This window comes from Asticcacaulis sp. EMRT-3 (genome assembly GCF_030027245.1).
Lineage (GTDB): Bacteria > Pseudomonadota > Alphaproteobacteria > Caulobacterales > Caulobacteraceae > Asticcacaulis.
Map to the genome: position 1 here is coordinate 1 of NZ_JASERT010000002.1, position 115,343 is coordinate 115,343.

Genomic DNA, 115,343 nt, shown 5'->3' on the forward strand with positions numbered 1-115,343 from the left:
AAAGTGGGTCATACCCCGTCAGCCGGGTGTGTATTCCCCCGTGGAACCAGCGGGTCAAGTCAGGGCTCATGGGACTTATCAACAAACTTATCCACAATGGATGCGCGAAATACGACTTCCGGATGCGGTGTGTGATCCCCCGATGAATAGGCAAAGCGTGATTTTTATCGTTTTCTCCGTGGTTTGTCGCCATTTCATCACTTAAAGCGAGGGACAAACCGGGTGGGTGATCCCCCGAAGAGGCCGGAAGGACTCCGCCGACTCGCTTTGCCGTGCTGAAATCCTTAATAAAATCTTAACGGAGCGGGATTGCGCGACTCTGGCCTGAGTCCGGATCGGCAATCCGGTGTGTGATCCCCCGATAGCGAACCACCTTATCCCCGCCGTATCGCCTTCAGGACAGTGTGCGTTCCCCCGATAGATGGCCAGAATCTACTCAGAATTTGGCCAGAATACGAGCCGAATCGGGTGTGTAATCCCCCGACGCAACCGCCCTATCCCTTGACGGCGCGGCGTTTCGGCGTTGCCAGCCCGTCCTGCTGATTGAGCGCGGCCAGCTCCGCCCCCACCTGCCCTTCCAGTTGCGACAGGCGCGAAATCACGAACAGGGCCGGTGTGCCATCCTGCGTCGTGGTCAGGGTCAGGTCGTAATCCGGCAGGGAATTGCGCTCGACGATCTTTCGCAACATGCGGTTAAACTCTTTTGGTGGTGAATCGGAGCCGGTTTTCTCGTGCAGAAGCTCGATCCGGCACAGCCAGCCCTCAGGCTGCACACCGGCGTGCTTGCGGGCGATGCGGTATAGCGCCCGCTCCAGTCCGCCGGTCAGAAGGAAATAGTCCTGGTGCATGGTCAGCAGCGACTTTTCGTTGACAATCCCCTCATACACCCAGTTCGACAGGGTGAGCGTCATGCCGCGCGGCTGGCCCGTCGCCTGATCAACCTCCAAAGTCCAGCCGTCCAGCCAGCCGAACTGCGCCTCGGTGCGCCGGGTGGGCGCGCGCAAGGAGGTGCGGATCGAGGTGGTTTCCAGCCTTTGCAGCGCCGCCTGAAGCTCCTGATAGGCCTTGCCACCCGTATCGCGCTTGATGGCGCGCAACAGGTCATAGGTGGTGGTACGCAGGGTGCGCGGCAGATCGTTGACGCCTTGCGCCTTCATGCGGTTCAGCGCCGTGGCCGCCCAGATCAGGATGTCGGCGTCCCAGATCGTGGCCATGCCATAGGCGGGCATCGCCTCCACCTTGACCCAGGTATCGCCGTCCGGTGACGTATATTCTATGGGTTTCAGCCGCTTGCGCTTCTGCAACGAGAAAAACGGCCGCTCCATGATCTCGCGCTGATCCTTCAGCGGCACGTCATTGAGCAGCGGAATGAAGAAATCGAGGGTTGGGTGCGGGTCGCGGCGGCGGGTCATGATTCCAGTTTGCGAAAGGGCTTTCGCAAACTGGCAAGCGCGACTGCGCGCCCGAGCTTTTGCGAGGAGCCATGCGGCGTTTGAGCTCTAAAAACCAGCTTGGCACGATTCCGAGGGGAAAGGAAAGGTGAAGGCAAGGGGCCACAGGCCCCTTGACCCCAGAACGGTCCGAATTTGTCACAGACTGATTAGCTCCCCTTCAAAGGCCCGAAACTTGGGCCTTTGAAAGGAAGCTACAGAGGTTCGTTACAAACTCGGCATGTTTCGGGGTGCAGGGGTCCGTGACCCCTGCCCTTTCCCTATCTTTCACCCATCGGATGCTTGCCATACTTATGCAGCACCGCATCGAGGCCTTCGCCGATCAGGGCCTGCACCGTGGTATCGCGCTCCACGGCCAGCAGTTTGACGGCCTTGGCCATTTCGGGTGTGAAATAACCGGCGATCATCGTCTTGCCGACGCGGGCGGGCGTAACGGTGGGCGCAGGCGCGGGCTGGCTGGCGGCTTTCGGCACCTGAATCTTGACCGGCGCGGGCTTCTCGGCGGGCGGCGCGGCCACAGCGGCCAGTCGGTCGGCGAGAGAGGGTCGGGCAGAGGCTTTGCTCATGCGGCACCTTTAATGGATTGAGAAGATTTGGTTTTTTTAGCCGTTGTGGGCATGTCCAGGCGTCCACACACCCACCTGTAAACCGCCCTCACCTCATCGGCAGCCTTGCCAAGCGGCTCGAATTCAGCGGCGGTCAGGCCATTGATGACGGCGTGGCGCAAGGCGGCGCGATCGACCAGACACACCGGCGCTATGGTCAGGTTCAGGCTGTGAATGACGGCGGCCACCTCCTCGATCAGGGCGCTGGCACGCGCCGGCACGGCATTGAGCAGGACGGCGGCCGGTTTTTGCGCCACCCTGACCAGTTCGGCGGTGGTTTTGATGGCGTGCAGGTCGAAAGCCGAGGCGCGCGTCGGGATCAGCACCAGATCGGCGGCCCGCGCTGCAGCCACGGCGGCGCTGTCGGCGGCGGGCGGTGAATCGAGAATGACCAGATCGACGCCCATCTTCTCGGCTTCCTTCAAAGTGGGGCCCAGGCGGGCGTGCGGCGCCGCCACCACGACCGGATTGGGCTCTTCCGCCCCCTCACCTGTCGCTTTTTCGTTGCGCCAGTCGGCCCATTGCGCGGCTGTGGCCTGCGGATCAAGGTCGATAATGGCGACCGAATAGCCGGCGCGCGCCGCTGCCACGGCGATATGCACCGCCACGGTGGTTTTGCCGACGCCGCCTTTTTGCGACACGATGGCCAGGGTTTTCATGGCAGGCGCTCCGTTTCTATAAACTTGCTTGTGGGCATGTCGTCGTGTGGGCAAGGCGACACGCATTACGTGTAGCTACGTGGGCGCGAGGCCTTGTCGACATGTAGTAACCCATACGTGCCGACTTGTCCACCCTTCGCCGTGTTGAACAAGCCGCGTGTTGATGTGTGGAGCTGTCTTCGTTTCGGCACAGCCTCACCCCAAAGTGCCGTCACGTCCGGGTGTGGATGTATATAAGGTTTCGACATGGGCGCATGGCGAGGCGTGGGGGCGGCGTCGTGTGGTCGTGTTGAATGTGTCTGCGCTGTTGAGAATATGACGTGTCCACACGTAGAGCAAGACGTGAGTCGGCTCAGAACGTCAAGGGCCAGCATCGTGAGGGGAGGGGGGCTTGTCAACATTCAGACCTGTCTACATGTGGGCGTAAGACTATGCAGAATAATCCAAGGATAAATAACCTTCATATCTTCGCAACGCGCCTGTCATGCAGCCGAACTAAGGTCTGACCCTGTGCTTCGGCCCGCCTCAAAAAAATACTTCAGACAGGGCTTTGTCCATGACCATGCCAACCCCTCATCTGCCTCACTGTTCAGTTGATGCTGCCCTTGATAAACAACGCTCCGGGTATAATGCTATGATACTGAAAACCCTCCGAAAAGCGACCCTTGGCGGCTTGTGTGTACTGACCATCTGGTTGTTTGCGGCTCTGCTGGGTCTTGTTATGGTTGGTCATGCCGAGGCGGCCACACCCGACTGGCAGGCGGAGCGTATGGATGGGCATGACCTTGATGAGTCCGCGCTGAAAGCCGCCAGATCCGTAGACAGCGAGCAGGTCGCCTACACTCGTATGCCCCAAATCATTAGACGTGCGGACGCGACGACCTGTCCGCACGTCTAACTCGAGGTGATAATATTCTAATCACAGGCAGCCTCAACCATGTTGCAGGCGCTGCCGTCAGAGACATCCAGGTGCGCAGACTTCAGGACATGCGTATGACCGGCCAGACCGAAAAGGCCGGATCGATGGTCTTACTGGCCGCACAGAACCAGATAGGCGGGGGCCTGCGGTTTCAGGCGGCGCGCCAGATCCAGATAGTTCGCGTCGAAACGGCTGGCAGCCCACATCAGGTTGCCCGCCGTTTTCGGGTCGAACGGGCCGGAATAGCCGGGCTCACCGGCGGCGGCGCGCTGGGCGTCGAACACGGTTTTGGAGTGCAGAAACTCGGTATGTGGCTTTTCACCGCTGGCATAGGGTTCCAGCCAGCGGATCGCCCCGGCCAGCGAACTGCCGGACGGGCTTTGGTAGCTGAACCAGTCTTCGCCGCGACGGCGCGCCACCAGCGCGGCTTGCGTGAGCGGTTCGAGGTCGTAAATCACATAGTGCAGGGCGTCGCGTTCGGCGAAATCGCTCACCTCGCCATCTGGGCCGATATTGGCGGCGATCTGGGCCTGATACAGGCGACGGGCATCGGCAAACAGCGCGTCATCGTCCAGCGTCACGGCCATCATGGTGATCAGCTTGATGCGGTGGCTCTGCCAGTTATTGGTCCAGCTTTTCGCCTGCGGGCTGATGCTGACGATCTTGTGGCCGTCGATGGAAGCGATATAGGCTTTGGCCCAGCGGGTCAGGAAGGTTTTAGCTGCGTCGCGCGAGGCCGTGTCCATCTGCGGGCCTATGATGGCATAGGTGTCGATCAAGGCGTCGAAACCCGTCTCGTCAATCGGGTTGAGGCCGGGCTGATAGGTGGCCACCCAGGCCTTGAGATAGCGTTCGGCCAGGGCGAGATAGGCGTCGCCCACGCCCGCCCGCCAGGCTAAGGCCGCGTCGCGCATGATCGGCAGGTCACGCTTGGCGGCGATACTTTCGTCACGAATGCCATGATGCGGCAGGGTGCCTTCGGTATGGAGGCGGGCGAGCGGATGCGGCTGGCGGGCCAGCATGTCGGCAAGGTGCGGCAGGGCTGCGGGCAGGGCGGCAGCCGCATCGGCGGGAGATACATCACACCATGAGGATGGCGGAGTCTGAGGCTCAGTTTGGGCCAGTGTCTGGGCCAGTGTTGGGGCTTGCGGGCCTGCGGCCAATGCCGTCACCACTCCGGCCAATATCCATCCGCGCATAGGTGTCTCCGCCCTTTTATGTATCAAATATAGATACGCATATTCTTTATTTGATATTACGGCGCGGCGCGGACGAAGGCAAGCCCGATATGCGAAACTCACACCACCCCTAAAACCTTCAGCAAGCCGAAGCTGATGGCGGCCAGACCGAGCAGCGAAATCACCACGGCGGCAGTAACCGGCCCGCCCGCCTTGGCCACGGTGCGGACATCGACACCTAAACCCAGCGCCGCCATCGATACCACGGTCAGCAGATTGGCGGCGGTGTCGATCGGGGCCAGGGCGGCGTGGGGGATCAGGCCGACCGCGCGCAAGACCACCATGACCAGAAAGCCGATAATGAACCACGGCAGCAGGTGGGCGAGATCAAGCCTGGCGCGAACAGGTTCACCGGCCACATATTCGTCGGCGGGCATATTCTCGGGTTTGAGACGCGGGGCGATCAGCGACAGGACGATGCTGACCGGCCCCAGCATCATGACGCGCACCAGCTTGACCAGCGTGCCCATCTGGACGGCAGCGGGGCCCATTGGCGCGGCGGCGGCGATGACCTGCGGCACGGCATAGACGGTCAGGCCCGCAAAAGCGCCGAAACCGATTGCCTTCATGCCGAGCAAGGCCCCGGCCACGGGCAGGCTCAGCACGACCACCACGCCCAGCACGGCGGTAAAGGCGATAGAGGCGGCCACATCGTCTGAGTCGGCACCGATCACCGGCGCGATGGCGGCAATGGCCGAATTGCCGCAGATCGAATTGCCGCACGCCACCAGCAGCGCCATGCGCGTTGGCAGGCCGAGCAGCTTGCCAACTGCGAAGCTGAACAGGATGGCGCAGGCCACCACACCGGCTATGCCCAGCAAAAGCCACGGCCCGGCGGCCATGATCATCCGCATCGAAACAGCCGCGCCCAGCAAGACCACGGCGATTTCAAGCAGATATTTGGCGCTGAAGGCGATGCCGTCATGCCATCTGTCGTGCGGCGTCCACAGGCTGCGCGTGATTGTGCCGATCAGGATGGCCAGCACCAGCGCCTCCAGCCACGCCTTGCCGAACAGCACCTGCTCGACCGATTGCAGACCATAGGCCGTCGCCGTCACGATCAGGCACAGGGCAATGCCGGGCAGGGGGCGCAAAAAGCGACGGAGGATCGGGTGGGTTTGGGCGACAGCGAGATTGGCCATGACAGGCTCCTTTTCACCTGCCGTTGTACCCGGCCATGACGGTTCGATCCAATGGAATGATTTTATATAATCGTTCTATAAAATTGCTTAATCAGAGGCCGCCGAGGCGCTGGAGCTCTGCGCCTTGCTGGCCGGGGGCTCAGGCGCGCGAAACAGGCTGACCATATCGGGCGCGTCCTTGCTGACCGCCACGGCCACAGGCGCATGGTCGGCCCCGGCTGTATCCAGCGCCCTGGCCACGGCCTCGGCGCGCAAGGTGGCCAGCCGCGTCGTGGTGGCGCTGCCGACGATCTGCAACGAACCGCCGCCCCAGCGCCGGATGGCCCAGGCCGAGGCGAGCGCGCTGTTGCGGCCCTGATCGTCGAGCGTGGCGCTGCCCTTGGCGAATGTGATGGCGAGCAGGGGCTGCGAAGGCGGAATCAGCGTCACCTTCGTGTCGGGCATCAGGGCCTGCACGGCGGTTTCGAGGGCGCGATAATCGCTGAGCGTGCCCGGCGTTTTCAGCGTGATCTGGGCCGTGACGCCGCTGTCGTCGCTTTGCAGGCCCTGTAACGAGGCGACATGGCCTAAAACAGCGCTCAGAAACTGGTCGGGCGGCAGGCTGGCCACCTGACTCGGCACGGAGGGCAGGCTGTTGTCGGGCTTGCGCGAAATCGCGTCCACATCCTCATGGGCGGCCACCACCTGTTCGATATTGAGCGTTTTCAGGCCGGGAAAGCGCTTTTCGAACTGCGCTTGCGCCCCCGGCACAAAGGTATGGGTGATGACCACGGCCTGCACATCGGTCACCTTGCCTTTTTCGACCACCACATGCAGATCATTGATGCGCGCGCCGTCCTTGACGAACAGGGATTCGATGGTATTGCGCACGCGGTTGGTCTGGTGGGCTTCGGAGACGATATTGTTGAGCGACAGGGCCAGAGGCGCGCACAGAATCAGGGTGACGACGCTCAAAATCGGCGCTTCCCAGCGCGTGCGCTGGTGGCGGATGGGGCGGAAACCATAGCGCCGCGCCACGATGAACACCGCACCCAGTATGGCCACCACATTGGTGATGAATAACAGAGTTGCTCCGCCGGCAATCGCCATCGAACCGGTGGCCAGCCCGAAACCGACCGTGGCCAGAGGCGGCATCAGGGCGGTGGCGATGGCCACCCCGGCGATAATGCCGCCGCGGTTTGATACGGTGACGAAGCCGCCCACCAGCCCCGACAGGGCTGCCACTACCAGATCGAGCAGGGTCGGGCGGGTGCGCGCCAGAATTTCGCTGGTCACCTCCTTCAGCGGTGACACCCAGACGATCAGCACAGCGGCGAGGATCGAAATCAGCACGCCCATGCCAAGCGTGATGGCGGCGCGGCGGAAGCTGGGCAGGTCAAGCTCGGCCAGAGACAGCCCCATGCCCATGATCGGCCCCATCAGCGGCGAGATCAGCATGGCGCCGATCACCACGGCCACCGAGGATTGCAACAGGCCCAGCGTGGCAATGCCGCAGGCGCAGAAGACGAGGCCGTAATAGAAGCCCGAATGGCCGGCATTGGCCTGCACCTCTTCTTCCACCGCATCGCGGTGCGCCTTGGTGAAGGTTTGCGATGGCGGATGCAGAAGATCGCGCGCCAGCGCCGCGAGTGAGTCCCCCAGACCCTTGAGGTGGCGCATCACTGGTGTCGGATGGGCTTCGGGCATGGGGACTCCACCGGATCGATCAGGGTGCGACTATAGGGGCGAGACATGCAAATGTCATGCGGACAAGGTCACCCTTTAGGAGGTGACGTTACAGTAAGGCCAACTGCTTTTCCTTTTGGGCCTCGCGTGGTTTGAAGCTTATTTCACGCGACCGCCTGGCAAAATCGGCTTCCCATGAAGTTTCATCCGTTCCTTTGTAGCGGCTGAAAGGGTAGCCCAAAGGCGGAGTTTCGGTCATGCCCGCCATATGGGCCTTAATGGCACGCCCGACCGCCGCTCCGAGTCCGACGGGCACGGCATTGCCGATCTGCTTATATTTATCGGTGATGGAGCCGCAAATGACCCAGTTGTCCGGGAACTGCTGTATGCGCATATATTCCTGTATGGTCAGGGGCCTGTTCTCTTCGGGATGGCAAATATCCGTAGCGGGCATGGTGGGGGATGTCACGAGCGTGCAGGAGGGTTTGTCCCAGTCCAGCCGCCGGTAAAAGCCGGTTTTGCCACCGCCGGCATCCAAAGAAGCCCCCATAGCCTGACGATGCAGCTCTTTGGGCAGGTGCTTCCAGTATTGACCCGCATTCAGCAATTTATAATAGCGTAATCGCTCTTCGGGAAAGTTTTCATGATCACCGGATTTAGGGTCAAGCCCCGTAAGGGCATCCCTCAGGGTGCGCCATTTCGGCAACTGAAAGGCACCGTCTTGCGAATGGGTCGGCATCAGATGTGGCAGCTTATGACCATCTCTTGAACAGAGCATGATCACACGTTCGCGCGATTGCGGGACGCCGAAATTTGCCGAATTATACAGATTGAACGTGACGCCATAGCCAGCGCGCCGCAGCCTGCCCAGAATATGCGACAATGCGCCGCCCGGGATTTCTTCAGGCTCGGGCAGCCAATCGTCCCCGCGTTCGGCATGGGGCGTATGGGTCATGGGTGCCGAAAGCAGGCCTCTGACATTTTCAATAACGGCGTATCTGGGCTGCAATTCGATAATCAGATCGAGATAACGCAGAAAGGCGTTGCCACGCTCATCCTTGAAGCCGCGTCTCGCGCCAGCGGTAGAAAAGGCCTGACAGGGTGGCCCGCCCACCATCACATCAATCTCATCATTCACACCTAAACCCGCCGCGCTTCGGATGTCTGATGGCGTATATTTCCAAACATCACCCAGCATGGCGATGTCGGGGCGATTGGCCGTAATCGTGCGTCGGCAAACCTTATCGAACTCGCATGTCAGCAAGAGTTTGATGCCGGACTCTTCAAGGCCCAGATCGAGCCCCATCGCCCCGGAGAAAAAAGACAGGGCTTTAATGTCAGGCAATGTTCCGACGCGGCGCATTCTGTCCTCGGGGGGCGGGGTCGCACCATTCAAAGCGTATTTACGCACGCCGGATTCCGTTGTGATCCAGTGCTTACCGACCTGTTGCCCTTCAAGGGCACCGCTGCGTAACAAGGATCGAACCCTCTGTTCTGAAACGCCTAAGCGCTGCGAAGCCTCTTTTACGGACATCACGTCAATAAAGGGATTGGCGTTCATTTCGCCTCCGAAACAAAATCTATACCCGTTCGCTAACATGATTTGCCTCAGACGATAAAGGCAAAATGCATTCCCTGAGGCGCTGTCAAAGGTCGTGTCCCAGCGAGTGGTGTAACTGGGTAAGAGCGTAGCGCATGGCTCGCTGCCCATTCAAAAGGGCAAAGCGAGCCTTAGCGTAGCGGGTTGGTCATCAGTGATTTTCGGATAGGTTTGGGTTGCGACACTCATTCCAGAACGAAAGAACACCGATGACCGACGATATGATGGCCCTGAAAGGGCTTGTTGAAAAGACCTCAGACAGCGATTTGTTGCGCGACATGATCAGCTTCACGGCTGAACGCTTGATGGCATTGGAAGTGAGCGGCATGACCGGTGCCGGCTACCATGAGAAAACCGGCGACCGGCTGGTCCAGCGCAACGGCTATCGTGACCGAGACTGGGAAACACGCGCAGGCACGGTCGAGCTTCGGATCCCGAAGCTTCGTAAAGGCAGTTACTTCCCGGGTTTCCTGGAGCCCAGGCGCGTGGCCGAGAAGGCACTGACGGCTGTGATCCAGGAGGCTTACGTTCAGGGTATCTCGACGCGCTCTGTCGATGATCTGGTCAAGGCGATGGGGATGAGCGGCATCTCGAAGAGTCAGGTCAGTCGGCTGTGCGAAGAGATCGATGACCGTGTGAAGGCTTTCCTGAACCGCCCCATTGAAGGGGAATGGCCATACATCTGGATTGACGCTACGTATCTGAAGGTGCGCCGGGGCGGCCGTATCGTCTCGGTCGCCGTCATCATCTGCGTTGGCGTCAACAGCGACGGCAGGCGTGAAGTGCTGGGCATGGAGGTCGGCACCTCGGAAGCCGAACCGATCTGGGCAGAGTTCCTGCGCAACCTGACACGTCGGGGCCTGCGTGGTGTCAAACTTGTGGTCTCTGATGCCCACATCGGGATCAAGGGTGCCGTCTCCAAGGTTCTCAACGCCACCTGGCAGCGCTGCCGTGTTCACTTCATGCGCAATGTCTGCGCCCATGCCGGCAAGAACGGGCGACGCGTCGTCTCTGCCTTCATCGGCACGGCCTTCGCCCAGGAGACGGCGGAAACGGCGAGTACCCAATGGCGCAACGTCGCCGACCAGCTCAGGCCCAAAATGCCAAAGCTCGCCACGATCATGGACGAGGCTGAGCACGATGTCCTGGCCTATATGACCTTCCCGAAGGAACACCGCATCAAGCTGCACTCAACCAACCCCATTGAACGGCTCAATGGCGAAATCAAGCGTCGCTGCGATGTCGTGGGCATCTTCCCAAACGACGATGCCATCACCAGACTGGTCGGCGCCATCTTGCTCGAACAGAACGATGAATGGGCGGTTCAGCGCGGGCGCTACATTACCCTTGAAACCATCGCACAACTCAGCGATGATCCACTTCTCAGCATGCCAGCCGTGGCAAACTGAGCGAAACCCGGACCTGTCCGGAAGTCATTGATGCCAAGCGCTCAATTACACCACGCCCTGGGGCACGATCCTGTCAAACTGGACTCTTAGCCTGTCACGAGATACCCGTATCCACTAGGTTTAGCCGTGTGGGTAAAGGGAGAATGCGTGTGGGTTTTGATCCGGATTGCGAGGCCATCGCCCGCACGGCCATGTTGGAAATTAAGCCGGACCTGGCAGATAGATATGTGGGTTTAATTCGCTTTCTGGCGGCATATCCTGAAACAGCTTCCCGTCGGGGTAAAGTGGAAGTTGGAAGTGCGAAATATATCAAACTTCGCGCAAAATCCTTCGCTGAATCCAGGAATCCGAAAGCGCCAAGTTTTCCAGCGACTGTGCCTGACAAAATGGCGTCTGTCATACTGGAAAATTTTTTCGGTGTGCCTTCCGAAAATCTGGAACGTGCCAAGCAGGAACACCTTTTATCTATGAGCGCTGAAAATTTTGTAGGCTACTTGCTTGAGCGCTACCTGGCCTCGGTCATGGAGCCTCTCGGCTGGATCTGGTGCTCCGGCGAAATGGTGAAGGCTGCTGATTTTATCAAGCCCGAAGCTGACAATAAGACCTGGCGGTTATTGCAGGTCAAGAACCGGGATAATTCCGAAAATTCGTCATCCAGCGCCATTCGAAATGGCACGATCATAGAAAAATGGTTCAGAACTTTTTCGAGAACGGGGATGACGAATTGGCAAGGGTTTCCTTGTGAAGTAACAGCCCCGGCGCTTTCAGAAAACGGGTTCGAGACTTTCGTGCGCCATTATCTGGATGCACTCAAAATCTGATCCCGCTCTCACCCCGCCGCGCGCACCTGAGGCGCAGGGGAGGGGGGTACAATCTCCTGCGGGCGGCCGAGCAGATAGCCTTGCGCCTCGGCGCAGTTTTCCTCGCGCAGCAGGGCCAGTTGCGAGGCGGTTTCGACGCCTTCGGCCAGCACCGGGATTTCGAGGCTGCGGCCCAACGCCAGGATGGCGCGGACAATGGCGCGGGCCTGCGGGCTGGTATCGGCCTCCATCAGGAATGAGCGGTCGATCTTGATTTTGTCGAACGGGAAGGCGTTCAGCGTATCGAGCGAGGCGTAGCCCGTGCCGAAATCGTCGATGGCGATGGTGACGCCCAGCGCCTTGATCTGGCGCAGCAGATGCAGGGCGCGCAGCTTGTCGTCGATGATCGTCGATTCGGTGATTTCCAGCTCCAGCCGCGAGGGCGCCAGCCTGGTTTCGATCAGCACGGCGCGCACCATTTCGATCAGGTGGTCGTCATTGAGCTGCACCGGCGACAGGTTGACGGCCACTTTCAGATGATTATTCCAGCGCACGGCCTCTTCGCAGGCGGTGCGCAACACCCAGGCGCCGATCTCGATGATCGCGCCCGATTCCTCGGCCACGGCGATAAAGTCGGCGGGCGACACAAAGCCGCGCAAGGGATGCTTCCAGCGGATCAGCGCCTCATAGCCGGTGATGTCGCCGGTCGCTACCGATTGCTGCACCTGATAAAACAGGCGGAATTCGTCATTTTTCAGGGCGCGTTCGAGATCCTTGGCCAGGGCGCGGCGGTCGCGCGCCGCCTCGTCGGCACCCGATTCAAAGAAGCACAGGTGCTCGCCATGCGTGGCCTTGGCGCGGTAAAGCGCCAGGTCGGCATTGTTGAGCAGGACTTCGCGCAGGGTGCCATCCTGCGGATAGAGGGCCGCGCCAATCGAGCCGTGCGGCGTGATTTCGAAGCCTGCCATATCGCTTTCGGCGGCGATATGGATCGGTTCGCTGAGCGCCTGACGCAGGCGCGCCAGAAATTCATCGAGATCGGCGGAGTTCTGGTAGCGCTTGATGGCCGCGAACTCGTCACCGCCGAAACGGGCCACGAATTCACCTTCGCGCAGGCCGCTGGCCATGCGTTCGGAGACCGTTTTCAGCACGGCGTCGCCCACCGTATGGCCGCGCTGGTCGTTAATGTCCTTGAAGCGGTCAAGATCGACCGAGATCACCGCCACCTGCTCACCGTGGCGCGCCGCCCAGCCAAGCTCGCTATCGAGGTGGCCGTTGAAGTGCATACGGTTGGGCAGGCCGGTCATGCCATCGTGGCGCGCCATATGGGCGATGCGCTGCTCGGTCTTGCGGCGCTCGGTAATGTCGTCGAAGGTGCTGACCCAGCCGCCTTCGGGCATGGGGCGGTGCGAGATCGACATGATGCGGTGTTCGAAATAGTCCGATACCAGTTCGCCGCCGCCGGGCAGGGCGATGACGGCGCGATGGCGGGCGTGGAAGCGCTCCAGCGTTTCCTCGTCGGGCATCTGGCCGTCGCGCATCGACAGCACGTGGGCCAGCAGGGTGCGGAATGAAACGCCCGGCTGGACGAGGGCGGGATCGAGGCCATAGATTTCGTTGAAACGCTTATTGGCCAGCACCAGCTTTTCGTTGCGGTCGAACAGGCAAAGCCCCTGCGACATGTGCGACAGGGCGGCGTCGAAATTGCGCGACATGTCGAGAATGCGATCCTGCGCCGCCTTGCGGGCGGTGATTTCCTGCGTGAAATTGGCGAAGCCCAGGAACTGGCCGTCATCATCATGCAGGGCGCGGATGATGGTATGGCCCCAGAAATGCCGGCCATCGGCGCGCATGGCCGGGCCTTCCAGCTCGGCACGGCCCTTCAGCCTGGCCTCTTCAAGGGCTTCGCGGTATTGTACCGGCAGATCGGCATCGACGGCGCAGACATCGCCATAGACCTTGCCGACAATCTCCTTGAGCGGATACTGGCTGATGCGGTCAGAGCCGTTGTTCCAGTCGAGCACGCGGCCCTCGCGGTCAAGCAGGAAGATGGCCGTGTCCTCCAGCCCTTCCAGCAGAACGCGAAACCGGCGGTCGCTGTCGGCGCGCATGGCGTCGATGCGCTGACCCCATTGCACCGCAAAGGCGCACAGGCTGAGCACGGCGATGGCGGTCAGGGTCAGGGCCAGCGACATGGCCCCCGTTGACAGGCGCAGGCCGGTGATAATGCGCAAGGGGTCGGGCAGGATGGTGATCGCGCCCATAGCCACGAAATGGTGGCAGATAATGGCCAGGGCCAGCAGGGGCGCGGCCAGCCAGCCGATGCGCCGGGCGGGCTGGTTGACCGCCCACATGGCGGCGGCCGACAGGGCCATGCCCGATACGATCGAAAAGATCACCAGATCGGGTGCCCACAGGACGCGGCCCGGAATATCGAGCGCGGCCATGCCTAAGAAGTGCATACAGGCGATGCCGCAGCCCATAACGGCTCCGCCCATCAGGCTGGAACCGCGAAAGCTTTGCGACACGCCCACCTCGATGCCGCCCGCCGTCAGACCGATGGCGCAGATGAGCGACAACAGGGTCAGGCGCAGGTCATAGGTGGCGGGCAGGCCGGGATCATAGGCCATCATGGCGATGAAATGGGTAGCCCAGATGCCGAAACCGGCGGCTACGCCTGCGGTAACCACCCAGCGCATATGGCGTTGCGACTGGCCATAGCGCACCATCTGGGCGCGGGTGGTGCGGGCGCGCTGGATCAGCAGCGTGGTGACGAAGCTTGAGATCAGGCAAACAAGTACCGCCAGTATCACCAGCTTCCAGTCGTGATGATCACGCAGGCAGTCAAAAACTCGAAACATCTTCAGGGTGGGCCCATCGTACAGTTACACGTCTGTTCAGGGCGTTTTTTGGTCGTTTTTGCCCTGATTTTTGCCGAATGTAACAGATGAGGCTTTTTTTCCCGTTAACACTTGAAGCGAGGTGACAGTTCAGGCGAACCACACCACGATAAGAGCGGTGACGGCCAGCAGGCCGAGCGACAGATAGCGGTAATTTTTGTACCAGCTCACCGTTTTCAGATGTTCGGTTTCGGCCTGCCAGACGGCTTTCGAGAACATCAGGGGCCCGATCTGCGCCCTGTCGGGTGCGGGCGCGGTCAGGCTGGCCGCCAGCAGGGCCGCCAGTGCGATCAGGAAGATGACCATAGCCGCCACGAGAAAGTGTAGCGGCAGGACGTGAAACACCTCGATGGCGAAGAACAGCACGAAGCTGGCCGTGGTGCCGACCATCAGGCTGAAGCCTGCGCCACGGGCATTGGCGCGCGGGATGAACAGCCCGGCGATGAAGACAGCGGCGATCGGCGGCACGAAATAACACAGGACAGCTTGCAGATATTGCCACAAAGTATCCTTGAAATGAACGATCTGCGGCGCCCACAGGATCGAGATGATCATGATCACCAGGGTCATCAGCTTGCCGGTGCGCACAAGGCCCGCCTCGCTCATATCGGGACGGGCCTTGCGGATAAAATCCATCGTCATCAGGGTCGAGGTCGAATTATAGACGCCCGACAGGCTGGCCAGAACCGAGATCAGGCAGGCGGCGAGGAACAGCCCGGTCAGGCCGTGCGGCAGAACATCGAACAAAAGCTTTGAAAACACCTGATCCGGCCGGTCAAGGTGCGGGAACAGCAACATAGCGCCTGCTGCGGGCAGACAGACCAGAAACAGGCTGGTCAGTTTGAGCGCCCCGCCGAGCAGCGAGCCCAGGCGGCCATCATCGAGCGATTTCGCCGCCAGGACGCGCTGCACCATTGTCTGGTTGGTGCACCAGAAGTAAAAGCCGATCAAAGGCACGCCGGTGACCAGCCCGGTCCACGGCATATAGGGATCGGAGGCGGGCAGGATCAGTTTGAGATGTGACGGGTCGATGCCGGTCATGACATTGTGCCAGCCCGCCATAAGCCCGCCCAGAATGCCCTGATCGGGGCCGCCATGCAGGTGGCCGATGGCGCTGAAGGTGAAGAAGGCCAGAGCGGCGCACGACACCACCATCACCATGCCCTGCACGCTTTCCACGGCGATAATGGCGCGCAAACCGCCTGCGATCAGGAAGGCACCTGCCAGGGTGGACAAAAGCGCACACACGCCCCACAGCGGCCAGCCGGGGAAAAGCGCCTGAAACAGCACCGCCCCGGCGAACAGACAGCCTGACGCATCGAGGAAGATACCGAGCCCGATGCCTAAGCCCGACACATAGGTGCGCACGAAGCGGCCATAGCGCAGTTCGAGAAATTCCGGCACGGTGAAGATGCGCGAGCGGATATAGGTCGGCAGGACGACCCCGCAAAAGACGACCAGCACGATGGCGGCGGGCCACTCATAGGAAAAGGCCGAGGAGATGCCGTGGGCATAGGATGTGCCGGTCAGGCCCACCAGAGAGGTGGCCGAAATGGTCGAGGCATAGAGCGCAAAACCGACGCGCCCCCACGAGGCCGATTGCCCGCCGAGAAAATGTTCGCGCGCCTTGTTTTGACGACGGCGGTCAAACAGACCGACGATCAGCAAGATGCCGATATAGAGGGTAAAAACCGCGAAGTCGGTCAGGGTCAGGCGGCTGGTCTGGAACATGAAGCTGGAAAACCCTGTTGTGCGGCCTATTGTGATTATACCGGCACGGTAGCCGATTTCGCGGCGGGCGCAAAGGGCGCGGGCAGGCGTTCCATGATTGTAAGTCTAGAGCGTTCCGCGATGAGGTTGAATCGCGGGGGATTCCCAAATCGGTCGAATAATGATTCAAGATAGGGGCCGGATTTAGGAGGCCGGTTCCGATGGCGAAGGCTTATTCTCAGGATTTGCGTGACCGTGTAATCAACGCTGTTTTGCATAAAGGTTTGAGCCGGCGTGCCGCCGCCCGACATTTTGGCGTGAGTGACGCTTCGGCTGTTAAATGGTTGCAGCGTTATGAGCGTTTGGCTGACCGTCGCCCTGCTGGCACGGGCGGGCACCGTCCCTCGAAGGTAAAGCCGGAACGTGTCTGGCTTTTGCGCCGGATCGACGAGGTGGCTGACCTTACCTTACAGGCGCTGTGCGACCAGCTTTTGGCCGAGCGCGGCGTGAAGGTGGACACCGGTATGCTGTCGCGTTTCTTTCGTGAAGAAGGGATCAGCTTCAAAAAAAAGCGTGCTGCCCAGCGAGCAGGATCGGCCGGATGTGGCGCGCAAACGGGAACGTTGGCGCAAGTATCAGAACCGGCTTGATCCCAGGCGGCTTGTCTTCATCGATGAAACCTGGGCCAAGACCAACATGACCCGCACCCACGGCCGATGCCGCAAAGGTCGGCGGCTACGGGCCAAAGCGCCCTTCGGTCACTGGAAAACCACCACTTTCCTTGCCGCCTTGCGCCACAACCGCATCGACGCACCTTTCGTCGTCGATGGCGCCATCAATGTAAGCGGTGTTTCGCTCACACCTTGACGGCGTAGTTGCAAGGGAGAAGGTGGTCGATCTGGCTTTGCTTATGTCCGCCCGCGATGGCCCTTAGGGTGTTGGTCAGGTAGGCATGGGGATCGATGCCGTTCAGTTTGCACGTTTCGATCAGTGAGGCGATGATGGCCCAGTTCTGGGCGCCGGCGTCATGGCCTGCAAAGAGAGCGTTTTTCCGGTTCAGGGCGATAGGCCGGATCGTGCGTTCAACAGTGTTGTTGTCCAGCTCGACGCAGCCGTCGTCGAGGAACTGGCAGAGGCCGCCCCAGTATTTGGCGATGTAATTCAATGCCTCGCCAAGCGGCGATTTGGCGGCGACACGGCTGCGGTGATTGTTGAGCCATGCCTCTATATCGGCCACTACGGGGCCAGATCGTAATTGTCGTGCAGCCAGACGCACCGCCGGATCGCTACCGCGGATGTCCCCTTCGATCTTGTAGAGATCGGCGATGCGCCTGAGGCCCTCTTCGGCGATTGGCGCCGGACCGGCGCGGGTAATCTCAAACAGCTTACGACGGGCATGCGCCCAGCAATAGGCCAGCCGGATTGCCGGGCCGATACGGTCGGGTGCGATCAGGCGATTGTAACCGGCATAGCCGTCGACCTGCAGAATGCCGGTGAAGCCCTGCAAGATATGTTCGGCATACTGCCCGCCACGCCCGGGCGCGTAGGTGAAGGCCACACCAGGCGGTGCCGCACCGTTCCACGGTCGGTCATCGCGGGCCAGGGCCCAGAAGTATCCGGTTTTTGTTTTACGTGCGCCGGGATCAAGTACCGGGGCGCGGGTTTCATCCATAAAGAGCTTGGTGGATTGCTTCAGATTGGCGATCAGGGCGCCCCACACCGGGCGCAACTCGAACGCGGCCCGGCCAACCCAGTCAGCCAGCGTAGACCGGTCAAGGTCAACGCCTTGGCGGCTATAAATCTGGGCCTGCCGATACAGGGGCAGATGGTCGGCATACTTACTGACCAGCACATGAGCCACAGTCGCCTCAGTCGGCAGGCCACCGGGAACGAGGCGCGCCGGAGCAGAGGCTTGAGTTATGCCATCCGTGCAGGCCCGGCAGGCATATTTGGGGCGGCGGGTGACGATGACGCGGAACTGCGCCGGGATCACGTCCAGCCGCTCGCACCGGTCTTCACCAATGCAATGTAAGCCGTTGCCGCAGGCACAGAGCAGACTGTCAGGCTCAATAACCTCTTCGATGCGGGGCAGATGGCCGGGTAAGGCCCCGCGATTGCCAGCGCGAGACTTTGCAGCCCGTTTACCACAAGGCGCATCGGCCTCTTCCTCAGCATGGATCGCGGCGATAGCGGTTTCAAGGTCTTCCAGGGCCAGTTCAAACTGACCCGGCTCGGCCTTCTCGGATTTGCGCCCGAAGGCGGCCTGCCTGAAGGCGGCGACCAGCTTCTCCAATCGCTCGATCCGGTCATCCTTGCGCAGATTGCGGGCCTCAGAAGCCACCAGCATGGCTTTGAGAACCGCTATATCATCAGGCAAATTGGCGGGGTTGAGCATGACGGCAATCTAACAAAATCCGCTTTTACCTTCCTGCCTAAAATGCCCCCCGAGTCATCTTGTCGCAGCTATTCCACCGCCTCCGGTGCACGCGCCTCCAGGGCCCGGACTCGGCGCCAGTCCAGCCCCGAGAACAACGCCTCAAACTGAGCATGGCTAAGGCTCATAAGTCCGTCCTTGATCGCCGGCCAGGTGAACACATGCGCCTCCAGCCGTTTATAGGCCATCACCAGTCCGGTGCCGTCCCAATAGAGCAACTTCAGGCGGTCCGCCTTGCGCGACCGGAAGACGAAGACCGTGCCGGTGAAGGGGTCTTTGTGCAATTGGTTCTTCACCAGTGCGGCAAGACCATCATGCCCTTTACGGAAGTCGATTGGCTTGGTCGCCACCATGATCCGTACCCGGTTTGACGGGAAGATCATACCGACGCCATCATGGCACACGCAACTGCCGCAATACGATCTGCTGAAGCGTCGTCTTCAAGACGGATCGTCACATTCCCGACCACGATCTCAGGCCTGATAGCCGGATGCGTAGCCGCGACCGGGGCCGGTTCGCTGACCACCAGAGCGCTAAATTCAACGTCGTCCTCAGGCGCCGGCAAGATCAACTTGCCCCTCCGCGCCAAGGTGCGCCATGAAGACAGGTGGTTCGCCTTTACCCCGGCACGGCGCGCCACTTCATTGACGCTTACCCCAGGCCGCAAGGTCTCTGCAACAAGCCGCGCCTTGACCTCATCCGGCCATCGGCGCGAACGCCGGGTCCCACTGCGGACCGCCCTTCCAGTGAGAATCTCCGGTGTAGTCTCCATGGAGAAAGTCCCTCTCGTTCAACTCTGAACAAGCCATGCGCAGATCAATGCCGAAAAGGGAACGTGGGGGCAGAACACCGCTTACCCATCAATGGCGACATCTTCAAAGCCTATGTCGAGCAGGTTTTGATCCCGACGCTTTCACCTGGTGACATTGTTATCCTCGACAATCTGGGAAGCCATAAAGGCAAGGCGGTGCGAAGCGCCTTCCGCAAGGCCAAAGTCCACCTGCTGTTCCTGCCGCCTTACTCGCCTGATCTCAACCCTATCGAACAGGTCTTCGCCAAGCTCAAAACCCTCTTGCGAAAAGCCGCCGAACGCACGGTCGAAACACTGTGGAACAGGATCGGCAAGTTGCTCGACCTCTTCTCTCAACAAGAATGTGCCAATTATCTCAGAAACTCAGGGTATGCGTAAACCTAATCACAAAAGAGTCTAAGCTTTTGCGCGTTTAAAGCAATATGTGAATACGTATCCTGCTATTGGGCAGGCCCTGAAACCCACCGATAATCGGGCGGCAATTCTTCAGAGATTTCGTCGGCTGATATTTTTAAAAACCATATATAATTGAAAGTCTTGCCTAACTTATAGCGGGATACTGAACTTTTGAGGGCCACTATTTTGGCAGGCGGGATGTCAGTTCGGCGAAAATGCGATCCCGTTCGGGATTTGGGCCTTGAGCGAAATCGAGAAAGCCATGCAAGAGGGCAAGCCTGGTCAGTTCCAGATAGGTTCGGCCGTGATGTTCGTCCGGTTCTAGATAGGCGCCTTCGGCCCATTCGTTCCAGGCATTGATGAAGATCATGGGTTCAACCTGCTGACGGCGCAGCATGGCTTCGTGCGTCAGGAAGCGCAGCCAGGCGGCGTATGCCTTCGGACTGTCATTGACGAGCACATGGCCGCGCTCGCCACGTCGGGCGGTATTGTCCCACATGGGCGTACACCCGCGGTAGCGGACATAGTCTGTCGGTTTGGCATTGATGCTTCTGGCCGCCACGCCAACATAGTCTTCAACCTGCCCCGCAAAGGACGGATCCACACCGCCCATGCGTTCGGGGTCGATCAGCAGCCGATCCTTGTGCGGCGGCGTAAATTCGATGGCGGCGTCGAAGCCGTAAGGCCGGGGGTCACCATGCCCGAAGGATTGCATGGCCACCAGATGCAGGTCGGGCAGGCCGTGCTTTCTGGCGGCCTCACGAAAAGCCTGTGCGCTGGCGCGGGCGTCGGGGAAATCACTGACCTTGTAGATCGGCAATAGGGGCGCGGCTCCGACCCTGATATAGCGGGGATCCTTCAGCATTGGCAGCATGTCGATGATGAAGCGTTCTTCGAAGCCCGGCATATAGGCTTGCGGAATCAGTATCTCCGTGTCCGAACCATCCCAGCGCCGCGTCCAGTTTTCATTGGCCCAGCAGATGCAGAAGGGGAAATCCGGCCCCTTGTCCAGCCAGATATTGACAGGCTTTTCCAGAACCCGCCGACCTTCGAACCAGTAAACATAAAAGCAGAAGCCGCCTATGCCATATTCGGCCGCCAGCCGGGCCTGTTCGTGCAGGACATCCGGCACACGCAGGTCGTAATAGCCAAGATCGGTAGGCAGGCGCGGATGGCGATGATTGAACATCTGCGGACGGGCGCGCGCCACATTGCTCCATTCGGTGAAGCCCTTGCCCCACCACTGGTCATTTTCGGGCGTCGGGTGAAATTGAGGCAGGTAAAAAGCAATGGCGCGGACGGGTTCGCTTCCGGCATTTGCGGCGACATCCGAAAGAGGTTCGTCACTCTGCGGCTTGCGGATATGTGGTGTTTCTGCCGGTACAAGCCGGCGGTAAAACGCATCGAGCGCCTTGGCGGCGGTCATCCAGTTGAGCGCCTCAAGGGCAAAGCGCCTGCCGGCCTTGCCAAGGGTGCTGGCCAGTTCGGGCGCGCGGGCGATGAGTCTGATTTTTTCAATCAGCTCAGCCAATGTGCCATCGTACAGCTTCAGAACCTGTTCGCCATCCGTCAGGACTTTACCGATATTGCTGTCGGGCAGGATGACCGGCCTGGCGGACACAAGATATTCCGGCAATTTGGACGGAAAGCGATAATCGTTGAAAGCGTCGGCGCGGCCCGGCTGCACAAGGATGTCAGCCAGGGCCAGCAGTCCGGGCATCAACGAACGATCGACAAATCCAAGCTCGATACTGGCTTCACGGACAAGATCGCTGTCGGGCAGGTTCAGATCGGCATAATTCCAGCCTGTTCGCAGCAAACGGATTTTCAGGCCACACTGGCGCAGATAGGCCGTGGCGAGGTACAGATTACGTATGTCGTGCGCAATCGACGCATGGACATTGCCGCCGTAAAAAATGATGATCTCGTCTGTATCGATCTTATACAGTTCGCGACTGGCCGCCGTGTCTGCCGGAAGGTGCTCAAATTCCGGGTCGAAACCCGGCCAGAAGACCATGCCGGGGACATGCGCCGGCTTAAACTCAAGCAGAGGTTCGATCAGGCAAGTATAGCCCGCAGCCTTATCGGCAAACCTACGGTAATGGACGGGGTGCGACCTGTGATCGCCGGTTACCGCATCGAGATAGGGGCCGGGCAGGCGACGGATTTCGTCATACGTCAGACCGTTCAGTTCGTTCGACAGAATTTGCTCTTCATTGTCCTCCATGTGCAGCAAATAGGGACAGGCATGTATGTCGGCCAGCGCCTCGACGGCCTTGCGTACATGCTCGCGCGGCGACCAGGCATGTATGAGATCCACCGGGCCCGGTTCGGCGAAGGGCAGGTCGCCTGCCAGAGCATCCGCATATAATCTGACGGGAAAATCCGGCTTGTGATGGCGTTCGATCGTTTCGAGGCCTTCGGGGATGAGCACGACAATGTCATGACCCAGGCTTCCGAGCGCCCGCGCCAGACTGAAGACGTGGATGGCGCTGTTACCGAGGAAATTACAGTGTGAAACCAGCAGGATGCGCATATGTCAGACCACCGCCGCCATGCCACCGGGCGGACATAGAGTCGCTTCGTGTCGCAAAGGATATGTATCCTCGAAAAACTGCGTGTCGATGGCCGCGGCCAGGGCGTCGCGTTGACTGTTCCTTACTCTGGTTCCAGGCGGCGGTTTGATGAGCCTGTTGCGCCATCCGGCCAGGCTGGCGCGCCATGAGGCCTCCCTGACCGCCCCGTCAATCCCGGTATAGGCCTGCGAAAAGCCGCCCAGTTGTTGCAGGCGGGCCCTTGATATGACGGTAAAGGCGGCGTGGACCGTGGCGACGGTCTGTTCGTCATCGCTTGCGCCCTCATCATCGCCATCGCACATAAGCGACACGAATGCGATGTCCGGCCTGTCAGCGCAGCTTATAAGGCCGCGTAGCCATACCAGATCACCCTCCAGGGATTGGGGATTGGCGAAAAGCAGCCATTCGGCCTGGCCCTTGTCGATCAGGCTATGAGGCTGAGCCTGCCAGTCGACAGTTGCAATGGAAGGGCAGCCATAGCCGCCGCGCGTCAGAGAGGTGGTAAAATTATGCAGGTCTTCAGTCGTTACCGGCCCCTGGACAAACATATCGACCCAGATCATAGCTTCAGGAGGGCGCGATGCGGCAGATGATGTGTGTACAACCGATACGTCCCTGTCGAGCCGGGCCGGACACCCAGACGGAACGGTCACGGGCTGCCGGATGGAGGCAGGCCGGGGGATGAAGGTGGCGCCCCGTTGCACGTCCGCCGGGTCAAAATGCGAGCGGAAGCGGACATAGTCGCTGAGGGCGTCCATTCCGGTGGCGGCATTTTCTGAATTGACCTTTTGATAGGCGGCATCGATCAGCGGATGGAAATGGCGGCGTGTGCCGGGGGGCGACAACAGATAATGGCGCAACGGATCGCCCCCCGCGTCGGGATAATGGATCAGATAATAATCGGGATCGAAAGCCGGGCATGGACTGAGGCCTCTGGCTGCGCCGTTTTCGGCATAGTGGGCCAGCGCCCCCGCCGAGGCGTCGCTGCCACTCCGGGTCAGGTAGAAGCGCGCATTGAACAGCCAGTGGGCCGACCGGCCTTCCTTGTCGCCATAATGGATATAATGCGTCAGGGGATCGACGCCAGCGGCGGCCACGTCCGGAGCGTTTTCCAGATAATATTCCAGGTCGATCAGATGGTGGGGCCTCCGTCCGGCCTCCTTGCCAACGGCTATAAAGTCAGCCAGGGGCTCGATACCGGCGGCGGCGATCTGCGGGTAATGGTTCAGATACCAGATAACATCGAAATACGGGCCGGGATTACGACCTTCTTTCCAGCCATATCTCAGATAATGCAGAAAGGGATCCATGCCGCTGGCGGCAATGTCGGGGTTCTGGCGCAGGTAAAATCCGGGATCAAACAGCGTATGCGGCGACAGGGCGCGGTGCTGGCCGCCGCTGCGTTCGAGATAGTGCAGGACGGGATTTTCACCCTCGGGGAGATGCGACTGTTCGCGGTATCTTGACACCGAAAAAAGAGGATGGGGATCGGCATTTTCCGCGACGCCCTGACGCACATACAGTTCGGCGGCCTCAAGGCTGGACATCGGCGGCAGGCCCTTACTTTGCAGATACCAGGCCGGATCGAACAAGGGCGAGGGGCTGAGGCACCGGGTGCTGCCGATCTCGCAAAAATGCGCAAACGCATCTTCGCCGGACAGGTCTTCATCGAGCAGGCCGATATAATAGCCTGCGTCGAAAATGGCTTTGATGAAGGTGTCCTTCGCAGGCGGCTGTGTGATGACCGCGTCTTGTTGCGCAGCTTGCCTGGGAGTGAAAAACCTGATCATGCCGCCGTATCCGCCGCAGGATGAGACAAGGCAGACATACCCTGGCCCTGATCGCCTTCAATGGCGCGCCTCAGTGCGCTTAGGCCCGCATCAGTACTGTGTTCGGTGCGGACATAGGCCTGAGCCACATCGGCAACAGATTGCCAAGCCTTGTCGTTCAGTTGGTAAAGCCTGAGGGTCTCACGGATGATCTCATCAGCCGTATCGGCGATGAAGATGGATTTTCCCGGTTCGAACGGCATACCTTCGGCGGCGATGGCGGTGGCAAGCACGGGAACGCCATGCGCCATCGCGGCCAGTACCTTGCCCTTGGCACCCGCGCCGTAACGTAAGGGCGCTATAAATACCCGCGATCTGGCAAACCACGGTGCCAGCTCGTCAACCAGTCCTGTCACCTCGATGCGGCTACCTGCACGGGCCAGCAGGGCTGGTGGAGGATTGGCCCCCACCAGCAGCAACCGCGCCTGTGGCAGTTGCGCCGCAAGCCGGGGCCAAAGCTCATCGAGCAGCCACAGTGCGGCATCGAGATTGGGCGGATGATTATAGCCGCCCAGAAACATGATGTCGGTACGCGCCTGCGTTGCCAGTTGTACATCCACCGCCGCTTCGGTGAGCGGATAATAGATGATCGGCTGGGTAACGCCCTCGGCTTCAAGCAGGCTTTTTTCCGATGTCGAATGCACCAGATTGACGTCCACGGCTTTGGCAAGCGCGATTTCCCTGACCTTCATCTCCTGCGACTGAGCCAGCAAATCGGTATCCTTCTCGACGGCGGCCTGACGTTCCATGCGCAGATAGTGCAGATCGGCATTGAGGTAGAGGATTTTGGCGGCAGGGGCCAGCCTGCGGATCAGCTCCAGATTGCGCGCGGCAATGCCTGGCCGGATCAGATGCACAATCTCGAAGAGATCGCCATAGCGCAACAGGAGGCGCGACATGCCGGCCTCATAGGGCGCATAGAGGCACTCAATGCCGATGGACTGGAGATAGCCGGTCGCGTCGGGCTGAAACAGGAAGTTGTCTTCCGGCACGAAGCTGACCTTGAAACCGAGCGCCTGATATTGCTTCATCAGGGCAATCGTCGCTGCCGATCCGGCGTCGGTTGAGCGCGTCGGCGTTGTCGCATCGACGATCAGCACGCGCCGGGTCTTGTCCCGTTCCTTTTCAAGCCACGGCATCTCGCCATTCGGCCTGTGGTGATTCAGCACCCCGGCCCAGCGTGCCCTGAATTTGTCCGCATTGACAAGCTGATAGGCCTTGGCGCCCGTTGCCGTATCGGTGCCCGATGTCTTGCCCTCGTAATGGATGAGGCGCGACAGGGGCTGCATCACGACCCTCAGACTGGCCTTCCGCACGCGAAAGGCCAGATCGGTGTCTTCGTAATAGGCAGGGGCATAGAGGGTGTCGAAGCCGTCAAGCTGCTGCCACAGGGCGCGCGGCAGGGCGATGGCAGCGCCCGACACATAATCGACCTCACGGGCGTAGCTGTAGCGTGGCCGGTTGGGATCGTCATTGCGGCCATAATTCCATGCCGATCCATCCTGCCAGACGATACCGCCCGCCTCCTGCAAGGCACCATCCGGATAAAACAGCTTAGAGCCGGCAAGCCCTGTTCCGGGAAAATGCCCGAACGTGTCGATCAGATGATCGAGCCAGCCTTCGCAAACGCGCGTGTCATTGTTCAAAAAGACGATAAAACGCCCCTGGGCCAGTTTCGCCGTAGCATTGCAATTGGCGATGAAGCCTGCATTGACCGGGTGACGCTGATAGGTCAGCCCGTCAATGCGGCCAAGCCATTGCGCGCTTTCGTCAAGAGAAGCATCGTCGCCGACGATGATTTCAAAACTGTATTTCGATTCATGCCGAAAAAGCCCGTCGAGACAGTTCAGCGTATAGGCCAGTTGGCCATAGACCGGGATGATGATCGATACATCAGGCGCGCCGGAACAGGCGGGACGGGCGCGGCCCGCGGTGCCAACCGCAGCGGTGGCGGCTTCCCATTGCGGCTTATCGCTGAGAAGGCTATGCGCGGACAGAAAGGCTGCCGCCAGACCGGCTTGCGCGATGACCGTATCATCGGGGCGTACATCATAGGGCTTGAGATCGCCCCTTTGCATTTTTTTGTCCCGGCACGGCCAGGCCAGGGTTTCAACCCCTTCGATTTTCGGCGTGGCCATAGCTTCGAGAGCCGAGGGCAGGTCGAATTCGTCCTGTGTCATCTCCCCCGATACGTCATATTTTTGCGCCATGGAGCGTATGAAAAGATCGACACGCGCCGAAGGCTCGACATGTCTTTGTTCAATGCGTCCATATTTCAGATAATGGACGAAGGGATTGACACCTGAGCGGCGCACATCGTCGTGGGCGAGCAGATAATAGCCGGTATTGAAACCGGGCGCGGGATCAAAATAATCGGCGACGCCGAACAGAACATAATGGCGGACGGGCGACAGGTTCGCCCACGGCGTCTCCTGCAATTGCAGCGCATAAAAGGCCTCGTCGAAGGGGCTCCGGCGCAGGTAGCGCATCGCCAGATAGGCCATGAACGCCGCACGCAGGCCTTGTCTGCGCAGTAGGCGCATCGACCAGACGGCGTCGCCGATCCAGTCTGTCATGGCCGCGCCGAAATCCGGGCGTCTTTGCGCCAGGCTATAGCGCGCCACGAACCGGTACAGGGCCTCGATTCGATCTTCTGGGCGATCTTCTGGGCGGTCTTCTGGCGCGCCCGCCGCCTTTGACAGGGCGGCAAACTCATGCACCAGACGGGCACCTGCGGATTGCGGCTTCATGGTCATAACAGAGCGGTCAGATTTTCCGCGAAGTTTTCATCGGAATATTGCGCCGCAGCGACCACGGCCCTGGCCGACAGGGCGTCCAGCTCTTCAACCGGCAGCCGACACAGACGTCGCACGATGGCGGCGGCTTCCGCAATGGTGCGATAGGTAAAGCCGCAACCCGCCTCTTCGACGATCTCCTTCGCACCGCCCGCGTCATAGACAATAGGGATACAGCCATGCGCCATAGCCTCAACCACGGAAATGCCGAAATGTTCCTGCCTTTCCGGCACGGCTGTCAGGCTGGCCTCGTAACCACAGGCGTGGATATACAGATGCGCCTGTGTCAGTTGGGTTTCCAGCACCGGCCTTGAGGCATTCATTTCGATCCGCACGTCGGACGATATGTCCTGAATCATCTTGACGTAAGCCGCCTGGGCCGCCGAGCCGTTAAAGCCGCCCACCAGAGTCAGGCCTGCGCCCGGAATGGTTTTTTGCACCTCCCTGAACACCTGCGCCGTAACGTGCTGGTTCTTGGCATGGCCGCCCCGTTCAAACCGCCCGACCGAGATGATGGAGGGCGCTGTGGCGATGGTGCTGAAATCCTTTTTAGGTGACGCCTGTACTGCGACGGGCGGAAAAAGAACGCGGACGGGCGTGGATTTGCCAATATCCGCCAGCTTTTGTTCAACATTTTTCAGCGTGAACCGACTGTTGCACATATAGGCATCGATATTATCGATGCGCTCGAACTGATAATAGTCCTGGTAATGTGCGGGGAAGGGGAACTGACAATGATAAATATTCTTCGCGCCCGACATTTTGACCGGCGGCACCAGCGCATTGCCCATGACGATCATGAGATCGGGCGCGGAGGCTGTGTATAAGGCATCTGCGGTTGCCAGCCGGAGCGAGCTGTCCGGTGCCAGCGTAATGCCGAGATCGGCCATGACAAAGGCGATGCGGTCACGGCTGACCATCCGTTCCCCGCACAGGGTGACATTATGGGTGCGGCTCAGGGCAGCGACAATGGACAGAATATAGCGCTCGCCGCCGCCAATACTGATGGCATAGGGCGTATAGATAACGGCATTGGGTCGTTGCGGATAATGGTTGGTGAAAGCGGGCATATAGGCCGCTACCGAGCGAGGCTTGTAGGATTTGGGGGTATATTGCCAGCGCCTTCTGAAGGTGTTCCGGTTGCGGTCGATCTGCGACATGAAGCCGCCGCCCAGAAATTCCCGCGTCGTGGCGTTTTCGACGTGGATCACATAATGATCATACAACAGATCGATCTTGTAGCCGGCGGCGCAGATGCGCTGGCACAGGTCGGTGTCTTCAAAATAAAGCGGCTCATAGATATAATCATATCCGCCGACATCTTCCAGAACGGAGCGCCGCACACAAAAGCTGGCGGATGAGATATATTGCGTCTGCACGATCCCTTGCCGGGGCGCATTCTGCATATGATCCTTCAGCGGCGTATGTTTGTAGTCCTGAATTTGCTGACCCGACCCCGTGATCGCCCCGCCATATTCCTGCAAGGTGCCGTCGGGAAACAGGAAGGGCACGCCACAGGCCGCGGCTTCCGGTGCCGAATCCAGATGCGCTACAACTGCCGCTATCGTGCCGGGGCCGACATAGGCGTCATTGTTCAGGAAATAGAGGTATTGGCCACGCGCCATATCCTTGGCGACATTATTGCCTTCGCCGAAGTACAGATTGGTTTTCGACCGTATAAAGCGAATTTTGCGATGCTTTTTAAACAGGTGCAGCAGCGCTTCGGCTTGCCAGGAATCGCTGCCATTGTCGAAGACGATGATCTCGGTGTGCTCATCGGAATTCAGGGCGGCGGAGACGGCGCTGAAATAGGTATGGGCCAGCTTGTTATAATGCAGAATACAGACGCTTGTTTTGATCTCCGCGGCCGCCGGTGAGGCCGATGTCAGATAATCTGCGATTATATCGATCAGTTCGCGGCCCAGGATCGGCTTATCCAGAGCGGTCACCGGATATTTGCCCGAGGCGTATTTCAGGCAGTTTTGCAGACATTGCACGCTCAGTTCATCGGTAATGGGCGCATGGCTGAAGACGATGAGCGGGTGAGGGGGCAGGAGGGGGTCTGTCTCCATAGCTTCCGGATCGTCCGCAACCGTCTCGTTGATGCTTTCCGCAGCGGGGGTCGGCAAGGCGAGCGCTTCGCTGGCGTTCACGGGATTGACGCGATGGTGGTAGTCTGCGGCGTCGAAAAACGGGCTCATCAGCGGCGCGCTGTCGGGCCAGTGCGCCAGCGCATCTGACCAGGCGTCGCCGAATTCATAGGGCGGCGTCGGCAGGCTGCCATAGATGGCCGCAAAACGCAGGTCGCAAAGTGGATGTGGCCAGCCGCCGGTGAAATTTACCAGCAACAGATAGTCGATCAGTTCGTTCTCATAGGTCAGGCCCGTGCTCGTCCTGCGATAAAATGCCGGCAGGAAAAATGTCAGGCTTAAATCCATCAGCGAACGGTCGGGATCAAAAAGACCGGCTACCCAGTGATAAAGGCTGGTGCTTCCTGAGCGCAGGAAATCATCTTCGCAAACCAACGGGCTAAAATCACACCAGACGCCATCTTGCAGGCGGTTGAGAAACAGATAGATGGCGTCTTCGGACGCACAATTATGTTTCCAGCAAAAATAATTCAGATTAAACAAAGGGCCGAAAAGCAAAGGCGCCGCACTTTTGTAGCCGAATTCGACAAACAGCAGATTTTCCGGCACCATGTCCTGATAGAGTCGCTTCAGTATAGCGGGATTCATAAAAGGACTGGGCGACAGGCCCGCCTTACTGCCCGTTGTGCCGTAATGCCCTATGGCCTCTTCCATATTTGTGAAGGGCTGGGATTGTTTTTGGTAATACGCAAGATCGAACAAAAAATCGTATCGGATGCCTTGTCCATTGTCGCCAACCTCGCTGGGAGCAACAGGTTTGGGTTTTAATTTGCGCACAATTTTCTTGATGGGAGCCAGCGACATGAACATCTCTATAAGTTTTGTACGAGCCAAAGGAGCCTGTCCTTACGCGGATCGGGTGTCAGCCGGAAGGCCGATTTTTCTGAAATAATTTATCTCATTCATCGTCATTGGCCGTCAACCTTAAACCGGTAAGCCGCGGCCATTCACAGGTTTTGTCGGACTCGCCGCCGATTTCGCCTTGATATGATTATAAAAGCTTGTCAGTGTCGCCACATAAGGCGGCAGAAGATTTAATGCCTGCTAATCTGTGGTAACCATCTACTCAGCCGAAACCAGAACGTTCACCCGGCTAGCGGCCTCCCGTTCTATGACGATTACAAACAGCAAAGCCATCTCATGATTTCGTCCCCCGTTCTCGCTAAAATCAAAGCGCTGGCGGATGCGCCTATTGTATATGAACCCGAAGCCCTGCGCATTAAGCTGGAGCATTCTGAGGCGCGCATTTCTGTCTCCGGTGACAATTTCCAACCGGAATCAGTCGTAGGGCTGGATATAGGTGCCGATGGCGCTTTCTCAGTATGGCTGTCCCAAAAAATAAGTCCGAGTTTTGGGGAATTATTGCCTCTCCGCATCACGCCAGTTTTGACTCTGATCGACGCTTATCTGGCGAATCCTGACAAGACGAGAACAGGGTTCGTGCATATGAATATCGGCGACCATACTGTGTGTCCCGGACTGACCTTCTGCAGCGCCGACAAAAGCAGTTTTCTCATTCCAGATAGCATATTTCTGGAAACATATGGATATGAAGCTTACAAGACCAAGGTTGATCAACTGGCCCTACCTTGGGAGCAGCGCCTGCCTGCGGCGATCTGGCGTGGCGCGACGACAGGGCCTTATGTCAGCGACTGGCGCGATCTGCCGCGCGTCCGGCTTTGCGCCATTGCGGCGGAAAATCCGGATCTGATCGATGCCGGCATCTCCTGGCTGGTACAGGGTTTTGAGGGACGCAAGGCCGAGCTGGAAGACGCAGGCTATATGCGCGACTATATGTCGGCCGAGCAGTTTTGCCGGTGGAAATATCAGATCGACATCGATGGCAATACCAATTCCTGGCCGGGCCTGTTTCAGAAACTGCTCAGCGGCTCGCCGGTCATTAAGGTCGGCACGCCCTACCGACAGTGGTATTATGACCGTTTGATCCCCTGGGAAAACTATGTGCCCTGCCGTGAGGATATGAGCGATCTGGTGGCCCAGATCAACTGGTTACGCGAGCATGATGATGAGGCGCGCGAAATCGGTCGGCGGGGACGCGAGCTGGCTCTGTCGATGACATATGAAAACGAAATGCGTATGGCCGCGCCGATCATTTCAGATGCGCTGGCCGCGCAGATGACCTATGGCCGGATCTTTGAACCTACCTATTCACAAGAGCGTCTTTATACGAGTCACGGCAGCATATTGACCTTCGATCCTGAGAGCAGGCAATGTCAGCAGACATCGGCTATGCTTCTGAAACGCGCCGCACCGGTGATGCCGCTCATTGTTACCAGCACAGAGGGCGGTCTAAGGCTTGTAACCCTGGATGGCGATCGCGTGCAGGCGATCAATGCGGATGGTTATACCTATCTTGAGTCTGCTGACGCCACTGGGGAAAACGAAGTTTGCGTGGAGATCGTGGAAACGGCCGATCAGCAAAGCTATGCGTTTAAGGTAGGCGAAAAATATTTATGCGCCGAAAGTGATGGGCGATTGACTGTTTCGCGTGTTTCCGTCGGGCCGTGGGAAATATTCAGTCAAAAAGCGATGGGGGAGCAGGTCAGGGCTTAGAGCATGTTCCGATCGGATTAGATTAGAGCGACGCTCTAAGACCAACTTGCGCAGACCAGTCCCTATTTTGGGTGCAGGTTGATATTAGAGCGGTCTGCATTCTGATTGAATCGGTCAAAGGCATGCAAACCGCTCTACATTTTACATTTTTCCGCATCTCGCATTCAATTTGTAAGTCAAATTAAACGCTCGTAGCTCTAGCTTTTTTGCAGCTCAGGTGCCGCCATTCTTCTTTGTTCAGGTGGGCTCGCCGCATTCTCGGTGACGCGCTTGCCAAGTTGCGATGAGTTCTCGTCATCGCAACTTGGTATCAGAACCTGGCTCCTGAGAACCAAGAGAATTGAGCGAGCCAATTGAATCTGTTTAATACTCTAAATTTTTGTGACTGATCAGACCTACCGGACATGATCCAGAAACCACTGATACGTCGTTTCGATCCCGTGCCGGAGATCGATTTTCGGTTTCCAGCCCATAGCGCGCAGCTTATCGGCGCTCATAAGCTTGCGAGGCGTGCCGTCCGGCTTGGACAGGTCGCGGACGATAGCGCCGGTAAAGCCCACGACATCGCAGACCATCTGGGTCAACTCAAGAATCGTGACATCCTCGCCCGATCCGACATTGACGTGCTGATCGCCGGAATAGTTTTTCAAAAGAAAAACAAGGGCGTCGGCGCAATCATCGCAATGCAGGAATTCGCGCCGTGGCGTTCCGGTGCCCCACATAACGACCTCGCTATCGCCGCGAAGTCTGGCCTCATGCACTTTGCGGATAATGGCGGGCAAGACATGGCTCGATTTGAGATCGAAATTATCGCCGGGGCCATACAGATTGGTTGGCATGGCCGAAATATAGTCGTCGCCATATTGTTTGCGATAGGCCTGGGCCAGCTTGATACCGGCAATCTTGGCGATCGCATACCATTCATTGGTCGGTTCAAGCGGGCCGGTTAGGAGCGAGTCTTCCTGAATGGGTTGCGCCGCCATCTTGGGATAGATGCACGACGAACCGAGGAACAGAAACTTGCCGACGCCGGCCTCATGGGCCGCCTGTATGATGTTGGCCTCGATCATCAGGTTATTGTACAGAAACTCGGCCGGCAAGGTATCATTGGCCAGAATGCCGCCCACCTTGGCGGCCGCCATGATAACCGCGTCGGGCTTTTGCGATTTGAAAAACGCCTCAACATCGCTTTGCCGCATCAGATCGGTCGCGGCGCGATCGCTGGTGATAATTTCGCAGCCTTCTGCGGTCAGACGGCGCGTAACCGCGCCGCCAACCATGCCTCTGTGGCCGGCAACGTAAACACGCTTGCCGTTGAGATCGTATAATGTCTCAGCCATTATCTCAGGCTTCCTTCATGACAACGGAGGTTTGCATGACCTTCAGATCCTCGCGCACCATTTCCGCCGCCAGTTCGCGTGGCGAGGTTTCGTGCACCCAGCCGAGTTTTTCTTTGGCCTTGGTCGGGTTGCCCAGCAGCAGCTCGACCTCGGTGGGGCGGAAATAGCGGGCGTCGACCTCGACCAGGCACTTGCCGGTTTGGGTGCAATATCCCTTCTCTTCAACGCCCTTGCCCTTCCATTCCAGCGTCACGCCGGTTTCGGAGAAGGCCCATTCCACAAACGTGCGCACAGGCGTGGTGACGCCCGTGGCCAGAACATAGTCCTCGGGCGTATCTTGCTGAAGCATCAGCCACATGCCGCGCACATATTCACGCGCATGGCCCCAGTCGCGCTGCGCATCGAGATTGCCCAGATAGAGCTTATCCTGCTTGCCAAGCTTGATGGCGGCCACAGCGCGCGTGATCTTGCGCGTGACGAAGGTTTCGCCGCGCAGCGGGCTTTCGTGGTTGAACAGGATGCCATTGGAGGCGTGCATATTATAGGCTTCGCGGTAATTGACCACGATCCAGTAGGCATAGAGTTTGGCGGCGGCATAGGGCGAACGCGGATAAAAGGGCGTGGTTTCGCTTTGCGGTACTTCCTGAACCAGACCATAGAGTTCGGATGTCGATGCCTGATAGAACCGGGTCTTGTTTTCCATTTTCAGGATACGAATGGCTTCCAGCAGACGAAGCGTGCCTATGCCATCGGCGTTGGCCGTATATTCCGGGGTTTCAAAACTGACCTGAACATGGCTTTGCGCCGCCAGATTGTAGATCTCGTCAGGCTGGGTTTCCTGCACGATGCGGATCAGATTCGTCGAATCCGACATGTCGCCATAGTGCAGCATGAATCTGGGATCCTTGGCGTGGGGATCTTGATAAATGTTCTCGATACGCCCTGTATTAAATGAGGACGAACGGCGTTTTACACCGTGAACAACATAGCCTTTTTCGAGCAGAAGCTGCGCCAGATATGCGCCGTCCTGACCTGTTACACCGGTAATTAATGCAACCTTATTATGCGCTTGCGCCATAGATTTCCTCAAACATGAAACGTATCTGGTCGATTTGAAATTTACCTTGACCATATGATCTTGCTGAAAACAACCCTGTCAGACATAAAATAATGGCGCTCCGGCTCGTTTGAAATGATGAAATGGTGATGTGAATGGATACACGTTAAATCTGGCTGGATTTCAAGGAGACTGGCGCCTTATTCCTGAGCGGATGCCAGAGGGGGAAAGGTCTTGGAATTCGGGATTGACCGGTTTATGAAGACGTTCGCTTAACGTCAGACTCAAGTCGCTACCCTGGCGCGTTTCCCCAAAAAGCGGACCTGCTTTTTGGGCGGAGATGTATTTAAAAAACAGAAGCTTAGAGCGCCGATCTGATCCAACCAAATCGGAACATGTTCTAAATAATCTTTATGGAATGCGCTTGGCACCCGCCGGGCACGTAAGTCGGTCATTGTAATACTATCTATGGGAAAATCATGATTATGGCAGGGATTATGGCCTTGTTCGGCCGTTCCGTCGCGGCGCCATCGGATGTGTCAGCAGACAAAATTTTCTCCGAGGAAAATCAGACCGAAGACCTCATGCTTGTCAAATTTGGCAGTGGTGAAAATTCGGATGATTATACCCTTGCTGGATGGTCGCATAGCGAGTCCACCTTCCGCTGGTCACTGGAAGGCAAGAGTGTGCTTTCGCTGCCGGTTGTTTTCAATGCCTGGATCAGAGCCGAACTCGACGTTTTCAGCCTGCCGGACATGCGTCAGCCACTTTACATACACATGGATGGTCGGGAGATTGCGCGGTTCGAGATTGAAGGTCGGCAGACGGTATATTTTGACGTGCCCCCCGCCCGGACAGGGCGGATGATGCAATTGGAGTTCATCCATCCCGTTTTTCGCACCGATTTTAGCCAGACGGAAGATGTTCGCCCCCTGGCCCTGGCCTTTTCCACCTTACGGCTGATGGGGTCCCGTTCCGCAATCGATGAGATCGCAAGCGCCACACTTAAAGATATTCAGGCCGAATATGGTCAGAATACGGGCGCAAACTATCTGGCTCCCTCCTCGCTTGAGGTGACGCCGACGCCGCTCAAGCGTATCGCCTTGATCGGGTCGTGCTATATGAATGCGTGGGCCTTTCAGCAGAGCAATCTCGACGGGTGTCACGCGGATTTCTTTACCGTCAATAATGGTGCGCCGCTGCCCGACATCAGCGAAGCCGACATCAAGGCCTATGACCTTCAAATCATCCAGATGCCGTTGCGTTCCCTTATAGATTACGGGCTTTATTCGCGCGGATCATGGGATAATGCGCAAGACGCCGAAGATTGTTTTCGGCAGGCCTGCGACAGGCTGGCGCTCCTTGTTGATACCTACATGGATTGGAATGTACGTTTTGGCACGCTGACATTCGTGGCAAACTATTATCTGCCGGAAATGAACCCGATGGGCCGGCTGTTTCCCAGGTTCGATTTCCGTAATCCGGAATATCTGGTCAGCCGTCTGAACGAATTTCTGGAAAACTACATCAGCAAATTCAACAACTGCTACATTTTCGATATTGACCGCGTTATGGCCTCCATCGGGCGGCGCTATATTCAGGGCGACAAGGTCGAGATGACCTGGCTGGGTCAGGTGCTGCCGGCGCAAGACCTGGCAGGCGAACAGCGTATGGAAACGGCGCCAGCGCTTATGGGTCATTATGAATACGAGGCCCTGCCGCTCATGCGTGGCGCGCTGTGGCGCGAGCTTGTGGCTATGTACCGTACCGTTCGCCAGGTGGACACGGTCAAGCTCGTGGTGGTCGATCTTGACGACACCTTATGGCGCGGAGTCAGCGGCGATATGACCGATGTTCACGGTGGTATTGTCGAAGGCTGGCCTCTTGGCGTAGTGGAAGCCCTGCTTTTCCTGAAAAAGCGTGGTGTTTTGCTGGCCATTATCAGCAAAAACGAAGAAAGCCGGATTCGTGAGATATGGCATCAGATCTTCTATGGCTTGCTGACACTTGAAGATTTTGCTGCGGTGCGCATCAACTGGCGGCCGAAGGCCGAAAATATGCAGGAGATACTCCAGGACATCAACCTGCTACCGAGAAGTGTCGTTTTCCTTGACGACAATCCTGTCGAACGCGCAGCCATGTCGCGTCTCTTTCCCGACATGCGAATTTTTGGACGCTATCCGTACTATTTCCGACGGATGTTGCTGTGGTCGGCGGAAACGCAGTCGGCGTCGGTGACGGCGGAATCAGGCCGGCGCACCGAAATGGTGCAGGCACAGTTGCATCGGGAAGAGCAGCGCAAGGGTTTGTCGCGTGAAGAATTTCTCATGCAGGCCGCTCCCAGGGTAACGCTGTCGCAGGTCGGATCGGCCGAAGATGCACGGTTTTCGCGCTGCCTGGAACTTATCAATAAAACCAATCAGTTCAATACAACCGGGCGCCGCTGGAACCTGGAGGAAATAAACACCTTTTTCGCGCAGGGTGGAAGATTATATGTGTTCGATGTCGTCGATAAATTTACCAGTTATGGTCTGGTCGGCGTTGTCATGGTCAAGCCATCTGAAATCGTACAATGGGTTATGTCCTGCCGCATTCTGGGTTATCAGATTGAAGATGCGGTTATGCGCACCCTTCTGAACGATCTGTTTGAAGGGGGCGCTGTATCCGTCAGCGGGACCCTGAAAGACACTGACGTCAACTATCCGTGCCGGGATTTGTTCAGCAAGACGGGCTTTGAAAAGGTTGCCGACACGCTCTTCTCGATAGGCCCTGATCAAAACAGGCCCATGCCGCCGCACATAGACCTGACAAGGGCATAAAATTTTTCATAAGGCGCTCTAAGCGCTCTAAAATTCCGGTGCATCCAGTCCGTGGATGAAACGCATATGGGCTTCATCTATGCCATGCGGCGGTTGGATCAGTTGAAGATCTTTCGGCAATGGCCAATACAGATTGACCGATTTGCGGTGAAAGTTCATCTGAACCACGTCTCCGGAGGGCACCTTGACGAGAAGGCGTTGCGATTCATGACCTTCGCCGTACAGTATCGTGTGACCCAACCGACGCCCATACAGAACTGAAAATGCTATGCCCAGCGCCTCGTCTTCGCTGGTCAGGGCATTGAGCCAGATACGATTGCCCACCCGTGCAATCAGGGGCACGGTATCATGTGCATGGGTGACATAGGCTGATACGGCGCACTGGCTGGACGGCTGGTAAACCACCAGATCGTCGCGGATAAAGATGGTTCGATCCGTGCCGGCAATGGGCAAGGTCTGAGAAAAATCCTTATAGACCAAGCTATTATCGGAAAAGCCATCACACAGACAGCTTTCATCAAGACCCGAACGGGCGTGGCTGAAGAGAAGGGTGGTCTCGTCGCCCAGGTCACACAGCCGACGGGAGAGGGGCTCATCCTTACGCACGCTGAAATCGATCACATAACGATATGGAGACAGATCCATGTCGCGGGCTTCGGCGACGGTTCTGACATCGGATTGCGGGGCCAGACGGCGCAGTGGATACCAGATGGCTTCGCGCACGATGGTCGTGTGCCAGTCTTCAGGCGCTTCATTGAGATCATTGATGATCAGAAGCGTAGCGGGCAGGGGCGCCGTGTCGCCTGACCGCTGGCGTGCGATAAATGCCTTTGCCAGCCGGGCCTTGATGTCACCCCACTGTTCGGTCGGTAGCAGCATCGAACCTTCAAAGGCTTCATTCCAGCTATAAATGAAAATAATCGAAGGATCGCTGGCCGCAGCCAGCCAGCCCATTTCTTTGTAATAGCGCAGATCATTACGAATTACACGTTCAAGGCCATCACGTTGGGCCACGCCCAGATTATCGAATCCGAAATTCCAGGTGACGGCGTCGTGGCCGAACTGAGCCTGCGGTGTATCCAGAACAAAATGGAAGGCGCAGAAATTTTCTCTGTGATGCAGCAGCAGATGTTCAAGAAACGGCGCATTCGTGAACGTCCAGTAAAAGACCGGCCTGGTCGAGAAAACACACATTTCACGGATGAGGTTTATGGCAAATTCGTCCCATATCCGAGGCTCGGAAAAGCTGCGATCAAAGCCGTAACCAAAGACAAAGTTCATGTGTCTGTCTTTGGCGTCGCACATCAATAGGTCTTGTGGAACATGAGTATAAAAACGCGCCAGTAGCGATGACACCAGTTCCACCGTAGCCTCGTCGGGTCTTATGCCCTGTGAAACCGTCAGGGTTGCATTCATCGTTTCCTGTGACTGGTTGAGCACTTTGAAGGTGATTTCCAGATCCAGAAACGGGCAAATCTTAAGTCCACTTTCGGCCAGGGCGGCGAGCGCTTCAGGAGAGGGCAGGGTCGGTGTAAGGTCGGCGCGAAGATTATATTCCCAGGCAATCCCGTCGATGCCAAGGCTGCGGATATAATCAAATTGCGCCTTGTAAAAAGCTTTCGACGAACGATCATTGCCCGTAATACCGATCGCGGCCCAGTCAAGCTGATCGGGGAAGCTGTCCTCGATCCAGCTCTTTTCGTGGAACCAGTCAAAAAACTGGATGACAACCGGTGTTTTTTTACCGTTAGGCATAGGCCCTCTGCAAGCCAGGAGTTAGAGCGTTTCCCCAAAAAGTGGATCCACTTTTGGGACATGGAAGAGCGATAAAACAAAAGCGCTCTAAGTGAAAAACATGCGGCGCGTCAGACCTCAGCCTTCAAGAGCGTCCACAAAATCATTCAGCGCGTCTATACTCATCGGTTCACCGGCATCAGGCAAGCCGCAATAGGCGAGGCTGTGCCCCAGAATCTGACAGATACCCATATGCCAGAGATTGGTGCGCTCAGGCCAGGATAAAACGCCCAGCCGCATACCCGGATGGCTGAAAATGATGTTGTGCAGGGCGCTGCCATCCTCGCCGATCACGACGCGCGCTTCACGCATGATCCGAATTTGCTCAGGGATGGAAAGTGTTTCAGGAAATACAATCGCATAGCCCCTGTCCCGGAGAGCGTTTTCAATGTCGGCTATATTGGGGACGCTGCGGCGCGCGCTGAAGGCAAGCTGACGGCGGCTGAAAAACACCTTACGACTGAGTTGCGCCTTATCCATCGGTGGCGGACTGTAGGCTTGCAGAATGCGCGCCCAGGCCGCCTTCAGCGACGTCTCACCAAGCCGGTATCCCGACTTCGACGCGGTCGGGACAATGGCTTCCTCGACCTTGAAGAAGCGGGCCGGGTGGGGCTGAAAGCGTGCCGGATCAAGCGCAAGCGCCTCAAGAAAATAATCTGCCCATTTCGGCATATTATTGTAATAGATCGGCAATCCGTCAAAATCACCAAGGCTGAGAACATGTAGTCTGGGAATGATGTCCAGGAGCCAATGGCCATATATTTCCTGCCCGGGTGCCGACATGATCACCGCCTGGCCGGAGAGGGTATGTTTGCGGAGTTCCTCCAGCATAAGGTCAATATAGTTGCGCGACAGGCTACGATCCAGGATTGTTTCCAGGCCATGTTGATCGGCATACCAGGTGGCAAAATCGATGCCCCAGCCTATGGGTTCGCCAATAAGGCCTTCACGCCGGCCAATGTTAATCGGCATGGCGCAGTTTTCGAAAAAACTATACTCATTGAACTTAAGTATGCCGCTGGACAGAAAGCCAGGTGCGAAGACATTGTGCAGATACAGATTGCGCGTATTGTCTTGTCCGGGGATGTTGAGTAACGCATCCGTATGATATTGCGGAGACGGGTTTTCCACATAGCAGTCGAAGGCAATGTGATAATCCGTATTGATAAAACTGCCGCCGGTGGCGTTTTGGCTGGAAACCTGTGCCGTTTGGGCGATGGCTTCTATGCTTTTGAAAGCGTATGGCCCTGACATATGTCTTCAATTCGATTTCAAGCGCGTTCCACAAGATGAGGCGCATGTTTGGATAAAATATACGTATCAAAGCAAAAAAATTAGCTGTCATGCCTGAAAGCAGACATCACATTTCGCCATGAGGCATCACAAAAAACCTGTGCGCTGATCCTATCAGATCACAATGCCCGCGAGGTTATTTCGGCGTCAGCGTATCAAAATTCCAATCACCGACATCACCGAAAAAGACCTGCCTGCCAGCATCGAGGATCAGTATCTTGTTGCATACCGACTCAATCATGCCGCGGCTGTGCGTCGCCAGAACCATGACGCGCGAACGGGCCAATATGTCGTTCATCCGGGCCGTCGCCCTGTCTTGGAATGAGGCATCGCCCGCGCCGATCCATTCGTCAAGCAGCAAAACATCGGGTTCGAGGCTGGTGGCGACCGCGAAAACGAGGCGCGCCTGCATCCCTGCGCTGTAAGCCTTTACGGGCAGATCCACGTAACCGCCGAGTTCCGAGAAATCGACGATTTCGGGAATACTGGCCAGAACCTTTCTCGTTGGAATGCCGCGCATCCGGCCCATATTGAGGATATTGTCGCGCCCGGTCAGGGCGGCATCCAGCCCGAGGCCGATGTCGATCATCGACGACACCCGGCCGCTGACGAAAACGCGGCCCTTGTCGGGCTCATAGACCCCGGCCAGCACCTTGAGAAGCGTGGTCTTGCCAGCGCCATTATGCCCCATAATGCCGAGGCGGTCGCCTTGATGAAGGCTGAAATTGATATTTTCCAGCGCCCGGACATGGATAATATCCTGCCCGTCTTTCAGCAGCTTGCCACCCACCGCCAGATTGGCGATCGTGTTGCGAATCGAATTCGCGCGAATGGAATATATGGGGTAGGACAGCTCTACCCCGTTGAGATCGATAATGGTGGTGGACATGCGATTAACCGTGGCGGCTCGTACTTAAACCCAGAATGGGATGCGGCGGCGGAAAGAGGTGAAAACTGCGAACCAGACTATGCCCCCGACAACCATGGTGAGCAGGGCCTGTAGCCAGCAGATTTCAGGCGGCATTTTACCTAATAGCGGCGAGCGAACGATTTCAACCAGTCCGTACACGGGGTTGAGATCCACGAAGAGGGCTTTTGCGCCCTTGACGCCGTCAGCCTTCCAGAAGATCGGAGCCGTAAAAAACAGGAGTTGGGATATGTAGGGCATGATGAAACGCAGGTCACGAAAACGCGCGGCCATCATGCCGAAAAACGCCCCCCAGAAGAACATGCTGACCAGGAGGATTGGCAGGCCAAAAATGACCGTCCAGTTCGGGACGGCCAGACTACCGACGCAAACCAGCGTAATATAAAACACGACCAGATTATGCAGGAATGTCAGGAAGGATCGCGATACGCCTTCGAATACAAAATAGGTAAACGGGTAGGCGTGGTTTTTAATTGTGCCCGCAGCGCTCAGGAAAACTTCCGGGCCTTCATTGAAAATGAAACTGACCAGTCCGAAGGTCAGGATGCCCCCCATGACGAAGGGCAGTATGTCTTTCAGCGACTGGCCCTGAATGATGCCGAACACGAGCGACAGGGCCAGAGAGGTCGTGACCATGCCGCCGGCGATCCACAGGGAGCCCAGCATGGTATGCTTATATTTTGCGCTGATTTCGTGATAGGCTTGATAAAACCACACGTTGTAGAGCGAGGCGCCTTTTTTCAGGTCGCTGACAGACTTAGCTATCGAAGCCGGCACACTATCCTCATAGACTTGGTTCAGAAAAGCGGAAACCGCATGGCGTCAGCCGTGTTAGACCAGTTTATGGTGTCATGCAATACGTGGCGGCGGGGTAAATTGGCCGGTGGAAAACTTGCGGCGAAGATCGCAGGGGTGGACGATCAACTCTAAAAAAAGCGACTTTGCAGCTTGAAAAATGATCGTGATTTAAAATGATGCGTCCTGGCTGATGTTGCGCGTTTTGTCATCACGTCATGGTGACCGCGTAAAACGAAACCGGCTTGACCCTGGCCATCTGGCAAGCGCCGAACCGCTCGCTTCAAAGTTGCCGCTAGAGCAACGCGCGTTTCATTTGACTCATCGCAGATTGTCAAGGCCGACTGGCCGTCCGAGCTTATGCGAGGAGCCCATTCTTCTTAAAAGAAATGGCGGCGTTTGAGCTGCAAATAATGCTTATACCAACTTGCACCCAAACAGGTTCTGGGCTGCGCAAGTTGGTATAAGGCCTGTCAAACAAGAAAATATGAAGTCCTGTTAGATTTCAGACGTGCTTTGCGTTTACTGCACCGCTATGGTTGGCCGACGAAATGCAAGCGATCTGGAATGACGTATGAATAATCCTTACAGCGGCAAGCCCGATTATCAATTCTGGCGGCGCAGCTTTGCGGGCAGGGCCGCGACCGAAGTCGACCCGGTGACAGGCGCGAGTTTTTCCATCGGTCGCAATGACAAGGTCGCCACCGCCGGCAGTTGTTTCGCCCAGCACGTTTCGCGCACACTGAGCGAGATGGGCTTCAACTATATGGTGACCGAACAGAGGCCGGCCTCGCCATCCGGCCCTGATGAAAATTATGGAACCTTTTCCGCCCGTTACGGCAATATATATACGGTCAGGCAGCTCAAGCAGCTTATACAGCGCGCCTATGGGCTTTTCACACCGACCGACACAGCCTGGCAGCGGGCCGACGGGCGCTATGTCGATCCTTTCCGGCCCTATATTCAGGCTGACGGTTTTGCATCGCCCGAAGACGTGATGCACGACCGTGAAGCCCATCTCGCAGCGGTGCGCGATGTGTTTGAAAACTGTGAGGTCTTTATTTTCACCCTCGGCCTGACCGAGGCCTGGCAGGCTGTGGCGGATGGTGCCGTTCTTCCCATCTGCCCGGGGGTTGTCGGGGCGCAGGTCGAAGGCGAAGCCTACCGCTTCCATAATTTCAGCGTGGCGGAAACCGAAGCCGATCTGAACTGGGTCATGCACCGCCTTCATGCTCTCAACCCGGCCTGCAAAGTGCTTCTGACCGTATCGCCCGTCGCCCTGATCGCCACCTATGAAGACAGCCATGTGCTGACCGCCACCACCTACAGCAAGTCGGTTTTGCGCGTCGTGGCGGATATGGCGGCAAGAAGTTTCGATTTTGTCGATTATTTTCCGTCCTATGAGATGATTCTGGGGCCGCAGGGCCGCGGCGCTTTTCTCGAAGACGATTTGCGCGAAATCCGGCCGGAAGGGGTCAAATACGCGATGTCGAAATTCGCGGCCCACTATCTTTCGGATGGATCGGCCGGAGTCGCGCCGCCGCCCGTCGCGGCGACAGCCGCCGCTATTGACAGGCAGCGCGTGGCGATGAAAACCATCGCCGACATTATTTGTGACGAAGAAAATATTGATCCGTGTTTCTAAAGAAAAAACTGAAAATAGCCATTATCGGTGGTTGCCAGTCCGCAGGCCTGCGTGAGGCGACACTCAGTCTTGTGCCAAGATGCGAGGTCACCTGCTGGCACGCCGGTGTGCATCCCGATTCGCCCGAGCAGATTTTCGGGAAGCTGCGGGCTTTCGACCTGATCATATCCCAGATCTCGCCCGGTCATGGCCTTGAAATCCTCGAAATGGATTCGCTGCGCCGTGAATTCAAATCGGTTCACTTCATGCCGACAGCGGTTTTTGCCGGCTTTCACCCCGATATGACCTATATCATGGATCACGAAGGGCTCCTCAGCGCCGTCCATTCCGATTTTCATTCCAGGATCGCGGTGGCGGCCTATCTGCTGGGCCTGTCCCCGGAAAAGACACTGAAACTGTATAATCCGCTGGTGTTTGCCGAACTGGGATATTTCGAGGATTTCCCCGCGGCCCGCCTGGTGTTTGAACAAAATTTGCAGGACGGCGGCCTCAACACCGATGGTTTGTTCGATAGCTGTATCCGCGACGTCGGCGCCTTCATGTACATGGCCAACCATCCCCATATTCAGGTTCTGACGCGAATGTGCCGCGATCTGTACATCCGGCTCGGCCTGATCGGCAAAAAAACAGCCTTGCCAGCCGTCCGGAAGGATCACCTGGCTGAAAGCTTTACCTGGCCGGTTTATCCCGCACTGGCGCAACGCGCCGGGGTGACGGGCTCGATGAACTTTCAGCGGCCAGCCTGGATGACGCCCCAAGGCGAGGCGCGCGAATTTCCGATGCAAACCTATCTGCGGGACCTGCATGGTTTTTACACCACAGTGCCACGCCACCGGCTTGAATCCGGCACGGTGACTCCTGTGCGCGACAAACTGGCCGAACTCATTCTCTGATGGGTTTTGCGCGGACGACGCGAAATTATAGGCTTGCCACAAGGCGAAAAACTGACATAGGGCTAAGCCTGCTCATCAATGATGGATGGTGTTATGAAGCGCATACTTATTACGGGCGGCAGCGGCTTTCTCGGTTCCCATCTTTGTGACAGGCTCCTGGCTGAGGATCATGAAGTCCTCTGCGTTGACAATTATTTCACCGGCCGCCGGGAAAATATAGAGCATCTGATCGGCCACAAGCGCTTCGACCTGCTGCGTCATGATATTACCTTTCCGCTCTATGTTGAAATAGACCAGATCTATAATCTGGCCTGTCCGGCCTCGCCTGTGCATTATCAGTTTGACCCGGTGCAGACGACGAAGACGAGTGTGATCGGGGCCATCAACATGCTGGGCCTCGCCAAGCGCGTCAAAGCCCGTATCCTGCAAGCCTCGACCTCGGAGGTTTACGGCGACCCATCGGTGCACCCGCAGACGGAGAGCTACTGGGGCAATGTCAATACAACGGGCATCCGTAGCTGTTATGATGAGGGCAAGCGCTGCGCCGAAACGCTGTTCTTCGACTATTGGCGCCAGCACGCGCTCGACATCAAGGTCATGCGCATCTTCAATACCTACGGCCCGCGCATGCACCCCAATGATGGCCGCGTCGTCAGCAATTTCATCGTGCAGGCGCTGAAAGGCGAAGACATCACCATCTACGGCGATGGTTCCCAGACGCGCTCCTTCTGTTATGTGGACGACCTGATCGACGGCATGGTGCGGCTCATGAACAGCCGTGACGGCTTCACGGGCCCGATCAATATCGGCAATCCATCCGAATTCACCATGCTGGCCCTGGCCGAAAAGGTGCTGGCGCAGGTAGGCGGCCGCTCGAAGATTGTCCATATGTCACTGCCTCAGGACGATCCGAAGCAGCGCCAGCCCGACATTACGCTGGCGAAGTCCGAACTGGCCTGGCAGCCCAAGGTGAGCCTGGATGACGGGCTGACCCAGACAATCGCTTATTTTCGCAAGCATCTGAACGTATAGGTATTGTCATTCAACAACGATGATCTTCGCAATGCCACCGAAGCGGGTCAGTGTGCAAACTGACCCGCGATGCAATCTGGACATATCTGAAATCGTTCCAGGTCAAGGGCGATTGACAGCTATGGCTTGACGGACTTGCTTAGCCGATCAACGATTCGCTGCACGATATTGCGGTCGTCCCGAAATTCGCTTGAAATTTTTAGTCGTTCCGCAATGGCTTCGACAGACAAGCTGGGGAGCGGCAATTTGACGAAATCTTCATAGGACAGACGATCTATCAGGGCTTCAGTGCCGAACCATTTCGGTCTTTTTTGTCGTTCATTCCATACGGCGACAATGCCCATAGTATCATCGATAAAACTATAGCGGGCTTCCGTGAAGTCATTAATCCAGGCAACCAGTTTATAAACATCGCCCATCCAGTTGCGGTCAGTGTCTCCGCGCGCAATTTTTAAATGATGACATTTCGTATGATCGCGCATCGCGGCGAAGGCGTCGGATGGATAGCAGTCATCAATCAATATAATTCCACCCGGTTTTATTCTGCCCCAGGCATTCATGAAATCACGCCGCACCTGCTCGTAGAGATGCAGTCCATCGAGAAAGATGCAATCGAACTGCGCATTATTTGCAGAGAAAAAACTGTCACTGGTGATCGGGAAGGCTGCGCCTTGCAGTTGCGTGACAGGAATCTTGAAATCTGGATCGACGGCAACCTTATGGCGGATATTGACCTTGTTAAAGGTATCCCCGGCTTCGACGCCAATTTCCAGATAATCTGAATATGCACCCTTCGATAATATGTTGATGATGTCGTGACGTTCCAAAGTTTTTCCAATCGAAAGATTAGAGCGCGTTTCGATCTGATGGAACCAGATCGGCGTTCTAAGTTTTTGTTTTTACGCGCCTTCTGATCAAAAAAGGGAGCTTTTTTAGGAAAAACGCTCTAAATTACAGAAAAATACTTAAGTATTCAGACATTTAGCAAGATAGCGTCCGTAATCGCTTTTGCCGAGGTTTGTCGCCAAATTTTCAAGTTGCTCGTCATTGATATAGCCGCGGCGCCAGGCGATTTCTTCCGGGCAGGCGATCTTGAAACCTTGCCGTTTTTCCAGCACACGCACGAATTCCGCCGCATCGAGCAGGCTGTCGGGCGTGCCGGTGTCGAGCCAGGCATAGCCGCGCCCAATGGGCTGTACGCTTAACTGACCACGCTCCAGATAGATCCGGTTGACATCGGTAATTTCATATTCACCGCGCGCCGAAGGCTTCAGATTGGCGGCAATATCCACCACCTGATGGTCGTAGAAATAAAGCCCGGTAATGGCCCAGTTGGAACGGGCCTTGAGGGGCTTTTCCTCGACCGACAGGGCTTTGAACTGGTCGTCGAACTCAACCACACCATAGCGTTCGGGGTCTGCCACCTGATAGGCGAAGACGCTGGCACCGTGCGTAATACTGGCGGCTTCTTCGAGAAAGCTGGTCAGAGACGGGCCATAATAGATATTGTCGCCGAGGATCAGGCACGACGGTTCCTTGCCGACAAAATCAGCACCGATAATATAGGCCTGCGCCAGCCCGTCCGGTGACGGTTGTTCGGCATAGCTCAGATTGATGCCCCACTGCGCACCATCTCCCAAAAGCTTCTGGAACAGCGGCAGATCATGCGGCGTCGAAATGATCAGAATGTCGCGGATGCCCGCCATCATCAGGGTCGATAGCGGATAATAGATCATCGGCTTATCATAGACCGGCATCATCTGCTTGGAGACGCCAATCGTCATGGGATGAAGGCGTGTGCCGCTGCCCCCCGCCAGAATAATGCCCTTCATGTTCGTTTCCTCTGTGTTTTCTCTGCCCGGCGACGCATTCAGCGGCTCAGCAGGCGGTCAAGACAATCATCCAGCGAGGTGCGCCAGGGATCCAGTTGCAGTTGGTAGGTCGCCTTCAGCTTTTCGCCAGACAGCCTTGAATTGGCCGGGCGTTTGGCAGGCGTCGGATACTGGCTGGACGGGATCGGATTGACCTTGACCGGCTGACGACCACGCGCCTCAGCGCCCTTGAAAATGGCTTCGGCGAACCCAGCCCAGTGGGTTTCGCCCTGGCCGGTGAGGTGAAAGACGCCGCGTAAAGCCGGATCGGCGTCCGCCACGACACGCCGCGCCGCGCTTAAAAGTGCGCGTGCGATTTCCGGTGCATAGGTCGGGCAGCCATACTGATCGGCCACCACATTCAGCTCATCGCGTGTTTCGCCGAGCCGCAGCATGGTTTTGACGAAGTTGTTGCCAAACGGCGAATAGACCCAGGCCGTGCGGAAAATGACGTGATTGGGCGTGGCAGCGGCGATCTGACGCTCGCCCGACAGCTTGGTAGCGCCATAGATGCTGGCCGGCGCCGGAACATCGTTTTCGTTATATACCCCGTCCTTGTCACCGGCGAACACATAGTCGGTGGACAGGTGCAGGATCGGCACGTTCAGCTTCGCGGCGATGCGCGCCAGTTCGCCGGGGCCATCGCCATTGATTGTCTGTGCCAGCTCGGTTTCCGTCTCGGCCTTGTCAACGGCGGTATAGGCGGCGGACGAAATGATCACGTTGGGGCACGCGGCTGTAATCGGGCCTGTCAAACTGGCCGGATCGGACAGGTCAATTTCCGGCAGGCCGAGACGGATGATGGTCAGGCCCTGCGCCTCGCCCAACGTCGCAAGTGACGTATCGACCTGACCTGCCTTGCCGGTGACGACGATGCGCATGGTCACGCCTTCAGAACGCCGAGGCGCTCACCCGTATAGACGCCCCCGCGCAAAGGTGCCCACCAGGCCTCATTGGCGAGATACCATGCCACCGTCTTGCGGATGCCGGAATCGAAATTTTCCTGCGCCTTCCAGCCCAGTTCGGTTTCCAGCTTCGTGGCGTCGATGGCGTAACGATGATCGTGGCCGGGACGGTCGGTGACGAAGGTGATCAGGTCAGTATGCGGATGCGACTTGGGGGCCAGCTCATCCATGATCGCGCAGATGCGGTTGACGACCTCCATATTGGTGCGCTCATTGCGGCCACCGACATTATAGGTTTCGCCAAGGCGGCCCTTGGAGCAGATCAGGTGCAGGGCGCGGGCGTGATCCTCGACATAGAGCCAGTCGCGGATATTGGAGCCGTCGCCGTAAACGGTCAGGGGCTTGCCTTGCAGCGCATTGATAATGTTGAGCGGGATCAGCTTTTCCGGGAAATGATAGGGGCCGTAATTGTTCGAGCAGTTGGACACGACCACGGGCAGGCCATAGGTGCGGTGCCAGGCCTTGGCCAGATGATCGGACGCTGCCTTCGACGCCGAATAGGGCGAGGACGGATCATAGGGCGTGACTTCTTCAAACAGGCCCGTGGGGCCGAGCGAACCATAGACCTCATCGGTAGAAACATGCAGGAAGCGGAAATCCGCCTTGGCCGCGCCTTCCAGCCCGTTCCAGTAATGGCGCGCCGCCTCCAGCAGGGTGAAGGTGCCCATGACATTGGTTTCAATAAAATCCTTCGCGCCGGTGATCGAACGATCCACATGGCTTTCGGCGGCCAGGTGCATGATATGATCAGGTCTGAAACCTGCTATGGCCGCGTCAACCGCCGTGCGGTCACAAATATCGGCCTTGACGAAGCGGTAATTGGGCAGGGCCTCGACCGGGGCCAGCGACTCCAGATTACCGGCATAGGTCAGCTTGTCGAGATTCAGTACCTCCGCGCCAACCTCTGCCACCAGATAGCGCACGAGCGCCGACCCGATGAAACCTGCCCCCCCGGTTACCAGAACGCGCATAGTCAATATCCTTTGGCAGAAAACATTTTCAAAAAAAGCCCCCCGGCCCTGGTTTGATAACAGCTAACGCATTTCGCGCAGACTGGCCAGAGGCGGCTGCACGCGATCCTTGTCCGACAGCATGGCCTTGCCGGGATCGACCGGCCACACAATGCCGATTTCCGGATCGTCGAAAGCAAGCCCTGCATCGTGCTCGCGCGAATAGGGATTGGTCACCTTGTAAAACACCTCGGTGTCAGGCACGAGCGTGCAAAAGCCGTGGGCGAAACCGTCCGGCACCCATAACTGCTCGCCCTTTTCAGCCGTCAGGGTTTCGCCGACCCATTGGCCAAAGGTCGCCGAGCCGGGGCGTATATCGACAGCCACATCGAAGATGGCACCTTTCAGGCAGCGCACCAGCTTGCCCTGACCCATCGGTGCCTTCTGATAGTGCAGGCCGCGGATCGTGCCCACCTGACGCGACAGGGACTGATTGTCCTGCACGAAGGTCACATCCTCAACATTGTCACGAAACCATTGGGCCTTGAAGGCTTCCATGAAGAAACCGCGATCATCACCGATCATTTTCGGCAGAATTAAAGCCGGCCCGAAAATTTCAAAACGTTTAACGTGCAAAAGCTCTCGTCCTTATTGGGCTGATACCGAAGCTTCTATCTTTCGCATCAAATGATCGTCAAGGCCAAGCGCATTAGTGGCCTCAGATTTCATACTCCGGGGCATTCACCAGATAGCCCTGTTCAAACATGAAACGCACCACTTTTTCGGCCAGAAGCTCGGCGCTGTCGGTCGTGGTATCGAGCGTGAGTTCAGGGTTTTCCGGTGCTTCATAGGGGCTGTCGATGCCGGTGAAGTTCTGGATCTCGCCCGCCCGCGCCTTGGCGTAAAGCCCCTTGACGTCGCGTTGTTCAACCACCTCAAGCGGCGTGGCGACATGGATTTCGATGAACTCACCGCTGTCCAGCAGCTCGCGCGCCATGCGGCGTTCGGCGCGAAACGGCGAGATGAACGACACCAGCGTGATCAGGCCCGCATCGACCATCAGTTTCGAGACTTCCGCGACGCGGCGGATATTTTCGACGCGATCAGCATCGGTAAAGCCCAGATCCTTATTCAGCCCGTGGCGAACATTATCGCCGTCCAGCAGATAGGTGTGATGGCTCAAAGAGAGCAGCTTTTTCTCAACCAGATTGGCGATGGTCGATTTGCCCGCGCCGGACAGGCCGGTGAACCACAGAACGACCGGCTTCTGGCCCTTGGCCGCCGCGCGCGTTGTTTTCGAGACATCGAGCGCCTGCCAGTGGATATTGGTGGCGCGGCGCAAACCATGCTCGATCATGCCGGCACCGAGCGTCAGGTTCGACACCCGGTCGATGACGATAAAGGCGCCCGTGGCGTGATTATCGGCGTAAGCGTCAAAGGCCACGGGTTCGCTGGTGGCGATATTGACCACGGCCACTTCGTTCAGGTGCAGGGTCTTGGCGGCCAGTTCGGCAAAGGTATTGACGTCGGTCTTGTAGCGAATATCGGTCACCGAGGCGGAGAGCGTGCGCGCGCCGATCTTGATCAGCAATTGCCGGCCGGGGATCAGTTCCTGCTCGCTCATCCAGATCAGGCGGGCCTGAAACTGGTCGGCCACATCGGGCCGCGCTTCGGGATGGGCCAGCACATCGCCGCGCGAAATATCGATCTCGTCTTCCAGTGTCAGGGTCACGGCCTGACCGGCAAAGGCCAGCGGCAGATCGCCATCATAGGTGACGATGGATTTAACCTTCGAGGCCTTGCCCGAATTGGCGACCACAATCGCGTCACCGGGCTTGACCGTACCCGAAGCGACGGTGCCGGAAAAGCCGCGGAAATTGAGATCGGGCCGGTTGACCCACTGCACGGGCAGGCGGAACGGCTTATCCGCCTGATCATCGGACACATCGACGGTTTCGAGATGCTCAACCAGCGTCGGCCCCTGATACCAGTCCATCTTGTCGCTGCGCGTCAGCACATTATCGCCATAGCGCGCCGACAAAGGGATGGCTTGCAGGGTTTCAAAGCCGAAATCGGCGGCAAAGGCGTGATAGTCTGAGACGATCTGTTCGAACACGCCCTCGGAATAGTCCATCAGGTCGATCTTGTTGACCGCCAGCACCACATGCTTGATGCCGAGCAAGGACACGATGAAGGAATGGCGGCGCGTCTGGGTCAGGATACCTTTGCGTGCATCGATCAGGATGACGGCCAGGTCGGAATTGGATGCGCCGGTGGCCATATTGCGCGTATATTGCTCATGACCTGGGGTGTCGGCCACGATGAATTTGCGCTTGTCGGTCGTGAAGAAACGATAGGCCACGTCAATCGTGATGCCCTGTTCGCGCTCGGCTTGCAGGCCATCGACCAGCAGGGCCAGGTCGATGTCATCGCCCGTCGTGCCGAATTTACGCGAATCCTTTTCGATACCGGCCAACTGGTCTTCAAAGATCAGCTTGGTGTCGTACAGCAGCCGCCCGATCAGGGTCGATTTGCCGTCATCGACGCTGCCGCAGGTCAAAAAGCGCAGCAGGTCTTTCTTTTCGTGCGCGGCCAGATACTCGACCAGCGCCTTCGTATCGAGCTTTTCTGCAACTATAGTATTCATTAGAAATAGCCCTCACGCTTCTTCTTTTCCATCGAGCCCTGCTCGTCATGATCAATCAACCGGCCTGACCGTTCGGAGGTGCGCGCCACCAGCATTTCGGCGACGATCTCTTCCAGTGTGGCGGCTTCTGATTCAACGGCGGCGGTCAGCGGATAACAGCCCAGCGTGCGGAATCGCACCGATTTCATTTGCGGCGTTTCGCCATTCAGCGGCAGGCGGTCGTCATCGACCATGATCCATTGCCCGCCGCGCTCGACAACCGGGCGCCTGGCGGCGAAATAGAGCGGCACGATGGGGATGTTTTCCATCAATATATATTGCCAGATGTCGAGTTCGGTCCAGTTCGACAGCGGAAAGACGCGGATCGATTCCCCCGGTTTGACGCGGGCATTATAGAGGTTCCACAGTTCCGGACGCTGGTTCTTCGGATCCCAGCCGTGATTGGCGGTGCGGAACGAAAAGATGCGTTCCTTGGCGCGCGACTTTTCCTCATCGCGGCGCGCGCCGCCGAAAGCTGCGTCAAAACCATGCTCGGTCAGGGCCTGTTTCAGCGCATCGGTCTTCATAATATTGGTATAGACGTTCGAGCCGTGATCGAACGGATTGACATTGTCGCGCACGCCGTCCTGATTGGTGTGCTTGTAAAGCGTCAGGCCCAGATCGGCCACCGTCTTGTCGCGGAAGGCGATCATCTCGCGGAACTTCCACGTTGTATCGACGTGCAACAGCGGGAAGGGCGGCTTGGACGGCGCGAACGCCTTCAGCGCCAGATGCAGCATGACCGACGAATCCTTGCCGATCGAATAGAGCATGACCGGGTTTTTGAACTCGGCCGCCACCTCACGCATGATGAAGATTGACTCGGCTTCGAGCCGCTTCAGATGGGTCATTTTTTCGGGGGTCAGTACGGGGGTGATCGTCATGCGCAAACCTTTAGCACCGGCAAGGGGCCGGTGTCTCGACGGGCTTTCTAGCGAACCCGCCGCACCGCGACAAACGTTTAAGCCTCGCCTGATTGTTCAGTCTCGCTAATCTGAACGTTCGGGAAAGCCGTTTGATTGGCTCTATGCTTTAACGGTATTCGAAAAAAGACCCCTCCGGCTCGACGCGCTTCGCTTGCTCGCCAACTCCCTCCTCCCTGCGCGTAAGCGTGGGGACGTGGCGGCGAAGCCGACGGAGGGGTATCTTGCTATGCTTTACGCCCCGATCTCTGCATCACCGAAAGCCACAAAATGCGGATTGGCATAGGCGCCGTCGCCGGAATCGAAGCGCTTGCCATAGAGGAGCGGCTGGCCGTCGAGCGTCTCAACCCGTCCGCCGGCGGCGCGCAACACCGCATCGCCCGCCGCCGTATCCCATTCCATCGTGCGGCCCATGCGCGGATAGATGTCGGCGCGGCCCTCGGCCAGCAGGCAGAATTTCAGGGACGATCCCGCCGCCACGAATTCGGCGACATCATAGGCTTCGAGGTATTTTTGCGTCGCTTCCGAGCCGTGCGAACGGCTGCCGATGGCGGTCAAAGCGCCTGCGGGTTTGCGCACATGAACAGGACGCGCCTCGCCGATCACGCCGCCCGCGACCTCGGCCACAAACGCCCCGCCTGTCTTCGAGCCCCACCACATCCTGCCGATGGCCGGGGCGAAGACCGCGCCCATGACCGGCACGCCATCCTCGATCAGCGCGATATTGACGGTGAATTCGCCGTTTTTGGAGATGAATTCCTTGGTGCCATCCAGCGGATCGACGAGGAAAAACGTGCCCGCCAGACTGGGAAAACGTCCGGCGGCGGCCTCTTCCTCGGCCACGACCGGAATGCCGGGGGCGATATGGTGCAGACCGGCCAGAATAATCGCCTCGGCGGATTTGTCGGCCTCGGTAACGGGCGAGGCGTCCTCCTTGCTGACCACCTTAAAATCGGTGGCATAGATGCGCATGATTTCGGCGCCCGCCGCCAGCATGATCGGTTTTAAGTCCATTGTCCCGGCCTTCCTGTTTATCCCCTGCTTTAACGGCCCCGGCAGGGATGACGCAAGTTGGTTTGCGCCAGCCAAGGCAAGCCCTGTCCACGCTCGCGCCGGAAAACAGCCTGTTTCGGCCTCTTTTCACCCCGAAAAACCGGTTTTGCAATCCGTTACAACAGGTCAAAAAGTGCTTCTACACGGAGATGGCGCACAGTTCGTCAATCGCGCAGGTGATATGGTAAAGCGACGAGGCGGGGGCCGGTTCGATCTCGAAATCGCCGCTCTCCTTCATCCGGTCATGATAAAGGCCTTCGATTTCGGTCGAAAGATAAAGCTGTAAGCCGTGCGCCGCCTCGATGGCCTTGGCGATGGCACCTTCGCGGTCAGGGCCGCTCACCATGCGGGATAACTGCACATAGGCCTTGATGCGCTCGGTCTGCGGCCACAGGCGCGCCACCTCGTCTTTCGGTAGGAAATCGTCCCATAATTCATTGAAGGTGACGCCGCGCTTCGGATCGGTGCCCGCCGTTTCGGCGATCTCCATCAGGGTCTGGGCCTTGAGCAGATATTTGGAATCGTTGGTGATTTTCGACCAGCGCATAAACAGCCACGCCCATTCGAACTGGTGGCCGGGCTCAATAATGCGCCCCTGTTCGCCCATCATCGGGTTCCAGTCACCGTCGAAAAACTCACGCAAGGCGCCATTTTTCGGGTTGAGGAACTTGTCCACGCACAGATCGGCGATCATGGCCGCGATCTCACGCCATTTTGCGTCGCCACCGGCCTCCATCCAGGCCAGACACGCCTCGAACATGTGCATGTGCGGATTGGCTTTCAGCGGCAGGGTAGGCGGGTTCGATTCCTCAAAACCGCCTAACGGATGGCTGTACTCGGCCACGATCCTGTCACGAATAAAAACCGCTGCCTTTTCAAGTCCTTTGTCGTCGGGTCGAACGCGAAATGCGGCGGAGTAGGCCAGCATGGCGAAGGCGTGGTCATAGAAATCAAACTCAGCGCGAACCACCGAACCATCGGGGCGCAGCACGGCGTAAAGCAGGCCTGTTTTCGGATTGCGCGCAGGCCCCGCCAGCCAGTTCAGGCCCTGGTCGATGGCCGGTGCCGTCTCGCCCTTATAGCCCATCCGATCGGCCACAGCGTAGGAGAAAACCTGACGCGCCGCCACCCGTGTGCGCCTATCGACATTGCGCGGTGTGCCGTCGAGATTGATCTTCTCGAAAAAGCCGCCTTTTTCGCGGTCGCCACCGGTATTCCACCACAGGGGCAGGGCATGATCAAACAGCCATTGGCGAAGCTCATTTTGCTTGGCATAAAGGCGCGTGGCGAGATCGGGCATGGGGTGGCTTTCACTGAAATTTCAAGTCGCAGGTTTAGGACGCGCGGTGATAAAAATGCAGTCCTGTTTTGCATACATCTGTGGGACTGCTAGAGCAACGAGCATTTAATTTGACTTACAAATTGAATGCGAGATGCGGAAAAACGTAAAATGTAGAGCGGGTTGCATTCCTTTGACCGATTCCATCAGAATGCAGACCGCTCTAGAGGGCGCACCCGGAGGTATATTTCAAAAATAATTATCCGCAAGCCGCTAAATGGGCTGGCGGGTGTACGGCAATCAATGCTTTATAGCCACCGCCCGCTGCACGCATGGTAAACTTAGCACCAAAAGCCCAACCACTATATGGCGGCAAACTATCAGAGGCTTTATGTCATTTAAAATTATACCCGTCATCATGTCCGGCGGATCAGGCACCCGCCTGTGGCCGCTTTCGACACCGGAAGCGCCCAAGCAGTTCCATGCCCTGGCCACGTCCAACAGCATGATTCAGGAAACGGCCCTGCGCCTGACCGGTGAAGGCTTTCTGCCGCCTGTGGCGATCTGTGGTCGCGGTCATCTCGATCTGGTGACGCGCCAGCTCGATCAGATTGGCCTCCTCCCGTCCTCCGTCGTGCTGGAACCGTTTGCGCGTAATACCGCCGCCGTGGCCGCCATCGCCGCTCTGAGCGGACAAGCCACCGACCCGGACGCGCTCGTTCTGCTGGTGCCGGCCGATCATGTGATTATACAACCTGATGCCTTTGTAGCTGCGCTGGAGCGCGCCGCCGAGACGGCCAAAACGCGCATCGTCACCTTCGGCATCAAGGCCGCCCACCCGGAAACCGGTTTCGGCTATATTGAGCACGGCGCGCCGCTTTCCGAGGGCGTCTTTGAAATCAAGCGCTTCTGCGAAAAGCCCGATCTCGATACGGCCACCTCTTATGTGGCGGGTGGCCAGCACGACTGGAATGCCGGTATCTTCCTGTTTTCGCCGGCCATTATGCTGGCTGAGCTGGAAAAGCACGCGCCTGAGGTTCTGGCGGCTGCGCGTGAATCGTTTGAAAAAGCGCAGCGCAACGGCGTGGTGATCCGCCTTGATGAAGAGGCGTTTGCGCGCGTGCCGTCGATCTCGGTCGATTATGCCGTCATGGAAAAGACCAAGGCCTCAGCCGTTGTGCCGTGCGATATTGGCTGGGCTGATGTCGGCGGATTCGCCGAACTGTGGCGGCTGGGCGAAAAAGACGCCTCGGCCAACCACGTCAAGGGCGACGCCATCCTGATCGAGGCCGAGAACTGCCTGATCCACAATAGCGGCCCGGTCGTGGCCGTGATCGGCTTGTCGGACATCATGGTGATTTCGACGCCATCCGGTATTCTGGTGGCGCCGATCTCACGGGCTCAGGATGTGAAGAAAGCGGCGGAAGCCGCCAAGGCGCGGCTTGAGAAGGGTTAAACGTCGGAGCGGGCCACAACCTCTTCAAGCTGCTTGAGGAAGTTCTGCCAGCCATAGTTGGCGCCGCGCAGATTATGGCCTTGCTCCGCCGTGAAGCCCGATTGCGTGACGTGCAGGCGCGTGCCCTGCGGGGTTGGCGTCAGGGTCAGGGTGACGAGCGTGTGCAGGCCACCGCCGGGCAGCTCCCAGCGATAGCTCAGCCGGTCATAGGGCGTCACCTCAACGACATGGCCATCGACCACGCCGTCCCATTGCGGCATGGGCGGGGCGCGCAGGGTAAAGGCATGGCCCGGTTCGGCCTTGAAATCATTGGGTAAAAGCCATTCGGCGATCAGGTGGCTTTCGGTAAGGGCGCGCCAGACCTTTTGCGGTGGGTGGGGCAGGTCGCGTTCCAGGGTCAGTGTACCGGTATCTGTATTGGTGTCAGGCATGAGCGTTTCCTATTGATCCATGCGGTTGAGAAGGTCTTCGAGGCGGTCGAGCGAACGCGCCCACAGTTCGTCCTGATGGCGCATCCAGTCGCGCAAAGGGGCCAGTCCCTGCGGGTGCAGGCTGTAATGGCTTTCGCGGCCCGACCGGCGATCCGTGACCAGTCCGGCGGCCTTCAGCACGGCCAGGTGCTTTGATACGGCGGGCTGCGAAATCCCGGCCTGAGCGGTCAGGGCGTGAACGGTCTGCTCGCCCTGAGCCAGACGCTCATAAAGGGCGCGGCGGGTCGGGTCGGCCAGGGCGGTGAAGAGGGTTGCGGTGTCCATGCCAGACTCATAACCCGCCAGCTATGAATTGTCCATACCCATAGCTGACCGGTTATGCTTTTTGCATTTGCGAAGCGTTTACGCCTGTGCGATAGACGGACGCTGCAACACTGGACTCGCCCTTTATTGATGGTGCGGGTGGCTATTCCGGGCGCCGATCCCCCGGACATTCAAACAGTTCCCACCTGATAATGCCTTGGCTGTTCGCCAGCATATAATTGTTTTTGATCAGGATTTACATGAAAACCCTCTCACTTGCCGCGCGCAGTCTTGCGTCCTTCAGGCGCGACTGGCTGGGCCAACCGCGCGCCGATCTTTTATCGGGCACGCTGGTGGCCCTGGCCCTCATTCCCGAAGCCATCGCCTTCTCAATCATCGCCGGGGTCGATCCGGCGGTCGGGCTTTATGCCTCGGTGGTCATCGCCATCACCATCTCCTTTACCGGCGGCAGACCTGCCATGATTTCGGCCGCCACCGGTTCGATGACCCTGCTGATGGCCGGTATGGTCAAACAGCACGGCCTCGATTTCCTGTTCGCCACCTCGATTCTGACCGGCCTGTTCCAGATCCTGATCGGTGTCCTGCGGCTGGGCCGCCTGATCCGCTTCGTGTCGCGCTCGGTCATGACCGGCTTTGTCAATTCGCTGGCCATACTGATCTTCATGGCGCAATTGCCGCAATTGCTGCATGTGCCGGTCGTCACCTATGGGCTGGTGGCCGGCGCGCTGGCCATCATCTACCTGCTGCCGCGTGTTACCAAGATCGTGCCGTCGCCTCTGGTGGCGATCATCGTCATCACAATCATCACCCAGATGATGGGGCTGAAAGTCCATACGGTCGGCGATATGGGCCATCTGCCCACCACCCTGCCCATGCTGCATATTCCGCATGTGCCGCTGACGTTAGACACCCTGGCAATCATTGGCCCTCTGGCCGCCACACTGGCCTTTGTCGGCCTTTTGGAAACCCTGCTGACCGCCAGTCTCGTCGATGATGTCACCGACACGCCCTCCAATAAGGATCAGGAAGCGCGCGGCCAGGGCATCGCCAATATCGCCTCAGCTCTGTTTGGCGGCATGGCCGGTTGCGCCATGATCGGTCAGACCATGATCAATATTACATCGGGCGGACGCGGGCGGCTTTCGACCTTCTGGGCCGGAGTGTTCCTGCTCATTCTGCTGCTGGTTCTGCAAAAATGGGTGGCAATGATTCCGATGGCGGCCCTGGTGGCGGTGATGATCATGGTATCGATCGGCACCTTCGACTGGGGCTCGATTCCGCGCCTGCGCACCACGCCGATACAATCGAGCATCATCATGATCGTGACCACCCTGACCGTTGTTTTCACACATGATTTGTCGAAAGGCGTTATCGCCGGGGTCATCCTGTCGGCCCTGTTTTTCGCCACCAAGGTGTCGCGGCTCCTGACGGTCGAACGGATCGACAAGGATGATGACAGGCACCTGCATTATGTCGTGCATGGCCAGCTCTTCTTCGTGTCGGCCGAGTTTCTCAAGGCCAGCTTCGAGCATCACGGCCATCCCGAAACCGTCGAGATCGATCTTTCCAGCGCGCGCATCTGGGATCTGACGGCGGTGGCGGCGATTGACGCTATCGTCTTCAAATATCGTCGCGCCGGTGCCGAGGTGCATGTCACCGGCATGAGCGAAGCCTGCCAGACTCTGGTGGAACGTGTCGGTCAGCACGACAAGACCCACTTACCGGACGCCATCAGCCATTGATGAGGAGGGGCCCGCATCGTGCGCTTATAAAGCGATGCGGGCTTCCACATTCCTTCCTGCGCGCGGCGGGCTATAGTACCGCCTATGAGCCAGACGCAGAAAACCCCACCTAAAAAACAATGGTTTACCGAGTTCGCCCGCATCACTTCGGTGTGGAGCGGCAGCCCGCTGGCCTTTTCACTGGCGGCGGGCACGATTGTGGTCTGGCTGGTGTCGGGGCCCGTGTTTCACTATTCCGACACCTGGCAACTGGTGATCAATACCGGCACCACCATCGTCACCTTTTTGATGGTCTTCCTGATCCAGAATTCGCAAAACCGCGACGGCAAGGTGATCCAGCTCAAGCTCGACGAACTGATCCGCGCCCTGGAAGGTGCCGAAACCGGCCTGATCGAGATGGACAATATGTGCGAAGAGGATCTCGAAGCCCTGCGCCTCCATTATAGCGCACTGGCCCAGAAGGCCGGACACAAGGCCGCCACCACGCGCTCAAGGAAGGCGGACTCCACCAAGGCGAAAGCCCGGCCAGCGGCCAAGGCGACAAAAATCGTCGCCCGGAAAGCGCGTAGCCAAACCCCAGCCGGTGTGTGATCCCCCGATGATTCGGGCCGTTCTGTACACCCCGCTCTCATCTGGCGAAACGCCAAAACCTTTGACGGCCTTTCCTTGCGGGCCCATTACAGGCAGGATGCCGGGCAAACCCGACACGCCCGGATAAGCAGGATTCCGCCGGATGACCACCGCAAAACCCGACGCTCTATTGCCATCTCCTGTCTTGCAGGCCTCCGAACAGGTCTGGCGGCGCGGCGCATTCGTCAGCGGGCAGCGTGCCATCGCCGAGGAGGTGGCCGTGGCGCTTGTCTATGATGCCTCCACCGAAGCGGTGATGATGGCCACCCCTGCCGATCTCGAAGATTTTGCCGTCGGTTTCAGCCTGACCGAAGGGATTGTGTCGTCCTGTGCCGATATTCAGCGCGTCGAAATCGTGGCGCGTGACGCTGGTATCGAGGCAAGGCTGTGGCTGCAAGCGGGACTGGGCGAACGTCTGGCGACGCGCCGCCGCGCCCGCATCGGCCCTTCGGGCTGTGGCCTGTGCGGCATAGACAGTCTGGAGGCGGTGACGCAGGCGTCCGGCGGCAGGGCCAACATCCGGGGCGGGCTGAGTTTGCGCGCCGATGAGATTACAGACGCCATCGATCAGATACGCCATCATCAGATTTTCGGACGCGAAACCCACGCCGTCCACGCCGCCGGTTACTGGGTGCCGGGCGAGGGCTATCTGGCCGTACGCGAGGATGTGGGACGGCATAATGCGCTCGATAAGCTGGCCGGGGCCCTGTTCCGGCGCGAAACGCCGCCCGCGCCCGGCGCTGTGGTGCTGACCAGCCGCGTCTCCTATGAAATGGTGCAGAAAACCATCGCCATCGGCGCATCGGTGCTGATTGCCATCTCGGCCCCCACCGGCATGGCGCTGCGCCTGGCCGAGGCGGCGGGCCTGACCGTGGTGGCGGTGGCGCGCGCCGATGGCTTTGAGGTCTTCACCCATCCGCAGCGTATCGGCGTGTAATTATTCCGCCGCCGCGAGGCCTTGCGCCGTTTCGCGCTCGATACGCACCGGCACCGATTTGCTGGCCGGGGTTTTCGACAGTTTGTCGTGGTGGCTGACCGGCACCAGCACATTGGCTTCGGGATAATAGGCTGCCACCGTATTGCGCGGCAGATCAAACGGCACCACTTTCAGCCCGCCGAGCGAGCGTTCATGGCCGTCATCAATGTCAGTGACCAGCCTGACCCGGTCGCCTTCGGCCAGACCTGCCGCCTGCATCTCCTCACGGCTGATCATCAGCACGTCGCGCGTGCCCTCGATGCCGCGCATCCGGTCGGAATAGCCGTAGATGGTGGTGTTGAACTGGTCGTTGGAGCGCAGGGTCACCAGCCGGAAACGGCCCGGCGCGTCTTCAAAGCCATTGGCGTGAAGTTGTCCCGGCACGGTGAACATCGCCTTGCCGGTTTCGGTCTTCCAGATGCGTTCGCGGGCGAAATTGCCACGGAAAAAGCCGCCCGGTGTCAACAGGCGCTTATTGTAGTCGCGGAAATCCTCCGGATAGGTCAGTTCGATCAGGTCGCGCACCAGACCGTAATCGTTCGTCCAGTCGTCCCATGTGACCTTGGGATTGGCGGGCAGCGTGGCCTTGGCGATACCGGCGATAATGGCCAGTTCGCTGCGCAAATGTTCGGAAGGCGGGCGAGCATTGCCGGTCGAGGCGGTGATGTTGGAAAAGCTGTCCTCAATCGAGCAGATTTGCCGGTTATTCTGCTGCACATCGGTTTCGGTGCGGCCCAGGCAGGGTAGGATGAAGCTGGCCTTGCCGGGAAAGAGATGGCTGCGATTGAGCTTGGTGGAAATGACGACCGTCAGTGCCTGTTTCGGCCAGTGCGCTTCCATGCGCCCCTGATCGGGCGTGGCGCGCAGCAGATTGCCGCCGAGGCAGAGCGTGGCCTGCACCTCATCCTTGAACAAGGCCTCCAGCACCTCGGTGATGTTCATGCCGTCCTCGGTGGGCGGATCGAAGTCGAACAGGGCTTTCAGCCTATCCATCGGCACCAGCCTGGTTTTTTCAGCAATACCGACCGTGCGCTGGCCCTGCACATTGGAATGGCCGCGCACCGGGCACATGCCCGATCCGGGCACGCCGATATGGCCGCACAACAGCATCAGATTGACCAGCATCCCCAGATTATCCGAGCCATGCACCTGCTGGGTCAGGCCCATGCCATAGACGGCAATGACCTTTTTTGCCGCCACATAGATGTCACCCGCGCGGCGCAGATCGGCTTCGCCAAGGCCGCTTTCGCGCTCGATGTCGGCCCACGGGGTGAGGCGCGCCTTGAGGATGAACTCTTCCGCGCCCATCGTGTGCTGGTCGATAAAGCCGGTGTCGAGGATGCGCGCCTTGCCGGCGGCTTTCGCCGCGTCATCGGCTTCCAGCACCACCTTGCATAGGCCCATTATGGCGGCAATATCGCCGCCCGCCTTGACCTGAAGATAGAGGTCAGACATCTGTGTCGCTTCGCCGGTCACCATCTGCACCGGGTTTTGCGGATTGGTGAATGCGACCAGACCCTTTTCGCGCACCGGATTGAAGGTGACGATCTTCGCGCCGCGCTTCTTGGCCTCCTGCAACGGATGCAGGAAGCGCGGGCTGTTCTGGCCGGTATTCTGGCCGAAAAAGAAGAAGGCCTCGGTCATGGCCAGATCGTCCCAGTTGACCGTGCCGACCGGCGAGCCGATGACCTTTTTCAGGCCCACAGACGTGGTTTCGTGGCACATATTTGAGCTTTGCGGCAGGTTATTGGTGCCATAGAGCCGCGCCAGCAGGGCATAGAGATAAGACGGCTCCAGCGCGGCGTGGCCTGAGGCATAGAAGACGACTTTCTTTGGATCGAGCCGGTTCAGGGTCGCGCCGATTTCAGCAAAGGCCGCGTCCCAGCTTACCGCCTCATAGCGGTCGGTTTCGCCATTATAGCGTAAGGGCTGGGTCAGGCGGCCGGTCATTTCCAGATCGTGATCCTTCCAGTCGCGCAATTGCGTGACCGTGTGATCGTTCCAGAAGTCCGGGCCGCAGCGCTCGCTGGTCACTTCCCATAGGGTCGCTTTCGCGCCGTTTTCACAAAATTCGAAGACATTCGGCTTGGCGGGCTTGGCCCAGGCGCACGAACTGCACATGAAGCCTTTCGGCTTGTTCTGTGTCGCCAGCAGCTTCAGCGTGTCGGGATTGCTCCATGCCTTGCCATAGAGGCTGAGCATACCGCGCACCGAACCCCAGCCACCCGCCGGGCCATCATAATGGACGGAATGGTCTTCATCGGGATCGTGCGGCGTGTCGGTCACGTTGTCCATGTAAACCTCCGGCGGCGGGTAAAGGGGATGATAATGGCGTAAAACCGGGGGTGTAAAAATGAAATGCGAAAACCGGTTGATAGGGTGATGTAGAACCGCACCGCTCTAAAAAAGCTGCTTTGATGAAGAATGGGTTCGCCATAACCGCGACGACGCCAGTTGGCGCATATACACGCTGACAGCCGCTGCATCCGGCGTGTCTTGCGCCAGGCCGACATAGCCGTCCGGGCGGATAAGATAGGCGGCGTCGCGCGCCAGACCTTGCGCTTGCGCCGCCGCGTTCCAGCTAAATCGATGAACATCGAGGCCGAGAGCGCGGCAGGCTTCCGTGAAGGCCGCATCAGCCGCACCATAGACATGCACCTGCCAGTCAAGGGCGCCAAGCGGCGCAAAATTATCCTGATCCGCCAGCCAGGGCAGGCGGTCGCCGCCACGGATGCGGCCGGCCCTGCCTGCACTGAGCGGGCTGTCGGCATAGTGCAGACCGATCTGCGACAGCAGGCGAAAGGCGGCGTGGCGACCGGCGCTGAAGCGCGTCAACAGGTTGGTGAACAGAGGCGCCGCACCTCGCCGCACCAACTGGCCGCCCAGACCCTGGGCGATCATCGGTGTAAAGACGCGGTCGGTCGTGGCCACGAGCTTGCGGGCAAAACCGATGCGTTCCGCCTCGTAGGATTCGAGCAGGGCATCGCCTGCGCGGCCCCGCGTCACCATAGCCAGTTTCCAGCCCAGATTGATCGCGTCGCCGATACCGGTATTCATGCCCTGACCCGCCACCGGCGAATGAACATGCGCCGCATCGCCCAGCAGAAAGGCGCGTCCGGCCCGAAAATGCCGCGCCACGCGATGATGCACGCGGTAGATCGAAAACCAGTTCAGCTCTTCAACCGTGACACCGAGAAGCGGTTCGATGTGGGGCCGGATGTCCTGCCAGCCGGGCGCGTCACGACCGGCGAGATCGGGCGGCACCAGACCGATCAGGCGCTGCATCCCCGATGAACGCACGGGCAGCAGCAGAGCCAGCATGTTTTCGCCAAGGCTCATGAACATATCGCGGCGAAAGCCGCCCTTGACGTGCACATCGGCGACGAAAAAGCGCTGATCATAGGTGCCGCCGGGGAAATCCATGTTCAGCGACCGGCGCACGGCGCTATGGGCACCATCGCAGCCGCACAGATAGGCGGCCCGCGTCTCTTCGGTCGCACCGTTGCGGCTGAGCGTAACGCTGACGCCTGCGTCATCCTGCGTAAAGCCTGTCACCTCGGTATTCCACTCGATCACCCCGCCCAGCTCTTGCAGGCGCGCCACCAGCAGGCGTTCATGGTCGTCCTGCGGATAGGCCAGCACAAAGGGGTAGGGGCTGAGTTCGCCCCCCATATCGCCCAGGGCCAGCGACAGAACCTCATGGTTTCGGGGCGCGTGACCCGCCTTGCCGGTGCTTTCGCGCACATGTACGTGTTCGATCCGCACACCGGCATCGACGACGGACTGGGCGAAGCCGAGCTGTCGGTAGAATTCGAGGGTGCGGGCCTGAACCACCATCGCGCGCGACTGGGTGCCCGGCCCCGGAGCCCGGTCAACAAGACGAAAGGCGATGCCCTGCCGCGCCAGACTACAGGCCAGAACCAGCCCGGTCGGGCCGGCGCCTGCGATGATGATGTCGGCCATGCCCACCTCGCTCGCTCAAAGCCACGTCATGATCGGGCCATCATGGCCGCGATTATGCGTTTCGTCCAGTGTCTGCGGCGAGGCTGTCTGCGGGCCTCAGGCGAGACTGGCGGTCGCCTCGGCCACATCCTCGTCATTGCCGGGCGCGACAATGTGCGGCATGAGCGTCCAGTGTTCGAGATGCTTGTAGATGATCACCTTTTTGGCCAGAAGCGCAGCGTGTTTTGCACAAAACTGTTCCAGCTTCGGGCGGGCGCAGATCAGCTCGACATACATGGTCAGTTCCGGGTTCGACACTTCCGCGCCGTCCTGATGGACGGCCCCATGATTGGAATAGCCAAAATGCGTGTGATGGGCGGTGGCGTTCATGATGCCGTCAGCCCTGGCGGCGTGGATCAGCTCACGATAGAGCGGCCTGGCATTCCAGAACGATTTTGTAGCTTCAGGCGAACGGTCATTGGGTTTCAGATAGATGCGGACCATGCCGATGTCGCGGCTGGTGACGGGATGCGGATGGGACATGAACGCGGACTCTTTCTTTGACTTCAGGTTGTTGTAAGGCGAGATTTTTTCGCCGATGGCGGAGCTGATGACGGCCAGAACCGAGGCCGGACGCAAGATACGCGCATCGCGCAGCGTCGTGTCCGGCGACAGCAGGCCGCCTTGCGTCTTGGGCACGCCGATGCGCTGCGACAGATAGATGCCGGAATGGCCGCTGCACAGATAGGCGACGCAGCAGGCGACGGCGATATAGACGCCGTGGGTCGAGCCGAACAGTTCGATACCCATCAGGGTGCAGGCCAAAGGCGTATTGGCGGCACCGGCAAAAACCGCCACGAAGCCCAACCCCGCCAGCAGATCGACCGGCACGCCGAGAATGGGGGCCAGTGCATTGCCGAGCGCCGCGCCGATGAAGAACAAAGGCGTGACCTCGCCGCCCTTAAAGCCGGCGCTCAGGGTGACGACGGTGAACAGGAGCTTCAGCGCCCAGGCCCAGGGATGGATGTCGGGCCCGAACAGGGTGACGATCGAAACACCGTGCGGATCGGGTGAGGTGACGCCGAGGCCGAGATAGTCGCGCGTGCCGAAGATCCACACCAGGGCGATCACCGCCACGCCGCCGATCAGCGGGCGCAGCGGCGCAAAGCCGACATGCTTTTTCAGAAAGCCGCCCAGAGTGTGAATCGCCTCGGCAAAGACGCGGCTGATCAGGCCGAAGGCAACAGCGGCCACCGCTACCTTGGCCAGCATGACCGGATCGAATTCGACATGATTGAGGCCTGCCAGATAGGCAATATTATACTGGACATGGTGGATGCCCCAGGTGCGGCAGGTGTAATCGGCCACCAGCGAGGCGGCGAGGCAGGGCACCAGGGCTGCATATTGCACGCGGCCCACGGTCAGCACCTCCAGCGCAAACACGGCTCCGGCCAAAGGTGTGCCGAACACCGCGCCGAAACCGGCGGCAATCCCGGCCATCAGGATGATGCGCACATCGTCGGGATCGAGTTTGAACAGCTTGCCAACACCGCTGGCCAGACTGCCGCCCATCTGAACGGCAGTGCCTTCGCGCCCGGCCGAGCCGCCGAACAGGTGGGTCAGGACGGTGGCGACCAGCACGAACGGGGCCATGCGCAAAGGCACGCCGCCGCCCGGTTCGTGAATCTGCTCGACGATCAGATTATTGCCACCTTCGGCGGGCTTGCCTTTCCACAGATAGACAAGGCCGATCAGGAAACCGCCGACAGGCAGCAGGTACAGGAGCCACGGATGGGCGTAGCGCAGGTCGGTGGCCCGGTCGAGCGACCACAGGAACAGGGCGCAGGCCGTGCCGACCACGACTGCCATCGGCACAAGCAGCAAGGTCCAGCGTATCAGGCTGACGAGAAAGCCCAGACGTGAAGAATAAAGACGGGAAGGGGGAATAAGGGACGAAAAAGCCGACCGGTTTTCGGAATCAGACGTTTGAACAGACACAATCCTACCTTTTGCAAAAACGCAACAAAGCAGGAATCATCAGCTCATCTCAAGAGCGGTTCGGTTCGGGCCGGGGCCCGTCCAGGCAGAAATCCATTGCCCTTCGCAGACGCAATAAAGACGTTTTTTTATTTCGTCAACCGCGCAAAGTCCACGTAAAACGACGAATTATTGCGGTGCGACAAAAATGTCATTCTGACAAAGCGGTTCGCGGCCTCTTGGGCATAATACCAAGATGGGCCGACCGGAACCCTTTGAGGGACAATGGGCAGGACAGAGACGATTAAGACGGTTGAAAGACACCGCATCCCAAACGGGGGTTAGAGCGGTTTGCATTCTGATTGAATCGGTCAAAGGAATGCAACCCGCTCTACATTTTACGTTTTTCCGCATCTCGCATTCAATTTGTAAGTCAAATTAAACGCTCGTTGCTCTAGGGGCGCACATCCGCATGAATTTCTTATTTTTCCGGGCCGAATTTCCGTAAATCCCTGTTGACGGAAATTTCAGCGGTGCTAACCTCATCCTTACAGGGAATGGAGTTTCCCTTTAACCGCCCGACCGGCTGATGACTCCTGTATGCGCAAACCGCGCTACGGGAGTATTTTTTTATCTCCCTGGCGCCTGAGCCGGTCACCAGACCGCAAGATCAAGGGAGGGCTCTCTGATGGGCCAGGTCGAAGTCATCACGCAGAACGCCATTGGCGAGGCGCAAGGGTCGTGGCGCAAAATACCCGATTTTCCGCATCTGAAGCCCGCGTACACGTCGCTGCTCAAGGCCCTCAGCCACGCGCGCTACGGCGGCCTGAAGCTGATCCTGCCGGACGTCGAACTGCGCATTGCCGGTTTCGATGCCGACAATGACCTTTGAGTCGTTCGCATCCGGGCCGCGAGAGGTCACGGCCCGGATGTTCTTTCTCATACCATCAGGAGACACATGTGAATGCTGGCTTATCTTTGGGTTGCCCTGGGCGGCGCGGCAGGCGCCATGCTGAGATATTGGCTGTCGGGGGTGGCGGCTACCGCGTGGGGCGAAACCTTCCCGTGGGGGACGCTGATCATCAACGTCACCGGCTCGATCTTCATCAGCTTCTTCGCCACCCTGACCGGGCCCGACGGGCGCGCCATCGTGTCGTCCGATGTGCGCACCTTCGTCATGATCGGCGTATGCGGCGGCTATACCACCTTTTCGTCCTTCAGTCTGCAAACCCTGAATCTGGCACGCAACGGCGAATTCGCGGCGGCGGGTCTGAACAGCCTCCTGTCCTTCGCCCTGTGCCTGATCGGTGCCTGGCTCGGTTATCTGGCGGCGGCCTTCATCAATCAAATAGAAAGCGTCAGATTATGAGCGACACATCTTCATCCGGCCTGTCCGGCCCCGCTTCACGGATGCGCGTTTTTATCGGCGAACGCGACAGTATCGAGGGCAAGCCCGTCTTCGAGTGGATTGTGCTCCAGGCGCGCGACCACGGCATTGCCGGGGCCACGGTGCTGCGCAGTCCGATGGGCTACGGCCATTCCAGCCATGTCCATAACGCCACCATCCTGCGCCTGTCCACCGATCTGCCGATGGTGGTGGAACTGATTGATGTGGAAGACCGTATCCTCGCCTTCGCCGAGGTGCTGAAAAGCACGCTCAAAAGCGGCCTGATCACGCTGGAAAGCATCACCGTTATTCCCCTGGGCCATACGGGGACATGAATTTGGGGACATGAATTTTATGAGTCCGCCACGAAGGCAAGTTTCGCGCGGTTTTCCCACGGTCAGAACCTGGGTCGAACTGGATGGCGGGATCGGCACATGCACCACAAAAAGACCTGACACTTGTCCGGCATTTCACCCGCTTGGGCCGGTGGCGTCAGACACGATTGCCATCCGCGTCGATCATCAGGCTGCCATCTTCCTTGGCGAAGGGCCCCTGCGGCCATGTATCGAGCAGGTCGAGCACGACCTCGCTGGGACGGCACAGCCTGACACCCTTGTCCGTCACGACGAAGGGGCGGTTGACGAGGATCGGCGTTTCCAGCATGGCTGTGAAAATGGCCTCATCGCTGACGCCGTCTGCCAGCAGGCCCATGTCCTTGGCGGGTGATTTGGTTTCGCGCAACGCCTGGCGCGGCGTCAGGCCGGCAGCGTCCAGCAGGTTTTGCAAGACTTCGCGCGTCCAGCCGGTTTGCAGATAGTCGATGATCTGCGGTTGGTAACCCGCCGCTTCGATGACGGCCAGGACATTGCGCGACGTGCCGCAATCGGGATTGTGATAGATGATCGGGGTCATGACGAAGCCTTTTTGGGCGGGAGTTCATAGGTTTTTCGATTGGCGACGCCGACCAGCCACAGCATGACCGGCACCTCGACCAGCACGCCGACCACGGTGGCCAGCGCCGCGCCGGAATGCAGGCCGAACAGGCTGATAGCGACGGCGACAGCCAGTTCGAAGAAGTTGGACGCGCCAATCAGCGCCGCCGGAGCGCAGACATTGTGCGGCACGCAGGCGCGGCGCATCCCGGCGAAGGTCAGGAAGAACATCAGCAGGCTCTGCACCAGGATCGGCACGGCGATCATGGCGATGACCAGGGGCTTGGCGATCAGCACCGGTGCCTGAAAGCCGAACAACAGCACGACCGTGGCCAGCAGGCCGATGATCGACCACGGCTTCAGATGGTCGAGCAGCGCCGTCAGCGCCCCGCCTGACAGGGCCTTGCGCGTGGCGTAACCGGCGATGATCGGCATGACGACATAGAGCAATACCGACAGGATCAGGGTCTGCCACGGCACGGTGACGTGGGTGACGCCGAGCAGCAGGGCCACGATCGGCGCATAGGCCGCGATCATCACCAGATCGTTCAGCGACACCTGCACCAGCGTATAGTTGGCGTCGCCCTTCACCAGCCGCGACCAGACGAACACCATCGCCGTGCAGGGGGCCGCGCCCAGCAGGATCAGACCGGCCACATACTGGCGGGCGTCAGCGGCGGGAATGAAGGGCGAAAAGACATAGTTCAGGAAGACCACACCCAGAGCCGCCATGCTGAACGGCTTGACGAGCCAGTTGATAAGCAGGGTGATGATCAGACCTTTGGGCCGCTGCGCCACATGGCCGAGCGTCGAAAAATCGACACTGACCATCATCGGATAGATCATCACCCAGATCAGGGCGGCCACCACGAAATTGACATGGGCATATTCCAGTCCGGCAATGGTCTGAAACAGCGACGGCAGGACATAGCCCAGCCCGACCCCGCCCAGAATGGCCAGCCCGACCCAGATCGTCAGATAGCGTTCAAAACGTCCCATGCGTTCAGTCTCCGATCCGGCCGATGTCTTTGAGGGTGGTCTGTAAGGACAACCGGTCAAGCCGCCCCAGCGGCAGGTTCATGAGGGCGTTGATGCGATTGGTCAAAACGCGGAAGGCATCGGCGAAAGCAAACCGGATTTCCGCATCCGCGCCCGTGACCGCTGCGGGATCAGGCAATCCCCAGTGCGCGGTGACAGGCTGGCCCGGCCAGACCGGGCAGACTTCACCCGCCGCATTGTCGCAAACCGTGAAAATGAAATCGAGCTTCGGCGCATCGGGCAGCGTAAACTCATCCCAGCTTTTCGAGCGCAGGCCATCGGTAGCGATGTTCAGATCGCGCAAAAAGGTCAGGGCGTGGGGATTGACGGTGCCCTTCGGAAAGGAGCCGGCGGAATAGCCGCGAAAGCGCCCCTGACCCTTATGATTCAGGATGGCTTCGGCCAGGATTGAACGCGCCGAATTGCCCGTGCATATGAAAAGCACATTGTAGATTTTGTCTTGCATGAGAATGTCCGTTTTTAGCAATCGCAGACCATCTGATCGAGGATCGGACGGCAAAGATCAGCACGGCCACCGCAGCAGTCCTGCATCAGGTACAGCACCAGTCCTTGCAGGGCGCTGTAATCGGCGGTGTAGCGGATGACGCGGCCATCGCGGCTCGACGTCACCAGCCCCGCCTGGGCGAGAATTTTGAGATTGACCGACATGGTGTTTTGCCGAACCGCCAGACGCTCGCCGATCTCACCGGCGGGCAGGCCGCCGGGGCCTGCCTGAACCAGCAGGCGCAGGGCGTCGAGCCGCGTTGTCTGGCTCAGGGCATCGAAGGCGGTCAGGGCTTTGTTCTTATCCATATATCATGCTTAGTTGATATATATGGAGCTGTCAAGGCGTCACGCATGGCTCTGCTTCAGGGCGCGACCTGCCGACTGATGGTGGCAGGCTGATCCCGGAACAGACGCGCCAGATCATGGCACTGTAATCGCCTGAGGAAAATCGTATAACATATTGATATTCTTGTGCATATTTCCCATAAGCTTTCTTAGGCGAAAAATTCCTTTTCCTCGCAAAACCGCGATGGATCGAGATTCAGCCATACGCTGAAAAAGATACCTATCCGCCGCGCCGCGCCGCCCGTGAAGCCTCCGGCATCCGCCATAATATTCTCCTTGCATGGCGCTGATAGCTGGGCTATATACTGAACCAAATGGTTCAGTATATAGCCCAGCTCGACACCACCTTCGCCGCGCTTTCGGATTCGACCCGGCGCGGTGTTCTGGAGCATCTCGGACACAGCGAGGCTTCGATCAGCGATCTTGCCGGGCGGTTTCACATGACCCTGACGGGCATGAAGAAGCATATCGGCGTGCTGGAGCAGGCCGGGCTGGTGACCACGCAAAAGGTCGGGCGGGTGCGCACCTGTAAGCTCGGCCTGCGCAAACTGAACGAAGAGGCGGACTGGATCGCGCGTTACCGCCGCCTGTGGGACATGCGTTTCGACGCACTGGATGAGATTGTCGAAGACTTGCAACAAAAGGAGAAGACTCATGGCTGAAGCCCCTGCCCGCCGCACGACGGTGGAACGCACATCCGAGCGCGAACTCGTCGTGACGCGCACCTTTACCTGCCCGGCGCATATCGTGTTCAAGGCGTGGAGCACGCCCGAACTGTTCACGCGCTGGTGGGTGCCGAAATCATCCGGCATATCGCTTATTGCCTGCGAAATGGATATTCGGACCGGCGGCGGCTACCGTCTTGAATTCGGCCTTTCCGGCTCTGACCGCACCATGACCTTTTTCGGCCGCTATATCGAAGTGACGCCACCGTCGCGCATGGTCTGGACGAATGAGGAAGGCGACGAGGACGGGGCCGTCACCACGGTGACCTTCGAGGAACGCGGCGGCGAAACCCTGGTTGTTTTGTCCGACCTCTATCCGTCGAAACAGGCGCTCGACGACGCCATCGCTTCGCAAAGCACCAGCGGCTTTGAAGAACAGTTCACACAACTGGACGCGCTTCTCACGTCTCTGACGACCGACGAAGGGGCTCTCTGACACGCGGCAGATTGCGTGGCGCATGGAATTGTCCCCTGCCCGCTGAGCTATATTTGCCGCAAGCGTCTCTTATAAAAACGGATATTGTGGGTATGGCTTTGCCGTTTTTGCAACGCGCCAGGCCAGTCTTTCCTTGGAAAAACATAGCCCCCGTAAGGAAAATTAACCAATCCCGTCCTAGCGTGTCCCGTATCGAGCAAAAGGCTTGCAGTGCGAGACATGATTATGGTTGGCTTTCAGATTTCCCCCGCCCCGCACAAAAGCAGTCCCCGCATCCGCAGCAAATTAATGGCCACCAGCATATTGGTGGGTAGCGTGGCGCTGGCCGCGCAGATCATGACCGGTCAGGCTATGGCGGCACCGGCCCTGCCCTCGGGCGGACAGGTCGTGGTCGGGCAGGCCGCGATCAGCACGTCGGGCGGCAAGACGGTGATCAGCCAGTCCTCGGATAAGGCGATCATCAACTGGACGGATTTTTCCATCGGTCAGGGCGGCGAGGTCGATATTCATAACGGCTCCGGCGCCACGCTGAACCGCGTCACCGGCCAGAGCCTGTCCAGCATTGATGGCCTGCTGAACGCCACCGGCTCGGTCTATCTGATCAACCCCAATGGCGTGATCATCGGCAGGAGCGGCGTGGTGCAGGTGGGCGGCGATTTCGTGGCCTCGGCGCTCGATCTTTCCAACGAAAACTTCCTCGGCGGCGGCGACCTGACCTTCAAGGGGTCGTCGCTGGCCTCGGTGGTCAATCTCGGCAAGATCGGTGCCTTAGGCGGCGACGTGGCCCTGATGGCCGTCAATGTGCAGAACAGCGGCACGATTGATGCGGCGGGCGGCACGGCGGGCCTGATTGCGGGCCGCAACATCATCCTGCGCGATACGGCCCTCAATGACGGCAAGTTTCTGGTGGTGACCGGCGGGGCCGATACATCGCTCACCAATGATGGGGCCATCAAGGTGGCTTCGGCCGAACTGCGCGCCGAGGGCGGCAATATCTATGCGCTGGCCGGCAATACCGCAGGCGTGATCCGTGCCACGGGTGTCACAGCCACGGACGGCAAGGTGTTCCTGACGGCGGGCACGGGTGCGGTCAAGGTTTCGGGCAGCACGATTGCGGCTTCGGACGCTATGGGCAATGGCGGCGCGATCTCGGTGACCGGCCAGACGGTCGATGTGGCGGCGGACGCCACGCTTGACGCCTCAGCCACGGCAGCGAACGGCAGCGGCGGTCATATCGACGCGATTGCCGATATGACATCGGGCAGCCTGACCTTTGCCGGGACGGCGCTGGCCACGGGTGGCACAGCAGGCGGGCTCATCGAAACCTCCGGCCATACGGTGAATTTTGATGGCGCAGTCATCAATGCCTCGTCTTCGGGCCAGTCAGGCCAATGGCTGATCGATCCCTACGATTTGACGGTCGGTTCTGCAGCGGCCTCCACCATCGCTTCGGCGCTGGCAAATAATGACGTGACGCTGCAAACCAGCGACACCACCACTTCGGGCGCGGGCGTGCAGAGCGTTGGCGAAGGTGACATCACGATTGCTTCCGATCTGAGCTGGTCATCGGCGCACACCCTGACGCTCGATGCCTGGCATGGCGTCAATATCAATGCCAATATCACGCTGTCGGGCGCAGGTGGCCTCAACCTGATCACCAATGACGGCGGCACGGGCGGCGATTACAGCTCGCCACAGGCAAATCGATCCAGTACACCGGCACCGGTGGCAGCCTGACCATCAATAACAACCCCTATACTCTGTTGTACAGCCTGAGCGATCTGGCCTCGCAGGACGGCACAGGCTATTACGCCATCGCCCAACCGATCGACGCCACCGGCACAACCTATAATGATTATGTGCTTTTCAACCTGACCGGCACACTGGCCGGGCTGGGCAATACGATCTCGAATCTGACCATTTCGAATAGCAATAACTACTACGGTGGCGAAATGGGCCTGTTCGGTTATATGACCGGCACGGTGCGCGATCTGGGCCTGGTCAATGCCAGCCTTACGCTCGATCTTGGCGATAACGGCTTTTGCGATATAGAATGCGGTGAGCTTGGCCTGCTGGCGGGCTATAACGGCGGCTTGATCAGTCATGTCTATACGACCGGTTCTGTCACCTTCGTTATGGGGCAGAATTCTGATTTCTTCGGTGGTGACACTTACGCTGGCGGACTGGCTGGCGAGAATTTCGGCACCATCAGCAACAGTTATTCGACGGCAAGCGTCACGTCGCCGGGTACTGCCGGTGGCCTTGTCGGCATAAATTACGCCACGATTTACGCATCCTATGCCACCGGTGACGTTTCCGGCGATGTGGGTGACAGTAACAACTATGACTGGGGTTATACCGGGGGTCTGATTGGCGACAACGCGGGCCCGGTCAGCAATGTGTATGCGACAGGTGCTGTAACAGGCTATAATGCTGGCGGTCTGGCCGGCTATAATGCCGCCGCTATCGACAGCGCCTATGCGACGGGCCTTGTGACGTTGCTTCCCACCACGTCCACTCAGTATGCGGGCGGTCTGGTCGGCTATATCGCTGGCGGAACGATCACCAATGGTTATTACGACGCCGAAACGACCGGCATGTCGGACAGCAATGGCGGTTCGCAGGGCGTCACCACGGCATACCTGCACCTTACCGGACGGTTTCGATAACACGGTGTGGGGCACGGCGTCCGGCCTCTATCCGTATCTGAGCGCTTTCGGTGTTATCACACCCGATCAGAAGATCAGCGGCTATGCCTATCATGCCGATGGCTCCGGGGCCGAGGCCGCTTCGGTCGGCGTCTATCAGGGCGGCTCTCTGCTGACCGGTTCTTCGGCCACCAGCGGCTCCAACGGCTATTATTACATTCTCGTGCCGGCCAATACGGCGGATGCGTCGAGCAAGCTGGGTGCCGCGCTGACGCTGATCGGTGATACGGGCATCAGCGGCGTGACCTATACCGACGCCCCGACCCTGAACAACACGGGCGATGTGACCGATCTCGATGTTACATCCGGTCAGTTTGCCATCTACACGCATGATACCAGCGTCTCGGCTATGGCGGCGTCCACTTTGGCGACCTTTGGCAACCTCGCACTGAGCAGCCTGGCCAATGTCCCCATCAATGAAAAGATCGTCGCGGCGGCGGACTTTACGGTCGATGGCACACTGACATCGCCCTTAGGCAGCCTTCTGTTGCAGGCGGGCGGCGACATTACTATGGCCGACGGCGCTTCGATCAGCAGCACCGCCACCGGCAACGCCATCACCATCGCGGCGGACGGCGCCTTCATCAATCAGGCCGGTGCAAACGCGCTGAATGCGGCGAATGGCAACTGGCTGATCTACACCCAGGCGCATGGCGACGCCACGGCGCGCGCCACCAGTAATGATTTCGGCGGGCTTGTCGGCAAGTCGTGGTATAATGACGCCTTCGATTTTACGGCAGGCACCCTGGCCGCGACGCCGAACAGCGGCAACCGCTTCGTTACCGGCTATGCGCCCGTTCTGTCGGTCATGCCCAATTCGCAAAGCCTTGCCTATACCGGCGCTGTCCAGACCACCGGCTACGGAATAGGCGGTTATGTCAGCGATGACGACGCGCTGAACGACACGCTGGGCGGATCGGTTAGCGGCCTGACCAGCAGCGGCAAGGATGTTGGCACTTACAATCTGACCGCTTCCGGCACGCTGACCTCAGACGAAAATTACGGCTTCCAGTACGGAACCGGCACCCTCACCATCACGCCGATGGTTCTGACGCTCGGCCTGACCGGTACGGTTGAAAAGACCTATGATGCCACGGACGCCGCCACACTGGCGCTCAATAACTATTCCGGCCTTGGCTTCGTCAACGGCGATCATGTCAGCCTGACGGGCTACGCCACGGGCAGCTATGATAGCCGCAATGCCGGAACCGGCAAGACGGTCAGCGTGTCCGGCCTGACGCTTGCCGGCACGGACGCCGGTAATTACCAACTGACGACGGCCTCGGTATCGGGTGGCGTCGGCGTGATCGACAAGGCGGCCCTGACGCTCGCGGCGGTGACGGACTCCAAGACCTATGATGCGAGCACCGCCTCAACCGGCACTGTTGGCGTCAGCGGCCTGCAAGGTTCAGACACGGTGACGGGCGCAACGCAGAGCTTCGACTCAAAGAATGCTGGCAGTCGCACCCTGACAGTTGGTGGTTACACGATCAATGACGGCAATAGCGGCGGCAACTACACCGTCAGCACCACCACGGCTTCGGGCACGATCAGCAAGGCGGCCCTGACGCTGGCGGCGGTGACGGACTCCAAGACCTATGATGCGAGCACCGCCTCAACCGGCACTGTTGGCGTCAGCGGCCTGCAAGGTTCAGACACGGTGACGGGCGCAACGCAGAGCTTCGACTCAAAGAATGCTGGCAGCCGCACCCTGACAGTTGGTGGTTACACGATCAATGACGGCAATAGCGGCGGCAACTATACCGTCAGCACCACCACGGCTTCGGGCACGATCAGCAAGGCGGCCCTGACTCTGGCGGCGGTGACGGACTCCAAGACCTATGATGCGACCACCGCCTCAACCGGCACGGTCGGCGTCAGCGGTCTGCAAGGCTCAGACACGGTGACGGGTGCGACGCAGAGCTTCGACAGCAAAAACGCCGGTTCGCGTACCCTGTCGGTGAACAGCGGCTATACGCTGAGCGATGGCAATAGCGGCGGCAACTATACCGTCAGCACCACCACGGCTGCGGGCACGATCGACAAGGCGGCCCTGACTCTGGCGGCGGTGACGGACTCCAAGACCTATGACGCGAACACAGCCTCAACCGGCACGGTCGGGATCAGCGGCCTGCAAGGCTCGGACACGGTGAGCGGCGCTGCGCAGAGCTTCGACAGCAAAAACGCCGGTTCGCGCACCCTGTCGGTCGGGGGTTACACGATCAATGACGGCAATAGCGGCGGCAACTATACCGTCAGCACCACCACGGCTGCGGGCACGATCAGCAAGGCGGCCCTGACTCTGGCGGCGGTGACGGACTCCAAGACCTATGATGCGAGCACCGCCTCAACCGGCACTGTTGGCGTCAGCGGCCTGCAAGGCTCAGACACGGTGACGGGTGCGACGCAGAGCTTCGACTCGAAGAACGCTGGTTCGCGTACCCTGTCGGTCGGGGGTTACACGATCAATGACGGCAACAGCGGCGGCAACTATACCGTCAGCACCACCACGGCTTCGGGCACGATCAGCAAGGCGGCCCTGACGGCCAGCCTGACCGGCACCGTGACCAAGACCTATGATGCAACCACGGACGCCCAACTGACCGACGCCAACTACATTGTGTCGGGTGTCATCTCCGGTGATGATGCCGCCCTCAATGATCCGGTGGCGGGTACCTATGCTGACCAGAATGTCGGAACCGGCAAGACGGTCCGCGTGTCCGGTCTGGCGCTTTCCGGTGCGGATGCGGGTAATTACACGGTCAATAGCAGCGCTTCGGCGGCCATCGGCACCATCGATCCGCGCGCGCTTAGCGTAACGGCGGACACTATCAGCAAGTTTGCCGGTGCCGTCGATCCGGCCCTGACCTGGAAGATCACCCTCGGCGATCTGGTCGGTGGCGATGCCCTGACCGGCGGCCTCAACCGTGATACGGGCGAGGATCCGGGCAGCTATGCCATTCGTCAGGGTTCGCTGGCGGCTTCAGCGAATTACAAGGTTACTTTCAAGGGTGCCACCTTCAGCATTACGCCGGTGGCCCTGCAAAACCAGCCGGTCGTCAATCCGGCGCAGAATATCGTTGCGCCGCCCCCGCCCCCGCCCCCGCCGCCGACCACATCTCAGAACAATCCTTCCGGCGGGGACAGCGGTTCGGGCTCCACTTCGGGCGGCGGCAGCGACCATGCCGGCGGGCCCACGACCGATCACGGTTCATCTTCGTCCGGCACCTGTGTCAGCGGCGAAGCCTGCTCGAGCCAGCCCTATCCGGGCAACCAGTCCTTTTCCAGCTATGTCAGTTTCCTGAGTCACTAAATGTCCCTGATCAAAAACCTCCGCCGGACCGCCGTCAGCCTGTCCCCCCTGCTGTTCGCGGCTCTCCAGATTCCGGCTCAGGCGCACGCCCAGGCCATCGAGCGCCACCTGCCCGAAGTGCCTCAGGGCGTGACGAAGGGCCTGGTCACACCCAATGCCGTGCCCGGCGATCAGGACGCCACGCCCATCGGCCCGGCCCTGACGTCGATCGTGCTGCTTGGCCCTGCCGAAGCGCCACATAATGACGCTGCCGCCGGTGTTTCGGTCGGTGACGTCTATCGCCTGCAAGATGATGCGGCGCGCGCCGACATTGCCGCCCGCCTGCGGCCCTTTATCGGCCAGACCCTGTCGCGCAAGCTGATCGCCGAAATTGAGGCCGCCATCGCGCAGGACTATCGTGATCTGAACTATCCGTTCGTGTCGCTCTCGACGCCGGAACAGGAAATTGATCATGGCGTCCTTCAGGTGCGGGTGATCGAGTTTACGGCGGGTAATGTGTCGGTCAAGGCCGCGCCCGGTCAGACAATTTCTGATAAAACAGCTACTTATGTGCGTTCGAAAATCGCCCTGCAACCGGGCGACGCCATCAATGCGCGCGAACTGACCTACGATCTCGACGGGCTGAACCGCTATCCGTTCCGTCAGGTACAGGCTGCCTTCACACCGGGCGCGGCTCTGGGCGAGAGCGACATGCTGCTCAGCGTGCGTCAGTTGAAGCCGTGGCAAGCCTATGGCGGCTACAGCAATGACGGCTCACCTTCCACCAGCTATGACCGCTATTTCATCGGTGGCGCGGCAGGCGGACTTCTGGGCCGCGACAGCGTTTTGTCGGTGCAGGCCACCGCCTCGCGCGATGCGCTGGCCGGAGAAAAAGACCCGCATTATCGCAGCGTGGCGCTGAACTACACGATTCCCGTCGGGCGGCGCGGCCTGATCGAAGCCTCGGCCGACACGGTGACAACCTACCAGAGCAATGATCCGTTCATGGTGGGGCTGAAGGCGACCGAGGGCAGCCTCGGTTATCGCTGGGCCCTGTCGAAACTGTATGGCGATCAGGGGATTACCGACGCCCGCTTCGGCATCGAGGCCAGCCACCAGACCGGCACGACCTATTTCAACGCCACGAATGTTTACGAAGTCTCGGTCGAATCCTACAAGGTCTTTGTCGGCCTGCACCACGCCGCCAGCGATGCAGCGGGCGCAGCCAACTGGGATCTGAGCCTGCATATGAGCCCCGGCGGCGTCACCGCCGACAACAGCGCCGAACAGGCCTATCTCTATTCGCAGGGTCGTCTGCCGGGTGCGACCTACAGCTATCTTTCAGGCAGCTATGACCGCGTCACGACTCTGGGCGATGCGCTGAGCCTGCAAACCCAGGTTTTTGGCCAGTTTACACCCGTGGCCCTGCCGCGCACCGATCAGGCGGGTCTGGGTGGCAGCTATCTTGTGCGCGGTTACAGCCTCGATAATGGCGCTGTCGATACGGCCCTGATCGTGCGCAACGAACTGCATATCCGGGGCGCGACATGGGGCAGCGGCAGCATCGATCCCTATGGCTTCGTCGATCTTGGTCATGGGCGTGATAACTATGCCCGCAGCAATACCGATCTGGCCTCGCTGGGCGCAGGTGCCAATATCCGCCTGATCAGCCATGTGGCGCTTAAGATCGACGCGGCGGTCGCTCTGGCGCCCAATGGCGAGGTGCGCGCCGGTGACCTGGCCGCCCATACGCGCCTGCAACTGGTGTTCTGATATATACTGTGTCCGCCTGCGCTGGCCGTAAACCCGCGCGGGCGAACACAGAGCCTATCATTGCGGCATCTCGACATGACCGCCGAAGCCGTAACGCATGGCCGATAACAGCTTGTCGCCGAAGGTCGATTCGACGCGCGAGCGATAGCGGGCATACAGGGCCGACGACAGGACATAGGCGGGTACGGCCTCTTCCATCGCCGCATCGATTGTCCAGCGGCCCTCGCCGCTGTCGGACACGTGGCCGCTATAGGCGTCGAGCGCCTGATCTTTGGCGAGGGCGCTGGCGCTTAAGTCGAGCAGCCACGAGCTGATCACGCTGCCGCGCCGCCACACCTCGGCCACGTCGGTCAGGTTGATGTCGAAGCGCTCGTCTTCGGGCAGCTTGTCGGATTTCTTGCCCTTGAGGATGTCAAAACCCTCGGCATAGGCCTGCATCAGGCCGTATTCGATACCATTATGCACCATCTTGACGAAATGGCCCGCGCCCGCCGGGCCTGCGTGAATATAGCCCTGTTCGGCGCGGTGATCCTCGGCCTGACGGCCCTCGGTGCGCGGGATCGTGCCGATGCCCGGTGCCAGAGTTTTGAAAATCGGATCGAGATGGCGCACAATCACATCCTCGCCGCCAATCATCATGCAATAGCCGCGCTCCAGCCCCCAGACACCGCCCGACGTGCCGACATCGACATATTCAATGCCCTTTTCACGTAAGACTTTGGCGCGGCGAATATCGTCCTTGTAGAAGCTGTTGCCGCCATCGATGATGATGTCGCCGGCTTTGGACAGGGCGGCCAGCGTCTCTATCGTCTCTTCCGTCGGCGCACCGGCGGGCAGCATCGACCAGAAAATCGCCGGAGAGGCCAGCTTGGTGTGCATGTCCTCCAGACTGTCAGCGGCGATGGCCCCCTCGCCCGCCAGTTCGCTGACCGCGCCTGCGTCACGGTCAAACACCACGACCTCATGGCCATCCTTCATCAGGCGGCGCACAATATTGCCCCCCATGCGGCCGAGGCCGATCACACCCAGTTTCATGCTGCCGAACTTCCCTTCAGATACGCTTTGCGTTTGTCGTTTAGCGCACCGAGCAGGGTATCGAAAGCCTCAGAAAAGCTTTTTACGCCGTCTGTCACCAGATTTGCCGTCACACCATCGAGATCAAGGCCCGCCTTAGCCGCCTTATCGATCACGGATCGGGCGTCATCCATGTTCGCCGTCAGGGTCTGGGCCACCGTGCCGTGGTCGCGGAAGGCGTCCATCGTCTTTTGCGGCATGGTGTTGACCGTATCGGGGCCGATGAGCTGATCGACATACAGAACATCGCTGTAATCGGGATTTTTCGTGCCCGTCGAGGCCCAGAGCAGGCGCTGCGGCATGGCGTTTTTGGCCGCCAGCTCATGCCAGCGATCCGAAGCGATCAGGGTCTGGTAATGGGCATAGGCCAGTTTGGCATTGGCGATGGCCACCTTGCCCGCCAGCGCTTTGGCTTCGGGATTATCCATTGCGGCAATCTTTTCATCGATCTGCGTGTCGATGCGGCTGACGAACATGCTGGCCACGCTGGCGATGCGGCTGACGCCCTGGCCCTTGGCGACGCGCGCCTCCAGACCGGCCAGAAAGGCTTCGGCCACCGCCTGATAGGCGGCAAGGCTGAACAAAAGCGTCACATTGACATTGATGCCATCGGCGATCAGGCTTTGGATCGCCGGAACGCCCGCCTCGGTGCCCGGCACCTTGATCATCAGGTTCGGACGGTTGACCGCCGCCCACAGGCGGCGCGCCTCGGTGATGGTGCCTTCGGTATCGTGGGCCAGATAGGGCGACACCTCCAGGCTGACATAGCCATCCAGCCCTTTCAGGCGGTTATAGACAGGCCGCAGCATATCGGCGGCGGTCTGGATGTCCACAATGGCGAGATGCTCATAAATATCGATGGTTTTCAGACCTCTGTCACGCGCCAGCGCATCAAAGGCCTCGTCATAATTATGACCGTGACCCATCGCTTTTTCAAAGATCGACGGATTGGAGGTCACGCCCGACAGGCCATCCTCATCGATCAGCTTTTGAAAGCCGCCGCTTTTCAGAAAGCCGCGATCCAGAAAATCGAGCCAGACGGCCTGACCGGCATCGGACAGATGTTGCAATCGGCTGGTCATTTTATATCTCCAACTTGGGTTGTATTCTGGCCATCATATCGCGCGCCGCCGCGCAGACATGATCGACCGTAAAACCAAACTTCGTCTGAAGTCTGGCCAGCGGCGCCGAAGCGCCGAATGTGCTCATGGTAACGGTGTCGCCATCCATCCCGACATAGCGATCCCAGCCCAGACTGCCCGCCTGCTCGATGGCCAGCCGCGCCCTGACCTTGCGCGGCAGAACCTGTTCGCGGTAATCGGGACTTTGCGCCTCGAACACCGACCAGGACGGCATGGAAACGACGCGCGAGCGAAGGCCTTCAGCCGTCAGTTGTTCATGGGCAGCAATGGCCAGCGACACCTCGCTGCCCGTGGCCATCAGGATCAGGTCGGGATCGTCAGAGCCGCCCAAGATGTAGGCACCCTTACGCGCACCCGAAGCCGGGGCATATTGCGTGCGGTCGATGGTCGGCAGGTTCTGGCGCGAAAAGATCAGGCAGCTTGGCCGGTTGCTCTGCTCCAGCGCCATGCGCCATGCCTCGGCGGCTTCATTGGCGTCGCCGGGACGGATCACATTCAGGCCGGGAATGGCGCGCAAGGCCGCCAGATGCTCGACCGGCTGATGGGTGGGGCCGTCTTCGCCGACCCCGATGGAGTCATGCGTGAAGACAAAGACGACCGGCAGTTCCATGATGGCGGCCAGCCGGATCGGCGGGCGCATATAGTCGCTGAACACTAAAAACGTGGCGGTGAACGGGCGCAGATAACAGAGCGCCATGCCATTGGCGATGGCCCCCATCGCGTGCTCACGAATGCCAAAATGCATATTGCTGCCGCCGGGCGTGGCGGCTTCCATCGTGCCCGCCCCGTCATATTTCAGGTGGGTCTTGGTGGACGGGGCCAGATCGGCTGCGCCGCCGATCAGGGCGGGAATGCGCGCCGCCACCGCATTGAGCACGTCACCGCCTGCGTTGCGCGAAGCCATGCCCTTGGCGTCGGCTGGGAAGACCGGAATATCGGCGTCCCAGCCATCGGGCAGCTTGCCAGAACGCATCCGCTCCAGGGTTTGCGCCTTATCGGGTTGGTCGGCCTGATAAGCCTGCCACGCCGCGTCCCAGTCGGCCACCCGCGGGCGGGTACGGTCGAGCATCGCCTGACGGAAATGGTCTTTGACACCGTCGGGCACCAGAAACTCGGCATCTTCCGGCCAGCCATAGACCTTTTTGGTGGCGCGGATGACATCCTCGCCCATCGCGTCGCTGTGCGCCTTGGAGGTGCCGGCGATCGGCGATCCCCAGCCGATGACACTGGTAACGATGATCAGGGTCGGACTGTCCTGATTGGCGCGAAAAGCCGCAAAAGCGCGCGCCACCGCCCCGGTATCATTGGCATCACTGACATGGATCACCGTCCAGCCATAGGCCTCAAAGCGCTTGCCGACATCTTCGCTGAAGGCCAGAGGCGTGCCGCCTTCGATGGTGATGTGGTTATTGTCATAGATCCAGCACAGATTGGAGAGCTTCTGATGACCGGCCAGTGACGCCGCCTCGCTGGCCACGCCCTCCATCATGTCGCCATCGCTGCACAATGTATAGACATCGTAATCGAACAGGGTGGCCCTGGGCGTATTGAAATGCTGGCCCAGCCAGCGTCCGGCCAGCGCCATGCCGACACTGTTGCCGCAGCCCTGACCCAGCGGCCCGGTCGTCGTCTCCACGCCCGTCGTCATGCGGTATTCGGGATGGCCGGGGGTCTTGGAATCGAGCTGACGGAACTGCTTGATGTCGTCCAGGCTGACGGCAGGCTGGCCGGTCGGCTGACCGTCAGCATCGATTTCGCGCACGCCCGACAGATGCAAAAGCGAATAAAGCAGGATCGAGGCATGGCCGACCGACAGCACAAACCGGTCGCGGTTAGGCCAGTCGGGCCGGTCAGGATCATAGCGCAGGAAACGGCTCCACAGCGTATAGGCTACCGGTGCCAGCGCCATCGGCGTACCGGGATGGCCCGATTCCGCCTTCTGCACGGCGTCCATCGCCAGGGTGCGGATCGTGTTGATCGTCAGTGTATCGACTGACGGCTGGCCATTTTCCTCAAAACTCATAGGAAGCATCCTCGGCTGAAGTGGGCTTTAGAGCGTTTCCCCAAAAGCGCTTTATGGCGCGGTTCGAGCCGGGGAGAAGCCATTACCGGATGTCCGTCTGGCGGGACGTATGACGCGCCAGATGACGAGCCAGATAACCGCGCTGATCTTTTATCCGCCTTACCGTATAAAGAAACCATACAAAAAACCCCACAGCGACAAGGCCGTGGGGCTTTTACACATAGGGATCGCTCGGCTTAGAATTCGCCGCCGCCGCCGCCATAACCACCGCCACCGCCTTCGTGGCCGCCATAGCCGCCGCGTCCGCCCGGACGAGGGCCTCGGTCGTCATCGGGTCGGGCTTGCGGCACCGCCCCGAACGTATAGCGCAGGCTCATCATGAAGGCGGCACCGTAATCGAAGTTTTCGCTCACACTCTGCACGGTGCTGGTATCGGTGACGCTGCGCGAACCCTGACCTTTCAGCACGTCGCGGGCGCTGAAATTCAGCATCAGCTTATTGGGTATGATCTGGCGCTGATAGGACAGGTTGAGGCTGGTCGTGCCTGTGCGATAGCCCTGCGACAACAATTGCTTGCCGCGATAATTGAGCCGGATCATATAGGCGTTGAGCCGGTCGGGTGCCCAGCGCGCGAACAGATTGGCCGACGAATTGCCGCTTTCGCGGTGGGTCGGCAAATGGGTCACATAGTCGGTGGCGTCCTGCACGGAATAGCCGAGAACACCATTCAAACCCAGGCGTAGTGTTCGGTTGAATATATTGTCGTTGAGCGAAAATTGCAGCCCCATGCTCTTGAGCGAGCCGTCATTGATGCTGGTGGTCAAAAGCACATCCGACTGGCCGTTCACAAAGGTGCTGGCGCGCGAGAAATTATCGCGCGTCGTCTTGTAAAACAGGCTGGCCGAAGAATTGAGCGCCTGCTTGTCGTGGTTGAAGGTCAGTTCGTAATTCTCAACCTGTTCGGGCTGGAGGTAGGGATTGCCCGAACTGACATTCTGGGCGTCGCCATAGCTTAAGAACGGGTTGAGCAGGTTTGCACCGGGGCGCACGATCTTGTGGCTGTAGCTCAGGCGCAGCAGGTCGGCGTCGCTGATCGTATAGGTGGCGAAGACGCTGGGGCTCCAGGTGACATAATCGACCGTCGCCTGAATATTGGAGGTGACCTGATTCAGTTCCTCATGCAGTTTTTCGGCGCGCAGACCGCCCTGAATGCCGAACTTGCCCCAGGTTTTCTGATAGATGAAATAGGCGGCGCTGATCGTCTGATCAACATTGAACTGGTTGGTATAGGTCGGGTTGGCCAGTTCCGCCGCGCCATCGGCATGATTATAGGAACGGTAATTATAGGTGTCGGATACCGTGTGCTGGATGTCCCAGCCGGTCTGAATCTGCTGGTTGTCCTTCAGGGGCTTCGTCCAGTCGCCACTGAAATCGTCGATGACGTTTTTGGTGTTGTTGCGGCGGGCGTATAGCGAATCGGGCGTCACCGGATAATGATAGATCTGGCGATAATCATTATCGTTTTTCGAATTTGTCTCGCTATGGCCGAGCTGTATCTTGAAATCGTCGTCGGGTGAATCCTTGCCGCGATGATCATAGGTCAGTTTCGCGCCGCTGTCGTCCGAAGGGCCATCGGCCGAACCGATCTGGGCATAGTCCGACACCGGATTACCGGTTGTATCGAAATTGGCATATTCGCTGGCATTATAGCCCGAACGCTTGCGCTGCGAATAGTTCAGCTCGCCGGTCAGGCTGTCATAATCGCTCATGTCGTATTCGGCGGTCAGATTGGCCGACAGATTATCGGTGCGCGTATTCGACACATTATCCTGCGTGCTGTCGCGGGTTTCACCGGTCACCGGATCGATGCGCTGGCGATCACTGTGCGAGCCGTTCTTGCGCGTATCGCTGCGCAGATTGAGACTGCCATTCAGCGTCAGCTTGCCGATGCTCTTGCCAGAGCGGATGCCGAAGCCATAGCGGCCCTCATCGCCCACCGTCACATTCATTGAGGTTTTCGGCTTGATATGACGGCCCTTTTTCAGCACGATATTGATGATGCCGCCGCCCGTATCGGCGCCGAAGGCCGCCGACGGATTGGTCATCACCTCGATGGAATCGATGTCGTCCGCCGACATGGTTTGCAATTGCGGGCCGCGATTATCGCCCTGCATCTGGGCGCTCGGCTTACCATTGACATAGACCTGCACATTGGAATCGCCGCGCAGCGATACCGTGCCGTCGGGATCGACCGTAACGGCGGGAATATTGTTCATCACATCCGCCGCGCTGCCCGTGGCGGCGTCAGGGTCTTGCGTTACGTCATAGACATCGCGGTCGGGCTTGTGCTGCACTTCCGGCTTGGCAGCGGTCACGGTGACGGTGGTAATGGCACCGCTGTCATCGCCACCGGACGGGGTGGTGCCGCCCGCAGGTGTCTGGCTCTGGGTCTGGGTCTGGGCCGGGCTCTGGCTCTGGGTTTGAGTCTGGCTCTGGGCCGGCTTTGCCGGTGCAGGCTTCGCCGGCGCAGTTTGGGCCTGAGCGGGCAAGGCAAGCGGCGCGGCCATCAGGGCCAGGGCGATCACGCTCAGGCTGGTCTGCTGTCGTCGGGACAAGGGGCGAAGCGAGGGCAAAAAAATCTGTGTCATGGCCTGTCTGTGCTGAACGTTTTTATGATTGCATTTGCTCTTTTACGCATGGCCGCCCTGAATCCGTTCCCTTTGCGCCACAATTTATGTGATTTTTTCATCGTGCGGATTTTATGACACTTTTTGACGTTTTTTCAGGTCGGGAATGATCATTTTGGCGCTTGCAAACGGCGCTGATCCGGCATTAGGCTTGAACAAAGATGGCCATACATGACATATTATGATCAATAATGAAAGCTGAGGATGCGCCATGAAATTGCCCGCGAGTTTGGCCGCAAGCCTGAACACATGGCTGTGCGCCGCCGCCTGCGCTGTTGTGGCCACGGGCGCACAGGCTTCGACTCTGGCTTCGCCTCTGGCCTCGCCTCTGGCCGAAGGTTTTATCCATCCGCCCGCCGAAGCGCGCCCTCTCGTGCGCTGGTGGTGGTTCGGCCCCGCCGTCGAACCGGGCGAACTGAAGCGCGAAATCACCGCCATGCGGGCGGGCGGTTTCGGCGGTTTCGAGATCCAGCCCGTCTATCCGCTGGCGCTCGATGATCCGGCCAAAAACATCCGCAACCTGCCCTATCTGTCCAGCGACTTCCTGAAGGATGTCCGTTTCGCCAACAGCGAGGGCCGCGCCGAAGGTTTGCGCGTCTCGATCACGCTCGGTTCGGGCTGGCCCTATGGTGGCCCGCATATCACGCCCGAACAGGCTTCGGCACAGATTAAGCTGCTCAAGCTGGCGGCCCCCATAGGCGGCGGCGCGGTCACTCTGTCCGAACTGCGGCCCGGCGAACACCGGATCGCCGCCTTTGTCGGTCACGACCCGCAAAGCGCCCAGCCGGTCGATCTGGCCGCCTTGCCCAAACTGGCAGACGGCGACACGTTTTATCTGTTCGTGCAAACCCCGACCGGCCAGCAGGTCAAGCGCGCCGCTGTCGGGGCCGAGGGGCTGGTGCTCGACCATATGGATAAGGCGGCGGTCGCGCATCATCTTGATGTGGTGGCCGATCCCCTGATCAGGGCGTTCGGCGATCAGCCGCCGTGGTCGGTGTTCAGCGACAGTCTTGAAGTCTATGGCGCCGACTGGACCGATGACATGCTGGCGCAGTTTCAGAAACGGCGCGGCTATGATCTGAAACCGCATCTGTTCGATCTGTTTTACGACACACCCAGCAGCGCCGCCGTGCGCCACGACTGGGGTCAGACCATGACGGAACTGGTCGATGAGCGCTATCTGACGCCGATCACCGACTGGGCCCACGTCCACAACACCCTGTTCCGCGCCCAGGTCTATGGCGTGCCGCCGGTCAGTCTGTCGTCGAATCGCTTCGTCGATCTGCCCGAAGGCGAAGGCCCGCACTGGCGACAGTTTTCGACGGCGCGCTGGGCCAGTTCGGCCAACCACATCTATGGCCGCCCGGTCACTTCGGCGGAAAGCTGGACATGGCTGCACACCACGCCATTTCGCGCCACGCCGCTCGACATCAAGGCCGAGGCCGACACCCTGATGCTGGAAGGGATCAACCAGTTCGTGGCGCATGGCTGGCCCTATACGCCGCCGAAAGTGGCCGATCCGGGCTGGTCGTTTTACGCCGCCGCCGTCTTCAACGATCATAATCCGTGGTGGGGCGTCATGCCCGATGTCACTGCCTATCTGACGCGGATGAGCTGGCTGCTGCGTCAGGGCGATAATGTCGCCGATGTGGCGCTGTTCCTGCCCGAAGACGACGCCCTGGCCGCCATCACGCCGGGAAAAGCCACGATCAACGGCCAGATGGACAGATGGATTACGCCGCAACTGACCGCCTCCCTGCTCGATGCCGGTTATAATTTCGACTATGTGGACGCGGCTTCGATCGCCGCCAAAGGTGTGAGCCACAAGATCCTCATCCTGCCCGATGTAGCGCGGCTCGACCCCGAAACGGATGCGCGCCTGCGTGATTTCGTGGCGCACGGCGGCCATATCATCGCGCTGGGCCGCCTGCCTGATAGTGGCACGGGGCTGATGAACGCGGCCACCGACGCCGCCACCACGCGCGCCACCGCCGCCACGCTTTTCCCGGCGGGGCCGACAGCTTTAAGCGGCCTGCCCGCTGCGCTGCGGGCGCTTAACCCGCCCGATGTGGCCGGATTGCCGCCTGGCGTCGGCTTTGTCCACCGCCATATGGCCAGCGGGGACATCTATTTCATCGCCAACACCACCAATGCGCCGATCACAGCCCGGCCCGTTTTCCGCGATCAGCCCGACAAGGGTCAATGGTGGAACCCGGTCAGCGGACAAGCCCACCTGTGGACAGGTGGGGACGTGGCCCTCGCCCCCTATGAATCGCGTGTCTTCGTATTTGGCGCCGCCGCCGATGCGCCGGTCGTGGCCGAGGCGGGTGCGTCCACCGATCTGCCGCTCACAACCGGCTGGCGCATCGCCTTTGGCGGAGAAAAAGCCACGCCTCTGAACCATTTCGGCTCATGGGCCGATGATCCGACGCGCGCCCACTTTTCCGGCACGGTCACCTATAGCCGCCGCCTTGATCTGAGCTCCCGACAGGCCAGCGGGCATATCGTGCTCGATTTCGGGCCGGGCCAGCCAACAGCCCCACCCGCACATGCGATGGGCACCTCCGCCCGGCTCGATCCGCCGGTGCGCGAAGCCGCTGAAATTTTCGTCAATGGCAAGCGGGCTGGATCGGTCTGGGCCGCCCCCTTCGTCATCGACCTGACAGGCCTTGTCCATGCCGGTCAAAACCAACTGGAGGTGCGCGTCAGCAATACCGCCATCAATGAACTGTCGGGCCGTCCGCCCGCCGATTACAGCGCGCTCAATGCCCGTTATGGCCAGCGCTTTTCGGTGCAGGGCATGAACCGGCTCAAGCCCCTGCCGTCCGGCATGATGACCGCGCCGCTTCTGGAGGTTTCACCTTAATTGCAATAGATATATTCTCATAATATCAGATAATTATAAAAACTATCTCATGCAGGAAATGCCATCATGAAAACGCCTATCGCCCTGTTCGCCCTGCCTCTCCTTCTGACCGCGCCCGCCGCCCATGCCACCGCTTTGGCCGACATGCACCTGGACGCCCCGCAAGGCATCGGCGCCACCCTCATCCATGCCGAAACCTATGGCGCGAAAGGCGATGGTGCCAGCGACGACACGAAAGCCCTGCAAGCGGCCATCGACGCCACGGCCGCCGCCCACGGCACTTTGGTGCTGAAACCCGGCACCTATCTGACCGGCGCCCTGTTCCTCAAATCGCATATGGCCCTGCGCCTCGATAAGGGCGTCACCCTGACCGGTGCGCAGGACATCAAGGCCTATCCGCGCCTGCCCTCGCGCGTCGCCGGGATTGAAATGACCTGGCCGGTGGCCCTGCTCAATATCTACAAGCAGACCGATGTGAAGGTGTATGGCGACGGCGTGCTGGACGGCAATGGTAAGGTGTTCTGGGACAGCTACTGGAAGCTGCGTCACGACTATGAACCGAAGGGCCTGCGCTGGGCCTCGGATTATGACGCCGAACGGCCGCGCCTGTTTCTGGTCTATGGGGCGCGCCGCGTCGAGATCGGCAATGGCAGCCTTGACGATGCGCTCAATTTCACCCGCTCCGGTTTCTGGACGCTTCAGGTCACCTATTCCGACAATGTGAACATCTCCGGCATCAAGGTGCGTAACAATGTCGATGGTTTCGGGCCGTCCACCGATGGCGTCGATATTGATTCCTCGCATGATGTGATCGTCGAAAAGGCCGACATCGACAATCATGACGACGACATCGTGCTGAAATCGGGCCGCGACGCCGATGGGCTGCGCGTCAACCGCCCCACCTATAATGTGGTGGTGCGTGATTCGATTATCCGGGCGGGCGCGGCGGGCATTGCCTTTGGTTCGGAAACCTCAGGCGGCATTCACGATGTCGAGGTCTATAATCTGACCGTGGTAGGGCCCACCTTCAACGGCATATTGCTCAAATCGGCCCATACGCGCGGCGGCACGGTGTCGAATATCAATATTCACGACATGAAGATTTCCGGCGTCGATACGGCGATCCGCGTCGATCTCAACTGGAACCCGGCCTATTCCTATGCCTCTATACCTGCCGATGTGAAGAATCCGCCCGAAATCTGGAAGATTCTGGCCACGCCGGTGCCGCACGACGAGGGTTTACCGCACTATAAGGATATTCATATCAGCCATATCACGGCCACCGACACCAAGGTGGCGGTGCTGTTCGATGCCTATCCTGATGCGCCCGCTGAGGATTTCACGCTCGACCATATCGATCTGAAAACCCGGACGGCGGGTTCGATCACCCACGCCAGGGGCATTCATTTCACCAACACCACGATCGACGCCGCCGATGGCAGCCACGTCAAGCTGGATGATGCTACCGATGTGACCGGTTTGCCTTAGGCGCATATCTCACATCCCTCCTCCCCATTTATGGGGAGGTGTCGGCGCAGCCGACGGTGGGGTCACTTCGCTTCACGGCGGATCGGTAGGATCGCCATCTGGGTCTGGGTCTGGGTCGTCGTCGTCAAGTTGCGGCTCTTGCGGGCCGGGGCCATAGGGCGGATAGCCCTTGGCCTTCGCCAGCCGGTTGAGCTTCATTTCGATAATGGCGGCCCAATCTTTACAATTCTGAGCGTCTTCGCCCTCGGCCGCTTCGTCTTCCTGTTCGGTTTTGTTTTCGCGCCAGCCGCCATAGGGGCTGACATAGGAATCATCGTCGAAATCGTCAAATCGGCCGGATGAACGAGAGGCGGCGCGCGAAGGGATCGGGCGCGGGGCCTGATCGAGCTGGGTCATTAAGCGGTCCATCACCATGACGGCGCGCGCGGCGCGCTCGACCTCCAAATAGGTTTTGGGCTTGTCGAGGGTTTCCATGATGTCGAGCAGATCGCCCGCCAACGCACGCAGACGATCCCGGCCTGTCGGGGCCGGGCTTATCGCTTCGTCGTGCGTCGGGTTTGCGTCCATGCGACAAGGATAGGCGCGGATGCAGGGGTGGGGGATTATTCCGGCGGCGCGGCGCTCTTATCCTCCCCTGCAAAGCGGGGGAGGTGGCGGGCGAAGTCCCGCCGGAGCGGGCGTCCCTATCCGACGAAAGCCCCCTCCGGCTCGACACAGACCTTCGGCCTTGCTCGCCATCTCCCCCGTTTCACAGGGGAGGATCATTTTCTATACCTCCCCGGCTCAGCCGGGGTTTGGCGTCGGCGAAGGCATGTCCTTCGCCAGCCTAGAGCAACGAGCGTTTCATTTGACTTACAAATTGAATGCGAGATGCGGAAAAACGTAAAATATAGAGCGGATTGCATTCCTTTGACTGATTCAATCAGAATGCAGACCGCTCTAGGGACTGCGCCCGCAGGGCATGGTGGTGGGGTTCTTACTTACTCAAATTGACCTGTCCGAAGTGGAGCTTTGAGTATTAAGAAAGTCAGAAACCCCACCACCACATCTCAGGCGCTTGCGCGCCTTCGTGCGGTTCCCCTCCCCGAATTCGCACACGAATTCAGGGAGGTATAGATATTTTCCTAGAGCGGTCTGCATTCTGATTGAATCTGTCAAAGGAATGCAACCCGCTCTACATTTTACGTTTTTCCGCATCTCGCATTCAATTTGTAAGTCAAATTAAACGCTCGTTGCTCTAGCCCTTTGGATTAAGGATGGCGTCGGCCTTGGCGCGGTCGTCGGCGGTCATTTTCGGGGCGATGACGGCCAGTGCCGGAGCGGCCTTGTCGGAGCCGCCTTCCTTGGCCAGGGTCAGCCAGACAAACGCCAGCGCCATATCCTTGTCGCCGCCCTGACCATTGGCCAGCATGGCGCCGAGATTGAACATGGCGTCGGCATTTTGCTGACGCGCCGCCAGCGTAAACCATTTGCGCGCCAGAGGCAGATCCTGCCCGACCACCTCGCCGGTATAGAACATCAGGCCGATGGCGTCCTCGGCGTCGGGCTGGCCCTTGAGCGCGGCCTCCTTATAATAGGTGGCGGCTTTTTGCGCGTCGTGCGGCAGGATGTCGCCGAGATCATACATATTGCCAATCGCATAGAGCGCACCGGCATGGCCGCGTTTGGCGGCTGCCATCAACCATTGCGCGCCTGCTTTACGATCCTGCGTCACGCCGTCATCGCCCGCCAGATACAGTTCGCCCAGTGCATACATGGAGGGCGCATAGCCCGCCGTGCCCGCCTTCTTATAATAGGTGACGGCTTTCGGCACGTTCTTCTCGCCGGCATAGCCATATTGATAGATTTCGCCGACCGTATGGGTGGCGGGCATATAGCCGAATTCATCCGCCTTGATGTACCAGCGTCTGGCTTCGGCGGCGTCACGCGGTACGCCCAGACCGGTCATGTAGATCTTGGCAAGCGTCATGGCGGCATCGACGCGCGTATTCATATAGGTGGGATCATCGGGGTTGAAGTGCATCTCGTCATCAGGGCCGAAGCGCCCTTCCACCACCTTGCGCAGCCAGAGGATCGCCTGTTTGGCGTCGGGTTTGGTGCCCATGCCGGCCAGATACATCTTGCCTTCCATCAGGGCGGCGGAATCGTAACCCATCTTGGCGTAGGATTTGTGGAAGAGATCGAGCGCCTTCGGATAATCCTTCGCATCAAAGGCGTTGAAGGCGTCGTTCAGCGAATGGTCGTTGCGCGCAATATAGCTGCGCCCGGCGGCAAACGCCTTGTCGGAAGGATCGCAGGCGCCGTTGCCGCCGCCTCCGTCAGCATCGCTGTCATCGCCCGTGATCGGCTGGCCATCGCTGCCGATCTGGAGGCCGTACATGGTATTGCTGTTGGCGGCATTATCCTGCGACACATCGCCATAGGGTGAGGTGTCACGAAAACGCACGCCGGGGTCATTGGCACCGGCATTCGTCTGGTCGGGATAGGCCACGTCGGAGCTGTAATTGCCGTAGAAGGATTTGAGATAGTCCTGAACAATATCCTCATTGGCCGGGTCGTAATTGTTCATGAAGCCGCAGGAATCGGCCTGATGGGTGTCGATCTGGGTGATGCCGCGGTCGCCTGCCACCTTATGGCCGAACACGGTGACGGTTTGCGGCGGCGCGCTGTCGGTGACGGTGGGCAGGGCGGAGGCGCTGGACGAGGATGCGCCGGCTGAGGGCGCAGGCGCGGCGTCCTGTGCGGCAGGCGCTGTCTGGCCATAGACCGTGGCCGCCATAGCCAGCAGACTCATGCTGATAAGCCCAATCTTGCCAAATCTATATGTCATGCGATGGGCTCCCCCTGATAATGATTTTTCCGATCAGTTATGATCCGAATTTGAGCACCGTCAATCTGAATTGCTTCATAATGATCGTATGTGATCGAAAAGTCATGGTTTGCAACAAAGCGGTTACAGATCAGGGAGTTCAACCGTATTATTGGCGTCGGTCACCTCATCGGGTGCGCCCGTGAGGTGCAGGATGATGCGCACAGGCCCGCCGATTTTCGGCCATGTCCCAGGCAGGCTGACCCGCACCGTGGCGGTCTTGGGCAGCAAATCCGTCGGCGCGGCCAGGGCCGGAAACGCCACCTGAGCCAGTGGGTGGCCCGCCGCATCGCTGATGATCGCCGTGCCCGCCGGGGTCGGTTTCGCGCCAAGGCTATGGACGGTCAGGCTGAGTGTGCGGCCTTTCAGGCTGATGTCACTGGCGCCAATGCCGATGTCGGGGCGGGTGGATGGATCATCGCCCGGCGTTTTTAAGGCCAGATCAAAACTGACCTGCTGGTGCGGCGGCAAGGCCAGATCGACGGTGCGTCCGCGTTCCAGCCGCACATCTTTTTCGCCATTGGGGCCGGTCAGGCTCCACACGCCGCCCGCCAGTTGCGCGCCGGTCATGTGGGCGGTCACCGGCTGATCGGTCAGATTATAGGCGATGACCTTGAAAGCCTTCGGGTCGCCCTTCGGGATCAGGATGGCAACGTTTTCGCCCGAAACCTCGTGATCGCCGGACGTAAAGCGCCAGCTTACGATGTTACCGGGATAGAAGGCCATGCGGCGGTGCGCCACCCCGCCCAGCCGCGTCCTTTGCAGAAGATCGCTCGACACGCTGACGCGATCGACCCACGCTTCCAGCGAGGTCAGAACCGGCATTCGCTGCGCCGTCGCCTCGATTTCATCGCCATAGAGATCGGCGAGAATAGACTTGTCGCCGGTTTCCTGCCAGCGCACAAAGCGGGCGAACTGGCCGGGCGTGGCACCGCCTAAGTTCCGGTCGATGCTGCCGCCGCCCGCCTGACCGGCGCTGTCGGCGATCTTGTGCGCCACCTGATCTTCGCCCGGCACCTGCGTCAGCACATCGGCATTGAGTTCGGTCAGGCCCGACAGATTGCCCTTGAGCGCGCCCTCCATCGGGCGCAGATATGTGTCATCGCCGGTCCAGGTGTAGGCCGCCCAGAAATCATGGACGGCAATACCGACGCCGTGGCCTGTGCCCTTGTCGGTTTGCCAGTCAATGTCGGACGGGAAGCTCCAGCCGTGAGCCGTCTTTTCGCCGTGCGCCAGCCAGCCGTCGAGCAGACTGAGCAGGCGGGCTTTGGTCTGGGGATTGCCGTTATAATCAACGAGCAGCAGGCCCGGATGCGTCACCAGCAGGCTGTCGGGCTTTTGTACGCCCATGCCATCATCGCGGTCGATGTCGGTACCCGAATAATAGCTCGATACGAAGTGCATGTGACCGGCGGGATTGACCTGCATCAGGCGCGGATATTCGCGCGCCACGGCCATGCCGCGCTCGATATTGGTCGGGTTGCCCCAGTCAATCTGCATCGATTGCGCTACGGCATTGATACCCTCTTCGTAGGAATGCAGCTCGTCGGCGCGGATGCGGCTTAGGCCCCCGCTCCACATGCCGTTGGTGAAGGTGGCGTCGGCCACGGCGCGCTGCGAGGCGATGATTTTTTCCGGCTCCACCCCCATCAGGGCCAGCGGCACCCACTGATTGACCAGATCGGTATCATCCGACAGGCCGCCGCCAAATTCGCCTTTGGAGTCGCCGTCCGGCATCTGGCGGTGATCGATCCACCAGTCGGCGAACTGGCGGAACAGTTTCAAGTCCTCGCTCTGACGGAAGGCCCATAGCGGCACACCGGCAGGCGCTTGAGCGGGCGTATAGTCGGCATAGGGTTGTTCGGGGTTTTTCTCGACCCAGTAGGCGCGGGCCAGCGCATTATCGGGATCGACGCGCAACACATCCGTAATATCGTTCTCAAACCGGCTCCACAACGGATAGAGGCGGATATTGGGCTGTTCCTCGACGAGGAAGCTTAAATTATCGCGCGCCTGTTCCAGCCGGTCGGCAATGTGTTCGGGCTTCGCCTCGGCGGCTTTTTTGAAGACGAGATTGACCTTCATGCCGTCTAAGCTTTGGGCGTCGAAACCGCCCTCACCTGCCGCGATGGTCAGGTAAAAATTCGTGCCATTAGGCAGCAATCGGTCGCGCGTATCGAGCCAGAGGGTGCGCGCCTCGCCCGGCTTGACCGACACATTGACATCGAGCAGATCGCGGTCGGGCCAGGTTGGGTCTTTCAGGCGAATATTGAGCGGAATCAGCGCATTGCCGCTACCTTTTAAAGCAGGCAGATCCAGCTCAACCCCATCCAGACCGGCATTCATATTCTCCCAGCCATAGGAAAAGCGCGTCGGCGGATCACCGGGCAGGGGTGAGCGGAAATCACCGGGAATCAGCACATGAACGATGGGCAAGAGGCCCGCAGGCCGCGGGGCTTCCGGCTTTCGCGGCGCGCCTTTCGGCAGGGCCACGGCCATGTCGCGCTCATCGGGCAGGTAGCGGCCATTGATGTGGGCGCGTAAATTATCGAGCGCCGGATAGAAGGCCGGATCGGCATCGGGGCTGAGCATATAGCTCAAGGTGACATAGTCTTTCGGCACCGCGCCCGGATGGACATAATAGGCGCCGATCTCCTCAATCGGCGTTTCCTGCGCCGTATTGACGAAGCTGATCTCACCGCCCTTCATGGTGGGCAAGGCATTGGAGGTGCGCTCCTGACCTTCGGGGCGGGTGAACAGCACCTGACCCGCACCGTCGCCCGCCGTGCGCTTCAGTTCGCCGTAAGCCGTGCCATTGATTTCGATGCGGTTCCACGGCTCATCGGGCAGGGTCAGGCGATAGGTCTTGCCACCGCCCGAATAGACGTTCCAGTCGGGCAGTTCAAAATAGTCATGGCGACCCGGCAGACGCGACCGGTTATAGACGCCCGGCCAGGTGGTTTCGCGGATGCCGTCAGCCCCCTTGAAATTCTTTTCGTGCAGATCCCATGTGCCGGTAAATTCGACCTTGCGGATGGTTGTCACCGGATCGGTCAAAAGAGCTGGCAGGTCGTCCGGGCGGTTCCAGCCATAACGCAGATTCCAGTCGTCGCGCGTAGCGGGATCGCTGAGCGACTCACGGACGGCGGGGCCTTGCGGCTCCTGATGCGCATCGAGCGCCGCCACCTCAGCGTCGCTCATCATATGGTCATAGATGCGCAGCTCATCGAGATCGCCGGTGCGCTTGTAATTATAGAGCGAATGCACCTGCCACGGCGAGACGGTGCGCTGGAACGGCCCGAAGCCCCAAAGCCCCTGATCATAAACGGCTTTTGTGACTTTCGAGGCCACCGGCTTGCCATTGACCCACAGCTTGACGCCTTGCGTCTCATCCCAGGCAAAGGCGATATGCACCCATTGGTCGGGGCTGGGAATCTGATCCATGCGGAACGAGACGCGGGTGCGCGCCAGACCGGTATCGGTGACGAAGGCGTCGAAGCCGTGGCCGTTCCAGTCGATGCGCAGGAACAGCATGTCCCAGCTTGTGCCATCGCTCTTGGCGACGCGGAAAATGGGAAACGGCGTGTGGCCGAGCGGGGTTTTCGGCCGGAAGAAGAACGAAATCGTGCCGCGCCGGGCATAGATATTGCCGGGGGCCGACCAGGCCAGAGACAGGCCGGGATCAAAGCCGAGCCCCTTGCCGACTACGCCGTCCGTCTCATGCGTGCGCGTGGCGAAGATCGGCCCGGCTTGCCCACCCGCCGTTTCGGCAGTGAGGCCATGCTCACCCGACAGCGAAAACAGCAGGCCGTCCGGCGTTTGCGCGTGGGCGGCGCTCGCCAGGGCGCTCAGGGCGGCGGTCAGCAGCAAGCGGTGCGGAAATCTCATTTTTGAGGCCCTGTATATCTTATGTTCAGCCCCTCCGCCGAGGGCTTGATGAAGTCTCTCCCCCTATCCCTCACGAAGGGAGAGGGGGCTAAAAGCAACGTCTCTACGGAGGCCAGTTTTACCGCAGGCCAGCCAAAGCGCAAGAGGGGCTGCGGCCTTTTTGATCACATTCAATCAGTTTAATGCACAAAAGAGCAGTTACGATCTTGCCGCGCCCCTGAGCCAGGGTTAAGCTTTACGCGGCCGGGGAGCCCAAAAAATCATTCAGGGACTCATAATGCGCAAACTTCTTTTATCTGGCGCCGCCATGCTGCTGGCGCTTGGCACCGCCGCCGCTCAGGCCGAAACCGTCAATTTCGACGCCATAAATTTTGATAATGGGTGGCTGTTCCACAAGGGCGATACTGGCGCAGGCATTCCCGCCACCAGCGACGACAGCGGCTGGACCCAGGTCAATCTGCCCGATGACTGGTCGATCAGGGGGCCCTTTGCCGAAGACGCGCCCGCCACCGGTTCGGGCGGCTGGTTGCCCACCGGTGTGGTCTGGTATCGCAAACACTTCACCCTGCCCGCCGCCGATGCGGGCAAGGACATCGCCATCCGTTTCGACGGCGTGATGGAGCGTTCCGGCGTGTGGATCAATGGCCATCATTTCGGCTTTCGTCCGTCCGGCTACGCCACCTTCCAGTACGACCTGACGCGGTACCTGAAGGCCGGTGATAATGTCATTGCCGTGCGGGCTGATACCTCGCAGCAACCGGCCTCGCGCTGGTATGCCGGCGGCGGCATCTATCGCCATGTCAGGCTGATCGCGCAAAACCCCGTGCATCTGGTGGCCGATGGCACGGCCATCACCACCCCTGTCATCAGCGCCGCCAACGCCACCGTGGCGGTCAGCAGCGAGGCGGTCAATACCACGGATCAGCCGGTGCAGGCCCATCTGGAGGTGACGGTGACCGGCCCCGATGGCCAGACCGCCCGCCTGACAGGCGCGCCGGTCAGCCTGGTCCCCGGTGCGACCGCGAAACTGGATGCGCAAGGCTCGCTTGCACATCCGCATCTATGGTCGCTCGACGACCTAACGCTTTATACCGCGCAGGTCAGGCTGGTGACGGACGCGGACTTGCAGGATGAAAGCGACATCAATTTCGGCATACGAAACATGGAGTTCAGGGCCGATACAGGCTTCTGGCTCAATGGTAAAAACATCAAGCTGAAGGGCGTGGCCATCCATGCCGATGGCGGGGCGTTCGGCATGGCCGTGCCGCTGGATGTGTATGAACGCCGTTTGAGCATCCTCAAATCGCTCGGCGTCAACGCCATCCGCACCGCCCACCATCCGTTCTCGCCGGAGTTTCTGAGCCTGTGCGACCGCATGGGATTCGTGGTGATGGACGAGGCCTTCGACATGTGGACGGTGGCCAAAAACCCGGAAGATTACCACCAGTTCTTCTCGGACTGGTCATCCGAAGACGCCCGCACGCAAGTGCGCCGTGACCGCAATCACCCCGCGGTCGCCATCTGGTCGATCGGCAATGAGATCCATGACACGCCCGATGCGGTCAGCGCCAAGGCGACGCTGGGCCGTTTGCGCGACATCTTCCACGCAGAAGACCCGACGCGCCCGGTGACTCAGGCCCTGTTTCGCCCCAATGTCAGCCACGACTATGATGACGGACTGGCCGATATGCTCGATGTGATCGGCCAGAATTACCGCGAGAACGAGCTGGCCAAGGCCCATGCCGACAAGCCTTCGCGTAAGATTATCGGCACGGAAAACACCAAGGATCGCGGGCCGTGGGTGATCGTGCGCGATAATCCGGCCTATTCGGGCATGTTTCTTTGGACGGGGATCGACTATCTCGGCGAGGCTGACCGGTTGGGCTGGCCCTATATCTCCAACCCGTCCGGCCTGATCGACCGCGACGGCGTGGTCAAGCCGGTGGGGATGGAACGCGCCTCGTGGTGGTCGGATGCGCCCTATATTGGCATGGCGCGCCGCGTGGCCAAAACCCATGATAATGCCGGCGCGGTCGGCAATGAGGTCAATAAGGCGCAGGAACGCGCTGGCCCCGGTGCCTTTGCCGACTGGACGCCCGCCGATCTGGGCACCCATAGCGAACATGTCGAGGTCTATTCCAATGCCCCCGTGGCCGAACTGTTCCTCAATGGCAAATCCTTGGGCAAACAGCCGATCCACGCCGATGCCTCCGCCCGCGTCTGGGAGGTCAGTTTCGCGCCGGGCACATTGAAGGCGATTGCCTATGATGCCAAGGGCCGGAAGGTGGCGACCAGCCTCCTGCAAACGGCGGGCGCACCGGCAGGCGTCAAGCTGATCAGCGAAGAGGACAAACTGGCCCCTGGCTTTGACCATATCGGCTTTATCCGCGCCGAGGTGGTGGACGCCAAAGGCATTGTGGTGCCGCGCGCCGAGGCACCGATCACGGTTACGGTGGGCGGTGCGGGCCAGTTGGCCGCCTTCGATAATGGCAGCCCGACCGATCATACGATGTTCGATAACCCAACGCGCGCCGCCTATAACGGTCAGGCCCTGATCATGGTGCGCGCCACCGGTACAAACGGCGCGATCAGCGTGACGGCCAGTTCACCGGGCCTTAACAGCGGTACGGCCACACTCAGCGCGGAATCACAGGATGCGCAGGATCGCATCGATCCGGCGGCGACGGTCAACCGCACGCAATGACGGGTTTCAATCATTAACAGTCATTAAAATGTCATATTCAATCATTTTTTGCTTGATTTCGCTCATGATCTCCTATATGACAATCCTGTCGATTGTAGACGAGGGTTCGATCTGCCGAACCCTCAGAGCCGCCCGCTTCTTCCCCCTCTGGGCGGCTCTGTCATCCCTAAGCTATGAGCATTCCTTTCTCCCTGTTGGAATCGCTGGCCGTTTTGCTGTCGTGCAAAACGGCCTTTTTTTTGGATATGGCCGATGAAACGCGCTTTTGCCCTGCTCCCGCTCATCTGTCTGGCCGTCGCCGCGCACAGCCATGCCGCCTGCCGCGTGACGCATTCCCCTTACGGCACGATGAGCGATGGCCGGTCTGTGGCGCTGTGGCGGGTCGATGACGGCCAGATTGCGGCGGGCGTGCTGACGCTTGGCGGCATTCTGCATGATCTTGATGTGCCCGACGCCGCCCAGAGTCAGCATGGCCACAGCGTCAATGTGGTGCGCAATCTCGATCATCTGGCGGCTTATGAAAAGCGCGACAATTTTTCCAGCCTGATCGGCCGCTATGCCAACCGCATCGGCGGCGGCGGCGTCACGCTCGATGGCCGGTTTTACCCCCTGCCCGGCAATGCAAAAGGCGTCATCACCCACGGCGGCGCGAAAAGCTTTGGGTCGCGCCTCTGGCAGGCTCGGGTGCTGAAACCCGGCGAAGGCTGCGGGATTGAACTGTCCCTGGTCAGCCCGGACGGCGATAACGGCTTTCCCGGCGCGCTCGGCGTAACCGTGCGCTATCGTTTGCAGGGCAAGGCTTTGCGGCTCGATTATCAGGCGCGCACCACCAAAACCACCGTGGTCAATCTGACCGACCACGCCTATTTCAATCTGGCGGGCGAAGGCGATGTCTATGGCCAGACGCTGGAGATCAAGGCGTCGCACTATCTGCCGCTCGATCATCTGCACCTGCCGACCGGCGAGATCGCGCCGGTTGAGGGCACGGCCTATGATCTGCGCAAAGCCCAGCCGCTGGCCGGTTTTAAAAAGCTCGACGACACCTTTGTACTGGATGGCAAAGGGCTGAAAACCGCTGCCATCCTGCATGATCCGAAAAGCGGCCGCACCCTGACCGTCAGCACTACCCAGCCCGGTTTGGTCGTCTATACGGCGGGCAGTTTCGACGGTTCGCTGACCGACGCCTCAGGCCAGCCGATTGTGGCCGGTGCGGGCGTGGCGCTGGAAACGCAAGGCTTTCCCGATGCGCCTAACCACGCCAACTTCCCCACGACCGTCTTGCACCCCGGCGAAACCTATCAGGCGACGACGGTTTACAGGTTTCGGTAGCTCCCTTACCCTTCCCCTCTCCCCACATGTGGGGAGAGGGCGGGAGATGAGCCTTTAGGCGAAAGCGACCGGGTGAGGGGCATAAGGCGGATTCACAGATGAGCTGCGCTATTGGAGACATCTGGGTGGCAACATTTTATCTTTTTACCAACCGTCTCCCCAAAAATTGCCCCACGCAATTTCGGAGATTTTCCCGTCTTTGATCAATACATCAACGATGATCCCGGCCGGAGCTATCAGGAGAGTATGTTGGTGGATGGCGTATTGTAATGTTCGATCTGGTTCTCCGGGCTTACAATGATTGCCTAGAATCGGATCGATGCAGGAAAATTTGGCTTGAAATTCACCCTTCTGAGCAAGCAGGATTGAACCGACTTCGGCCTCCGGCATCCCGATCGTCAATCCAAACTTGCTGCCATGTCGTAGCCGTCCGTAATTGCCATGATCGATTTCTGGCGATGGTTGCAAAATGCCGTCTTTGTAGACCGGAGGCGTGACATCTTGACCGGCAGTCCCGCAACCGGATAGCGACGAAAGCATCAAGGCCAATGCTACACAAATGGAAAAACGAACCTGTTTCATGATCGCCCCTACCCGCTATGCCCCGGCGAAGACGTATACATTAAATTTGAACCACGTTCAATAAAAATTGCCCACTTAAACTTAAACCTGCCGCCGCATCCAGTCCAATGCCAGATCGGGCCAGATGGCATGGCTGCCGTCACGCTCGCGCAGGGCGAAACCATGCGGGGCCTTGCCAAAGATATGGGCGTCGAGATCAAGGCCCTTGTCGCGCGCGCTGCCGATGAAGTTGAGCGCGTGTTCGACCGGCACAGACGTGTCGTGCAGGGCGTAGGCCAGAAAGACCGGACATGACGGCAGGCCGTGCGGTTCGGATGAGATACCAATCGGCCAGGCGTCGTAAAAGGCCTGTTTTTCCGGCGGCGGATAGTCGGGCTTGCCTTTCGGGGCCTTGTAATCGCGGTGATTGGCATTGATCGGCGCATAGGCGATAACCACCCCCGCAGCCTTGACTTGCGATTGGCAGGCCAGCGCTCCGGCCAGATGGCCGCCCGAAGACAGGCCCATCAGAAACAAAGGCAGGACATCGCCCAGCCTCTGCACCGCCTGCAAACCGTCCTGCAAGGCGATGTCGGATGGCCACACCCCCCCCTGGCCATCATCGGCTCCGGGCAGGCGATGGATCAGCACATGGGCGTCAAAGCCTTGCGCCTGTAACCACAGCGCCACCTCGACGCCCTCGCGGTCGGTCATCAGTTGCAAATAGCCGCCGCCCGCGCAGATCAGGGCCTGAGCGCGCGGCTTTTCAGCGCGAAAGCTCCACAGTTCGGCGCGGCTGACCGCCTCCAGCTTGCGGTCGGGCCATTCGCCGGTGAGCCGGTTAGGCCCACCGGACGACAGGATCGTGACTTCATCCGGCCTCATTGCAGATTGAGCACCACGACCGACTTGGCCGGCAGGGTGAGGGTCAGTTTGCCGGCGCTGATCTTCGCGCCCTTGAAATCGACGGGCACGACGAGCGGAGCGCCGCCAATGGGGTTGATGGCGTCCATCTTCGCGGCGGTCAGCACCTGACCGGTGACGCTTTTCACCTTCAGATCGCCCAGATCGATGCTGACCCTGGTGTCATCTTCGGGGTCCATGCTGGCAAAAGCGATATAGACATGGCCGTCCTTGCCGCGTGCCGCCGATGAATTAAAGGCCGGGATCGTGGTCTTGCCCCTGGTGAAATCGGGCGCGGTGATGTTGAGCGGCAGTTCGGTCGAATCCTGGAACGGCACGTACATCTTGTAGGCATAGTAGGTCGGCGTCAGGGCCAGCTTGTCGCCCTGCGTCAGGATCATGGCCTGCAACACATTGACCGTCTGGGCGATGGCCGTCAGGCGCACCCGGTCGGCATGGTGCTGGAAGATGTTGAAATTGGCCGCCGCCAGAACCGCGTCGCGCAGGGTGTTTTCCTGATAGAGGTGGCCGGGATTGGTGCCGGGTTCGACATCATACCAGGTGCCCCATTCATCGACGAACAGACCGACACGCTTTTTCGGATCGTACTTGTCCATCACCGCCTCGTGGTCGGAGATCAGCTTGTCCATGCGCAGGGTCTGGGCGAAGGTGTCGGTCCAGGCCTGCTCGTCAAAGCCGGTGGCCGCGCCCTTGTGGTCCCAGTTGCCGGTCGGGATGGTATAGTAATGCAGCGACAGCGCATCGATATACTTGCCGGCATTCTTCATCACCACGTCCGTCCAGTTGGTGTCGTCCGAATTGGCACCCGAAGCGACGCGCACCGCCGGATTGGCCGGATCATTATGGAAGAAGCCGGAGAATTTGCGCAGTTCATCCGAGTAATATTCCGGCGTCATATTGCCGCCGCAACCCCAGGCCTCATTGCCAAAACCGATGAACTTCATCTTCCACGGCGCATCGCGGCCATTGGCGCGACGTTCCTTGGCCAGGGTGTCCTGACCATCCGAGGTCATATAGTCGATCCACTGGCTCATCTCGGTGGGGTTGGAGGAGCCGACATTGATCGAAATATAGGGATCGGCCCCCACCTGTTCGATAAAGTCCATATATTCATGTGTGCCGAAGGCATTGGTTTCGACATCATTGGCCCACCAGTGATTCTTGCGCACCGGACGCTGATCGCGCGGGCCGATGCCATCGCGCCAGTGATATTCGTCGGCAAAACAGCCGCCCGGCCAGCGGATCGACGGGGTGTGGATGGCCTTCAGCGCCTCCACAATGTCGGTGCGGATGCCGAGCACATTGGGGATTTTTGAATCGGGCCCGACCCAGACCCCGTCATAGATGCCGCGGCCCAGATGCTCGGAAAACTGCGAATAGATATATTTGCTGATCTGCGGCCCCGGCTGGTCGGCATTGAGGCTGCCAGAAGCGCTGAGCGTGGCGGCGTGGGCGCCCGTGGTGGCCAGCAGCAGGGCGCCCCCCAGAGCAGTTGCGGCGGCAAAGGCGGTGAGACTATTTTTCAGGCGATTCATGGGGGTTCCCTCTCAGATCATTTTGTCCGACTATTGCGTTGGATGTAGCCCATTTGCTCATTGATGACCAGCCAGAATCTACCCCTTTTATACCGTGCTACCGCAGGATTTTGATCACGAAATCAGCGTATGGGGCGATGCTGGCAAAGTAAGCGGGGGCTTTCGCTTCTGTCCTTGTCCAATTACCAAAATTTGGTACACTTCCCTGGCTTCCCAAAAGAAAGGCCCCGACATGAGTAATTCCTCAGTCGCCCTTGGCAAACACTTCAAGGGTTTTATCGACAAGCAGGTGCAAAGCGGACGCTATCAATCCGCCAGCGAAGTCATGCGCGCGGGCCTTCGTCTGCTCGAAATCGAAGAAAGCAAACGCCAAGCCCTGATCAGGGCGCTGATCGAAGGAGAACAAAGCGGTTTTGCCGATGATTTTGACAAGGATGCACTGCTGGCGTCTCTGCATAAGGACGCAGGTCTGAATGGCCGGTAGGTACAGACTTTCCCAGAGGGCCGTTGCCGACCTTAAAGACATCTGGCGCTATTCGTTCAAAAACTGGGGGCAGGCGCAGGCGAACAACTACTATACCGACCTGCTCGCAAGCGTCGAAAATCTGGCTGCGGGTTTGCGAAAAGGCCTTCCCGTGCCGGAGCGCGATGGCTATCTAAAAGCCACCAGCGGCTCCCATCTCATTTTTTATCGCACGTCTGACGACGATATCGAGGTCATACGCATACTGCATCAAAGCATGGACGAAAGGCGGCATCTGGCTGTTGATTGATTGCCCCTACGACGCACAGCGAACGCAGCCATGAAACTCATCTGACCTATCTGGCGGTCGGACAAAGCCAGCCATTGGTCGTCAGCCAGTCTATGATGTCTTTCTGCCAGGTATCACGCGGCAGAAGAGGAAAACCATGCTGCCCTTTTTCAAAAAAGTGCGCCTCCACCGGAACACCAGCGTGACGCAGCGCTTCGAAATAGGCGACGCTGTTGTCAATATCGACCAGTTGGTCGTCGGCGGCATGAAGGATCAGGGTTGGCGGCGTCTCAGGGGTGACGTGCAGTTCGTTGGAGAATTCTTTGACCAGGGCGTCGGACGGCGACTTTCCCAAAAGCGCATCGCGTGAACCCATATGGGTGATTTTCGCGTCCATGCTGATGACCGGATAGGCCAGCACCACAAAGTCGGGACGCAGGGAGATGTTGTCAGGATTGGGGATATAGGCTTTCTGAAAATGCGTCGCCAGGGTCGAAGCGACGTGGCCGCCCGCCGAATAGCCGACAACGCCGACGCGGGCCGGGTCGAGATTCCAGTCTTTCGCGTGCAGCCGGATAAAGCGCATCCCCTGCTCCGCGTCCTGAAGCGGCCCGATGGACTTGTCCGGCATGGTCGCGTCGCTCGGCAAACGGTATTTGAGCACGAAAGCGGCGATACCGTGATCGACGAAGAATTGCGCCTGCTGAACGCCTTCATAGTCGAAGGTCAGACCGGCGTAGCCACCACCCGGAATGACGAGAATGCTGGCGCCGGTCGCCTTGACCTTAGCCGGCAGGTACACCTGAATGACAGGCCGCGAAACATTTTGCACCCAGCCCGTGCCATCGCCCGTTTCCCTGTCGGGGCCCGGCTTCGAATTCGGGATCGGAGCGTCACCATACAGCGGAAAGGCCTGCATCCCGGGCGGAAAATTGACGCTCGGATCCGGTGTGGCCGCCATAGCGGGGGTGACGAAAATCGCTGCCGCCAGAATTAAAAACGCGCGTCTTATTAGCATCTTCTTCCCGTCCCGTTGCAGGTTTATAGTCAGACTTTGGCTAAGTGTTACGCATTCCGCATCGCCATATCAAGCCATTGATCTAACGAACTGTGTCATGTGCCGAAGGCCACCAGAATGGCCCCGCCCGCGATCAGAGCCACGCCGAGCCAGTTTTTCAGGCTCAGACTCTCGCCCAGGAAAAGGACGGAAAACACGGCGACGAAGACCACGCTCAGCTTGTCGATGGGGGCCACGCGGGCCGCCTCGCCCAGTTTGAGCGCCCGGAAATAGCACAACCATGACGCCCCGGTCGCCACGCCCGACAGGGTAAGAAAAATCCATGTTTTCAAAGAAATAGCCGAAACCGGTCGCCATTCTTTCAGCCCGAACAGAACCAGGGCGGACACCACAAGTATGACCACGGTGCGCAGGAAGGTCGCCATGTCGGAATTGATGTCGCTGACCCCCACCTTGGCCAGCACAGCGGTCATGGCGGCAAAAATGGCCGATAACAGGGCCCAGAACGGCCAGGCGGCGATAAGCGTTTTCATAAGGAACACTTAAAGCAGCCCGACCCTGTTGGGAATCGCTATTTCAGCTTCATCACCTCGGCGCATTGGCCTCGACGCTGTCGCCGATCAGTTCGAGGTTCTCAATCGCCGCCAGACCCCATTGCGACGCGCCATTGGTGGAAATCGTCGGGTCTTCAAGGATGGTATAGAGCACATTCGGCCCGGTCACCTTGTCTTCCTGCGGATGCAGGCTGGTGGCGTGACGCGGATTGTCGCCTTCGAAGAATTCCGACCAGGCGCGCGCCGCCAGGGCGGGGTCTTTCAGTTCGCGGGCGGCATAGGCGGTCATGCGCGAAGAGGCGTCACGCAATGACCGGTCACGCGGCACCACGCCGAGAAACGCTTTAATGTCCGCCGGTGAGCTGTTGTAATATTTACAATAATCGAGCCACGTCTTCTTATAGGCGGGCGCATCGACCAGTGTCATCAGCTCCTCGGTGATCTCGATAATGCCAAACACCGCATTGAGGTGCGACACGGAAATCTGATCACCTGGCCCGACGAAGGCGCCGGTTTTCAGATCATAGGGCGCGCCGCCGCAGAACCAGCCATATTTCAGTTTGGCGATCGAGTTCATGCCGATCAGGATGCGGTCGCGCCAGTGCGTGTCGCCGGTGCGCTCCCATTCGGTCAGCCAGGCGGCGATGAACGAGCCCCATGAGGTGCCGAAGCTGCAATCGACCGTGCCTTCGATATGTTTGCGAATGCCGATCCCCGAACCGCCCGGCGCGGCGACTTTGCGCTCGATATAGACGGTCTTCAGCGTCTGATCGGAATCAATCAGGTCGTGCATCAGGTCGCCGACGCGCTCATCGGCGGTCAGGTAATAGTAGAAGCGCTTGAAGGCGGCATTGGAGACGCGCGGCTGCTTGGAGGAATCGCTCCAGTGCTGGATGCCGTGGCGCGTGCCGAAACCTTTGTAGGGCCCGATATGGAAGGTATCGACTTCGGATGTGTGGCGCGTCATCGCCTCGGCCATGCGGAAGACATCGGCGCGGCCCGAACGCAGGTAACCGTACCAGAACATCATGTCCGATTGCAGTTCGGAATTGTCCCAGGCAAAGCCGCCTATGTCATAACGCCAGACGTGGCGGTCAGCATCATAGGTGTGCATGACATCGCCATAATCCCAGAAGCCGTACCATTTGCGCTCTTCGATCTGCTGGAGATAGTAGTCGAGCTGATAGCTGATCCGGCCCTCGATCAGGGCGCGCGTCGGCGTCGAAGAATTGGGCAGGCTCCAGGCACCGAACAGGCCGTCGATCATATGCAGGCGTTCGGGCGCCACGGTCAGGCGGGGCGGGGTGGACAGCGCGGTGGCCATATCGGCGAAGCGCTGGCGCTCCGGCGTGGCGGGCAGCGCCCACAGGGTCAGTTCGCTGGTGCGGGCAATGCCGTAGGGCTTGTTCCAGCCCGGTTCGAAATCCTCATAGGTGAGCAGCAGCCCCTCATTCTGCTTGGCGTAGGTATCCATGCCCCAGTCGGGCCGGTAGGGGCGGATGTCCATCGCCGGCGCATCGGGCGACCACAGCCAGGCGGTCACGCTGGCCGTATCGGTGGCCGCATTGCGAATATCGAGCCGGGTCGGGGCGCGCTGCCAGAAGTCCTTCAGGCCGAGCGCCACGCCACCTTGCGGGCTGCCGACATAGGCCAGACCCGAAGCGCGGTGATCGGCGGCCGATTCGATAAAGGCATGGCCCGGCTCAACGCGCTTGCGGATCGTATAGCCGTCGGGCGTGGCCTGCGAGCAGGTGAAGTCGTTCCAGTAGGACGAATTGTGCAGATTATCGCCGACAGACGGCGCGATCATCGATGGATCGACGCGCGTGCCTGCAATCTGCGCCTCGCGCGCCGCCTTGCCGGGATCACGGCGCAGGCCGGTCAGTGAGCGCACCGCCTCGCCCCAGACGCCGTCATTTTCACCTGAAAAGCGTAGGTGACGGTTATACAGCTCATCCGTCATCGGCACCTCGGCGCTGACACCGAGGCCGCGGATGAAGTCCTTCGTCTCGTCGCCATCGAAGATGAAGCTGTGAACGATGCGCACGGCATCGGAACCGGCGTAAAAATAGAGACGCACGGTGAAGGGCAGCCACTGGCGCGAACCATCGCTATGGCGGCCTTCGAGGCGCAGGGTGGTGCGCACCGGGCCCTGCTGCTCCAGCACGGCCTTTTCAACCACGCCGTCATAGGTCGTCTGTTTCAGGTCAGGTTTGTCCTCGAAAGAGGCAGCATCCTGGGTCAGGGCGCTTAAGGTCACCGCGCCCATCGCCGGTTTGCCCGAACGGGTAGCGCCGGAAATCAGGGTTTTGCCGCTTCCGGGAACCGTCCAGACCAGATCGCCGGAGGTGATGGTGAAGCCCGCGCCAGTTTGCGCCACAGTCAGCGGGGCCGCAGGGGCGGCAGGCGTGCCGGGCTTCAGAGCATAGGATGTCGCGCCGCCGCTCAACGGCCCGACCGCATGGGCCGACCATTTCAGCGAACCATCAGGCCAGTAGGCGATGGGCCACGATTGCACGGGCAGATCACCGAGCGAAAAAGCCGATTTCGCCGCCACCGAACCACGCGGCCACGGCACGCCGAAGGTCTGGCCCTCGGCAAAGGACGGCGCGTCACGATCGAGCCAGATGGCCTGGGTTTCGGGTACGCCGATATGGGCGGTCTTCGCCTGGGCGGAGGCGGCCTGTCCTGCCGCTGCCAATATCCCGACCGCCGCCGTGCGCGCCATCAGGCCACGCCGCGTCATCTGTCCAGCCTTGTCCATCCTGTCCTCCTTATGTCAGCCTTTTCGGCTTATACGGGCTGCGCGACCTGTTCCGGCGCGGCTTGGTGCGTTTATGATCAATTTCTCTCATTTTTGCGCATAACGAGTCAACCGCCCTCGCCTGTCTGGGCCAAGAAAAAGGCCGCCACCTCTGAAGGATGACGGCCTTTCTTACGCTGTACGCTTACACGGCACTAAAGTCGGATGATTTTAGGTGGAATCTGTTTCCTTCCCCTCTCCCCACATGTGGGGAGAGGACGGGAGCCAAGCGCGGCGCAGGCGACCGGGTGAGGGGCATTCTTCGTGTACCCATCAAGCCCCTCATCCGGCCTTCACTGCGTTCAGGCCACCTTCTCCCCATTGTCATGGGGAGAAGGGAAGAATAGCCGATGCAAACTCATGTCATCGGGCTTAGTTGCGGTAGGTGAAGCCAGCTTCCCAACGCGAACCGCCGTATGTAAGCGCTTCGACGCTCGGCGTACCGTCAGAGAAGGTGCCGTAGGAGCCCTGGTTCGTTTCCGAGGTCGTGGCGCGGCCAATATTGCGGCCCGACACATACAGTTCCCACTGCTTGTTCAGCTTATAGTTGACGCGCAGATCGAGATATTTCGAAGCCTCGCGGAAGTTCGGGAAGCCCGGATTATAGGGTACCCGCACCGTTTGCTTGCCTTCAAGACCAGCGCCCGGCACATCATTGATGGCGTTGGAGCCGCACGAGGCGATGCACTGGAAGAAGGAGTCGCGCGTCTGGTAGGCCAGGCGGACATTGAGCTTGCCGTCATCATACCACAGAGACAGGTTCTGGAAATAACTGGCCTGAAACTTGGGCGGCAGAGTAGCGCCGGAGATCTGTTCCGTTGCCGAGGCGATATGGGCCGAGCCGAGCTTCGAATAGTTGAAATCGACGCCGGTGTACTTCAGATACCAGGGCAGGTAGGTGAAGGCCATCTTGGTGGAGAATTCGATGCCGCGTTGCAGACCCGCATCACCATTGACATAGGTCGGGTACAGGAAGTTGGTGCCTGCCAGGCTTTGTCCGGTCAGCGGATCGGCTGGCGGATTGGGGACACTGTTGAACAGGTCGCCGCTGCTGGCCGTGCTCAGGATCGGGGCGCCGATCAGGACGTTGTTATAATAATAGCCCAACGAGAACATGGTGTCCTTATTGACATACCATTCCACGCTCTCATTGTGGTTGATCGCCTTATAGGGCTTCAGGTTCGGATTGCCGACAGCACCGCAGCTCGGATCCTGGGCCTGGCCGGTCGGATTGTTCTCGGCGATGGTATAGCGTTCGTCGATCGTGCAGGTGCCGGACGGCAGCATCTGGCCAATCGACGGACGGGCGATGACGTGACCCGAATAGTAACGCAGCACGATGCTCGGCGTGACCCACAGGTTGAGGTTATAGCTCGGCGTCCAGTCATTGGTGACACCGGTCAGGGTGGTGTTGATGGTGACGCTGGTGCCGGGCCCCTGTGACAGATTCGTCGTGCCGTTATAGGATGGCGACAGGGCGTAGTGGGTAAAGGTCATGGAGCCGGTGGCATTGGTCGTGGTATGGATATAGCGCGTACCGATATTGCCGTTGAAATCCATGCCCCAGGGCAGCTTCTGATCGAATTCGGTCATCAGATAGAAGGCTTGCGTCTCTTCACGATAGGCCGAATGCGGCTGCTGATAGACCTTGCCGTCGCTGCCGGTGCAATATTTCATGCAGTCGTAATTATAGGCGTCGGTATTGAGGCCCGAGGCCAGCTTCTGCACGTCGAGGATCGGGAAGGAGGACAGGATGTCGCCCTTATCCGGATAATCGCCGAAGAAGTTGCTCTTCTGGCTGAGCGCCGGCCCGATCAGGGCCGCCAGTTCAGTTGGCGTAAAGGTGGTGATCCCGGCCTGGGTGGTCGGATTGGACACCGGAATATTGTTGACCAGAGTGCTGTTGGCCGAATAACCGTAACCGCAGGGCTGGGTCGAGGTCGCCGTCGGCAGGCAGGAGCGGTAATAGCTGGTCAGATTGTTGGTCGGCACCACGACGGGGGCCACATAGTTGGCGTCGCCGACAACACCGGTGCCTGATTGCGCCGTATAGCCGCCACCGGCATAGCCGCTGCCGGTATGGGTGCGGAATTGCAGACCGCCCATGATGTCCTGGAAGAAGGGCACCCGGCCTTCAAAATTATAGGTGATGTCCGACTTGACCATGGTTTCGTCGTCATGCTGCATGATCGGACGCCAGGTCAGGCTCATATTGGTGCCCCACTGCGCCTGCTGGGCCGCCGTATAGGCCTGAACCGGTGCGGTTGTGGCTGTGCCTTTGGCCGCCTTCAGAGCATTTTTCTGCGTGAGGGCCTGGGCATAGTTGGCCGGATCGTAGAAATCGACGCCCGCAGGCGTGGCATAGGTCCACAGGCCCGAAGGCGTGACGCTGGCCGTCACATCACCATAGGTGAAGTTGACCGCGCTGCGCAACTGGGCGCGGCGGAAATCCGACGATGTGCTGGACAGCAGGTTTTCGATCTTCCACGGGCCATGATGCCAGTTGAGACCCGTCTGAAGGCTCAGGGTCTTGATCTTCTGGTAATATTGCACGGCATCGACATTGATATTGCCGTCATTCATCGTCATCGAGGTGACGTGATGGCTGGCATCAACCGTGGCATTGGTGATGTCGGTGACCACATTGCCGCCGACACCATTGGGGTAGGAGGCGTAGGGCGTGGTGACATTGCCGATACCGGGCAGGACGGTGCGCGGCGTTGTGGTCAGATTCTGACCACTTGGAATCGTCTGGGTCTGCATGGCCGCCGTATTGAAGGTGGGGCTGCCGAGGCCCAGCGTATAGTCCTTGTTGTTTTCGTTACGGTTGGCGATACCGGCCTTGAAATAGACGGTCGTGTCGTCGTCGAGTTTGTAGTCGAAGCGAATGTCGGCGGCGACGCGGCGTTCGAAATAGGAGTGCGACAACAGACGGATCAGCGACGGCGTATAGTCGTTCCATTGATTCAGGCACGATTGCAGCTCGTAGGCGCGTTCATTCTGGGCGGCAGACGTGCCGCTACCGGCCAAAGCCGGAAAAGCGGCCAGACAGTCAGCCTTGGTATTGGCATTGGCTGACTTGGTGACGACATCGAGCGGCGAATTGGTCGAATTAGCCAGGAGAATGCTCGACCCTGGAATGGCTGCCGTGACCGCCGGATTAAAGCTGAAGGTCTTGTCGGGCGACTGGTCGAGATCGACATTGCGGTAATAGCCAGCCTGACCCGATGTATTGGGCTGCTCGCTGTCGGCGGCATTGGAAATTTCCGAATAGTCGATATTGGCGATGACCCCTAAGCGGCCATCCAGGAATTTGCGCGCCATGATGGCGCTCCATTCCGGCGTCCACTTCTTATCGAGCGAGTTTTGCTGCTGATCGAAACGGAACTGGAAATAGGGCTTTTTGAAATCGAGGCCGGTGCGGGTATTGATGTGGATCGAACCGCCCAGCGAGCCTTCGGTCATGGCCGCCGTCGTGCCCTTGACGACATCGAGGCTCTTGACCAGATCGGCCGGCAGTTCGCGCAAATCGGCGCCGCGCGCATTGCCCGAACCATCAACCAGACCACCGCTGGTATTGCTGACACCCACGCCATCCAGTTCAACGCGGTTGTTTTCCGCCGACTGGCCACGCACGGTCACGCTCTGGCCTTCGCCGAAATCACCACGGTCGAGCTGGATGCCGGGGATGCGCGAAATGGCTTCGTCGATATTCTTGTCGGGGAAAGTGCCGATGTCTTCGGCGGCGATCGAATCGGTGGCCGTCTTGGCGTGCTTCTTGCGATTAATGGCCGATTCCTGCGAGGCGCGCGTACCGGTCACGACAATGACGGTCGGCTCGTCAGCCGCTGCGGGCTTGGCCGCCGGAGCGGTTTGCGCCATAGCCATACCGCCACCGGCAAACAGGGTCACCAGCGCCAGAGCCGTACCGTTAGCCAAACGACGACGCACGCAATAGGTTTGCAATGTATCTTTCACCTTTTTCCTCCAAACGCGATAGCCCGCGCATTCAAAATTCCAGCCGGATCTGACGTCGCGGCTTGGTCCATGCGTCACCTGAGGAAGGAAAGGCGCTGCTGGCTTTTCAGGAAGGCCCTCCCGGCGAGGTCGAGTCCCATTCCAAAGCTTCAAATGCAGGCTTTTTCGCCCCCGGCGGCGAACACAAATCTTTAACACCTGCATCTTTGTTGATTGATAATGACAAGTCAAGGCAGGTTGCGCGCATTTGCGCGAATATTATCCTATAAATGATCAATTAGGCGCGATTGCGTAACAAAAACATCACAGAAAAGCCGGGAAGACGCCATGATTACGCAGTTTGCGCCGTCATTTGTAATCGAAGCTGACCCGTTTCAGGCGGTTTTTCGTAGGTGCGTCGCTTGCGTTCGGGGCTGAGCATCCCTGAAACGCCACAATAAATCAGCATAAATACTTATATTTAAAGGATAAATTCAAATTGTAGCTAATATGGCGGATGAAAAACACATCATTAGGTGATCAATCATGATCATATATGAGCGATTCCATCCGCCAAAGATGCAAAATCAGGCCTTTTCGACCGCCACGGCATAGGTGTGCACCGGGCCGAACATGTTGGAGCGGAAAATGATCCACTTGCCGTCCGGCGAAAAGCGCAGATTGGGTTCCAGCCGGTAGTCGTGATCCTTCATATTGACCAGTTTTTCCGAGCGCAGCACGCCGGGGCGCACCAGATCGGCAGCATTGGGCGCGCTGACGCCCAGATCCTCGATGATCTCAGGGTGGAACAGATAGATGTATTTGCCGTCCGGGGCGCGCGCCACCATGTCGGCGTCGCCGCCATCACCGGCCATCAGCGTGCCGTCCTTCGACACATTGAAATGCACCGACCATTCGTTGCGCAGCATATGATACCAGATGCGCTTGCCGGTCTTCAGATCGACATTGGCCAGCCAGAAATCCTCGCCGCGCGGGGTTTGCAGGTCGTAGAAGATCTTCGAGCCATCCCAGTTGAAGAATTCATGACCGGCGATCTCCATATTCATCATGCGCTTGTGCATGAGCTGATTGCCCGTGCCATCGGTGCGGATCGTCCAGATGCGGTCAACCTCGTGCCACGGCCCTTCGTGGCAATAAAGCAGCAGGGACGGATCCTTGGGCGAAAACTGCATGTGGTTCAGCCAGTCGGTCGAATGAACCAGCACCTTGCGCGCGCCCGTCCTGATGTCGATGGTGAAGATGTCCATCGGCACGTCGGCGGCCAGGCGCTGCGCCATGCGGTATTCCTTGGCGGCCGCAAAGCTCATCGGCTTGCCGTCAGGCCCCAGCGCATTATAGCCGCCGTCTGTGCCCGCCACCTTGGGGCCGGGCTGGAGCGGCACATTCTTATAGGCATAGGAGCCGACCAGCAGGCTGTCATCGGCATTGACCGAGGTAACAAAGCCCTTGTCAACCGAGGCGATTTTCGTCACCGCGCCCGTATTGACGTCGATGGAAAACACATCATTGGTGGCCTGGGTCTTGTTGTCCTTGTCGGCGGA

The 115,343-nt window shown here is 59.2% G+C and carries 84 protein-coding genes, 1 pseudogene, 2 riboswitches and 1 other annotated feature (1 of these 88 running past the window's edge); of the genes and pseudogenes, 30 read left to right on the forward strand and 55 right to left on the reverse strand.

The genetic code is table 11. The features are described 5' to 3' along the window. Window positions 1–494: 494 nt before the first annotated feature. The 3 genes from QB905_RS13425 to QB905_RS13435 all read right to left on the reverse strand — a co-directional run bounded on the left by QB905_RS13425 (window position 495) and on the right by QB905_RS13435 (window position 2,715). Entirely contained in the window at window positions 495–1,412 is a 918-nt protein-coding gene (locus QB905_RS13425) for a replication initiator protein A (protein ID WP_282975640.1), read from the reverse strand. A 299-nt stretch (window positions 1,413–1,711) separates the two neighbouring features. After that, on the reverse strand, window positions 1,712–2,017 hold the full coding sequence (locus QB905_RS13430; RefSeq protein ID WP_282975641.1) for a ribbon-helix-helix domain-containing protein: 306 nt from the start codon (window positions 2,015–2,017) through the stop codon (window positions 1,712–1,714). After that, window positions 2,014–2,715 carry an AAA family ATPase gene (locus QB905_RS13435; RefSeq protein ID WP_282975642.1) on the reverse strand — a complete coding sequence of 234 codons (702 nt, stop codon included), beginning with the start codon at window positions 2,713–2,715 and terminating at the stop codon, window positions 2,014–2,016. Before QB905_RS13435 ends, QB905_RS13430 begins: the two co-directional genes overlap by 4 nt. A 556-nt stretch (window positions 2,716–3,271) precedes the next feature. Between QB905_RS13435 and QB905_RS13440 the strand changes: the two genes are divergently transcribed. After that, window positions 3,272–3,613 carry a hypothetical protein gene (locus QB905_RS13440; protein WP_282975643.1) on the forward strand — a complete coding sequence of 114 codons (342 nt, stop codon included), beginning with the start codon at window positions 3,272–3,274 and terminating at the stop codon, window positions 3,611–3,613. 131 nt (window positions 3,614–3,744) lie between these two features. On the opposite strand, the gene QB905_RS13445 is transcribed toward QB905_RS13440, so the two are convergent. From QB905_RS13445 to QB905_RS13460, 4 genes are all read right to left on the reverse strand, one after another. After that, entirely contained in the window at window positions 3,745–4,833 is a 1,089-nt protein-coding gene (locus QB905_RS13445; protein WP_282975644.1) for an alginate lyase family protein, read from the reverse strand. A gap of 98 nt (window positions 4,834–4,931) precedes the next feature. Then, complete coding sequence (locus tag QB905_RS13450) at window positions 4,932–6,014, reverse strand: YeiH family protein (RefSeq protein WP_282975645.1); 1,083 nt, start codon at window positions 6,012–6,014, stop codon at window positions 4,932–4,934. Between the two features lie 87 nt (window positions 6,015–6,101). Further along, on the reverse strand, window positions 6,102–7,700 hold the full coding sequence (locus QB905_RS13455; RefSeq protein WP_282975646.1) for a DUF389 domain-containing protein: 1,599 nt from the start codon (window positions 7,698–7,700) through the stop codon (window positions 6,102–6,104). Window positions 7,701–7,788: 88 nt separating this feature from the next. Further along, window positions 7,789–9,240, reverse strand: a complete 1,452-nt coding sequence (locus QB905_RS13460) for a DNA cytosine methyltransferase (RefSeq protein WP_282975647.1) — start codon at window positions 9,238–9,240, stop codon at window positions 7,789–7,791. Window positions 9,241–9,488: 248 nt separating this feature from the next. Between QB905_RS13460 and QB905_RS13465 the strand changes: the two genes are divergently transcribed. Together QB905_RS13465 and QB905_RS13470 are read left to right on the forward strand one after the other, a co-directional pair. Then, window positions 9,489–10,688 (forward strand): IS256 family transposase, encoded by a 1,200-nt coding sequence (locus tag QB905_RS13465; RefSeq protein WP_282975648.1) that lies wholly within the window; start codon window positions 9,489–9,491, stop codon window positions 10,686–10,688. Window positions 10,689–10,837: 149 nt separating this feature from the next. Further along, window positions 10,838–11,509 (forward strand): SinI family restriction endonuclease, encoded by a 672-nt coding sequence (locus QB905_RS13470; RefSeq protein ID WP_282975649.1) that lies wholly within the window; start codon window positions 10,838–10,840, stop codon window positions 11,507–11,509. Window positions 11,510–11,517: 8 nt separating this feature from the next. Here the strand turns inward: QB905_RS13470 and QB905_RS13475 are convergent, their stop codons facing one another. Both QB905_RS13475 and QB905_RS13480 read right to left on the reverse strand, forming a co-directional pair. After that, on the reverse strand, window positions 11,518–14,349 hold the full coding sequence (locus tag QB905_RS13475; protein WP_282975650.1) for a bifunctional diguanylate cyclase/phosphodiesterase: 2,832 nt from the start codon (window positions 14,347–14,349) through the stop codon (window positions 11,518–11,520). A gap of 129 nt (window positions 14,350–14,478) precedes the next feature. Then, window positions 14,479–16,119, reverse strand: coding sequence for a sodium:solute symporter family transporter (locus QB905_RS13480; RefSeq protein WP_282975651.1), 1,641 nt, complete (start codon window positions 16,117–16,119; stop codon window positions 14,479–14,481). Window positions 16,120–16,319: 200 nt separating this feature from the next. Between QB905_RS13480 and QB905_RS13485 the strand changes: the two genes are divergently transcribed. After that, the gene (locus QB905_RS13485) at window positions 16,320–16,748 is read left to right on the forward strand and encodes a transposase (protein WP_282975652.1); all 429 of its coding nucleotides are present in this window, start codon (window positions 16,320–16,322) and stop codon (window positions 16,746–16,748) included. After that, window positions 16,702–16,965: a transposase gene (locus QB905_RS13490; RefSeq protein WP_282975653.1), complete on the forward strand. Its 264-nt coding sequence runs from the start codon at window positions 16,702–16,704 to the stop codon at window positions 16,963–16,965. The genes QB905_RS13485 and QB905_RS13490 overlap by 47 nt, the downstream gene beginning before the upstream one ends. Here QB905_RS13490 and tnpC read toward each other — a convergent pair. The 3 genes from tnpC to tnpA form a co-directional block, all read right to left on the reverse strand. Beyond that, window positions 16,955–18,493 carry an IS66 family transposase gene (gene tnpC, locus QB905_RS13495; protein ID WP_282972944.1) on the reverse strand — a complete coding sequence of 513 codons (1,539 nt, stop codon included), beginning with the start codon at window positions 18,491–18,493 and terminating at the stop codon, window positions 16,955–16,957. The two genes, QB905_RS13490 and tnpC, sit on opposite strands and share 11 nt — an antisense overlap. 68 nt (window positions 18,494–18,561) lie before the next feature. Continuing rightward, window positions 18,562–18,915 (reverse strand): IS66 family insertion sequence element accessory protein TnpB, encoded by a 354-nt coding sequence (tnpB, locus tag QB905_RS13500; RefSeq protein WP_282972945.1) that lies wholly within the window; start codon window positions 18,913–18,915, stop codon window positions 18,562–18,564. Then, window positions 18,912–19,304, reverse strand: coding sequence for an IS66-like element accessory protein TnpA (gene tnpA / locus QB905_RS15350; RefSeq protein WP_461781760.1), 393 nt, complete (start codon window positions 19,302–19,304; stop codon window positions 18,912–18,914). The genes tnpB and tnpA overlap by 4 nt, the downstream gene beginning before the upstream one ends. Window positions 19,305–19,388: 84 nt before the next feature. Between tnpA and QB905_RS13505 the strand changes: the two are divergent. Beyond that, a pseudogene (locus QB905_RS13505) lies at window positions 19,389–19,721 on the forward strand (transposase); the annotation flags it as partial. A 199-nt stretch (window positions 19,722–19,920) separates the two neighbouring features. Here the strand turns inward: QB905_RS13505 and QB905_RS13510 are convergent. The 4 genes from QB905_RS13510 to QB905_RS13525 are packed head-to-tail and all read right to left on the reverse strand — an operon-like array spanning window position 19,921 to window position 29,791. After that, window positions 19,921–22,275 (reverse strand): glycoside hydrolase family 99-like domain-containing protein, encoded by a 2,355-nt coding sequence (locus QB905_RS13510; RefSeq protein ID WP_282975654.1) that lies wholly within the window; start codon window positions 22,273–22,275, stop codon window positions 19,921–19,923. Between the two features lie 3 nt (window positions 22,276–22,278). Beyond that, on the reverse strand, window positions 22,279–24,105 hold the full coding sequence (locus tag QB905_RS13515; protein ID WP_282975655.1) for a glycosyltransferase family protein: 1,827 nt from the start codon (window positions 24,103–24,105) through the stop codon (window positions 22,279–22,281). Then, the gene (locus tag QB905_RS13520) at window positions 24,102–26,894 is read right to left on the reverse strand and encodes a glycosyltransferase (protein WP_282975656.1); all 2,793 of its coding nucleotides are present in this window, start codon (window positions 26,892–26,894) and stop codon (window positions 24,102–24,104) included. The genes QB905_RS13515 and QB905_RS13520 overlap by 4 nt, the downstream gene beginning before the upstream one ends. A 2-nt stretch (window positions 26,895–26,896) precedes the next feature. Further along, window positions 26,897–29,791, reverse strand: coding sequence for a glycosyltransferase (locus QB905_RS13525; protein ID WP_282975657.1), 2,895 nt, complete (start codon window positions 29,789–29,791; stop codon window positions 26,897–26,899). A 438-nt stretch (window positions 29,792–30,229) separates the two neighbouring features. Between QB905_RS13525 and QB905_RS13530 the strand changes: the two genes are divergently transcribed. Continuing rightward, on the forward strand, window positions 30,230–31,663 hold the full coding sequence (locus QB905_RS13530) for a glycosyl transferase family 90 (protein ID WP_282975658.1): 1,434 nt from the start codon (window positions 30,230–30,232) through the stop codon (window positions 31,661–31,663). Window positions 31,664–32,058: 395 nt separating this feature from the next. Here QB905_RS13530 and fcl read toward each other — a convergent pair whose 3' ends face one another. Both fcl and gmd read right to left on the reverse strand, forming a co-directional pair. Continuing rightward, window positions 32,059–33,003 carry a GDP-L-fucose synthase gene (fcl, locus tag QB905_RS13535; protein WP_282975659.1) on the reverse strand — a complete coding sequence of 315 codons (945 nt, stop codon included), beginning with the start codon at window positions 33,001–33,003 and terminating at the stop codon, window positions 32,059–32,061. Between the two features lie 4 nt (window positions 33,004–33,007). Then, complete coding sequence (gmd, locus tag QB905_RS13540; RefSeq protein WP_282975660.1) at window positions 33,008–34,081, reverse strand: GDP-mannose 4,6-dehydratase; 1,074 nt, start codon at window positions 34,079–34,081, stop codon at window positions 33,008–33,010. 482 nt (window positions 34,082–34,563) lie between these two features. Between gmd and QB905_RS13545 the strand changes: the two genes are divergently transcribed. Further along, on the forward strand, window positions 34,564–36,879 hold the full coding sequence (locus QB905_RS13545) for an HAD-IIIC family phosphatase (protein ID WP_282975661.1): 2,316 nt from the start codon (window positions 34,564–34,566) through the stop codon (window positions 36,877–36,879). Window positions 36,880–36,906: 27 nt separating this feature from the next. On the opposite strand, the gene QB905_RS13550 is transcribed toward QB905_RS13545, so the two are convergent. The 4 genes from QB905_RS13550 to QB905_RS13565 all read right to left on the reverse strand — a co-directional run bounded on the left by QB905_RS13550 (window position 36,907) and on the right by QB905_RS13565 (window position 41,671). Further along, window positions 36,907–38,634: a hypothetical protein gene (locus QB905_RS13550; protein WP_282975662.1), complete on the reverse strand. Its 1,728-nt coding sequence runs from the start codon at window positions 38,632–38,634 to the stop codon at window positions 36,907–36,909. A 117-nt stretch (window positions 38,635–38,751) separates the two neighbouring features. Further along, window positions 38,752–39,927, reverse strand: coding sequence for a glycosyltransferase family 61 protein (locus QB905_RS13555; protein ID WP_282975663.1), 1,176 nt, complete (start codon window positions 39,925–39,927; stop codon window positions 38,752–38,754). 175 nt (window positions 39,928–40,102) lie between these two features. After that, window positions 40,103–40,855: an ABC transporter ATP-binding protein gene (locus tag QB905_RS13560; RefSeq protein ID WP_282975664.1), complete on the reverse strand. Its 753-nt coding sequence runs from the start codon at window positions 40,853–40,855 to the stop codon at window positions 40,103–40,105. 24 nt (window positions 40,856–40,879) lie between these two features. Then, window positions 40,880–41,671: an ABC transporter permease gene (locus tag QB905_RS13565; RefSeq protein WP_282975665.1), complete on the reverse strand. Its 792-nt coding sequence runs from the start codon at window positions 41,669–41,671 to the stop codon at window positions 40,880–40,882. 592 nt (window positions 41,672–42,263) lie between these two features. Between QB905_RS13565 and QB905_RS13570 the strand changes: the two genes are divergently transcribed. The 3 genes from QB905_RS13570 to QB905_RS13580 all read left to right on the forward strand — a co-directional run bounded on the left by QB905_RS13570 (window position 42,264) and on the right by QB905_RS13580 (window position 45,259). After that, window positions 42,264–43,334, forward strand: coding sequence for a GSCFA domain-containing protein (locus tag QB905_RS13570; protein ID WP_282975666.1), 1,071 nt, complete (start codon window positions 42,264–42,266; stop codon window positions 43,332–43,334). Beyond that, on the forward strand, window positions 43,325–44,227 hold the full coding sequence (locus tag QB905_RS13575) for a WcbI family polysaccharide biosynthesis putative acetyltransferase (RefSeq protein WP_282975667.1): 903 nt from the start codon (window positions 43,325–43,327) through the stop codon (window positions 44,225–44,227). Before QB905_RS13570 ends, QB905_RS13575 begins: the two co-directional genes overlap by 10 nt. Before the next feature lie 93 nt (window positions 44,228–44,320). Further along, window positions 44,321–45,259, forward strand: coding sequence for a UDP-glucuronic acid decarboxylase family protein (locus tag QB905_RS13580; protein ID WP_282975668.1), 939 nt, complete (start codon window positions 44,321–44,323; stop codon window positions 45,257–45,259). Between the two features lie 119 nt (window positions 45,260–45,378). Here QB905_RS13580 and QB905_RS13585 read toward each other — a convergent pair whose 3' ends face one another. The 9 genes from QB905_RS13585 to QB905_RS13625 all read right to left on the reverse strand — a co-directional run bounded on the left by QB905_RS13585 (window position 45,379) and on the right by QB905_RS13625 (window position 55,007). Then, complete coding sequence (locus QB905_RS13585) at window positions 45,379–46,086, reverse strand: class I SAM-dependent methyltransferase (RefSeq protein ID WP_282975669.1); 708 nt, start codon at window positions 46,084–46,086, stop codon at window positions 45,379–45,381. 138 nt (window positions 46,087–46,224) lie between these two features. Continuing rightward, window positions 46,225–47,091, reverse strand: a complete 867-nt coding sequence (rfbA, locus tag QB905_RS13590; RefSeq protein ID WP_282975670.1) for a glucose-1-phosphate thymidylyltransferase RfbA — start codon at window positions 47,089–47,091, stop codon at window positions 46,225–46,227. 38 nt (window positions 47,092–47,129) lie between these two features. Then, the gene (rfbD, locus tag QB905_RS13595) at window positions 47,130–48,011 is read right to left on the reverse strand and encodes a dTDP-4-dehydrorhamnose reductase (RefSeq protein WP_282975671.1); all 882 of its coding nucleotides are present in this window, start codon (window positions 48,009–48,011) and stop codon (window positions 47,130–47,132) included. 2 nt (window positions 48,012–48,013) lie between these two features. Further along, a complete protein-coding gene (gene rfbB, locus QB905_RS13600; protein ID WP_282975672.1) occupies window positions 48,014–49,066 on the reverse strand; it encodes a dTDP-glucose 4,6-dehydratase in 1,053 nt (350 codons plus the stop codon). 63 nt (window positions 49,067–49,129) lie between these two features. Then, on the reverse strand, window positions 49,130–49,681 hold the full coding sequence (gene rfbC, locus QB905_RS13605) for a dTDP-4-dehydrorhamnose 3,5-epimerase (protein WP_282975673.1): 552 nt from the start codon (window positions 49,679–49,681) through the stop codon (window positions 49,130–49,132). An 82-nt stretch (window positions 49,682–49,763) separates the two neighbouring features. Beyond that, window positions 49,764–51,692 carry a sulfate adenylyltransferase subunit CysN gene (cysN, locus tag QB905_RS13610; RefSeq protein WP_282975674.1) on the reverse strand — a complete coding sequence of 643 codons (1,929 nt, stop codon included), beginning with the start codon at window positions 51,690–51,692 and terminating at the stop codon, window positions 49,764–49,766. After that, window positions 51,692–52,615, reverse strand: coding sequence for a sulfate adenylyltransferase subunit CysD (cysD, locus tag QB905_RS13615; RefSeq protein ID WP_282975675.1), 924 nt, complete (start codon window positions 52,613–52,615; stop codon window positions 51,692–51,694). Before cysD ends, cysN begins: the two co-directional genes overlap by 1 nt. Window positions 52,616–52,888: 273 nt before the next feature. Next, window positions 52,889–53,668, reverse strand: a complete 780-nt coding sequence (cysQ, locus tag QB905_RS13620) for a 3'(2'),5'-bisphosphate nucleotidase CysQ (RefSeq protein WP_282975676.1) — start codon at window positions 53,666–53,668, stop codon at window positions 52,889–52,891. A gap of 178 nt (window positions 53,669–53,846) precedes the next feature. Further along, entirely contained in the window at window positions 53,847–55,007 is a 1,161-nt protein-coding gene (locus tag QB905_RS13625) for an AGE family epimerase/isomerase (RefSeq protein WP_282975677.1), read from the reverse strand. Between the two features lie 370 nt (window positions 55,008–55,377). Here QB905_RS13625 and QB905_RS13630 point away from each other — a divergent pair, with 370 nt between their 5' ends. Further along, window positions 55,378–56,442: a mannose-1-phosphate guanylyltransferase/mannose-6-phosphate isomerase gene (locus QB905_RS13630; RefSeq protein WP_282975678.1), complete on the forward strand. Its 1,065-nt coding sequence runs from the start codon at window positions 55,378–55,380 to the stop codon at window positions 56,440–56,442. Here QB905_RS13630 and QB905_RS13635 read toward each other — a convergent pair. Then, entirely contained in the window at window positions 56,439–56,873 is a 435-nt protein-coding gene (locus QB905_RS13635; protein ID WP_282975679.1) for an SRPBCC family protein, read from the reverse strand. The genes QB905_RS13630 and QB905_RS13635 overlap by 4 nt on opposite strands. Before the next feature lie 9 nt (window positions 56,874–56,882). Further along, window positions 56,883–57,197, reverse strand: a complete 315-nt coding sequence (locus QB905_RS13640) for an ArsR/SmtB family transcription factor (RefSeq protein WP_282975680.1) — start codon at window positions 57,195–57,197, stop codon at window positions 56,883–56,885. A 109-nt stretch (window positions 57,198–57,306) separates the two neighbouring features. Then, window positions 57,307–57,369: a sequence feature (sul1 is cis-regulatory element that is thought to sense ions involved in sulfur or methionine metabolism; They are found in Alphaproteobacteria), on the forward strand. A gap of 67 nt (window positions 57,370–57,436) precedes the next feature. Here QB905_RS13640 and QB905_RS13645 point away from each other — a divergent pair. The 3 genes from QB905_RS13645 (at window position 57,437) to fdhD (ending at window position 60,506) form a co-directional block, all read left to right on the forward strand. Then, window positions 57,437–58,939, forward strand: coding sequence for a SulP family inorganic anion transporter (locus QB905_RS13645; RefSeq protein WP_282975681.1), 1,503 nt, complete (start codon window positions 57,437–57,439; stop codon window positions 58,937–58,939). An 84-nt stretch (window positions 58,940–59,023) separates the two neighbouring features. Continuing rightward, window positions 59,024–59,530, forward strand: a complete 507-nt coding sequence (locus QB905_RS13650; RefSeq protein WP_282975682.1) for a low affinity iron permease family protein — start codon at window positions 59,024–59,026, stop codon at window positions 59,528–59,530. A 142-nt stretch (window positions 59,531–59,672) separates the two neighbouring features. Continuing rightward, window positions 59,673–60,506 (forward strand): formate dehydrogenase accessory sulfurtransferase FdhD, encoded by an 834-nt coding sequence (gene fdhD / locus QB905_RS13655; protein WP_282975683.1) that lies wholly within the window; start codon window positions 59,673–59,675, stop codon window positions 60,504–60,506. On the opposite strand, the gene QB905_RS13660 is transcribed toward fdhD, so the two are convergent. The 3 genes from QB905_RS13660 to QB905_RS13670 form a co-directional block, all read right to left on the reverse strand. After that, window positions 60,507–62,840: an FdhF/YdeP family oxidoreductase gene (locus QB905_RS13660; protein WP_282975684.1), complete on the reverse strand. Its 2,334-nt coding sequence runs from the start codon at window positions 62,838–62,840 to the stop codon at window positions 60,507–60,509. Between the two features lie 105 nt (window positions 62,841–62,945). Next, a complete protein-coding gene (locus QB905_RS13665) occupies window positions 62,946–64,508 on the reverse strand; it encodes an FAD-dependent monooxygenase (protein WP_282975685.1) in 1,563 nt (520 codons plus the stop codon). Window positions 64,509–64,604: 96 nt separating this feature from the next. Then, window positions 64,605–66,362 carry a DUF190 domain-containing protein gene (locus QB905_RS13670; protein WP_282975838.1) on the reverse strand — a complete coding sequence of 586 codons (1,758 nt, stop codon included), beginning with the start codon at window positions 66,360–66,362 and terminating at the stop codon, window positions 64,605–64,607. Window positions 66,363–66,508: 146 nt separating this feature from the next. Continuing rightward, window positions 66,509–66,595: riboswitch (Fluoride riboswitch) on the reverse strand. A 413-nt stretch (window positions 66,596–67,008) separates the two neighbouring features. Further along, window positions 67,009–67,070: riboswitch (Fluoride riboswitch) on the forward strand. 82 nt (window positions 67,071–67,152) lie between these two features. On the opposite strand from QB905_RS13670, the gene QB905_RS13675 reads away from it, so the two are divergent. From QB905_RS13675 to QB905_RS13685, 3 genes are all read left to right on the forward strand, one after another. Continuing rightward, window positions 67,153–67,356, forward strand: a complete 204-nt coding sequence (locus tag QB905_RS13675) for a hypothetical protein (protein WP_282975686.1) — start codon at window positions 67,153–67,155, stop codon at window positions 67,354–67,356. A gap of 72 nt (window positions 67,357–67,428) precedes the next feature. Next, window positions 67,429–67,833, forward strand: a complete 405-nt coding sequence (crcB, locus tag QB905_RS13680) for a fluoride efflux transporter CrcB (protein WP_282975687.1) — start codon at window positions 67,429–67,431, stop codon at window positions 67,831–67,833. Next, window positions 67,830–68,186: a DUF190 domain-containing protein gene (locus QB905_RS13685; RefSeq protein ID WP_282975688.1), complete on the forward strand. Its 357-nt coding sequence runs from the start codon at window positions 67,830–67,832 to the stop codon at window positions 68,184–68,186. Before crcB ends, QB905_RS13685 begins: the two co-directional genes overlap by 4 nt. Before the next feature lie 157 nt (window positions 68,187–68,343). On the opposite strand, the gene arsC is transcribed toward QB905_RS13685, so the two are convergent. From arsC to QB905_RS13705, 4 genes are read right to left on the reverse strand one after another with little or no spacing between them, the layout of a single operon-like run. Continuing rightward, window positions 68,344–68,763: an arsenate reductase (glutaredoxin) gene (arsC, locus tag QB905_RS13690; RefSeq protein WP_282975689.1), complete on the reverse strand. Its 420-nt coding sequence runs from the start codon at window positions 68,761–68,763 to the stop codon at window positions 68,344–68,346. Beyond that, window positions 68,760–69,782 (reverse strand): ACR3 family arsenite efflux transporter, encoded by a 1,023-nt coding sequence (gene arsB / locus QB905_RS13695; RefSeq protein ID WP_282975690.1) that lies wholly within the window; start codon window positions 69,780–69,782, stop codon window positions 68,760–68,762. The genes arsC and arsB overlap by 4 nt, the downstream gene beginning before the upstream one ends. A gap of 4 nt (window positions 69,783–69,786) precedes the next feature. Then, window positions 69,787–70,287 carry an arsenate reductase ArsC gene (locus tag QB905_RS13700; RefSeq protein WP_282975691.1) on the reverse strand — a complete coding sequence of 167 codons (501 nt, stop codon included), beginning with the start codon at window positions 70,285–70,287 and terminating at the stop codon, window positions 69,787–69,789. 14 nt (window positions 70,288–70,301) lie between these two features. Next, on the reverse strand, window positions 70,302–70,634 hold the full coding sequence (locus tag QB905_RS13705; RefSeq protein WP_282975692.1) for an ArsR/SmtB family transcription factor: 333 nt from the start codon (window positions 70,632–70,634) through the stop codon (window positions 70,302–70,304). A 353-nt stretch (window positions 70,635–70,987) separates the two neighbouring features. On the opposite strand from QB905_RS13705, the gene QB905_RS13710 reads away from it, so the two are divergent. From QB905_RS13710 to QB905_RS13735, 6 genes are all read left to right on the forward strand, one after another. Next, entirely contained in the window at window positions 70,988–71,335 is a 348-nt protein-coding gene (locus QB905_RS13710) for an ArsR/SmtB family transcription factor (protein ID WP_282975693.1), read from the forward strand. Beyond that, a complete protein-coding gene (locus tag QB905_RS13715; protein ID WP_282975694.1) occupies window positions 71,328–71,834 on the forward strand; it encodes an SRPBCC domain-containing protein in 507 nt (168 codons plus the stop codon). The genes QB905_RS13710 and QB905_RS13715 overlap by 8 nt, the downstream gene beginning before the upstream one ends. 288 nt (window positions 71,835–72,122) lie before the next feature. Next, a complete protein-coding gene (locus QB905_RS13720) occupies window positions 72,123–73,571 on the forward strand; it encodes a two-partner secretion domain-containing protein (RefSeq protein WP_282975695.1) in 1,449 nt (482 codons plus the stop codon). Window positions 73,572–73,597: 26 nt separating this feature from the next. Beyond that, window positions 73,598–74,503, forward strand: coding sequence for a GLUG motif-containing protein (locus QB905_RS13725; RefSeq protein ID WP_282975696.1), 906 nt, complete (start codon window positions 73,598–73,600; stop codon window positions 74,501–74,503). After that, window positions 74,445–77,855: a beta strand repeat-containing protein gene (locus QB905_RS13730; protein WP_282975697.1), complete on the forward strand. Its 3,411-nt coding sequence runs from the start codon at window positions 74,445–74,447 to the stop codon at window positions 77,853–77,855. Before QB905_RS13725 ends, QB905_RS13730 begins: the two co-directional genes overlap by 59 nt. After that, entirely contained in the window at window positions 77,856–79,607 is a 1,752-nt protein-coding gene (locus tag QB905_RS13735; RefSeq protein ID WP_282975698.1) for a ShlB/FhaC/HecB family hemolysin secretion/activation protein, read from the forward strand. A gap of 57 nt (window positions 79,608–79,664) precedes the next feature. Here the strand turns inward: QB905_RS13735 and gnd are convergent, their stop codons facing one another. From gnd to QB905_RS13755, 4 genes are all read right to left on the reverse strand, one after another. Then, the gene (gene gnd, locus QB905_RS13740) at window positions 79,665–80,642 is read right to left on the reverse strand and encodes a phosphogluconate dehydrogenase (NAD(+)-dependent, decarboxylating) (protein WP_282975699.1); all 978 of its coding nucleotides are present in this window, start codon (window positions 80,640–80,642) and stop codon (window positions 79,665–79,667) included. After that, complete coding sequence (gene tal / locus QB905_RS13745) at window positions 80,639–81,763, reverse strand: transaldolase (RefSeq protein ID WP_282975700.1); 1,125 nt, start codon at window positions 81,761–81,763, stop codon at window positions 80,639–80,641. Before tal ends, gnd begins: the two co-directional genes overlap by 4 nt. A gap of 1 nt (window position 81,764) precedes the next feature. Beyond that, the gene (gene tkt, locus QB905_RS13750; protein WP_282975701.1) at window positions 81,765–83,846 is read right to left on the reverse strand and encodes a transketolase; all 2,082 of its coding nucleotides are present in this window, start codon (window positions 83,844–83,846) and stop codon (window positions 81,765–81,767) included. 236 nt (window positions 83,847–84,082) lie between these two features. Beyond that, a complete protein-coding gene (locus QB905_RS13755) occupies window positions 84,083–86,494 on the reverse strand; it encodes a TonB-dependent receptor domain-containing protein (RefSeq protein ID WP_282975702.1) in 2,412 nt (803 codons plus the stop codon). 250 nt (window positions 86,495–86,744) lie between these two features. Between QB905_RS13755 and QB905_RS13760 the strand changes: the two genes are divergently transcribed. Then, window positions 86,745–89,399: a glycosyl hydrolase gene (locus QB905_RS13760; protein WP_282975703.1), complete on the forward strand. Its 2,655-nt coding sequence runs from the start codon at window positions 86,745–86,747 to the stop codon at window positions 89,397–89,399. 66 nt (window positions 89,400–89,465) lie between these two features. Further along, window positions 89,466–90,887: a glycoside hydrolase family 28 protein gene (locus QB905_RS13765; RefSeq protein WP_282975704.1), complete on the forward strand. Its 1,422-nt coding sequence runs from the start codon at window positions 89,466–89,468 to the stop codon at window positions 90,885–90,887. 72 nt (window positions 90,888–90,959) lie between these two features. Here QB905_RS13765 and QB905_RS13770 read toward each other — a convergent pair whose 3' ends face one another. From QB905_RS13770 to QB905_RS13780, 3 genes are all read right to left on the reverse strand, one after another. After that, entirely contained in the window at window positions 90,960–91,454 is a 495-nt protein-coding gene (locus tag QB905_RS13770; RefSeq protein WP_282975705.1) for a hypothetical protein, read from the reverse strand. 670 nt (window positions 91,455–92,124) lie between these two features. Beyond that, window positions 92,125–93,717 carry a tetratricopeptide repeat protein gene (locus tag QB905_RS13775; RefSeq protein WP_282975706.1) on the reverse strand — a complete coding sequence of 531 codons (1,593 nt, stop codon included), beginning with the start codon at window positions 93,715–93,717 and terminating at the stop codon, window positions 92,125–92,127. Window positions 93,718–93,840: 123 nt separating this feature from the next. Further along, window positions 93,841–97,644: a LamG domain-containing protein gene (locus tag QB905_RS13780; protein ID WP_282975707.1), complete on the reverse strand. Its 3,804-nt coding sequence runs from the start codon at window positions 97,642–97,644 to the stop codon at window positions 93,841–93,843. A 277-nt stretch (window positions 97,645–97,921) separates the two neighbouring features. Between QB905_RS13780 and QB905_RS13785 the strand changes: the two genes are divergently transcribed. Both QB905_RS13785 and QB905_RS13790 read left to right on the forward strand, forming a co-directional pair. Then, entirely contained in the window at window positions 97,922–100,348 is a 2,427-nt protein-coding gene (locus tag QB905_RS13785) for a glycoside hydrolase family 2 protein (protein ID WP_282975708.1), read from the forward strand. Between the two features lie 252 nt (window positions 100,349–100,600). Then, window positions 100,601–101,677, forward strand: a complete 1,077-nt coding sequence (locus tag QB905_RS13790; RefSeq protein ID WP_282975709.1) for an aldose epimerase family protein — start codon at window positions 100,601–100,603, stop codon at window positions 101,675–101,677. 144 nt (window positions 101,678–101,821) lie between these two features. On the opposite strand, the gene QB905_RS13795 is transcribed toward QB905_RS13790, so the two are convergent. The 3 genes from QB905_RS13795 to QB905_RS13805 all read right to left on the reverse strand — a co-directional run bounded on the left by QB905_RS13795 (window position 101,822) and on the right by QB905_RS13805 (window position 104,697). After that, window positions 101,822–102,259, reverse strand: a complete 438-nt coding sequence (locus QB905_RS13795; RefSeq protein WP_282975710.1) for a hypothetical protein — start codon at window positions 102,257–102,259, stop codon at window positions 101,822–101,824. A gap of 81 nt (window positions 102,260–102,340) precedes the next feature. Next, window positions 102,341–103,123: an alpha/beta hydrolase gene (locus QB905_RS13800; protein ID WP_282975711.1), complete on the reverse strand. Its 783-nt coding sequence runs from the start codon at window positions 103,121–103,123 to the stop codon at window positions 102,341–102,343. After that, window positions 103,120–104,697, reverse strand: a complete 1,578-nt coding sequence (locus tag QB905_RS13805; RefSeq protein ID WP_282975712.1) for an alpha-N-arabinofuranosidase — start codon at window positions 104,695–104,697, stop codon at window positions 103,120–103,122. Before QB905_RS13805 ends, QB905_RS13800 begins: the two co-directional genes overlap by 4 nt. A gap of 232 nt (window positions 104,698–104,929) precedes the next feature. Between QB905_RS13805 and QB905_RS13810 the strand changes: the two genes are divergently transcribed. Both QB905_RS13810 and QB905_RS13815 read left to right on the forward strand, forming a co-directional pair. After that, window positions 104,930–105,181, forward strand: a complete 252-nt coding sequence (locus QB905_RS13810) for a type II toxin-antitoxin system ParD family antitoxin (protein WP_282975713.1) — start codon at window positions 104,930–104,932, stop codon at window positions 105,179–105,181. Further along, a complete protein-coding gene (locus tag QB905_RS13815; protein WP_282975714.1) occupies window positions 105,171–105,470 on the forward strand; it encodes a type II toxin-antitoxin system RelE/ParE family toxin in 300 nt (99 codons plus the stop codon). Before QB905_RS13810 ends, QB905_RS13815 begins: the two co-directional genes overlap by 11 nt. 46 nt (window positions 105,471–105,516) lie before the next feature. On the opposite strand, the gene QB905_RS13820 is transcribed toward QB905_RS13815, so the two are convergent. The 5 genes from QB905_RS13820 to QB905_RS13840 all read right to left on the reverse strand — a co-directional run. Further along, window positions 105,517–106,467: an alpha/beta hydrolase gene (locus QB905_RS13820; protein WP_282975715.1), complete on the reverse strand. Its 951-nt coding sequence runs from the start codon at window positions 106,465–106,467 to the stop codon at window positions 105,517–105,519. 95 nt (window positions 106,468–106,562) lie between these two features. Continuing rightward, a complete protein-coding gene (locus tag QB905_RS13825) occupies window positions 106,563–107,000 on the reverse strand; it encodes an EamA family transporter (RefSeq protein WP_282975716.1) in 438 nt (145 codons plus the stop codon). A 52-nt stretch (window positions 107,001–107,052) separates the two neighbouring features. Next, window positions 107,053–109,785, reverse strand: coding sequence for an exo-rhamnogalacturonan lyase family protein (locus QB905_RS13830; RefSeq protein ID WP_282975717.1), 2,733 nt, complete (start codon window positions 109,783–109,785; stop codon window positions 107,053–107,055). A gap of 411 nt (window positions 109,786–110,196) precedes the next feature. Then, a complete protein-coding gene (locus tag QB905_RS13835; protein ID WP_282975718.1) occupies window positions 110,197–113,802 on the reverse strand; it encodes a TonB-dependent receptor in 3,606 nt (1,201 codons plus the stop codon). Window positions 113,803–114,368: 566 nt separating this feature from the next. Then, window positions 114,369–115,343 carry the 3' portion of an oligogalacturonate lyase family protein gene (locus tag QB905_RS13840; protein ID WP_282975719.1) on the reverse strand. Its footprint extends 372 nt past the window's final position, so the window shows 975 of its 1,347 coding nt (coding positions 373–1,347); its start codon lies beyond the right edge, outside the window; it ends in the stop codon at window positions 114,369–114,371.

Coding starts and splice junctions, on each gene's coding strand:
- QB905_RS13425 (WP_282975640.1), bottom strand. CDS start 1,412: ATGACCCGCCGCCGCGACCCGCACCCAACCCTCGATTTCTTCATTCCG.
- QB905_RS13430 (WP_282975641.1), bottom strand. CDS start 2,017: ATGAGCAAAGCCTCTGCCCGACCCTCTCTCGCCGACCGACTGGCCGCT.
- QB905_RS13435 (WP_282975642.1), bottom strand. CDS start 2,715: ATGAAAACCCTGGCCATCGTGTCGCAAAAAGGCGGCGTCGGCAAAACC.
- QB905_RS13440 (WP_282975643.1), top strand. CDS start 3,272: ATGACCATGCCAACCCCTCATCTGCCTCACTGTTCAGTTGATGCTGCC.
- QB905_RS13445 (WP_282975644.1), bottom strand. CDS start 4,833: ATGCGCGGATGGATATTGGCCGGAGTGGTGACGGCATTGGCCGCAGGC.
- QB905_RS13450 (WP_282975645.1), bottom strand. CDS start 6,014: ATGGCCAATCTCGCTGTCGCCCAAACCCACCCGATCCTCCGTCGCTTT.
- QB905_RS13455 (WP_282975646.1), bottom strand. CDS start 7,700: ATGCCCGAAGCCCATCCGACACCAGTGATGCGCCACCTCAAGGGTCTG.
- QB905_RS13460 (WP_282975647.1), bottom strand. CDS start 9,240: ATGAACGCCAATCCCTTTATTGACGTGATGTCCGTAAAAGAGGCTTCG.
- QB905_RS13465 (WP_282975648.1), top strand. CDS start 9,489: ATGACCGACGATATGATGGCCCTGAAAGGGCTTGTTGAAAAGACCTCA.
- QB905_RS13475 (WP_282975650.1), bottom strand. CDS start 14,349: ATGTTTCGAGTTTTTGACTGCCTGCGTGATCATCACGACTGGAAGCTG.
- QB905_RS13480 (WP_282975651.1), bottom strand. CDS start 16,119: ATGTTCCAGACCAGCCGCCTGACCCTGACCGACTTCGCGGTTTTTACC.
- QB905_RS13485 (WP_282975652.1), top strand. CDS start 16,320: ATGGCGAAGGCTTATTCTCAGGATTTGCGTGACCGTGTAATCAACGCT.
- tnpC (WP_282972944.1), bottom strand. CDS start 18,493: ATGCTCAACCCCGCCAATTTGCCTGATGATATAGCGGTTCTCAAAGCC.
- tnpB (WP_282972945.1), bottom strand. CDS start 18,915: ATGATCTTCCCGTCAAACCGGGTACGGATCATGGTGGCGACCAAGCCA.
- tnpA (WP_461781760.1), bottom strand. CDS start 19,304: ATGGAGACTACACCGGAGATTCTCACTGGAAGGGCGGTCCGCAGTGGG.
- QB905_RS13510 (WP_282975654.1), bottom strand. CDS start 22,275: ATGCGCATCCTGCTGGTTTCACACTGTAATTTCCTCGGTAACAGCGCC.
- QB905_RS13515 (WP_282975655.1), bottom strand. CDS start 24,105: ATGATCAGGTTTTTCACTCCCAGGCAAGCTGCGCAACAAGACGCGGTC.
- QB905_RS13520 (WP_282975656.1), bottom strand. CDS start 26,894: ATGAAGCCGCAATCCGCAGGTGCCCGTCTGGTGCATGAGTTTGCCGCC.
- QB905_RS13530 (WP_282975658.1), top strand. CDS start 30,230: ATGATTTCGTCCCCCGTTCTCGCTAAAATCAAAGCGCTGGCGGATGCG.
- fcl (WP_282975659.1), bottom strand. CDS start 33,003: ATGGCTGAGACATTATACGATCTCAACGGCAAGCGTGTTTACGTTGCC.
- gmd (WP_282975660.1), bottom strand. CDS start 34,081: ATGGCGCAAGCGCATAATAAGGTTGCATTAATTACCGGTGTAACAGGT.
- QB905_RS13550 (WP_282975662.1), bottom strand. CDS start 38,634: ATGCCTAACGGTAAAAAAACACCGGTTGTCATCCAGTTTTTTGACTGG.
- QB905_RS13555 (WP_282975663.1), bottom strand. CDS start 39,927: ATGTCAGGGCCATACGCTTTCAAAAGCATAGAAGCCATCGCCCAAACG.
- QB905_RS13560 (WP_282975664.1), bottom strand. CDS start 40,855: ATGTCCACCACCATTATCGATCTCAACGGGGTAGAGCTGTCCTACCCC.
- QB905_RS13570 (WP_282975666.1), top strand. CDS start 42,264: ATGAATAATCCTTACAGCGGCAAGCCCGATTATCAATTCTGGCGGCGC.
- QB905_RS13580 (WP_282975668.1), top strand. CDS start 44,321: ATGAAGCGCATACTTATTACGGGCGGCAGCGGCTTTCTCGGTTCCCAT.
- rfbA (WP_282975670.1), bottom strand. CDS start 47,091: ATGAAGGGCATTATTCTGGCGGGGGGCAGCGGCACACGCCTTCATCCC.
- rfbD (WP_282975671.1), bottom strand. CDS start 48,011: ATGCGCATCGTCGTCACCGGCAAGGCAGGTCAGGTCGATACGTCACTT.
- rfbB (WP_282975672.1), bottom strand. CDS start 49,066: ATGCGCGTTCTGGTAACCGGGGGGGCAGGTTTCATCGGGTCGGCGCTC.
- cysN (WP_282975674.1), bottom strand. CDS start 51,692: ATGAATACTATAGTTGCAGAAAAGCTCGATACGAAGGCGCTGGTCGAG.
- cysD (WP_282975675.1), bottom strand. CDS start 52,615: ATGACGATCACCCCCGTACTGACCCCCGAAAAAATGACCCATCTGAAG.
- cysQ (WP_282975676.1), bottom strand. CDS start 53,668: ATGGACTTAAAACCGATCATGCTGGCGGCGGGCGCCGAAATCATGCGC.
- QB905_RS13625 (WP_282975677.1), bottom strand. CDS start 55,007: ATGCCCGATCTCGCCACGCGCCTTTATGCCAAGCAAAATGAGCTTCGC.
- QB905_RS13630 (WP_282975678.1), top strand. CDS start 55,378: ATGTCATTTAAAATTATACCCGTCATCATGTCCGGCGGATCAGGCACC.
- QB905_RS13635 (WP_282975679.1), bottom strand. CDS start 56,873: ATGCCTGACACCAATACAGATACCGGTACACTGACCCTGGAACGCGAC.
- QB905_RS13640 (WP_282975680.1), bottom strand. CDS start 57,197: ATGGACACCGCAACCCTCTTCACCGCCCTGGCCGACCCGACCCGCCGC.
- QB905_RS13645 (WP_282975681.1), top strand. CDS start 57,437: ATGAAAACCCTCTCACTTGCCGCGCGCAGTCTTGCGTCCTTCAGGCGC.
- QB905_RS13650 (WP_282975682.1), top strand. CDS start 59,024: ATGAGCCAGACGCAGAAAACCCCACCTAAAAAACAATGGTTTACCGAG.
- fdhD (WP_282975683.1), top strand. CDS start 59,673: ATGACCACCGCAAAACCCGACGCTCTATTGCCATCTCCTGTCTTGCAG.
- QB905_RS13660 (WP_282975684.1), bottom strand. CDS start 62,840: ATGGACAACGTGACCGACACGCCGCACGATCCCGATGAAGACCATTCC.
- QB905_RS13665 (WP_282975685.1), bottom strand. CDS start 64,508: ATGGCCGACATCATCATCGCAGGCGCCGGCCCGACCGGGCTGGTTCTG.
- QB905_RS13675 (WP_282975686.1), top strand. CDS start 67,153: ATGGGCCAGGTCGAAGTCATCACGCAGAACGCCATTGGCGAGGCGCAA.
- crcB (WP_282975687.1), top strand. CDS start 67,429: ATGCTGGCTTATCTTTGGGTTGCCCTGGGCGGCGCGGCAGGCGCCATG.
- QB905_RS13685 (WP_282975688.1), top strand. CDS start 67,830: ATGAGCGACACATCTTCATCCGGCCTGTCCGGCCCCGCTTCACGGATG.
- arsC (WP_282975689.1), bottom strand. CDS start 68,763: ATGACCCCGATCATCTATCACAATCCCGATTGCGGCACGTCGCGCAAT.
- arsB (WP_282975690.1), bottom strand. CDS start 69,782: ATGGGACGTTTTGAACGCTATCTGACGATCTGGGTCGGGCTGGCCATT.
- QB905_RS13700 (WP_282975691.1), bottom strand. CDS start 70,287: ATGCAAGACAAAATCTACAATGTGCTTTTCATATGCACGGGCAATTCG.
- QB905_RS13705 (WP_282975692.1), bottom strand. CDS start 70,634: ATGGATAAGAACAAAGCCCTGACCGCCTTCGATGCCCTGAGCCAGACA.
- QB905_RS13710 (WP_282975693.1), top strand. CDS start 70,988: ATGGTTCAGTATATAGCCCAGCTCGACACCACCTTCGCCGCGCTTTCG.
- QB905_RS13715 (WP_282975694.1), top strand. CDS start 71,328: ATGGCTGAAGCCCCTGCCCGCCGCACGACGGTGGAACGCACATCCGAG.
- QB905_RS13720 (WP_282975695.1), top strand. CDS start 72,123: ATGGCCACCAGCATATTGGTGGGTAGCGTGGCGCTGGCCGCGCAGATC.
- QB905_RS13730 (WP_282975697.1), top strand. CDS start 74,445: ATGGCGGTTCGCAGGGCGTCACCACGGCATACCTGCACCTTACCGGAC.
- QB905_RS13735 (WP_282975698.1), top strand. CDS start 77,856: ATGTCCCTGATCAAAAACCTCCGCCGGACCGCCGTCAGCCTGTCCCCC.
- gnd (WP_282975699.1), bottom strand. CDS start 80,642: ATGAAACTGGGTGTGATCGGCCTCGGCCGCATGGGGGGCAATATTGTG.
- tal (WP_282975700.1), bottom strand. CDS start 81,763: ATGACCAGCCGATTGCAACATCTGTCCGATGCCGGTCAGGCCGTCTGG.
- tkt (WP_282975701.1), bottom strand. CDS start 83,846: ATGAGTTTTGAGGAAAATGGCCAGCCGTCAGTCGATACACTGACGATC.
- QB905_RS13755 (WP_282975702.1), bottom strand. CDS start 86,494: ATGACACAGATTTTTTTGCCCTCGCTTCGCCCCTTGTCCCGACGACAG.
- QB905_RS13760 (WP_282975703.1), top strand. CDS start 86,745: ATGAAATTGCCCGCGAGTTTGGCCGCAAGCCTGAACACATGGCTGTGC.
- QB905_RS13765 (WP_282975704.1), top strand. CDS start 89,466: ATGAAAACGCCTATCGCCCTGTTCGCCCTGCCTCTCCTTCTGACCGCG.
- QB905_RS13770 (WP_282975705.1), bottom strand. CDS start 91,454: ATGGACGCAAACCCGACGCACGACGAAGCGATAAGCCCGGCCCCGACA.
- QB905_RS13775 (WP_282975706.1), bottom strand. CDS start 93,717: ATGACATATAGATTTGGCAAGATTGGGCTTATCAGCATGAGTCTGCTG.
- QB905_RS13780 (WP_282975707.1), bottom strand. CDS start 97,644: ATGAGATTTCCGCACCGCTTGCTGCTGACCGCCGCCCTGAGCGCCCTG.
- QB905_RS13785 (WP_282975708.1), top strand. CDS start 97,922: ATGCGCAAACTTCTTTTATCTGGCGCCGCCATGCTGCTGGCGCTTGGC.
- QB905_RS13790 (WP_282975709.1), top strand. CDS start 100,601: ATGAAACGCGCTTTTGCCCTGCTCCCGCTCATCTGTCTGGCCGTCGCC.
- QB905_RS13795 (WP_282975710.1), bottom strand. CDS start 102,259: ATGAAACAGGTTCGTTTTTCCATTTGTGTAGCATTGGCCTTGATGCTT.
- QB905_RS13800 (WP_282975711.1), bottom strand. CDS start 103,123: ATGAGGCCGGATGAAGTCACGATCCTGTCGTCCGGTGGGCCTAACCGG.
- QB905_RS13805 (WP_282975712.1), bottom strand. CDS start 104,697: ATGAATCGCCTGAAAAATAGTCTCACCGCCTTTGCCGCCGCAACTGCT.
- QB905_RS13810 (WP_282975713.1), top strand. CDS start 104,930: ATGAGTAATTCCTCAGTCGCCCTTGGCAAACACTTCAAGGGTTTTATC.
- QB905_RS13815 (WP_282975714.1), top strand. CDS start 105,171: ATGGCCGGTAGGTACAGACTTTCCCAGAGGGCCGTTGCCGACCTTAAA.
- QB905_RS13820 (WP_282975715.1), bottom strand. CDS start 106,467: ATGCTAATAAGACGCGCGTTTTTAATTCTGGCGGCAGCGATTTTCGTC.
- QB905_RS13825 (WP_282975716.1), bottom strand. CDS start 107,000: ATGAAAACGCTTATCGCCGCCTGGCCGTTCTGGGCCCTGTTATCGGCC.
- QB905_RS13830 (WP_282975717.1), bottom strand. CDS start 109,785: ATGGACAAGGCTGGACAGATGACGCGGCGTGGCCTGATGGCGCGCACG.